Below are 87198 nucleotides of genomic sequence, written 5' to 3' on the forward strand. Positions count from 1 at the left end.
TGGTTAGAGCACCACCTTGACATGGTGGGGGTCGTTGGTTCGAGTCCAATCGCGCCTACCAAACAAAATCCGCTCTGCTGGGCGGTCTAGAGGGGTCACCGGAAACGGTGACCCCTTTTTGCTTTCTGCAATTTGCAAAACTTTTGCAAAACTTTTGCAAAACTCCCACCTCAGAACGCCAATCCGGCGCCCACCTCGACGTACTCAATCGTCTTGTCCCCATGCCCCTCCTGGTAATGCTTCGTCATCTTCTCATCAGCGTGGCCCATCAGCGCCTGGATGTAATCCATCGGGAAATTCTGCTGCTCGTACAGCCATGCTCCTAAAGCGCGGATCTCGTGAAAAGTGGGGCGCTCACCGGCCGGCACCTGGTCATAGGCGTGCGCTGCGTCGCGCGCTTTGCTGAACTCCTTGGTCAGATAGTCCGGTGTTACTGACGTCCAGTGATCCTTGGCGTCGATCTGCTCCCGGCGGCGGGCCTTCGGTTTGTAGTGGATAAGGTAAGGCGAAGCCAGCGGCGACCGCAGGCACTCGCCGACAACTTCGCGCAGCGCAGCACCCATGGTAATTTTCAGGTGAACCGGGTTTTCATAGCCCTGCGTCTTGCCCGGCGAAACCGTCAGCGTGTTTTTATCCATGTCCGCCGCCGTCTTCAACCAGGTCACGATGTCCTCCCGGCGCTGAAGGCTGGCCAGTGCCAGACGGATCGCGCGCTTTAGCCATGGCGGCGTTGTCGCGGCGTCGATGATCGTCTTCAATCCTTCAAGCGTGTGCCGCTGGCGCTTCTTCTCCGCTTCCTTCTTCACCAGCGTCAACTCGGCGTTGTTCCGCTCGGCCAAGCCTTTGGCAACTGCGAAGGCGAAGAGCTGCACCCACAGGCCCCGGTGCTTTGTGTACGCGTTGTTGCTGAACTGGTCGAGGTATTCGGCCATGGCCAACACGTCCATCTGCCCGATCAGTCGGTCGCCCAAATCCTGCCGGTACCGCTCGAGCTTGAACTTGATCTCCTCCAGCGTGCGGGCGGCGTAGCCCTTGTCCACCAGCCATTCATCCGTGAAGCGCTGCACCAGATTGCTGACCGTCGGCAGCCTGTCGCCGGTGAGCAGGGTGAGCAGGGCGCCGTCATCAACGACCAGCGCCGCCAGCTTGAGGTTGGCCGCCCGCGCCAGCTTGATTGCCTCCTCCAATGGGCGGTTGATGCTGGTCATCAAGCCCGTGATTGGGTTCCGGTACCGCCAGTACTTCCCGTTCGGGTAGAGGTTCGGCGGCAGCTTTCTGTTCTTCAGCGTGCGCGGCCGGGCAGCCATCAGCCTACCTCCATCATCTGAGCCAGCAGCGGGTCACTCGAACCCATGACTGCTGCCTGCACGTCGACGAAATACATCCCGCCTTTTATCTCACCCACCACTTCGCCTTCCTCAATCCATTTTTTCAACTGCTGCAGACTCGGCTTACCGCCGGCGTACCGGAGCTTCCTGTATTCGCCCGCCTCCATGAGGCGCGGCAACTTGACCGTAATTTGGGCCAGAACTTTTGCCATTGTGATGCTCCATGCCGCGCGTGGCGGCAGAAGGTGGTGATGGGGGTTATTCGTCGTCATCCGGATCGAGGTCGTCATCCCCGTCATGGCTGACGCTGATCGGCAGTTTGCCGAGGCGCGCCACGGCCAGCGAAAGCCCAAGACGCAGACCTTTTGCCATGTCCTCTGTCAGCAGAAGTTCAACTGGGTCGCTGGTGCCGAGCTGGATCGACACGCCTTCTTTCGCGTTGTCGGTGATGATTTGCAGTTGATCCACTTGCCGCTTATGCCAAGTCAGAAGAGCCTCTACCATCTCGCCGACGTCCTGCGGGGCGTTCACCGATCCTTCCAAGGCGCTGGTGACCAGCTTTTGCAGTTCCGCCTTTTCCTCTTCGGCGCATTCGAGCTGATCGTCTGCTGCGAACGGGCCGCCAACCATCGACCAGCTACTGGCGAACACCTGGGCTTGATCCATGATGGCTTTGATATTTTTGTCAGACATACGAATTCTCCGCCGCCGTTCACCGGCAGGCTGTTGAGTTGGGGGAGGGGTTATTGCGGTGATCGGCTCAGGCTGCGATTCGCGGAACCAGAACGCCGAGATCCGCCAGGCTTCGAAGCGCGATCGCGCATTCGTCGCCGAAGGCAAACATTGCACTGCCAGCTCCTGAGCGGCCTTTCTTGTGGCTGTTCTCGTGACCGGGCACAAAGGCGATTCGCCCTCTGACCAGCAAGGTCGCCGATGCGTTGGCCATCGCGTCCTGGAACCACTCCGCATCCGTTCGGCTGAACACCAGCGCGATGCCGTCACCGTGGGCAATCAGTCGCCGCATCCAGAAGCCCGTATCAGGCCCGTAAGGAGGATTCATCCAAACCCGACCCGACCATTCCTTCGACAGACCGTCATCGAAGACTGTGTACTTCATCTTTGCAGGTACCGCCGTCACATGTTCATGCGGGCTGGATGGGTCGAGGTCGAACTGCAAGCCGAGTCGTTCGAAGATCCACGCGGGCGTGTACCACTCGACGCTCTTGTGCTTCGGCGGTGCCTCGCGGGCACCGATCATTCCGCTCATCACCGCGGCCCCTTGTAGCAGTACACGTAGGCGAACCAGGCGAGGGCGATCATGGTGTCACCTTGATGTCGACTTCGTCATGGATCCACTCGATATCCAGCAGGTCGTCGTCATCGATCTGCGCCCCGCGCAAATCATCACTGGCCAGCAGTTCCTCGACGTCGTCATCTGACGCGTCCTCAATAACCTTGCGAAAGTTGACGACCGCTTTCCCGGTCAAAACGATTGTTTTGCTCATGGGATCACTCCGTACCCATCAGGTAGGTGGGTTCAGTTGCCTCTGCGAGCCAGTCTCGAAGGCACCCGCATTCGGCGTGCGGCGGATCTTCGTCAATCCACTGCATATCGAGCGTCTTGTCGCTGGTCAGCTCCACATCCCAATCCGCATATTCCGCCGGATCGTCGCCGTTCATTTCAGCGAGGACGCGACGCGCCTCGTCTTCGCTTGTAGCGGCAACCCAGTCTTGATCGCCGACGCTGTAGCAGCGCAGATCGGGTCGAGCCGGCTGGCTGCCGTCGAGTTCGAATGCTTGAGCTTGGTTTTCTTCAGGCATGACTTCGTCCTTGCCGCTATAGCGGCTAAAAGATGTACAAGGGAATTGGAACCGTACAGCTATTGAGACCAGCCGTCCGTAACCGCATCGGCGCCGTTGCGCTTCATTCGATCGGGTCTATCTTTGGGGGTATTCTTAGCCCCTATCAAGGAACAGGCAGGAGGGCAATATGAGGCTTCGCGGCGACATCTTCTGGGCTTGGGCAGATCCCGAGATCCACAACCGAACACATGATGAAACTCTCAATAATGGGACTCACATCGACGTGCAGGTCAGGCTATCGCGCACGGGCGAAACTCAAATGTTCATCGGTGTTTATGCTGCCGATGGCATGGCGTTGCATGAAGAAACCGTTGACCCAACCCCGGGGGAATCGATGACTAGGGCTTTGGCGTGGGGCGTAGGTCGAGCTCGTCAGTTGGCTACTGCTGGAAGTGCGAGTCGTAAGTCGGTGTCCTCGAAATAGCGGCTGACTTTGAAGGGGAGGGTTACAGTGAGGGGATGCGGCTGGAGCGCTTGCGAAACTCGTAAACCATGCTGCGAAGATCCACCAAGGACTCCTGCAGGTCGTTGCGTGCGGAGTCGATTGCTTCGAATAGCTCATCTTCGCCGTCGTCGCCGCCTTCATCGACGGCCAGCAGAGCCAGTCCGTATGCCTGGAATTTTGCCAGCACGTCATCGGCTGACTTGGCCATGTATTCAGCATGCTCAACGGCGTAGTCGTGGGGTGAGCGATCAGCCTGAGATCCGCAAAGGTCATCAATCCGCTGATCCGCTGCGTTCAGGCGCAGCTGCAGGGCGTCACGCTCGGCGGTGAATCGCGCAACCTCGTCCGTAGCGGGGTGGGTGTATAGCAAAAACTCGCCGCCAGTCGTCCGGCGTTCATCAAGCCATCCGGCGCGGACGAAGGACACAGCGTACTCTCCGTGCCCATCCCACAGCTTTTCAGCCTCCAGCTTCATCACCGGCTGTGAATCTTCAGGCGCTGCGGGGGCGGAGCCGAGCATGGCGGCCCAGCACAGTTTCGCGCGGAACGCCGCTTGCTGGCAGCCGCTCATCTCTTGGTACTGCTCCCAGACTTCCTCATCGGTGAAGCACTCGTTTGGTTCCGACTCGAAACCGTTTATCACCATGGTTTCGGTCGGCTCGACCGGCACCAGTTTCCATTGTGCGCTCATCCTGCAATCTCCATCGATACCAGATCATGGGCATTCACAACCTTCATGCCGAGCTCGCGGGCAATGTGCACTTCGAGCCGGGCTCCTTTCGAGTTCTCCCAGCCGGGCAGCACCGCGACCTGGCCGCACAGGCCCAGCCGGGTCAGGTCATAGGCCATGTAGTCAGCCCAGTCTGCATCGTCGACAACGCCGTGCTCGGCAGGATTTTCGACAACGTAGCCCCGGGTGCGCAGCTCGGCGGCTATCTTGTTGAAGGCGGGAAAATTGAAGTCTTCGAAGCCGGTCATGGGGCCGGCCAGGTACAGGCGGTTGGCGCGGATGGGAGCTAGCGTTACGCACCCTTTGGCCAATTGCGTGCCGCGATTCAGGCCCATCGCGTAAGCCGAGTCCTGAAACACAATCAACTCCTCTGAGAAGCGATCGATTTTGTCGACGTAGCGCTGGTGCAGCCGCTCGATGGCGTGTTGATCATCTGGATGGTTTCGGTTTTCTGTGGGCATGGGGCGTCCTATGCCGGGGCATGCCCAGGCGGTGGCTTTTCTTGAGGTTTTGAACTATTTGTTGTTGGCCCGGCATGTAGCCGGATCAAGGAGAAATCTGTGGATGCTGCAGTGGCAGGTCTCATCGGCGTGGCGATCGGCGGCCTGAGCTCATTGGGCGCTGTTTGGATACAGGCGCATTACCAAACTAGGAGAGAGCGTGCAAAAGCGGTGCTGGATTTCGCCATCCGCCACAGAAGTGAGGCGTTTGAGTACGCAGACAAAATTGAAGGCCAAAGTGCAATTGCACCGCTGGCAGTCCATGTGCACTATCAACAGGGTCTATTGAACTTGATTGAATCGAACGCGATTACAACCGACTCTTTGGAAAAGCTGCATCGCGAAAATGAGTTGGTGTACATGTCTATCGTTGAGTCGGATCAGGCAAGATCATCTACTAGAGTTGAACAGCAACGAAATCGTGGTTAGGGGGTTACATTGGCGTGGCGATTGTTGGCGCTTATAAGGCTGCTTTTAGTGCCTCAATGATTCGCTGACCTGCAAGTGGCGGGACGGCGTTCCCGGTCATGTGCATCGTCAGCTTATGGTTGTCCGGGCGGAGTGTGTCTTTCGGGAAGGACTGAGCGGCCATCGCCTCGTCAGCGCTGATCATTCGCATCATGTCGCCGTCGACGACTGCCCAGCGATCTAGAGTGGTGATGGTGCCGATCGGGCGATCCAGACTACGACCAGTGAGGCCGCTGCCTGAGCCGTAATAGGGCATCACAAACCTTTCGCCGAAACGCTCGCGGCCATTCTTCACACGAGTCAGCGTCGATGCGGCGCGGCCCGGCTTATTGATCGCTGACCACTTGCCAGCGTTGAAGTCGATTATCTCCCGGGCGGGCACGTGCTGGTAGCGGGGCAGTTGCAGGTGTAGCGGCGCTTTGCTGCGCGAGCAGACTATGAACAAGCGTACGCGGTGCTGCGGGACGCCCAGGTCGGCACAGTCCACAATATGCGGGGCCAGGGAGTAACCGAGCCGCTGCATCGCATCAGCCCAAGTCGGGTACAGAATCCAGTCCATGAACTCCGGTACGTTCTCGATCACTGCGAACTCCGGCCGGTTGACCTCCGCGTTCTGCACCGGCGCCCAAGCTGTCGAGCGAGAGTTGTCGTGCTGAGGGTTGCCGGCAGACTTGCCGCGGGCCTTCGTATGCCCTTGACAACAGGGCGAGGCAAGCATCACATCGTGCTTCGGCACATCCGCCCAGTTCGCCTGGTGCAGATCCTGGCAAGCGTGGATCGTGTCCGGGTTGTTGCGGGTATGCCACTCGACCGCTTCGGGCCAGTGGTTTGCTGCCCAGAGAACGTTCAGACCGGCATTGCGGCCGCCCTTTGTCCATCCGCCAAAACCGGCAAATAAATCAACTGCTGTGAACATATGGGATCCTCGCCGGCTGGCGTTATTCGTAGAAGTGGGGTATTTGTGATGGGCCCGGCATGGAGCCGGAAGGAGCTGAAGATGGCTAGAAAGTTGGGGTTTTGGGGGATTTCAGGAACGAGTGTTTATGTAGTAATAATATTGACGACCGTAGCATTTAAGTTTGAAAGTTTTTTAAATCTTAAATTGAATGAACTGGGGGATTTTCTTGCAGGGGCGCTGGGGCCAATTGCTTTGCTATGGCTGGTTCTAGGATTCTTTCAGCAAGGGAGGGAGTTAAAATTAAGTACGGACGCTTTGCAGCTTCAGGCTCAGGAGTTAAAAAACTCCGTTGAACAGCAAGCTGAAATGACAAGGATTCAAACCGTAAATTTGGCAAATCAAGATCGGCTACTGCAGCCACTTTTCGAAATAAAACATTTGGAAAAATATCACTGGGAAGGTGATTTTTACGAGCGGTTTCAAATCACCAATAGTGGTGGATATTGCGACTGCGTTGCGATAGCACTGATGGTTGATGATTCGGAAAATATCTGTGTGGAAGTCGAACCAATGAACCGGGGTACGGATCGGACTTTTTCTGTGGAAAGCTACATTGGGCGTGCAGAGTTTCATGTTTCGTATAGAGCGATCAATGATGCTCAAGGCTGTCGGATCTTCGATCTGGATAAATGGTATGGGGAGGACGATGGCGAAGAGGGACTGACTGCTCGTCAGCGCCCTCAAGCTCTTTAAGCCAGTTCATTTCATTGTTGAAGCGAAGAGGTAGATATTGACCGGGCAGGAATGCCTTAGCCGATATTGATTGTTTCAGAAACTCGGCTTAGCAAGGGTTTGGAACTTGGAGGAAAAGTAGTGCTGCCGAAGTTCTATTTCGCCGCTGCTTTCTCTGAACGTTCCGCGTTGCTCTTGGCCATGGCCTACCTCTTCAATACCGCTGGCGGGCAAGTCCAGCCAGGTCTGTTTGCGGCGCCGTTGCACCTGGTTGCTGAGACGCTTCATTTGGCCGAGGCGAACTTGAAGCCGTTCTCTTTGGCGATGAGCTCGATTCGCTTTTGCCGGATCCGGGTCTGCGTTGCTGCTGCACTCGACGTGATGCCTGTTGCGGCCAGCGCTTTGAGCATGGGTGCAAGCTTGTCGCGTTCGGCGCGGAGTCGTTCGCTTTGGGCGCTCGCGCCGGAGAAGCTGCTTTCACCGCTGACGCCAGAGGCGATCTTCTGCACGGCGTTGCCGGCGCCGAATAAGGCATCCAGTTGCTGGTTCAGGTTGGCGATGATGCTGTCCCGCGGATGGGGCTGTGGAACGCCGATCATGGCCGATCACCCGAGAGCGTGACCTTGATGCCGTCGGCGCGGGATTCAAGCTGCTGAGCGAAGTTGACCGCTTCCTTGTAGGTGAAGCGGAAGCCCTTCACCTTGTCGGTGGCCAGCTCCACGATGTGGTAGGCGCACTCGCCCTTGGCGACGACCTGGTAGCGAATCTTCTGCACGGGTGGCTCCTTGCCGATCAAGGCGTAGAAGGCGGCGGTGGCGATGCTTGAGCGAACGTGCAGGGCCGCAACCCCGTCGACTCGCTGTTGAATGGATGGATGCATGGCGATTCCTCGGTGGGGTTGCGTTTATTCGTCAGCACTCGTGCCGCCTGCTGGTTGCCGTTGGGCGCAGGGGAGAGTGCTCACGGATAAAGGCGGGGCAAAAGAAAGCCCGATCGAAACCGGGCTTTCGGTGGCATCACGAAGACCTCCCTACGTGAAAGCCTCCCAGGCCCGCTACTGGCGACGGCGTGGGTTTGAATCAACAGCAGTGACCTTGAACTTTGGGGTGGCCTACCGATTGCTCGGCCGGTGCGCGGTAACACCGTTGGCCCAGATGCCCGCTGCCTGTCCAGGTGTTGGGCGCAGCCTTCAGGCTTACTGCGCCGCGCGGGTGAATCGTTCGTCTACTTCATGGCCGTATATCCTGATCAGGGTTTCAACTGCGGCGGAGCGCTCTGGCAGTTGGATGCAGGTGGGCGGTTATAGGCCGCGACTTCGTCCGCATCCCGCTGCCCACTCAGTGAATGGGCAGAAGTGATACTTCAAGCGACTTCAGGCGTGTCTTTGTCATATTTCTTACCGCAGAACATGCAGTAGTTGCCTAGCAAGCTGACCGTCTCTTTCTGCTCGCGCATTCTGCTCGGCTTTTTGGGGGTGCCTTTTGTGGGGGAGTTGTAGGTCGCCGTCACTTCGGAATAATTCTTCATGCTCACCGGCCCGCTGAAGATCATCGCGTAGCCGCCGAGGCTAACCTTCAGGCCGGTTGCGCCTTCAGGGAGTTGCTTCGCGAAGTGCTCGGTCAGACGCTCTTCGTTCTTACTCCTGCAATCACACATCGTCATACCCTCGGTTGTCATCCCGCTGCACCCTGTCGCCAAGGTGCAGAAGTGATGCTGTCCGTCCAATTACCGCCGGAAGGGGCGGGGCGCATTGCATGCCGGGTCATTCACACGGTTCTGGCGTTTCACCATCGAGCAGCCGTCCAGGTTGTTCCTGTCGTTGGCAGGCTTTCGGGCCTGTCTGCACGCCGGTCGCCGGTAGAGGCAATGCGGTCTGTTGGTTGTTGCGCTGACTGTTAAAGAGCGGTCAGGCCTTTGGCCCTTCGCGGCGGTGTATTTCGCTGCGATGAGCCAAATATGAACCAACAGTTCATATTGCGTCAAGTACCATAAGTACATATTTTTATGAAAATGGCTGAACTGGTGATTTTTGTCCGCCGGGCATGTGGGGATTTACGGCTGAAAAGCGCTTCGTTATAGTCGGTAATACTGGATGCATATACAGCGATTGGAGGATTCGATGGCAACGGCGGACAAGCGGGAAGAAACGACACAACGACAAGAAATCAGCGGGATGGAACGCTTGAACTTGCGAGTCTCATCGATGATCAACCATCCGGTAGCGCAAATTCAGCGCTGGGTGACGATTCATCGTTTAGATGCGGATGGTGACCGCGAATGGAAAGAGGTGATTGGCCTGCTATCCGAAACGGAAGGCATTGATATGAGCATCAATGTTGATGCGTCAGTGACTCTCCGCTGGGAAATGACTGTCAACGAAGGCTGCCCAGTGCAGAGCGACGTTGAGCTTGAAGAGGAAGCGGCACCTTTTTGAAAGCAAAAAAAACCCGCCTTATTGGCGGGATCTAATAGGCAAAAAGTTACCGTGTCAGCATGACTCTGGCGGTCGCGCCATTGGCTACGGTGGCGGATTTAGCGACCCAGCCACCTTGCGCTGCCAGACCCCATTGCGTGGGTGCCTGCCACGTTACCTTTGAGCTGATGTAGTAACGCCCTGGAGGGATATCGGCAAATTCAAAGTTTCCGCTCCCATCAGCTTGCACCACTTTGGTGTATTCCATTTGACGAGAGTCTGGCGGAGCTATCGGACGCTGGGAGACGTAGTTTGTCTGAAACCAGAAATCTGAATAACTAGTTGCTGGGAAAAGGTATACGTCGCTACCGGCTCCATACCTGACATCCCCTCCGACAGTTTTCATAAAGACTTGGCCGGTAACCTTTCCATTACCGATTTTTTGAAGTTGAGCATATTCCCCAACAGGGAAGGGCGGACGTTCGACTGGCTTCTGATTAGCGCAAGCTGTCAGCATCGATATAGAAAGGATTAAAGTCGCGGCGCGCATTCTGTTCATTGGTTCCCTCCAGGATTTCCCTCGACTCTACCATGGCGCAAGGCCACTGCGGTCGTGCAAGTATTTCCCGAATCAAGCGCATCGGAATCCTGCTAAACCAAATTTGCATTCCAAACCAGCAACACGCGAGCCTGGATGAAGGTGTCTTCGGCCCTGATTGTTTGAGGTGGGTGGCGTGGATTGTCAGAGAGCATGTTGATTTGCTCGTCACCTACCCATTGAAGCCGTTTGATGTAGAGGTGCCCTTCCCAAGAGAACATGTATATCCCGTCACCTACGAATTCCCGAATACTAATATCGACGAGAAGGGGGTCTCGATGTTTGATAGTGGGCGCCATTGATTGACCCCAGCCAGTCACTATCTTGAGATGAAAGTGCTCTTGGAACTCGACGCCCATCTCGCGAAGATGTTGGGGGCTCACCCTTACGTCTTGGAGCATTTCTGGATAGTCGTGTGGTATCTGACCGCCGCCCATAGCTGCCCGAACATCGTAGTGGGCTATCCAAACCTCGTCGCCAACCGCACCGGGTCGATAATAATCAAGTTGTAGCGCACTGCTCTCTTCACCCTCTGCGATCGCAAGGAGGCGTCGGCGTGCGTTCTCAGAAAGGCCTTTGCCCTGGTTAGCCACCATGTTCCGCACGAGATCAGCCGCCGAATGAAAGACCTCATCACCAGCTCCGTCGTGTTCTGCAGGCTTCGAAAAGCTTGGTGCATCGCCGGAGCCATGCTGAAGCCATTCAATCCTAACGCCCAGAGCATCAGCGATGGCGTTCATCTTGGCGGGGCCAGGCAGTGACTCGCCATTCAGCCATTTGCTTGATGCCTTTGGCGTTACCTTGGCTATTTCCGCCAGACGAGCACCTGCGCCCCACTGATCAATCCCGTGAGCGCTTAACGCTTTTTTGAGGCGGGCAACAAAAGCCGCGCGAATTTCTTCTATCTGAACCATTGGTTCAGCATCGCATGCTATTGCATGTACTTTCAGTTCCGACATAATATGTACTGCAAGTTCATAATTCCTTTGGAGGCCATATGAGCCCGCTCAAGAAATCGATTGATGACGCCGGCGGCGTTCCTGTGGTTGCCAGTGCCTGCGGAAAAACCCCACGCGCTGTTTACAAGTGGATTACCGCTGAATGTCTTCCCCGAACCGACTACACCGGCGAAACCAAATACGCCGAGCAAATAGCAGCGCTGGCCGCCGCAAACGGAAAGCCCTTCGAGGCTACATGGCTGCTTGCTGAGGCGGCGCCAGGAAAGTCCGCTGCTTGATGATGAACGCACAGTCATTGGCTCGTCCCTGATCAGTTGATGACTCATTTTCTTCGGATTGGCATGGCGCCACTACGGAAACAAATTTGAGGGTTTACGAATGGAAGATTTCTTGAGGGCCTGCCACGCGACGGTGAAGGAAAGCGGCGCCGAAGAACTGGCCGGGAAGATGTGCATGGCCCACGTGAGCCTGCTTCAACGCTCGAACCCGGACAACGCAGCCCATCACCTGACCATTGAGCATCTGTTCGGGATTCTGCTGCACACCGATGACATGCGACCACTGATTGCGCTTGGCGATCAATTCGGGTTTGACCTTGTGTCACGCGAGAAGCCAACCGCCAAACCATTGATGGTCGCGCTCGGAAATTTGTCTGCCGAATGCGGCGACGTTGGCCGATTGATCTTCGACGCGGCGGCGGACAACCACATCAGCCAACACGAAAAAGCTCAGGGCGAGAAAGCGATTCTTGAAGCGATCGAGGCTCTGCAAATTCTTCGCGAGTCGCTAAAGGCCGCCTGAATCGCAGGCATAAAAAAACCGCCTGGCAGGGCGGTTCTTTCAACAACTTGTAAAACACAGTGGGGCCATTATGAACATGAACACCACCCCCGGCAATACCCCTCATGTCGCGACACCTTTTCAGCAATCAAAAAACGTGTCGCGACACATGTCATCGCGCGAGATTGCGGATCTCACCGGCAGCAGCCACGACAACGTTCTGAAAACCATCCGTGCGTTGGTCGCGAAGGGTGTCGTTTCTTCAAACGACACCCCCTATATCCACCCGCAGAACGGCCAGGTCTATCGCGAGTTCCTGCTTTCGCAGCGGGATACTTTGGTCGTCGTCTCGGGCTACAGCGTCGAGCTGCGCGCACGGATCATTGATCGCTGGCAGGAACTGGAAGCCCAAATGGGTCAGTTCCAGATTCCAGCGACCTACGCCGAGGCGTTGCAGGCCGCCGCCGACCAGGCCAAGGACAATCAAACGTTGCGTCTGGTGATCCTCGATCAGGCGCCGAAAGTTGCAGCGATTAATCGTTTGGCCGCCGCCGGTGGCGCGATCTGCATCACCGACGCTGCAAAGCATCTGCAAATTCAGCCGTCGAGGCTCTTCGCCTGGATGGAGCAGAACCGGTGGATCTTCCGCCGGACTGGCTCCGGACGCTGGACTGCCTACCAGCCGCGTATCACTTCTGGCTGCATGGTTCACAAGGTCACGGCGCTCAAGCCTGACCCAGAAACCGGCGTAGAGCGCGCCGCGTTCGATCCTCTTGTCACCCCGAAGGGCCTTGCCCGTTTGGCCGAATTCAATATCGGAGCCTCGCTGTGAGCGTTCAAGCAATGTCATGGGCGCTCTCTTTGCCCACTCAAGTTCTCAAGGATTCCAGCGCACGTCACGTGCTGCTTTGCTTGGCCAACTACGCCGGCTCGAACGGGGCCGGTGCGTTTCCGTCTGCCACCACGCTTGCACAGGACACCGGCCTTTCCGAGCGCACCGTGCGCTACAAGCTGGACGATTTGGAGAAGTCTGGGCTGATCAAGAAGGGCAATCAGGCGATCGCTGCCGTTCACATTGACCGTCACGACCGCCGCCCAGTCGTTTATGACCTTCAACTATTGCGGGGTGCAAATCCTGCACCCCGTGCAGAGCGGGGTGCAGATGACGCAACGGGGTGCAGTTTACAACATAACGGGGTGCAGCCTGGAACAGAACGGGGTGCAGCGGCTGCACCCAATACATCAATTAACCATCAAGGAACCGAACAGCAGCAGCCGCATGTGCTTGCGGATGTGATCGCCGAGCAGGATCAGGCCGTCATCGCGGAACTGGATGACCGCCAACGCTTCGCCATGTTTGCCGCATGGACGCCGAACGAGAAGTCACTGGCTGATCAACTCGCCATCGCCAGGCTGCCCGCCGAGGTCATCACCGACAGCCTGCTGGAATCGTTCATGGGTTTCTACGTTGCTCGCCCGGCCTCGGTGCAAAGCGCGGCGGGTTGGTGTTTCGAGCTGGTGAAGTGGGCTAAGCGAGATCGAACCCGTACTGCCGGCGCTGCTTCGCAGACCGACGAGTTCGACGACACAGGTACCGACTGGATGAATGGGGGTTCGAAATGAAATCAGTTTCCAGCGTCGCGGCCCAGGCCATGAGCAAAGTGCACAACGGCGAGTTCATCGAAGCGAGCAATGAGGTTTCAATTCAAGCCCAGCAGGATCGGGCCCGCGAAACCGGCAAGGTCATCAATCAACTGTTCCGCCAGCTTCGCTCAATCCGCACGGCGTGGCGGCAGGCATGGCCGGACAAGAAGGCCTACATGGAATCGAAAGCCACCTGGCTCCAGGCGTTCATCGAGAACGGTGTTTGCACTCAGGAGCAGATCGATATCGGACTGGTCCGGTGCCGCGCGGAGCCGTCCGACTTCATCCCCAGCGTCGGCAAGTTCATTCAAGGCTGCGTGCCAACCCCGGAAATGCTGAATCCGCCGCTGCCGGGAGTTGAAGCGGCTTACAACCAGGCCATGCGCAACTGTCATCCGGCGATGCGCAGTGTCGCGAAGTGGTTTCACCCAGCCGTTTATCACGCCACGGCCGCCGCCGGCTTCCACAGCTTGCCGCTGCTCAGTCGTGAGCTCGGCCTGATCAGCTTTGAAAAACGGTACATGGAGCAGGTTCGCAAGGTCTGGATGGGCGAGCAACTGGGCCCGGTTCCGGTCGCCGAACTGGCCGCGCCGAAACCCGAGCGCAATCCAGAGGTAGGCAATTCGGCGTTGGCCGAGCTGCGTGCCATGCGATCGCGAGGTGCTGCCCGTGCCTAATCCTCATCTCGCGCCGACTGACCCCGCCGAGTACCGGTTCGCCGTGCACTGCTGCGCTCACAAGCTCGACCTGACGAGCCAACCAGATCGTGCCGTCGCGCTGTTCGAGCATCCATCGGCCGCCCTGAAGTTCGGGAAATTGATGTGGCCGACCACCTTTGAGGTGGTTGATCGCACGACGGGGGAGCGGGTATGCGCGTGACCTCGAAGAAACTCCGAGCCTCGGCCAACGGCCAGGACTGCACCGTCCGGATTCCCGGTATCTGCAACCACAACCCCGAAACAACCGTTCTCGCGCATCTGCCGTGCGGAAAAAAAGGCATGGGCATGAAGGGCTTCGACACTGTCGCGGTGTACGCCTGCAGCGCCTGCCATGACGCGATTGATGGCCGCGGCGCCGGTGAGGTCGACTGGTGCGACATGCCGCGCGCCATTGCTGAAACCCATGAAGCCCTGATCAGGGCTGGAATACTCACTGTGAAGGGGGCTGCATGAGCACCGACCTGGTTCTTAATCTGTTCATCGGCTTCATGCTGATCTTCTTCGGTGGTGTCCTCTGGGGCATTCGCAAGCTTGAGCGCAGAGGGCGCATGCGCCGAGGTAACCGCGAATGAAGCCGGCCATCCCGAAACTGTTCAAGCCGAGGCCCGGCCGCGCCAAGCCCGTCGACCGTGAGGGACTGGAGCAAGCCGCGCTGATGCGTGAGCTCGAACTGTGCTGCCCGGCGGCGTTCGATTTGATTTACCACGTGCCGAACGGCGGGCACCGGGTCAAAGCCGTTGCCGCCAAACTGAAAGCCCAGGGTGTGAAAGCCGGTATCCCGGATCTGGTGCTGAGCATGGCCCGCGGCGGTTACTTCGGTCTGTACGTCGAATTCAAGGCGACCCCACCGAATGATGCCGCCGTTTCGGCGAGCCAGCAGGAGCGAATCCGCAAGCTGAATGACCAAGGTTATCTGGCCATCGTTTGCCGGGGGCACTTCGACGCGATGGAGCAGATCCGAGCCTACCTTCGACTCGCTCCTACAGTGGTGGCGGCATGAGCCAGTTCAACCCGGGCGATCTGGCTCTGACACTCACATCAGGCTTCGGGTTTTCCCCGATGACCGTCGTGACGCTCGATTGCTTCCTTCGCAAAGGTCAGACCGCAGAAGAGCCTGACGGCCGCCTGTTCATTCCGAAGTTCGATGGATGGGTGGTTTATCGCAACGGCGAGGATGGCGCGGGCTTCTTCAAGCCTGAACATCTGATGCCGTTGCGCGGCGACTTCTCCCCCGAGCAGCAGAAGTCGCGGGAGGTGATTGCATGACCACTGTCGCCGTGAAGATCACCGAAGCCGAACTCAAGCGTCAGGCGGCCGGCACCGTGCAGGACGTTCGCGATCTCGAAAACAAAGGCTTGTACCTGCGCTTCAACAAGGCTCGCACCGGCGGGTCGTGGTTCCTGGTGCTGAAAGGGGAGTGGAACCACATCGGCACGTACCCTGAGCTTTTTCACAGGCAGGTAGTCGCGGCGCTCCCGGCGATTCGTCTGCGCCTGGCCGCCGGCGACAACGCGAGCCTGTCGAAGTGGACGACCGTCACTGGTGGCTACCGCGGGCCGAACTGCGGCTACACCGGCGGCTACGTCACGAAGGATGGCGTTCCCACCGACAACCCCGAACTCGACGAATGCGACGCAACCTTGGGGCGGGGGTGCATCCCGCGCTTCGGCGAAGGCAACCCACTTCCGTTCGGCGGCTTCCCGGCTGTTTCCCTGATCGCACGGAGCTGACATGCGAAAGCACATCTTGAACGCGATCCAGGTGCACGCCGCGGCCGAGTACCCGAAAGAGTGCTGCGGACTGCTGCTGGCGATCGGGCGCAAACAACAGTATTACCCGTGCATCAACACCGCCACTGAGCCGAATGAAGAGTTTCGGATCGATGCGGAGGAATACGCTGCCGCTGAAGACGTAGGTGAAGTAATCGGTGTTATTCATTCACATCCGGACGCAACTAGTCGACCGTCTCCGCGCGATCTGGCCATGTGTGAAGCGACTGCGCTGCCGTGGCACATCCTTAGTTGGCCCGAAGGCGATCTGCGGACGGTCGTCCCCACGGGCGATGTGCCGCTGCTGAAGCGTCCATTCGTGCACGGCGCCTGGGACTGCTGGCAGGTCTGTGCTGATTGGTACAAGCGGGCGTGGGGGCTCGAGTTCGAAGCCTTCAAGCGCACGGACGGCTGGTGGGAGAACAAGGACAGCACCAGCCTCTACGAAGCGAATTACGAGGCGGCCGGCTTCTATCGTGTTGACCAGCCGCAGCGCGGCGACATGATCGTGATGGAAGTGGGGCGAACGGTTTACCCGAATCACGCCGGGATATTCCTCGGCACCGATCCGACGCTGCCCGGTGAAGACTCCGCGACATTCGGCCCTGGGCCTTTCCTGATGCATCACTTGTACGGCAGGCCTTCGGAAATTATCGTTTTTGGCGGGTCATGGCTTGAGCGGACTCGCCTGGTGCTGCGACATCGCGACGCTCAGTGATAAGGTTATCGCCTTTCCCACAGGAGTGACCTGCATGAAATTGATCGTAGGAGCGTTGGCCTTGGCATTACTGGCTGGCTGTGCGACCTCACCTGTACCTTCTGGTGAGGCGGATCCAGTTCCGAGCTCCAGACTTTTCTCGCACCAGGAGCCCAGCGACGGTGGAGCAATTTTGATAGTCACCCGCGACAAGGGCTTTGTCGGTAGTGGTTGCAACACAACCGTCAGCATCGATGGCCGGAAATCGGCGGAAATAGGATCAGGAGAAACCGCTCGATTTTTTGTTTCGGACGGAGATCACATCGTCTCGGCATCTGCCTGCGGCAGTGGTTTGAAAGAACGTGAAACCAGCGTCAAGAAAGGCATTACCAAGCGCTTTCGAATATCTATCGACTCTGCGATGAGCATGGATTTATCGCCGACAACATTTTGATGACCGCCTCCGGGCGGTTTTTTACGCCTTGGAGACATGTGCAAATGATGGCTACCGCCAATCAAACGATGACAACGATTCTACTTTCAGGCCCCTTGATCAGGCTTTTTGGTCGGGTTCACCGCAGAGAACTCGGCACCAATTCTGTCGGCGAGGCGTGTAAGGCTTTGAAGTGCACGCTGGATGGATTCGAAGCGGCCATAAAGGATTTTGAGCGCCAGGGTATGCGGTTTGCGATTTTTCGGAATCGTCGAAATGTTTCTGAGCGAGATTTCTCCCTTGGCGGATCGAGCGAGATTCGAATTGTCCCGGTGCTCACCGGAAGCAAGCGTGCGGGTCTGCTTCAGACGGTTATTGGTGCGGTGCTTGTCGCCGCCGGCACCTACTTCGGACAGCCATGGGCTGTTCAATTAGGTGTCGGCCTTGTTGCAGGTGGCGTGGTTCAACTGCTCAGCCCTCAGGCATCTGGCGTTAAGCAGAGCGCATCCCCCGAGAACTCGCCGTCCTACGCCTTCGGCAGCGCCAAGAACACCACGGCCAGCGGCAACCCGGTACCGATCTGCATCGGCGAACGCCGGTGGGGTGGAATGATCATCTCGGCATCGATCCTGGCTGAAGACAAAGCGTAATCAAGACAGCAGCACACCAACCGCCCGCGAGGCGGTTTTTTATTGCCTGGAGGAAAGCATGGGCGCAGCAGCACAGATCGATATTCACGGCGAGAAGGGCGGCAGCAGTAAGCCGAAGTCGCCGACCGAAGCCAGCGATAGCCTGCGCTCGACCAACCTGGCAAAGCTGCTAATCGCCGTGGGTGAGGGCGAGTTCGATAGCGTCCCGACTGATTACGACATCTACCTGGACAACACACCGATCCGCGATGCCAGCGGCAACTACAACTTCCCGAACGTGAAGTGGGACTGGCGCCCGGGTTCTGTGAATCAGTCGTACATCCCTGGCATTCCGTCGGTGGAAAACGAGACCTCGTTGAACGTCGAGCTGCGCAGCGACTCGCCGTGGGTACGTTCGATTACCAATACCCAGCTTTCCGCCGTGCGCGTTCGTCTTGCATGGCCGGCACTGCAGCGGGCCGATGATGAGGGCAATGTCGGTGGTTATCGCATTCAGTATGCCATTGACGTAGCCACGGACGGTGGCGCCTATCAGCAGGTGCTCGTGGATGCAGCGGACGGTAAGACCACGACGCGCTACGAGCGCTCTCGCCGCATCGATCTGCCGGACGCCACCACGGGCTGGCAGATCCGCGTGCGCCGTCTGACCCTGAACCAGAACAGCAACAAGATTGCCGACACGATGCTAATAGCCGGCATCACCGAGGTGATCGACGCCAAGTTGCGCTACCCGAACACTGCGTTGCTCTACATCGAATTTGATGCCGAACAATTCACCAACATTCCGGCGGTGACCGTGAAGTGCAAGGCACGCCGCTGGATGGTGCCGAGCAATTACAACCCGATCTTGCGCACCTACACCGGCACGTGGGACGGCAGCATGAAATCGGCGTGGACGAACAATCCCGCCTGGATCACCTACGGCGTATGCACCGAAGACCGTTTCGGCCTCGGCAAGCGCATCAAGCCGTTCATGGTCGACAAGTGGGAGCTGTATCGGATCGCTCAGTATTGCGACCAGTTGGTGCCGAACGGATTGGCCGGCGTTGAGCCGCGTTTTCTTTGCGACATGAACCTGCAGGGCAAGGCCGATGCCTGGTCGCTGCTGCGCGATATCGCCGGCATTTATCGGGGCATGACCTACTGGGCCCAAGGCCAACTGGTGATGCAAGCCGACATGCCGCGCGCGCAGGACTTCGACTACGTGTTCACCCGGGCCAACGTCATCGACGGCAAATTCTCGTACGGCAGCGCCTCGGCGAAAACTCGTTACACCCGAGCGCTGGTCAGCTACGACAACCCAGCAAACAACTACGACACCGACGTGATCCCGTTCGCCGATCTGGATCTGCAACGGCGCTACGGCGACCGGCCGACCGAGCTGAGCGCCATCGGCTGCACCCGGGCGTCAGAGGCACAGCGCCGCGGCAAGTGGGCGATCCTCAGCAACAATCAGGATCGCACCGTGTCGTTCAAGACCGGCATGGAAGGCGTCATTCCGCTGCCGGGCCACATTATCCCTGTGGCCGACTCGCTGTTGGCGGGCCGGGAGGTAGGTGGCAGGATCTCCGTCGCGGCGGGCCGTGTGTTGACGCTTGACCGTGACACCCAGGCCAAGGCCGGTGATCGGCTCATCATCAACTTGCCGGGCGGTCGCGCCGAGGGCCGGACGGTGCAGAGAGTCAACGGCCGCTCGATCACCGTGACCACAAATTACAGCGAGCCGCCGATTGCCCAGCTTCAGTGGGCGCTGGATGCCGATGATTTGGCGATCCCGCTCTATCGCGTGCTGCGCACCAAGCGCACCACCGAGGGCGATTTTGAAATCAGCGCTCTGCAATATGAGCCAAGCAAGTTTGCCTACATCGACACCGGCGCCCGACTGGAAGAACGCCCAATCAGCGTGATTCCGATCACCGTGGTTCCGGCGCCGGCCAGCGTGACCATTGTGTCGAACTCGGCCGTGGTGCAGGGCTTGTCCGTAGCCACGATGACCATCAGCTGGCCGGCAGTGGCCGGCGCCGTCGGCTATGACATCGAATGGCGCAAGGACAGCGGCAACTGGATCAAGCTGCAGCGCACAGGGATGACGAGCGTTGACGTGGTCGGTATCTACGCTGGTGCCTATGTGGCCCGAGTCCGCGCGGTGAGTGCGTTCGATATCTCGTCGATCTGGCGAAACTCGATCCTGACCAACCTTAAAGGGAAGGACGGCTTACCGCCGGCGCTCAGCTATCTCACTGCTACGCCACTGCTATTCGGCATTTACTTGAAGTGGGGTTTCCCGGCTGGCGCCGAGGACAGCCAGCGCACGGAAATCTGGTACGGGCCGACGACGGTTCTGGAGGAGGCGACCAAGCTCACGGATCTGGCCTATCCGCAGAGCGACTTTTCCATGCTGGGCCTGCGCGCCGGGGTGACCTTCTACTTCTGGGGTCGCATCGTAGACAAGATCGGTAACATCGGGCCGTGGTATCCGATCGGTCTCGGCATTCAAGGCCAATCCAGCGGTGACGCTTCGGCTGTTCTTGAATTGATCGCAGGTCAGGTTGGAGAGACCGAGCTTGGGCAAGACATCGTCGATAAGATCAATCTTATCCCAGGTCTTCAGGCTCAAATTGATGCGTTGGATGGGCTCAAGACCTACAACCCGGACGAACCCTACGAGGAATACGACCTGGTCGTTGTCGGCAAACGGATCTATCAAGCCACCGGCCCGGTTCCCACCCAAACGCCTCCGCCGAACCCGCTCTACTGGTTAGACGTGGGCCAGACGGTCGAGACAGCCAACGGCCTCGCACAGCAGGTAGCAACCAACACGGCCGAAATCATTGACCTTGATGGCGTTGTCACCGCACAGGCCACCGCATTTCAGGCACTTCGCGCTTCTTTCCGTGACGACGACGGGGAGGGTGATTTGGCGGATGCACTGAAGGGGTGGTCGAGCACCGCGAGTATTGCCGAGGAATCGAAAGTCCGGGCTTCGGAGAATATCGCCACCGCTCGGACAGTAACGACATTGACGGCGACTGTGGATCGGAACGAGGCCAACGTCACTGACTTGAGAGAGGTCGTGGTCACCGAAAAGGAAGCCACCGCTACGGCGATCACTCAAGTAAACGTGAAGGTTGGCGAGAACACCGCTGCCATACAGGAAACGTCCACGGCGTTCGCCGATACCAGCGGCAAGCTATCGACTATGTGGTCGGTGAAGATGCAGGTCACGGCGAACGGACAATACGTGGCGGCAGGCATAGGTCTCGGTATCGAAAACACCGCCGCCGGCTTGCAGAGCCAGTTTCTGGTGAGCGCCGACCGGTTTGCCATCGTCAACACCATCGCAGGGGGTGCCATATCCATACCGTTTGCTGTACAGGGCGGCCAGGTATTCATGAATTCGGCGTTTATCGCCGACGGAACGATCACCAACGCCAAGATCGGCAGCTATATCAGTTCCACCAACTACATCGCCGGCCAGCAGGGGTGGATTCTCAGCAAGGACGGCACGCTGGAAATCAACGGGATTGTTCCAGGCCAAGGGAGGCTGGTGATTAATTCGCTCAACGTTTCCGTCTACGACGCCAATAACGTACTGCGTGTCCGTCTTGGCTATTTAGGGTGACTTATGGCTCATGGAATTAGAGTTTGGGACGAGAACGCCAGACTCACGATGGATACGAACACCTTTACGTATCAGGTGATTTGGCAGGGCGCAATCAACTTCAGCGGCACCATTTCCAGCTATACCTTGAACATCCCGGGATTCAACCCTGCCAACTGCGTGTTCATGATCATCCCGACGAGGGCACAGGACGTGCAGTCAGCTGAAACTGACGGGAGCGGGAACACCAAGTCCTACCCCTTCGTAACTACTGCGGTGGGGCAGGTGATTGTCCGGGCTGCAAACCCATTAGCGGATGCCTCGACGCTTCAATCGAGGATCGTCGCCAAAGGATACGCAATCAGGTTTTCGACATGAGTTATGGATTCCAAAGTCTCAACGACAATTTGTTTGTTCAGATCGACTCCGAAGCCCCCCGTCTATGCGTGCTGACTCAAGGCGCATATTCCGGAACTCAAAACGCCTCGGCGGTATTCGCTCGTACAGTCACAAGCCAAGATCCGCCGCTGGTGTTTATTCGACCGACTCAGACTGGCGCCATTCAGGTGCCGATATCGGTCTGGTTTACCGGCGGCCCCGGCAATTGGACTGGGTTCTCGATGAAGGCTTCGAACGTCAATGGAACACTCAGCGGACTTTATTTTGTCGCGGCATGGGCTTCCATGGGCACCGCCCGGTATGGGATGCGGCTCTGGGATGAAAACGCGTCTCTTGTCTATGACAGCGGGGCGCCGGCAGTGGTCGTGACATTTGCCGCCGGCAATTGGACTTATCTCGGAAACGAGCAACTTACTGCGGGCCGAAGGTATTTCTGGGGCATCAACAAAGCGCTCGGCGTGGGCGAATATATTTCCCTCAATTCATTCGCAATGAACTGCCAGAACGATGGTTCAGGCGGTGGCTGCGCGCTGGGCGTCGATTACGCGAATAGCCGGATCATGATGTACAGCCTTGCCTCAACAGCTTGGACAAATCAGGGCCATCGTCCATTTCTTTGCGCAAAACTTCTAGCCTGAACCCGCTGCCGCTGCGGCAATTATTTGGAGAAACTCAATGCCCTGGTACAAATCAGGAACGGTCTCGGTCGCTCAAAATTCCAATGCTGTGCTCGGCGCGGGCACCGCCTTCATTGCCAACAGTCGTGTGGGTGATGCCTTCCGTGGGCCGGACGGTGGATGGTACGAGGTGGTCAACATCGCCAGCGATACGGCCATATCAATATCACCGAATTACCAAGGTGTGACCAACGCAGCGGGCGTCTACGCTTTGGCGCCCATGCAGGGTTACGTGAAGGAATCTGCCGACGCGCTCCGGACACTGGTGAACCAATTCGGCGGGATACTGGCGGTTCTTGGGCAGACTCCCACCACGGAGGGCGTTCTGGCAGCCCTAAACCTTGCGAGCACTGACGGCCTCGCTGAGGGGGCTACCAACAAATATATGACTGCCGCTGCTGTCCGTTCAACGGACTTGACCGGCTTGAGTACGACCGATGCAAGTGCCGTGGTTGCCGCCGACGCAATCTTGGTAGCGCTCGGAAAGTTGCAAGCGCAGTCATCCGCGAAGGCATCGAGTGGCGCAAATTCCGATATCACATCTTTGACAGGGCTGACCACCGCCTTACCCATAAACATGGGGGGCACCGGTGTTTCGACTATCGCGGCGTTACTTGGTGTTTTACAAAACGCTGGGACTTACGGGAAGTTAAACGCGGTAGGCACTGTCTCGCAGGCCGGCGGAGTTCCGACTGGAGCGCTGATAGAAAGCGGCTCGAATTCGAACGGCCAATATTTGAAGTTCTCTGACGGCTCGATGATTTGTAGGGGCTCTATCAGTGAAAGCTTGGCCGTCGGCACTCCTTTTACGGGCGGATTCAGGAGTACCGGTTCTAGCTGGACATTTCCCATGCCATTCATAACGCCGCCGACGACATGCGGCACGGTACGGGCATTGTCGGCATTTAGCATGGTTCAAGGCGGTGCACCTACCGCTACGGACGCCAATTTTGCATATACAACGATCGCGTCAGCGACAGCTAGCAACCGTTCTGCTGACGTAATCGCTATTGGAAGGTGGTATTAAATGAACGTGACACTAAGCCCGCAGCGTCGTGACGACATATTAGAAGTTACAAAGATTGGTGACACCCTCACAGTTAACGGAGAGCGTTTCGACTTTTCTCCAATTGGGGATGGGGATACCCTGCCTCGCTCTGCAATTTCTTCCCTTTGGTTTGTCGGGGCGGTGGAAAGAGTAGGGGGTGAACTCACACTCACTTTTCTGTTTCCCAATCCTTGGAACTACAGTCGAGAGCAAGCCTTTCCCGAGCCTATGGTCAATGTTCCTGACGGCCTTCTGATTTTTCCAGCGCCGAATACGGCAGAAGATGAGGCTCACTCATCGGCGCCTACAGATCCCAGTGCAGCGGTGAAAGAGGGCCTCATTGATTGGTCTCAATTGATCACCAAGGCCATGAAGGAAGCATTGCTTCGAGAGGAGCAGTTGACGAAGGCTAAATCTGAGCTTTTCGAAAAAAATGATCGCGCGGCAGTGCAAATCTCTCGCATCCAAGATCGGGTCGAAACTATTGGATATGGCGTTGCTCTCGGCGAAGCCACTGAAGAAGACAAATCAGAACTTGTCGATCTTACCGCCACCTTAGAAGCTTGGAAGTCCTACAAGTACAAACTGGGCAAGGTGACAGGTCTGGTCGGATGGTTCGAATCGCCGGCTTGGCCGACTGAACCACCAGTGCCGGAAATCGCTGCATCGCCTATGTTGGCAGCCCCTCAGACAGCCTGATTCATATCAAGTATTCGCCACCCGCCATCGAGCGGGATTTTTTTTGCCTGGAGAAAATTTATGACTGCAACAGAACGAGACCGCGACATCCTCGCCCGAACACTGTGGGGCGAGGCGCGCGGCGAATCGATTGCCGGGCAACTCGCCGTGGCCTGGACGATCCGCAACCGGGTCAATGACGGCAAGACCAAGTCTTGGTGGGGCGAGGGCTACGCCGGGGTTTGCCAGAAGCCCTATCAATTCAGTTGCTGGAACAAGAACGATCCGAACTTCGCCTACCTGAGTGGCGCGAAGCAGATCCCGTTCCGCGAACTGGACCAAGCGCGCATCGCTGCTGACCAAGTGATCGACGGGAAGGTGCCGGATCCCACCGGCGGGGCCACGCACTATTACGCGATCAGCATGAAGACGCCGCCAGCTTGGGCAGCGAAGGCAAAGCAGACCTTGAAGCTGGGCGGGCATGTCTTCTTTATGGATGTGCCGTGAGCGACCGCAATCAATCAATCGGTAGGCCGGTTCGGGGATCCTTGCCGGTTATCTGCCGGAGCTTGGCATAGAGCTCGCTTAGCTCCTTATTCATTGCCATCAGTTGCCAGTTGCTGCGGTTCTCGATCTCAGTCCCGCGCCGGTCAGCGTCGGCGGCATCGCTCTTGGCTGTTGTCAGTTGCGAGCGCAGCGCATCTCGCTCGCCTGCCACTTCGGCATGCATCTCCACCAGCTTGAAGATTTTCTCCCGCGCCTGGCGCAACTGCAGGTTCAGCTCCGCAACCTCGTTCTCGTAGAGCAGGATCTGATGCCGGCAGGTTTCGAGCGGTGTCGGATTTCCGAGCCAATCGTCTGTTTCTTCTATATAGAGGGGATCCACGGGAATGCCTTGCTGATACTGTTTGGATATACAGTAATCGAGGCGCGGCGATCAGGCGAGGAGGAGGTGACGAACTGTAGCGATGCGGCTACTTTCGACCATGAGCGGGCACTTACGTTTTAAGGTGGATGGATCCTTTCGGGCTCGAAGTGCCCTTCTCGATAGCGGGACAAGAAGTGATCGAGTCGCCACGCATCTTTCGACTATGGGTACTGTCACGCGTCCCATCCATCTTGCTCAAGGCCGTCCAAAACGGATTCATAGAACGCCAATCCCAAGTCTGCGCAGGTTTGGACGGATGCCAGCGTGATATCGTGGCCCGCATGGGTACGTGGCACAGCATAAGTCTGATCGCGATTTTTGACCGTCTTCAGGCGAAGTTCGGCCCTCACCGCCCCTCTCTGAAAGCCCGGTGGTGGTGGCACGTCCATCGTGACGCCGTTTATCGTGATTTTCGGATTTCGCACTCGCATGCTGGGATCTCTAATCGAGACGTTCTCGAAACCGCCTGGCATGACGCCAGTCGTTTCTTCATGTCGATGTTCGTCCACATGACGAGCTTGTGAAAGGTATCGAATTAACTCATCGGACTTTAAAGCGGCCTTTACACGCTTCACGTGTGGGGAATTGAAGAACTTAGGGTCGCCCTTCAAGCTGGACTCAGTCTTGTTCCAAAAACGCGTGAGACGACCTATAAACTCTTTCCAGTGTGTATCTTCTTCGTCAGGACTGGATGCGGACTTGAGCCCCTCAAGCGCTTTCCTTGCAAGTGCGATCTCTTTGCGTGCCGCAACCAGTTTTATACCTGCCACACCTTTTTCTCCGATTGATTCAGCGTTGTAGAAGAATACAAGCACTGTATGCCGGAGGGTATATTGAATCCATCTCTTGCCGGAAGGTTCGCATTCGCAATTGGGTCTAGATCCAACATCTGAATTGGCCCTGCTTCCAGACGCCAGCACCGGCAGCTTAGGATAGTCAGTCGGGTGTCATCAAAACCGCAAGCGTCATCTTGATGAACTCTTCGTTGTGGTCAATGGCGAATAGTGCGGCGCGCACGTTCTCGGCCACGTCCGCCGAGCCACGCTCTTCGACCCACTTCGTGAGTTCCATGATGGCGGCTTCGAGCGCGAGCTGGTTCTGGTTGATCTTGAAGAGCAGGGAAGGGAGCAGATCGGCGTTGTTCATGGGATTTCCTCCGTGGAAGAAATCAGCGTAGCAGGGGATTTGGAAGATCGGCAGAACGCCGGGAAGGGAAAGTACTGTAGGAAAATACAGCGCTAAGTTATTGATTCTTATAGGGCGTACGGGCAGATTTACGCTTCTTGATTTACAGCGACTTTCCTTTGTTTTTCATGAGGTTAGGTGACTTTCGGGGTCACCTTGACATGGTGGGGGTCGTTGGTTCGAGTCCAATCGCGCCTACCAAACAAAATCCGCTCTGCTGGGCGGTCTAGAGGGGTTACCGGAAACGGTAACCCCTTTTTGCTTTCTGCGATTTGCGAAACCTTCGCAAAACTGCGACCCCAGAACGCCAGCCCTGTGCCATAAGAGCTCATAAGGCGTTGACGCTACGTAGCTTGAACAGATTGAGCCCCCGGGATCTTTGCCCGCACGCGTAACGGCGCATGTCCGGAAATTCAACCCATTGAAACTTCTCTCCTGGCGGGATGATCTCCTAAGCATCAGCCAATAGTGAGATCAAATATGAATTGCTATCTATGCGGGCTAAAAGGGCAGCAGTCCGAGAATTATCAGGACGGCGAGCTTGTCAGTTGTTCTGACTGTGGCACCTACAAGATTTCAAATCTTGTACTGAAAGAGCTGAAAACCAGGGCGTTCGATTTCTCGAAAATGCGTGACGACTTGCATCGCCAGCGGCAGTTCAACGCTACCTCTGTCGCCCAGATCAATACAGAGACGGCCATCTGGGCCTGAACCTGCCGCTGCGTCGATAGCGACTGCAGACGATTTCGCCAAGCGGGCAGGTTGGGCGTATGGGTATCTGGTCAATCGAGACCTTGAAAATAGTTCGAATATTGAAAGGGTTACGATTGCTTTTAACTGACCGGTTATCAAAAAAATATTGTGACAAGCCATCCGAATCAGTAAAATTCACCCCGCGTTCACCACCACGGTTTATGCATTTTCAATCCCAAGCTTCCATCAGCTGCTTGGGATTTTTTTTGTCTGCGATTTAGGTTCCGCGTGCCAGCCATCTCGCTTGAAGAGACCGGTTCGGGCAAGCCTGCCGATTTTCAACTACTACTGTCTGGCCGATTTCCAACGCTTGATAGGGTGTTCATCGATGCTGACTCACTGGATTCTTGCAGCGATCCATCTACTGGCTTTTGCCATGGGGTTTTGGGCCGTGCTGGTTCGTGGCACTGCGTTTAATCGCCTCGCCGCTGGAGCGGGGGACGTTCATCGGGTATTGCGTGCTGACAATATTTGGGGGCTTTCTGCGCTGGTTTTATTGGTCTCTGGTGGGATTCGGGCTTTTGGTGGGTTTGAAAAGGGCTCCGACTATTATCTGCACCAGCCGCTGTTCCATTTGAAGATGACGTTGCTGGTGGTGATTCTTTTGCTCGAGCTCATGCCGATGGTTGCACTGATAAAGTGGCGAATCGCATTGGCACGGGGCGCGGCTGTCGATACGGGTCGAGCCCGACGCTTTGCGCGGATCAGTCACGTCGAGGCCGTGCTGTTGGTTTTGATGATGTTCGCCGCAACGGGAATGGCGCGGGGAATTTCATTCGTCTAGGACGCTAATTCCTGTCGTTCTATCGGAATAGTCCGACAGCCAGCCGCAGGAATGGCAGGTAAGATCGGTCGCAGGAAATGTTTGAAGGGAACTGGCTTGGCAAGCGCCATGGCCGGGAAAGTCGGCGCGTAAGGAGATACTGCGCGTAAATCTTTAGCCAGCCATCACGGTAAGGCAAACGGGCTGGCTACTGACTGCGAGAAGACTCAGGGCGTTTGTGGCTTGTCCGGGGCGGTGAGGCCCGCTTGGATGCGCTGATAGATTTCCTCGCGATGCACTGCAACGTTTTTCGGTGCGTTGATGCCGATGCGCACTTGCTGGCCGCTAACGCCCAGGATGGTGATCGTAATGTCGTCGCCAATGTTTATGCTTTCACCGACTTTGCGGGTGAGTATCAGCATGGTCTTCTCCTTGATTGCTTTGTAGGGCACCTGATTCAGACAGTGCAGAGGTCGGTGGTACGTATAGATTAGTGCGAAGTCTCACGTTTTGGGTGCCTCTTTCTGACGCGCAGAAGCGACATTAATTCCCAGGGCGTAACTATACAGAGGCCGCAATCATCAATCTCGTTGTTTTGTGCCCATTTTGCGGCACTCGCAAAGTATTCATGGGTGTTAAAATCCCCGCTTTCGACATTGAGAGGGAAGCCTTGTGCGCAAATTGGTCTGGGTGATCGCAGTATTGGCATTGGCAGGCTGTGATCAGCGCAAGAATGTTGAGCCACAAAAGACGCAATCGGCAGCAGTGGCAACGCCTGCGGCAGCCGCTGCCCCGCAGTGGGATCTCGAGGTCAGAGGCGAGACCACCCAGGCAGTCAGCGACTTGAGCGGCTGGCTGATTGAGCATGCGTTTATCCCCACTGTCGTCAAGGATGGTAGTGGTAAGACGCGAATTCTGGTCGGGCCGTTCAATTCAAAAGCTGAGGCTCAATCCCGTCAGGTGGAATTGACCGCAGCATTGGTCAAAGCCAAAAAACAGAATATTGAGTCTCTGATTGTCGAGCGCTCGGTCGCGCAGTAAACGATCTGTTTGGCGCAGTCGCCTGAAAAACCAAAAGGGCCTCGGATGTTCAGCTCCGAGGCCCTTTTTTGTGCGACAGATCAGCCGCAGGATTTCATGTTGACCGGGCCGACAAAGTCATTCCCCCGTCCCATCACGCAAGCGACGGTTTGGTTGCGTTGACGCTCCCAGTCCTGAACCGGGTAGGTCTTGTTCCACGCTTCATATAGCTGCCGATCCTGTCTTGATATTTTCAAGCCGTACTGCTTGCTCATATAAAAGTAGGTTCGAGCGATCATGCCGCGGATAGAAGGACGGGGCATGACTTTTTTGGCCTTGAAGTCGACTTGAGTCAGGCACGAACCGTATTGACCTGATTGCACCGGCAGCCATCCATAGCTGAAATTACTCCGATCGCCGTTGACCTCGCCAATGCTGGGCACCAGGTTGTGCAGGTCGGCCTCAGCTTTTTGATAGGTCGGATCATAGCGCGTACAGTTCTTGCGCCCGCCAGCCTGCCAGCACTGGCGTTGATGACCGATTTGCCAGGCCGGCACAATATGTTCCCACTCGATGCGCGATGCGCGCTTGGCGTTTTTGCGCGGGACATAACCGCATGCGGCGAGGTCGACCTTGTTGCCGGTATATTTACAGCCACAGTAAAACTCCGTGGACTGCGGCGCATAGAGCTTCCAGGCAACCTTCTTGGCTTCGTTAAATGTTCGGGGAGCACCGGCATGGGCACTCGCGGTGATGAGCAGTAACAGCAAAGCAAAACAGCGGACAATCATCGACTCAATCTTCCTTCGGCACTACCCAGAAAATCTGCACGCCACCATCGTCGCGGTAGGCGAGGGTGACGTTATCGTTCTCGTCGATTTCTTTGAGCAATTGCTCCCAGTCGTCCTGTGGTTCATCGGGCAGGCGAAAGATCAGCGCGGCCTTGGCTTTCTGTGCAGTAGGGGAATTGATTATTTTTTGAACGCGAATGCCCATGCGTGCGTAAGCGTCTGGAGCGTCGGAAGAACTGGCCACTAGATTATCCTTATTAAGCTGTACGTGCATACAGTATTTAACTGTAGGCATTTTCGCAACTGCTTAAAATTCAAGAAGATCCTCTGACAACGTCTTTACCGGTTTGGTGTAGGCATATCGGTTTTTTTTGCTGGGGGAGATTTACGGAAGGCGTGCACCGCTCGATGAAAAAAGAGCGGCACAACGATGCCCGACCGAGAACCGGTCGGGCGAAAGCAGATCAGTATTCCCAGAACATCCGCTGCAGTTCTTTGCTGTCAGTGGTCTTGGTCAAAGCGACCATTGCCAGGATGCGCGCTTTCTGTGGATTCAGATCGTGAGCAACGACCCAGTCATACTTGTCGTCAGGTTGTTCGGCATTGCGCAGCACAAACCCGCCGGCATTAACATGAGAGGAGCGAATGATCTGTACGCCATCCTTGCGCAGTGCTTGCAGCGCAGGCACGACACGGGAGGATACCGAACCGTTGCCAGTGCCTGCGTGGATGATCGCTTTGGCACCGGATTGCGCCAATGCCTTGTAGGCGGTGTCGCTTACGTTGCCGTAGGAATAGGCGATTTCTACATCAGGAAGGCTCTTGATGTTCTTGATGTCGAATTCCGAATCCATGGTGTGGCGCTTGGCTGGCAAGCGGAACCAGTAGGACTTGCCTTCAACGACCATCCCGAGTGGGCCCCAAGCACTTTTGAACGCCTCGGTTTTGATGTTGACCGTCTTGCTGACGTCGCGACCGGACTGGATTTCATCGTTCATGGTCACCAGTACGCCTTTGCCGCGGGCTTCTTTGCTGCTGGCAACGGCCACTGCGTTGTACAGATTGAGCATGCCGTCGGCCGACATTGCGGTGCCTGGACGCATGGAACCAACGACGATGATCGGCTTGTCGGTTTTCTCGACCAGGTTCAGGAAGTAGGCGGTCTCTTCCAGCGTATCGGTGCCGTGAGTAATGACGATGCCATCGACATCCTTGCTGTCAGCCAATTCAGCGACGCGACGACCCAGTTGCAGGAGGTTGTCGTTGGTGATGCTTTCGGAGGCGATCTGCATGACTTGCTCGCCGCGCACGTTTGCCAGTTTGCTCAGCTCTGGAATGCCGGCGATCAATTGTTCCACGCCAACCTTGGCGGCCTGATAAGTGGCGCTATTGGCAGCGCTGGCCCCAGCGCCCGCGATGGTGCCGCCAGTGGCGAGTACGACAACGTTGGCCAGTTTGTTCTGGGTTTCGACTTCTTTCGCCTGAAGGGCGGTGGGCAGGAGCAGCAAAAGGGCGAGGGCGCCCGGTACCAAAGTGTTGAAAGCAGATTTCATTATTTTTCTCTCTAGTGGTGAGACGGTGCTAATGCATGTTCATCTAGATGCGCCCCTGGCTTATCTGTATGCCGGGGGTGCAAGAAGAGAGCAGGATGTGTACCAGTCGGATCTCAATTAAATAAAATGTTTATGTTACTGATTTAAAAAGAAAAATATTTTGCACGGCGATGATTTTTTGGTGCTGAGCGTCCGGCTTCCCGAACAAATGTCAGCTTTCTGTTCGGCTGTCCGAAAGAGCTACAGATCCTCCAGCAAATAAGTGCTTGCGATAATGAGCGCCGGGACTAAAGAAACCCTCGCCCTGGCCGATGCGTCTTCAAAGGATTTTCAATCAAGGAGTTCACATGTCGTTGACCATCGGTTTTCCCAACGCCAGCGCAGTCACCATCGGCGGCAAGTCCACGAGCACGGTCGATGCCCTGAGTGATGCAGCAGCCGAAACCGCTTCCCAGTCGCTGGGTGAGAACGAGAAGAAAACCGTGAGGGCAGGCGGTGCGGCTGCGGAGGAGAAAAAATCCGACGGCGGGGATGGGCAGAGCATCGCAGTGAAGACGCTGCTTAAGCGAATGCAGGAATTGCAGAAGCAACTGCAAGAGCAGCAACAGCAGTTGGCGGCAGCTCAGTCCGCAAGCTACCCGACACCAGAAGCCAAGGCAGCGGCCGTCATGAGCATTCAGGGTCAAATCGCCGACACTAGCGGCGCGCTTTCCCAAGTTACCGGAAATCTGGTTAAGGAACTGGCCAAGGATTCCAGCAGTGGAGGGTTGGTCAACACCACGGCCTGACGCTGGGGTGAACCAAAGCGAATCGAGTAACAGAAAGTGAAGATTTCTTGTCGTTGACAAATGGCGCCAGGATTCGCATAGTTCGGTCTACGCAAACGTTTGCGAGGCACCCATCCGCAAGTGCCGAGCATACGCCAGCAAAAGCATTGCTCACAATAATCATAAGATCGGAGTGAACCCTATGAAGCTGCCATTCGCTGGACGTCTTCTTGCTGTCGCCATGCTGGCTGCAGCGTCCGCTGCACTGCCTGTCTCTTCGGCCTTCGCCGAATCTCCTGAAAAACCGAAAGTCGCACTGGTCATGAAGTCTCTTGCCAACGAATTCTTCCTGACCATGGAAGACGGCGCAAAGGCCTATCAGAAAGAACACTCCGCCGATTTTGAATTGATCTCCAACGGCATCAAGGACGAAACCGATACCGCGAACCAAATCCGTATCGTTGAGCAAATGATCGTTTCCAAAGTCGATGCGCTGGTGATCGCCCCGGCGGACTCCAAAGCCATGGTGCCGGTGATCAAGAAAGCCGTGGACGCAGGCATCACCGTGATCAACATCGATAACCAGCTCGATCCCGAGGTGGTGAAAAGCAAAAATATCAATGTGCCTTTCGTCGGTCCGGACAACCGCAAGGGCGCGCGGCTTGTGGGCGAATACCTGGCCAAACAACTCAAGGCCGGTGACGAAGTGGGCATCATCGAAGGTGTTTCCACCACCACCAACGCTCAGGCTCGTACCGCAGGCTTCAAGGATGCTATGGCAGCGGCGCAGATCAAGGTCGTGGCGCTGCAGTCCGGTGATTGGGAGATCGACAAAGGCAACAAAGTCGCCGCTTCCATGATCAGCGAATACCCGAACATCAAAGCACTGTTGGCCGGTAACGACAGCATGGCCGTCGGTGCGGTTTCCGCTGTTCGCGCTGCCGGCAAGGCAGGCCAGGTGAAGGTCGTCGGTTACGACAACATCAACGCCATCAAGCCAATGCTCAAAGATGGTCGAGTGCTCGCGACGGCGGATCAATTCGCAGCGAAGCAAGCGGTGTTCGGCATCGAGACTGCTCTGAAGATCATCAAGGGCGAAAAAGTCGATAGCGGTGCCAATGGCGTGATCGAAACACCGGTCGAGCTGGTCACGCAGTAACCTTCTGGCGACACAGCGGCACTCGCCCGTCCGGGCGGGTGCATGGAGAGTTTTATGTCAGTTTCCATCCCGAACGCTGTCCTCTCGGTCAGTGGTGTCGGTAAGACTTATGCCCAGCCCGTCCTCACGAATATCGATCTGACGCTGATGCGCGGTGAAGTGCTGGCGCTGACCGGCGAAAACGGCGCCGGCAAAAGCACGCTGTCGAAGATCATCGGCGGCCTGGTCACGCCGACCACGGGCCAGATGCAGTTTCAGGGCCGGGAATATCGTCCCGCCAGTCGCGCACAAGCAGAAGCGCTGGGCGTGCGCATGGTCATGCAAGAGCTCAATTTGCTACCGACCCTGTCGGTGGCGGAAAACCTGTTTCTCGATAACTTGCCGAGCAACGGTGGCTGGATCAGTCGCAAGCAACTGCGCGAAGCCGCTATTGATGCCATGGCGCAAGTCGGTCTGGATGCCATTGACCCGGATACTCTCGTCGGCGAGCTGGGCATCGGCCACCAGCAAATGGTCGAAATCGCACGCAACCTTATCGGCGATTGCCATGTGCTGATCCTTGATGAGCCGACCGCAATGTTGACCGCCCGGGAAGTTGAAATGCTCTTTGAGCAAATCACCCGGTTGCAGGCTCGCGGCGTCTCGATCATCTACATTTCCCATCGACTTGAAGAGTTGGCGCGGGTTGCACAACGCATCGCGGTGCTGCGCGACGGCAATCTGGTATGCGTTGAGCCGATGGCCAACTACAACAGCGAGCAGCTCGTCACGCTGATGGTCGGACGAGAGCTGGGCGAGCACATCGACATGGGGGTTCGCAGCATCGGTGCCCCGGCATTGACGGTCAACGGCTTGACCCGTTCCGACAAGGTTCGCGATGTGTCCTTTGAAGTGCGTGCCGGCGAGATTTTCGGTATTTCCGGATTGATCGGGGCAGGGCGCACCGAGCTGTTGAGGCTGATCTTTGGCGCAGACGTTGCCGACAGCGGCACCGTATCCCTCGGCTCCCCCGCGAAAGTGGCAAATATCCGTTCGCCCGTCGATGCGGTTCGCCACGGTATCGCGTTGATCACCGAAGACCGTAAGGGTGAAGGCTTGCTGTTGAGCCAGTCAATCAGCGCGAACATAGCGCTGGGAAACATGCCGGAAATCTCCAGCGTGGGCTTCGTCAATAATGGCGATGAAGATTCCCTTGCCCGACGTCAGATCGATGCCATGCGCATCCGCAGTTCCAGCCCTGCACAGCTTGTGTCGGAGTTGTCCGGCGGCAATCAGCAGAAGGTCGTGATCGGTCGCTGGCTTGAGCGCGACTGTTCCGTGCTGCTGTTCGATGAGCCGACCCGAGGTATCGACGTCGGGGCCAAGTTCGACATCTATGCATTGCTTGGCGAATTGACCCGCCAGGGTAAAGCATTGGTGGTGGTGTCCAGCGATCTGCGCGAATTAATGCTGATCTGCGACCGCATCGGCGTGCTGTCCGCCGGGCGGCTGATCGATACCTTCGAGCGCGACAACTGGACTCAGGATGACTTGCTCGCAGCAGCATTCGCCGGCTATCAAAAACGTGATGCGCTGCTCAATGAAGCGGCGCCTAGGGATCTCCCATGAAAACCGCATCTTCCATCGGCAAACGTAGTGGCAATTTTTATGGCCTCGGCACCTATCTGGGTTTGGCGGGCGCCTTGCTGGCGATGGTGGCGCTGTTCTCGGTACTGAGCAGTCACTTTTTGTCTTACAGCACGTTCAGCACCTTGGCGAATCAGATTCCCGACTTAATGGTGCTCGCGGTTGGCATGACCTTCGTATTGATCATCGGCGGCATCGACCTGTCGGTAGGCTCTGTGCTGGCATTGGCCGCCTCGACAGTCAGTGTGGCTATTCTCGGATGGGGCTGGAGTGTGTTTCCGGCTGCCCTGTTGGGCATGGCGGTCGCCGCTTTGGCGGGCACCATCACCGGCTCGATTACCGTGGCATGGCGGATACCGTCCTTCATCGTTTCGCTTGGCGTGCTGGAAATGGCCCGAGGCGTTGCCTATCAGATGACCGGATCGCGCACGGCATATATCGGCGATGCGTTCGCCTGGCTGTCAAATCCCATTGCGTTCGGTATTTCGCCGTCGTTCATCATTGCCTTGCTGGTCATTTTCATCGCTCAGGCGGTGCTCACCCGGACTGTGTTCGGACGTTATCTGATCGGTATTGGCACCAATGAGGAGGCGGTGCGCCTGGCCGGGATCAATCCGAAACCCTACAAAATTCTGGTGTTCAGCCTAATGGGGTTGCTGGCCGGTATCGCCGCACTGTTTCAGATTTCGCGTCTGGAGGCTGCCGACCCGAATGCAGGTTCCGGCCTCGAACTGCAAGTCATCGCGGCTGTGGTTATCGGCGGTACCAGCCTGATGGGCGGCCGTGGATCGGTAATCAGTACATTTTTTGGTGTGCTGATCATCTCTGTGTTGGCGGCAGGACTGGCCCAGGTCGGTGCAAGCGAACCGACCAAACGCATCATCACCGGCGCGGTCATCGTCATCGCTGTGGTGCTTGACACTTATCGCAGTCAGCGCGCAAGCCGGCGGATCTGAAAGATGGCAACGATCAAGGATGTGGCGGCGCTCGCGGGGATTTCCTATACGACCGTGTCCCATGTGGTGAACAAGACGCGGCCGGTGAGCGAAGAGGTGCGGGTGAAAGTCGAGGCCGCAATCAAAACGCTCGATTATGTGCCCAGCGCCGTAGCCCGCTCGCTGAAAGCGAAGACAACGGCCACCATCGGCCTGCTGGTGCCTAACAGCCTTAACCCTTACTTCGCCGAACTGGCGCGGGGAATAGAGGATTATTGCGAGCGCAATGGCTATTGCGTGATCCTCTGCAACTCCGACGATGACCCAGACAAACAGCGCAGCTACCTGCGGGTTTTGCTGGAAAAACGTATCGACGGTTTGATCGTCGCCTCTGCCGGTGGCGACATTGGCCTGGCCCAAGGTTTGGCGGGCGTTAAAACCCCGATGGTAATCGTTGACCGTGGACTGGACGGTGTCGATGCGGATCTGGTGCGTATCGATCACGAATACGGCGCCTACCTTGCTACCCGGCATCTGCTTGAGTTGGGCCATCGCGATATTGCCACCATTGGTGGTCCGGCGAGTACCAGTGTCGCGCAGATGCGTCAGGCCGGGTTTTGCAGGGCTCTGAAAGAGGCGGGTATCGAAGTGTCGAGCGAACGCATGCTTGAGAGCGATTTCACCAGCCCAGGCGGTTACAACGCAGCTGCGCTTTTACTCGATCGTACGCCACCGAGCGCAATCTTTGCGGGTAATGACATGATCGGCATCGGGGTCTTACGTGCTGCGGCCGAGCGCAATATTCGCGTACCTGCCGAGCTGTCGGTGATCGGTTTCGACGATATCCAGATGAGTCGTTACGTTTATCCGGCGCTGACAACTGTCGGCCAGTCGATCCTGCAACTGGGCGAGATGGCGGCGGAAGTTTTGCTGCGGCGAATCGCTAATCCTGCTTTGGCCACGGATCAGCGGATCGTAACCCCGAGTATTGTCTTGCGCGAATCGACGGCGCCACTGGCCGGCGTATTCACCGAATACCGCTGAAAACCGAATTGATGAGTAGTGATGTATGCCAACGAATGTAGTGGTAATAGGCAGTCTGAACATGGACCTGGTCACCCGGGCGCCACGGCTTCCCCGTGGAGGCGAAACACTGATTGGACATTCGTTCGCCACTGTTTCCGGTGGTAAGGGCGCCAACCAGGCAGTGGCCGCTGCTCGCCTCGGCGCGCAGGTGGCCATGATCGGTTGTGTCGGAAACGATGCCTATGGTGCGCAATTGCGTGATGCGTTGTTGGTCGAGCAGATCGACTGTCAGGCCGTCAGCACGGTTGACGATTCCAGCGGTGTCGCGCTGATCGTTGTCGATGACAACAGCCAGAATGCCATTGTTATCGTTGCTGGTGCCAACGGCGCAATGACCCCCGCTGTCATTGAACGCTTCGATTCTGTGTTGCAGGCTGGCGATGTGATCATCTGTCAGCTCGAAGTGCCCGACGCTACGGTCGGCCATGCGCTCAAGCGCGGGCGTGAACTGGGCAAAACCGTCATTCTCAATCCGGCCCCCGCGAGTCGCCCGCTTCCGGGAGATTGGTATGGCGCCGTTGATTACTTGATTCCCAACGAAAGCGAAGCCTCTATTTTGAGCGGTTTGCCGGTGGACTCGCCGGAGAGCGCTGAAAAAGCCGCCGCGCAATTGATATCGATGGGAGCGGGCAAGGTGATTGTCACGCTTGGCGCTCAAGGTGCGCTATTCGCCGATGGCGCGACCTTCGAACACTTCCCGGCGCCCAAGGTGAAAGCCGTCGACACCACGGCCGCTGGCGACACGTTTGTCGGTGGTTTTGCCGCAGCGCTGGCGTGCGGTAAAACCGAGGCCGAGGCGATTCGATTCGGGCAAGTCGCCGCCGCTCTGTCGGTCACCCGTGCGGGAGCGCAACCCTCCATTCCAACGCAGTCCGACGTACAGGCCTTTAAAACCGCATGAAAAAGACTCCTTTGCTCAATGTTGCCTTGTCCCGGCTGATTGCATCCCTGGGTCATGGCGACATGGTTGTGATTGGCGATGCCGGCCTGCCTGTTCCCCCCGGCGTCGAGCTGATCGACCTTGCCTTGACCCATGGAGTGCCTGATTTCGTCAGTACTTTGAAAGTTGTGCTGAGCGAAATGCAGGTCGAAAGCCATGTGCTGGCTGAAGAGATCATCGACAAGCGGCCCACCGCACTAGCGACGCTGGACGAGCTTGATGCAGAGGGTGCGCTCGGACGGCGAGAGTTGCTCGCGCACGAGCAGTTCAAAGTACTCAGCCGACAAGCTCGGGCGATTGTTCGTACAGGCGAATGTCAGCCGTACTGCAACATTATCCTGCTGGCCGGGGTAACGTTCTGACGGGTACCAACCCGTTTTTGTTTTCTAACGCACAAGGAACGCGCCATGCATCGCTATGCTAAAAAACTGCACCAACTGCTTGGGAGTTTGCTGCTTTTGTCCCTGATAACCGCAACCAGCGCCCAGGCGGCGGAAAAGATTGACCTGATCATCGACACCGACCCGGGTGCCGATGATGTTGTCGCATTGTTATTTGCACTGGCCTCGCCTGACGAATTGAATATTCGTGCGCTGACCACCGTGGCCGGTAATGTTCGTCTCGACAAGACGTCGCGCAATGCCCGCCTGGCAAGAGAGTGGGCGGGGCGCGAGGATGTTCCTGTCTATGCCGGTGCGCCTGGGCCGTTGATGCGCACACCGATTTACGCCGAGAACATCCATGGCAAAGAAGGCCTGTCGGGAGTAGCGGTGCATGAGCCGAAGAAGGGCCTTGCCGAAGGCAATGCGGTCAGTTATTTGATCGATACCTTGAAGAAAGCCAAGCCACATAGCATCACCATCGCCATGCTCGGGCCGCAGACCAACCTGGCGCTGGCGCTGATCCAGGAGCCGGAGATCGTTCAGGGCATCAAGGAAGTGGTGATCATGGGAGGCGCGCATTTCAATGGCGGCAATATCACCCCGGTCGCGGAATTCAACCTTTACGCAGATCCACAAGCCGCTGAGGTGGTGCTCAAAAGCGGCGTGAAACTGACTTATCTGCCGCTGGATGTGACGCACAAGATTCTCACCAGTGATGCGCGCCTGAAGCAGATTGCTGCGCTGAACAACAATGCGGGCAAAATCGTCGGCGATATTCTCAACGAATACATCAAAGGGGATATGGAGCACTACGGCATTCCGGGTGGCCCGGTGCATGACGCGACTGTCGTGGCTTATCTGCTCAAGCCTGAATTATTTACTGGTCGTTCCGTGAATGTGGTCGTCGATAGCCGTGAGGGGCCGACATTCGGTCAAACCATCGTCGATTGGTACGATGGCTTGAAAGCACCGAAGAATGCGTTCTGGGTGGAAAACGGCAACGCCCAAGGCTTCTTCGACCTACTGACAGAGCGCCTGAAGCGTTTGAAGTAAGCTTGCCCGCAGGCTTTTGCCTGCGGGACTCAATCCCGCGCTGTGGCTGCTTTGCTCAGGTGCTCGCCGGAATACCTCTCGAACACCTGGGCGACGAAGGTCTGTGCGCCCTGAGTACCAAGCTCTTTAACCAACAGTTCGATGCCAATCAGCGCCAACTCCTCCGCGCTGCCGGGACTGTACGAGCTATGCCCTTGTGGCCACTTGGCGTTGATGTTGGCGTCGATGCTTACGGTGGTCATGGTGGCGCTCGAGAATGGAAAAGTTCAGATGTCGAAGTTAACCATTTTGTCGGGCGTTTGGCACTGCGACTTAGGCATGAGCCCAGTGCTATGCGACACTTGGTCTTTTCATGTAAATCAAGGATCGTTCAGTGCAGATCGATTTGAGTTCACCTGACGCGCTGACCGTTGAAGCTGTCCGCCAACTTCTCGCGTCGGCCAGTGATGATCAACACACTCAGCTGCGTGTAACGAAGGACGGTATTGCTTACATTTCCACGGGCATTGTGGGCGGTATCGACATCGACGGTCTGTCGTTTCGCCTGGAAACCTGGGCCAAAGGCTCAGGTTACGTCGGGAACGTTGCGGCCAGCGACGAGGTCTGGGTGATGCAGATTTACAATGCATTGAAAGAGAACTGGCCGAATCCGCCTTACGATTACATTGATGTTTATTGAGACCGTTAATATCCGGTGACGATTGCGCGGTGAATCATGAGGCGATGCTCATGCAAACTTGCCGTTTACCTGGGTCAAGGGGTCGGGCGAAAGTGCTCGGTGTGAAACCAAAGACCGGATTGGCGGTCGCACGATCTCAGCACAATTATTGGAAAAAGGAGGCTTCAATGCCTTGGAAACTCGCGTCACTGGGTACTTTTATGGCCGTTGCCATGCTGGCCGGTTGCAGTACGACCTCCAGCGATTCGGTAGATGAAACCGTCGCGACCGATGCCGGTCACAGCCGCTGCGAAGCAAAGTCTGCGGAGTTTGCCATTGGCAAAAAGGCCTCGCCCGCGCTTTTGGAGCAAGCGCGTACCAAGGCTGGCGCGCAGAACGCGCGTTTCCTCAAGCCGGATGACATGGTGACGCTCGAGTACCGCTCCGACCGCCTGAACCTGAATACGGATAACAATCTGACCGTCACGCGCGTCAATTGCGGATAAAGCTTTCCAGCTTTATCAAGGTCATAAAAAACCCCGTCACATGGACGGGGTTTTTTTAGTGCGCCGAGAAATTACTCTGGGCGAACTTGTGCAGCTTGCATACCCTTTTGGCCTTTCTCAGCCACGAAGGAGACGGTCTGGCCTTCTTTCAGGCTTTTGAAACCGTCAGATTCGATAGCTTTGAAGTGTACGAACAGGTCGTCACCGCCACCTTGAGGAGTGATGAAGCCGAAGCCTTTTTCATCGTTGAACCATTTAACGGTGCCGGTTTGGCGATTAGACATGGTGTATCTCCAAGAAACATATATTTTCAGTAGTACTGTGCTGCTCAGGCCAACTGGGCACACCCGGGTATCATAGTCGAAATGTTCAGTTTGTAAGCCCCCCGGACGTGCTGTTTGCCAATCAGTCGTGTTTACTTTACCGCTTGTTTCGGCTGAAAGCCCCGGTTTAAAAGGCTTCGCGCTGATCGTAAAGACCTTAAAAAAAGCTGTAAAACCTGCATAAATCGTGTGAAAAGGCTCAAATTCGAGACGTTTTAAGCGTTAACCGATGCTCAAAATGCCTTGCTCGATCATTTTTTTGCGGGGGTATTGGCCTTGCATTTGGCGATCTGTCCCAACGCTTTTTGTTGCAGTTCTGGTGTGGCTTTATTGTCCATCAGCGCCGTAATGTCGCTGGCAGGATAGGATTTGATGGCGTCCGCGCCACAGGCGCAGTGAGATTTAGCGGCGGCAGCGCCAATTTGAGGGGTAGCTGCCTGCGTGCATTGAGCCATGTATTTTTCGCGCTCACCCTTGGGCCAGTCGGCATGGGCGCTCAGCGGCAGCAGCAAAACAAAGGGGGCGACTACGGCGAACAGCTTATTCAGACGCATGCGAGGATGCTCCTTGTGGGTCAATGTCTTGTTATCTGAGGGCTTAATGGCCGATCAAGTTCATCACTCTGGCATAAAACGGACGATTTGCCTGCGTATGAGAGCGTGATGCGTCGACGACCGCTCATCTGTGCTAGGATGCCCGGCTCGTGCGGTCTGCAAGCTTCGATGACCTTCAGTCCCGGTGGCGGCAACTGCGCGCGAATCTCGATTTGAATCCCAGTCACTCTGGTTCGGTTTTCCGGTTGGCCGCAAGGCTCCTGCCGCTGTAAGGCAGGCGTTCGTCATTGAATGGCCTGGACCGGATCTTGTACTGGCTCATCCCAACCCACGTGACCTTTGGTAGGGGTCACCACTAGGAGAGGAGGCGCCATGCCAACTATTACTCTTCCCGACGGCAGTCAACGTTCATTCGATCATCCGGTTTCCGTGGCCGAGGTCGCCGCATCCATTGGTGCAGGCCTGGCGAAGGCCACCGTGGCCGGCAAGGTCAATGGCAAGCTGGTTGACGCCAGCGACATCATCGACAGCGATGCTTCGCTGCAAATCATCACGCCAAAGGATGAAGAGGGGCTGGAGATCATTCGCCACTCTTGCGCGCACCTCGTTGGCCACGCCGTCAAGCAGCTGTACCCGACGGCCAAAATGGTCATCGGCCCGGTCATTGACGAAGGTTTCTATTACGACATCGCCTTCGAGCGTCCTTTCACTCCGGACGACATGGCTGCCATTGAGCAGCGCATGCAGCAGTTGATCGAAAAAGATTACGACGTGATCAAGAAAGTCACTCCGCGCGCCGAAGTGATCGAAGTGTTCAAGTCCCGTGGCGAAGACTACAAGCTGCGTCTGGTCGAGGACATGCCGAACGAGCAGGCCATGGGCTTGTACTATCACGAAGAATATGTCGACATGTGCCGTGGCCCGCACGTGCCGAACACTCGCTTCCTGAAATCCTTCAAGTTGACAAAGCTGTCCGGCGCTTACTGGCGCGGTGATGCCAAAAACGAGCAATTGCAGCGCGTTTATGGCACGGCCTGGGCGGACAAGAAGCAGTTGGCGGCTTACATCCAGCGCATCGAAGAAGCGGAAAAACGCGATCACCGTAAAATCGGCAAGCGCCTGGGCCTGTTCCATACTCAGGAAGAATCCCCGGGCATGGTGTTCTGGCACCCGAACGGCTGGACGCTGTACCAGGTGCTCGAGCAATACATGCGCAAGGTTCAGCGCGACAACGGCTATCTCGAGATCAAGACGCCGCAAGTGGTTGACCGTAGTCTCTGGGAGAAATCCGGACACTGGGCCAACTACGCCGACAACATGTTCACCACCCAGTCGGAAAACCGTGATTACGCCATCAAGCCGATGAACTGCCCGTGCCATGTGCAGGTGTTCAATCAGGGCCTGAAAAGCTACCGCGAGCTGCCGATGCGTCTGGCCGAATTCGGTGCTTGCCACCGAAACGAACCGTCAGGTGCGTTGCACGGCATCATGCGTGTACGTGCGTTCACTCAAGACGACGCCCACATTTTCTGCACCGAAGAGCAAATGCAGGCCGAATCGGCCGCGTTCATCAAGCTGACCATGGACGTTTATCGCGATTTCGGCTTTACCGATGTCGAGATGAAGTTGTCCACTCGTCCGGAAAAACGTGTTGGCTCCGATGAATTGTGGGATCGCGCTGAAGCTGCATTGGCCGCAGCGCTAGACAGTGCGGGCCTTGCATATGATCTGCAGCCGGGTGAGGGTGCTTTCTACGGTCCGAAAATCGAATTCTCGCTGAAAGATTGCCTTGGCCGTGTTTGGCAATGTGGTACCTTGCAGCTCGATTTTAACCTGCCTATCCGTCTCGGCGCCGAATACGTCTCCGAAGACAACAGTCGCAAGCACCCGGTTATGTTGCACAGGGCGATCCTTGGATCCTTCGAACGTTTCGTCGGGATTCTGATTGAGCATTACGAGGGAGCATTCCCTGCGTGGCTCGCCCCGACCCAGGCAGTGATCATGAATATCACTGATAAACAGGCGGATTTCGTCGCCGAAGTCGAAAAAACTCTCAACGAAAGCGGATTTCGTGCCAAGTCCGACTTGAGAAATGAAAAGATCGGCTTTAAAATCCGCGAGCATACTTTGCTCAAGGTTCCCTATCTCTTGGTTATCGGAGATAAGGAAGTCGAGATGCAGACTGTCGCTGTGCGTACTCGTGAAGGTGCTGACCTGGGCTCGATGCCCGTCGCCCAGTTCGCTGAGTTTCTCGCGCAAGCGGTTTCCCGGCGTGGTCGCCCAGATTCGGAGTAATTATTATTAAGCGTGAAATGAGACAAGATAAACGAGCTGCACCGAAAGCCCCGATCAACGAGAATATCTCGGCACGCGAGGTTCGGTTAATTGGTGCTGAAGGTGAACAGCTTGGGATTGTGTCAATTGAAGACGCGCTTCTTAAGGCTGAAGAGGCCAAACTGGATTTGGTGGAAATTTCCGCCGATGCAGTACCCCCTGTTTGCAAGCTGATGGACTACGGCAAATCGATCTTCGAAAAGAAGAAACAGGTTGCCGCTGCAAAGAAAAACCAGAAGCAGATTCAGGTTAAAGAAATCAAGTTTCGTCCAGGGACGGAGGAAGGGGATTACCAGGTAAAACTGCGCAACCTGGTACGTTTCCTGAGTGATGGGGACAGGGCCAAGGTATCCTTGCGATTCCGCGGCCGTGAGATGGCCCACCAGGAGCTGGGGATGGAACTCCTCAAGCGGGTTGAAGCTGACCTGCTCGAGTACGGTTCGGTCGAACAGCATCCTAAGATGGAAGGACGCCAGCTGATCATGGTCATCGCCCCGAAAAAGAAGAAGTAATCAACAGGGCACGGCAGGCCTTCTGATTATGTTTATCAACTGAATGCGGAGTATCCGAACATGCCAAAAATGAAAACCAAAAGTGGTGCTGCTAAGCGGTTTCTGAAAACTGCTAACGGTATCAAGCACAAGCACGCTTTCAAGAGCCACATCCTGACTAAAATGTCGACCAAGCGTAAGCGTCAACTGCGCGGTAGCAGCTTGCTGCATCCGTCTGACGTGGCAAAAGTCGAGCGCATGCTGCGCCTTCGTTAATTTTAGTCAAGAATAGAGGAAGTAACTCATGGCTCGTGTAAAGCGTGGCGTCATTGCCCGTAAGCGTCACAAAAAAATTCTGAAACTTGCTAAAGGCTACTACGGCGCACGCTCCCGCGTATTCCGTGTTGCCAAGCAAGCGGTAATCAAGGCAGGCCAATACGCCTACCGTGACCGTCGTCAGAAAAAACGTCAGTTCCGCGCTCTGTGGATCGCTCGTATCAATGCTGGTGCTCGTGTTAACGGTCTGTCCTACAGCCGTTTCATCGCTGGCCTGAAAAAAGCGTCCATCGAGATCGACCGTAAGGTTCTGGCTGATCTGGCAGTGAACGAAAAAGCGGCGTTTGCTGCGATTGTCGAGAAAGCTAAAGCCACCTTGGCTTAAGTACCCCCGACAGTCACCCGGCCTTACCTTTGTGGGGCCAGGTGTTAAACGTCATAAATAGGGGAAGAGCCTTCAAGCTCTTCCCCTATTTTGTATCTGGAGTCTGTACATGGAAAACCTGGATGCGCTGGTCTCTCAAGCACTAGAGGCTGTGCAAAGCGCTGAAGACATCAATGCCCTGGAGCAAATCCGGGTTCACTACCTTGGTAAAAAGGGCGAATTGACTCAGGTGATGAAGACCCTGGGGAATCTGCCGGCAGAAGAGCGTCCGCAAGTCGGCGCCCTGATCAACGTTGCCAAGGAACGTGTCACAGAAGTTCTTAATGCGCGCAAGGCACTGTTTGAAGAGGCCGAACTGGCCGCCAAGCTGTCTGCCGAATCCATTGACGTGACGCTGCCCGGCCGTGGCCAAACCTCCGGTGGTCTGCATCCGGTTACCCGGACTCTGGAACGTATCGAGCAGTTCTTCACCCATATTGGCTACGGCATCGCCGAAGGCCCCGAGGTCGAAGACGATTATCACAACTTTGAGGCGCTCAACATCCCAGGCCACCACCCGGCCCGGTCGATGCATGACACCTTCTATTTCAACGCGAACATGTTGTTGCGCACCCATACCTCTCCGGTACAGGTTCGCACCATGGAATCGAAAAAGCCGCCGATCCGCATCGTCTGCCCAGGCCGCGTATACCGCAGTGATTCCGATATCACCCACTCGCCGATGTTCCACCAGGTCGAAGGTCTGCTGGTTGATCGCGACATCAATTTCGCCGACCTGAAAGGCACCATCGAAGAATTCCTGCGGGTGTTCTTTGAGAAAGAACTGGCCGTGCGTTTCCGCCCTTCGTACTTCCCGTTCACCGAGCCTTCCGCTGAAGTCGATATGGAATGCGTGATGTGCAGCGGTAAAGGCTGCCGCGTCTGCAAACAGACCGGTTGGCTGGAAGTGATGGGCTGCGGCATGGTGCACCCGAACGTGTTGCGCATGTCCGGCATCGATCCGGAAGAGTTCTCGGGCTTTGCCTTCGGCATGGGCGTAGAGCGTCTGGCCATGCTGCGTTACGGCGTGAACGACTTGCGTCTGTTCTTCGACAACGACTTGCGGTTCCTCGCGCAATTTCGCTAGTCGTAACGAATTCTTAGGAGAGCAGGATGAAATTCAGTGAACAATGGCTGCGTGGCTGGGTCAGCCCGCAGGTAAATCGCGACGAGTTGGTTGCCCGTCTGTCGATGGCCGGTCTGGAGGTCGATAGCGTGACCCCGGCGGCCGGTGTATTCAATGGCGTGGTCGTGGGCGAAGTGCTGAGCACCGAGCAACATCCAGATGCCGATAAGTTGCGCGTCTGCCAAGTCAGCAATGGTGCAGAAACCTTTCAGGTCGTGTGCGGAGCGCCAAATGTGCGTCCGGGTCTGAAAATTCCTTTCGCCATGATCGGTGCCGAGTTGCCGGGCGACTTCAAGATCAAGAAAGCCAAGCTGCGCGGTGTCGAGTCCAACGGCATGCTGTGTTCGCAAGCCGAGCTTCAGGTTGGTGAAGGTAACGACGGTCTGATGGAGCTGCCGGCCGACGCGCCAGTGGGCGAAGACTTCCGCGTTTATCTGGATCTGGAAGACGCCAGTATCGAAGTCGACCTGACCCCGAACCGTGGCGACTGCCTGTCTCTGGCCGGTCTGGCCCGTGAAGTGGGCGCTTTGTACGACGCTCCGGTGACTCGTCCAGTTGTGGCTTCCGTTCCAGCAACGCACGATGAAGTCCGTCCGGTCGAAGTTCTGGCGCCGTCTGCTTGCCCGCGTTATCTGGGTCGAGTGATCCGTAACGTCGACCTTTCCAAGCCAACACCGCTGTGGATGGTCGAGCGCCTGCGTCGTGCCGACGTGCGCAGCATCGACGCTGCCGTTGACATTACCAACTACGTGATGCTCGAACTGGGTCAGCCGCTGCACGCATTCGATCTCGCCGAAATCAATGGTGGCATTCGTGTACGTATGGCCGAAGAGGGCGAAAAACTGGTGCTCCTTGATGGTCAGGAAGTCGCTCTGCGTAGCGATACCCTGGTGATCGCCGATCACACACGCGCCCTCGCAATCGCCGGTGTCATGGGAGGCGAGCATAGCGGTGTATCCGCGACGACTCGCGACATTTTCCTTGAAAGCGCCTTCTTCGACCAGATCGCAGTGGCGGGCAAAGCCCGTTCCTACGGTCTGCACACCGATGCGTCGCACCGCTACGAGCGTGGCGTGGACTGGCAACTGGCCCGTGAAGCCATGGAGCGCGCCACCGGCCTGCTGCTGGACATCACTGGCGGCGACGCCGGCCCGATCATTGAAGCCGTCAACGATCAGTATCTGCCCTCGATTGCCCCGATCACCTTGCGTGCCGCTCGTATCAGTCAGATGCTCGGCATGGAAATGGAATCGACTGAAGTCGAGCGTCTGCTCAAGGGGCTGGGCCTGAACATTGCTGTCGAAGGGGCAGGGCAGTGGCGCGTAGAAGTGCCGAGCCACCGCTTCGATATCAGTCTGGAAGTCGACCTGATCGAAGAACTGGCTCGTCTCTATGGTTACAACCGTTTGCCTGTTCGTTACCCGCAAGCCCGTCTGGCGCCGCAAGCCAAGGCGGAAGCGCGCAGCGATCTGCCGGAACTGCGCCGTCTGTTGGTCGCTCGTGGTTACCAGGAAGCGATCACCTACAGCTTCATCGATCCGAAGCAGTTCGAGCTGTTCAGCCCAGGCGTCGAGCCTTTGCTCTTGGCCAACCCGATTTCCAACGACATGGCGGCGATGCGCTCGTCGCTCTGGCCGGGCCTGGTCAAGTCGCTGCAGCACAACCTGAACCGTCAACAGGATCGTGTTCGCTTGTTCGAGAGCGGTCTGCGTTTTGTGGGGCAGCTGGAAGGCTTGAAGCAAGAGCCGATGCTCGCGGGTGTTGTGTGCGGTAGCCGTCTGCCGGAAGGCTGGGCGCAAGGTCGTGATGCCATCGACTTCTTCGACGTCAAGGCCGACGTGGAAGCGGTGCTGGGCTTCGCCGGTGCGCTGGATTCGTTCACGTTCGTACCGGGCAAGCATCCGGCGCTGCACCCGGGTCAGACCGCGCGTATTGAGCGGGAAGGCCGTGAAGTCGGTTTCATCGGCGCGATCCATCCCGAATTGTCGAAGTCGCTGGGGCTGGATCGTCCGGTCTTCGTGTTCGAGCTGGTTCTGGCCGAAGTGGCGTTGGGAAAAATGCCGAAATTCCACGAGTTGTCGCGCTTTCCTGAAGTGCGTCGTGACCTTGCCCTGCTAGCCGACAAAGACGTGGCTGCGAGTGCTGTGCTCGACGTAATCCGTGAAAATGCAGGCGAATGGCTCACAGATCTCAGGCTGTTTGACGTCTATCAGGGTAAAGGCATTGATCCGCATAGAAAAAGCCTTGCAGTTGGCTTGACCTGGCAGCATCCATCGCGCACTCTTAACGACGATGAGGTGAATTCGACGACGCAAAATATCCTCACCTCGCTCGAACAAAGGTTGAACGCCACGTTAAGGAAGTGACGTATGGGGGCTTTGACGAAAGCTGAGATGGCGGAACGTCTGTATGAAGAGCTGGGCCTGAACAAGCGGGAAGCCAAGGAATTGGTCGAACTGTTTTTTGAAGAAATCAGGCACGCTCTTGAAGACAACGAACAGGTCAAATTGTCGGGTTTCGGCAACTTTGATCTTCGGGATAAGCGCCAGCGGCCTGGCCGTAACCCGAAAACGGGGGAAGAAATTCCGATCACGGCTCGCCGTGTGGTCACCTTTCGTCCAGGGCAGAAGTTGAAGGCCCGAGTTGAGGCTTATGCTGGAACCAAGTCATAACGACGAACTACCCGTCATCCCGGGCAAACGCTACTTCACCATCGGTGAAGTCAGCGAGCTGTGTGCGGTAAAGCCGCACGTGCTGCGTTACTGGGAGCAGGAGTTTCCTCAACTCAACCCCGTCAAACGTCGCGGAAACCGCCGGTATTATCAGCGCCAGGACGTGCTGATGATCCGGCAAATCCGCGCGCTCCTTTACGATCAGGGTTTCACCATCGGCGGCGCGCGCTTGCGCCTATCCGGCGATGAAGCCAAGGATGACACCACGCAATACAAACAAATGATCCGCCAGATGATCGCCGAGCTCGAAGATGTGCTGGTGGTACTCAAGAAATAAAATTCCGCTTTTAAATACTTCCGGTTTTCAAAAGCTTGCGATATATTCTTGAGCGTTCTTCGAGGTGAGGAACGGATTCACGCCTAGTCGGGGCGTAGCGCAGTCCGGTAGCGCACTAGCATGGGGTGCTAGGGGTCGAGTGTTCGAATCACTCCGTCCCGACCATTATTCCTGAGTAAAATCAGACACTTAAGCCGATCAGCCAGATCGGCTTTTTTGTGCCTGCGCAAAACCCGCGCAAAACTTGCGCAAAACTACCCGGTGATTTCGCTGATATTCAGATCGGGAATTGCCTCTGACCAGACGATTTCGGCATGATCCTTCTGGTAGTTCTTCGTCATGGTTTCGCTGGCGTGGCCGGCGATCTTCTGACCGTCCTTTCCGGCTTTCTGGTACAGGTGCAGCGACAGCGCTCGCACTTCATGGAAGCCCGGCATTTCCTCTTCCTTCCATCCCTTGTAACAACCCGCCGCTTCCCGGGCCTCTTTGAAGGCTCGCGTCAAATATCGCTCTTCGATCTGCGTCCAGTGGTCCTTCGTCTGCGCCTGCTTCTGCTTTTTGCGATCGGGCCGGCGGTGGATGAGGTACGGTGAGACGATGTCATCCCGGCAACGGCTGATCACCGCTTGGAGTTCTTCGGTCACTTTGAACCGGATCCACGCCGCGTCGCTGGCCTTGGCCGTCTTCTGCTGAACCACATACAAAAACCCTTCCCGGACACCATCGAACCGCATATTCAAGATGTCCGTCCGACGCTGCGCGGTGATCAGTGCCAGGTCGATTGCGTTCTGCAGCCAGAACGGTGACTTCTCCCGGATGGCCTTCAGGCCTTCGACGGTGTGTCGCTTGCGCTGCTTCTTTTCAATTCGATTGATGGTGCTGGCGGCCGGGTTGTCCGGGCACAGGCCTTTGGCCGCTGCGTGGTTGAAGATGTCGATCAGCAGCGCGCGGCACTGGTTGGCAGTGCGTGGGGTGAGGGCGTCCAGCATCTCCGCGATCATGCGGATCGTGATCTGGTCGACCGCTTTGCCTTCGAACTGTTTCCGGAAGCGGCGGAAGTGCACGGCGTACAGGCCCAAGGTCCCTTTTGCCAGTTCCCGCGGCGGCAGCACGTCACGCTCGTATGCATCCAAGAAGCCCGCGAACGATTCCGATGTGCTGCCCATCACGGCGCCGACCAGGTCAGCGCCGCGCATGAACTCCAGATTCAACTGCTTCGCGGCATCGATCGCCTTGATCCGGTCAGACCCGAACTGGAACCACTTACCGTCGGTGGGCCGGCGGTAGCGATAGGTTGAGCGCCGCGAATCGAAATACAGGTTCTGCGGTAGGCTCTTGTTCGCCTTGTTGCGCGGCCGTGGGACCATCATGCAGCTCCTTTCAATACCATCGCGACCAGGTCATTGCCGTCCGACCGGCTGAACGCTGTCCAGTCAACGTACCAGAGTTTGCCGATTTGCTCGCCGGGCACCTTGCCGTTGCGGATGTAGTTGCGGATCGCCTGGGGGCAGGGTGGCGTGCCGTTTTCACCCCAGCGCCGGCGCTGGAATTCACTGATCTTGATCAGCTCTTTTTTCATTGGTGTTCTCCATGCCGCGCGTGGCGGCAGAAGGTGGTGATGGTTCAGGGTTTAAATTCTTCGGCAGGGCACAGCTTTCGCGCGTAATCGAGCAGATCAGTGGACCAGTCGAGGCCGACGCCGTCGTCGAAGGCGAAAAGCATTCCCGCGAGAGCTTTACGCAGGTTTCCTTTTTCTTCGGTCAGCTTGATCACCTCTTCGTGAAGTTGCTCAGCGTGATCTGTCCATTCCTCAGCCATGATTTCGAAATGCTCGGCCGGTTCCCACGGGGAAGGGATAACGTTCGTCACCCAGTCATTCCAAAGCTCAACGCTTTCACCGCGCGCGATACGCTCCTGCTTCATACGCTCACCGAGATCGCGCAACTCCTGGGCGCGCCGCTCGGCGTCTTCTTTGTTTAGGCACGGATACTCTTCGCCAGGGCCAACGCTGTGGATCGCCCAGAGCTTTACGGTTGGTTCGGCCAAAGCTTGGCGAAACACGGAGACTTCATTGCAAAGCGAAGGCCCGCCCTGTGCGACATCTGGGTGGCTCTCCATCAAGGTCAACGCTCGCTCGACAATGTTTCGGTCGAGCGTGATGACCTCGGCGGCCGGGGGCGCTGGCTCCATCATGGCTTCGATGACTCGTTCAATTTCGGACATACAAGTACCTCGCCCGCCGTACACCGGCAGGCTGTTGAGTGGTTGGGGTTATTGCTGGATCAGCTCGGCGGGGACTTTCACCGCGGCGCCGCGCTTGGCGAAGATCACAGCGCGGAACACTGCGATGGTTCGGGTTTCGCCGGGCTGGCGGTTGAACGGGTCGTTTGTCATGTCGGCCAGCCATGGTTGCCGGTGGCCAACATTGACCCAGACGCCGTACTTCGTGATCAGTTGCTCGACGTCAGGCAGGGCGAAGAGATCCAGCTGGCCCGCTACGGCCTGCTGACCACCCTCGATCGCGTTGATTGCCCAGTCCAGCGCCGGGCCGGTCAGTTCCTCGGTGCGGACGCTGACCATGCGGTTCATGGTGCCGGCCGCTTCATGAACGTGATCCAGTGCGTTTTTTCGCGCTTGCCTGACTTGTGGCCAAACAGCGGTTTTTCATCGGTAAGCGCAAGCAGCTCACTGACCGTCACCTGGGTCTCGTTCCACTTGAAGATCAAAATGCCTTCGGGTTCCAGCACCCGGAAACACTCGGCGAAACCCTGTCGAATGTCCTCGCGCCAGTCGGCGGTCAGCATGCCGTACTTGGCCCGCATCCAGCTGTCGACCCCGGCGCGGGTCAGGTGCGGCGGATCGAATACCACCAGGCGGAAGGTTGAGGCCTCGAAGGGCAATTTCCGGAAATCCATCAGCACATCCGGCTCAACTTTCAACACCCGACCATCGCAAAGCAGGTGCTGCTCGTCACGGATGTCGCCGAAAAGCGCGCGCTGGTCCTGCTTGTCGAACCACATCATTCGGCTGGCGCTGCACGGGTCGAGGACCTTCGCTGCTGCACTCATCACCGCAGCCTCTTGTAGCAGTACACGTAGGCGAACCAGGCGAGGGCGATCATGGCGTCACCTCGCATGCTGCCGCTCTCGCGGCGTTGACTTCGTCGATGAGCGATTGCGGGAGCCGAGCTGCGAATTCGCCTTCGGACCACGACAGCGGCTGAGACTGGCGGATCATCTCGTTCAGCAGTTCGAACGCCGCAAGCAGCTGACTATCGTTGATCTCGCCGTCCTCCGGCAGGTCGTCGCAGAAATGGTCTTCCGGGTCGATTTCGCGGGGATAGTTCGGCTCACAGATGCAGAGCTGCACGTCAGCCGGTTCGATATCGCTGTCGATCAGGTAGTCGCGCAGGCTGTCTTCATCGAAGAAGTAGCGGTCTCCATCGAAGATAACCAGAGGCTCGCCGGCCCAGTCCTTGACTGGCATCGCCGCGAATTTTGCTTGGCGCCGGACGTGTCGGCACTCATCGCAGGAGCTGTTGACCTCATAGATGGGGTGATCAGGGTTTACCTCGCAACGGCGGTGAGTTGCGCCGCAGTATCGGGCAAGGTTCTCATCGTCGCCGAAAAACCGACCCCCTACGGAAACCCAGCCGGTTACCGTTTGGAGGCTGGCCGCTTCCGGGGCGTCGTACATGATGATTGGCTTTTGTGCAGGCATGACTTCGTCCTTGCCGCTATAGCGACTAAAAGATGTACAAGGGAATTGGAACCGTACAACTATTGAAACCAGCCGTCCGTAACCGCTTCGACGTCGTTGCGCTTCGTTCGAGCGGGTCTATCTTTGGGGGGTGTTGTAAGCCCCTATCAAGGAACAGGCAGGAGGGCGGTATGAGGCTTCGCGGCGACATCTTCTGGGCTTGGGCAGATCCCGAGATCCACAACCGAACACATGATGAAACTCTCAGTAATGGGACTCACATCGACGTGCAGGTCAGGCTATCGCGTGCCGGCGAAACTCAAATGTTCATCGGTGTTTATGCTGCCGATGGCATGGCGTTGCATGAAGAAACCGTTAACCCAAGGCCGGGTGAATCAATGACCAGAGCTATGGCGTGGGGCGTAGGTCGAGCTCGTCAGTTGGCTACTTCCGGAAGTGCGAGTCGTAAGTCGGTGTCCTCGAAATAGCGGCTGACTTTGAAGGGGGAGGGAGTTGCTGCTCTGTGCTTTACTGGATCAACAGATCCGCATGCTGCATATTTTGAAGGGATGCATCGCTGTGATCCGACTTGTCGTTTTGATATCGATGCTTCCTGGCATAGCGGTGGCTTATGAGCCAAAGCGAGCGGTCAACAATCTTGCCCACGATTATGCTGAGTGCGCAGCCTTTTACACCGTGTCGTCGAAGATACTTCAGGCACAGGAGCCGAAGCTGGCAGAGCGGATGAATAAGGCAGCAATGGACGCGCTGGAGTATTCCATCACGCTAACTAGTGAGAAGCTGACTGACGCGAGGGTAGAAATGGCGATGAAATCCATGATCAAAGATCTGGACAACGACACTTCAAACTTCTCGATAATCTTGAATAAGTACTCAGATCGTTGCGGTGAAGCGATGGCCGACCCTAAGGCCAGAATGGATTACTGGCTCAAGAAGCAAGACTGATCATCCTGCAATCTCCATCGATACCAGATCATGGGCATTCACAACCTTCATGCCGAGCTCGCGGGCAATGTGCACTTCGAGCCGGGCGCCTTTCGACTTCTCCCAGCCGGGCAGGACGGCGACTTGGCCACATAGCCCGAGGCGGGTGAGGTCGTAAGCCATGTAGTCAGCCCAGTCGGCATCGTCGACAACGCCATGCTCGGCAGGGTTTTCGACGACGTAGCCCCGGGCGCGCAGCTCGGCGGCCATCTTGTTGAAGGCGGGGAAGTTGAAGTCTTCGAACCCGGTCATCGGCCCGGCCAGGTACAGGCGGTTGGCGCGGTCGGCCTGAAGAGTGACGCCTGAAACTGCTGGCGCCGGTGACAGGTCGTGCCAGGTGTAAACCTCAAACTCTGCTGGCCGCAGCCCAAGGTGTTTGCCGTTTGGCAGCACCGCCGCGACTGCGCCGTGACTGTTCGTCCATACAGAGAAGATCTGGCCTTCACGACAGATCGGTGCGTCACCCTGCAAGAGTGCGGATGCAACTCCGGGCATCGGATCAGCCGTGACGGTCGTGAACATCTTGACCGTGCGCGGAACACGATCGCCAAACGGGTAGCTTTCACTGCGCTTGTGCAGAGCTGGGCAGTCGATGATGTTTTCTGTGGGCATGGGGCGTCCTATGCCGGGGCATGCCCGGGCGGTGGAGGTTGGGGGGATCAGCTACAGTTGATCCACCAACAACGGAGGTGGGATATGGAATGTTTTATCTGTTCAACCGAAGCGGGCGAGGTGCCGCCGGCTGGTGACTACAAGCAGATTGCTTGCCCAGAGTGTGGCGAATACAGGATCTCAGGCACGGCGATTTCGCTATTCAAAGAGCACAACTGGAAATTCAACATTGAAGAGACGAGGCGCTGGCTGGCCTCACAACAAGGCGGCGGCACCGTCCCATTAATCAGCTCGGAGAGGGCAGCATCGCTGATTTAAGCCGCAGCTTTGAGCGCCTCGATAATTCGCTGGCCCGCGAGTGGCGGTACGGCGTTGCCGGTCATGTGCATGGTCAGCTTGTGGTTGTCAGGGCGCAGCGTGTCTTTCGGGAACGACTGCGCCGCCATGGCCTCGTCAGCGCTGATCATGCGCATCATGTTGCCGTCTACCACCGCCCAGCGATCCAGCGTTGTAATGGTGCCGATCGGGCGGTCAAGGCTGCGTCCGGTCAGCCCTGAGCCTGAACCGTAGTAGGGCATCACGAACCGGTCACCGAAGCGCTCTCGACCATTCTTCACGCGGGTCAGTGTCGACGCGGCGCGGCCTGGCTTGTTGACCGGTGACCACTTGCCGGCGTCGAAGTCGATAATCTCGCGGGCGGGCACATGCTGGTAGCGGGGCAACTGCAAGTGCAGCGGGGCCTTGCTGCGCGAGCAGACCATGAACAAGCGTACGCGGTGCTGTGGGACGCCGAGATCGGCGCAGTCCACGATGTGCGGTGCCAGTGAGTAGCCCAGCCGCTGCATCGCGTCAGCCCACGCTGGGTAGAGAATCCAGTCCATGAACTCCGGTACGTTCTCGATCACCGCGAACTCCGGACGATTGACCTGCGTTCTGCACCGGCGCCCAGGCTGTCGAGCGCGAGTTGTCGTGCTGAGGGTTTCCGGCAGCTTTGCCGCGAGCCTTTGTGTGCCCTTGGCAGCATGGCGAGGCAAGCATCACATCGTGCTTCGGCACATCCGCCCAATTCGCCTGGTGCAGATCCTGACATGCGTGGATCGTGTCCGGGTTATTTCGGGTGTGCCACTCGACTGCCTCGGGCCAGTGGTTTGCGGCCCAAAGAACTTTCAGACCGGCGTTGCGGCCGCCCTTTGTCCATCCGCCAAACCCGGCGAACAAGTCGATTGCTGATTGCATAGGGGATCCTCGCCGGCTGGCGTGATTCGTTGAAGTGGGGTATTGGTGTTCGGCCCGGCGTGGGGCCGGAGGTAGGAGAAGCAGATGGCTACTGATTTTACGAAGGGCCGCTACAACGTCTATTCGGGTAGAGGGCCGACAGCGCCCTTGATTGGTCGCATCGATGAAGATGAGTTTGTGCGAAGCAGCACCGGCGAGCTCCTGTATCGAATCGATGGTGACGAGGTATATACCGCGGGTTCTGCCGCGAAATACATTGGTGATATCACTGAAACGGATGGCGGTCGGGGCATGCTCGTTGATTCAAATCATAATGTCGTGCTGACGATCGTTCCTGAATAATCAGCGCAGCGGGTGAGGGGCGGTCAGGCGCGTCGGACTTTGAAGTGGAGCATTGCCTTGATGCTGTGGCAGTAATCCTGAAGTCGCTCATAGGCCTTATATTTGGCCTGACTGCGAGTGGCTGCCCACACCCTGACCAGATCTTCGCGAGCTTCCCGGTTCCAATCGAGATCATCCCAGTCATGCTTGAACGGCAGAACAAGCCACTCTTTCAGCGGCAACGTCTCGACCATTTCGCCGTACTGCATTTCGTGGGTGGGGTGGTAGTTGCTGATCCGTTTCTTCGGATCTTCGTCCAGCACAACGCCGATGTAGTGACCTCGATCTGCGAGGATCACGCCGGGCTTCCCGTAAGCGATGACGCGTAGGCCTATTTCGGCGGGCACCTGATAGTGCTGCCGGACGTATGCGCAGTTGTGGCTCATGGATTATCTCCAGTCAAGCGCCGCCCTCCGTGACCGGTGGTGGCAATTTGGTTTGGGTTGGGGTATTACGGGTGACCGGCACGAGGCCGGGTAAAGGAGCATCAATGAAAAAGTGGCGCGTATATCTCGAAGGAAAAAATCTGGGTACGGTTGTAGCCGATAGCGAGGCGGAGGCAAAAATTGCTGCGGAAGATCAGTTTGACCTGACTGACGATGAAGGCGACTTGCTCACTGCGGTTGAAGACGACTAAGCGCGTGAACTATTGATGGTACGGCGCGATGATCTCGTCACCCGGATCCACCGATAGTTCGGCCATGCTCCTCTCGTAGAATGCTTGCGACACCTTCTCTGGTATCTCATAAGGTGTCGCGACATTCCGAAGCATCCACTCCTGCGTTTTGAAGTCCGCGCCGATCAGGTTCTTCAGTAGCCGCTGGTGAATGTCCTGCTGGTTGTTGATGCCGTGCGCCGCCATGACTCGCTTGAGGTCGGGCTTGAACACACCCGCCACCTCAACCGTAAACTTCTCGACGCCCAATGCAGCGTCCTTTGCTGCAGCCTTCTCGCGCTTCTTGCGCTGCTTGATGGCTTCCGCCGTCAGCTCCCTTTCCTCGGCCATGGCCTACCTCTTCAATCGCGTAGTTACTGGGTTCAGGCTCGCTGCCAGCGACGTAAGCCTCTGTCAGAAGCCGCTATAATGGCGGATGTGGGCGTAGTGACTATTTGGATGTTCTGTTAGAATATTTGAAAACTATGCGGGTTTTTGGGAATGCGCCGTCCTCAAAATAATTTAATTTCAAATATTCTTAAGTTGTTTCATGGGAATGCAGAGCAGCTCGCGGGTTTGTTTACTTCGATGTATATTAGCGCTGCAATAATAATAGCTAGTTTGCGCGCGGATGAAGTTGGCAGTTTGCCTTTGAATGAGCTTGGAGATTTTCTCGCCGGCGTTTTCGGGCCACTTGCTGTTCTTTGGCTAGTGCTTGGTTACTATCAACAAGGTCGTGAGCTGAAAATTAGCTCTCAAGCGCTCGTCGCGCAGTGTGTAGAACTTTCGAATTCCGTAAGTCAACAGCAGAAAGCCTTAGAAGTATCTACTGATCAGATGATATTGGCAAAAGCAAAGCATGAGTTGGAGATGTTGGAGGTTGAAGAGTCTATTCGCCCTAGGGTTGATGTAGCTTATGTGAACTCGGGTATTTCCAATTCCGGCGAGTGGCTAAATTTCAATTTTCTAATTATTAATGCACCTGCCTACGGTCTGAGAATCTTCTGGTCTGATGCAGGTGGGGAATATGAAGTGCTGACGGCAGGATATATCGGAACGCAGGCGAGAGAGAAATTCCAAGTTAATTTTCAAAAAAATGATGTGTGTATTAGTTTTAATATTACTGTGTCTTGTAAGAATGTTCGGGGAAGGCCGTATGACTACCACTTCACCTATGATTCTTCTAACGGAAAGAGCTTCGTCGAAGCACATGAGCCATCGGCTCCAAAGTTGTTAGGTTAGATCGCCTCAGTTATTTATGTCTATTCAACTGGTACGGTATGGGGCTGTCCATCCATAACGTTGTATTTTCTCCACACCATTTGTTTACTACTTTGTTCGCTCATCGTTTCTATCGGCTCTTGATCATGGCTACCTCTTCGATGCCGCTGGTCGGCAAGTCCAGCCAGATTTGCCGTTTGCGTTGTTGGATTCTGAAGCGTCTCACGCTGCAACCTTCACCTGATTCCAGGCACCAACCGCTTCGAAGATGCGGTAGGCCCGGGCTTCGTCGAGCGACACAGCATCAGGAATCGCAATCCAGCCCGAGGCGACCAGGTGCTTCGGGTTGGCGCTGTCGCGGATCTCTTGGTAGCAATGCTCGATCACTTCTTCGAGGTGGTCGGAGAGATACACACCGTCGGGCGCGACCTCGACCGACTTCAGGTAGCGGTTGCCTGCTTGATCGATGCACAAGGCGCTGAGAAAGATCGTCCACCGGTGGGCGACCTCGCAGACTGCTTGGCCGATCTTCCCGGGTGCGATGTTCTTCAGCGACTTGTAATTGACCATGCCCTGCCGGCCGCTGGGGTCGATGTTCACGACGGCAACGTGGTTGGTGCTGATCAGGGCGCGGCACGAACGCTCGATCCGGGCCTTCAGGTTGTGAGGTTTCCGTTTCGACTTCATAGCGAGTCCGCCATTTTGCGCAGCGCCTTCCGTTCGGCTGCCGATATCGGCTTGGGGCGCCGCTTCAGCGTCGTATCAGGGTCTATTTTCTGCGAGCGGGGCGGCGGCAGTGGTTTGCGCGGCGGACTTTTCAGTTGCTCGATTTGCCCGCCGGCGGCCGGGAACTGGGTGACCCGTGCCGAGATCGCATCGGCGCTTTGTCGCTGCTGCTCGACCAGGTTGAGGTGGTTGCTGATCATGATCACGCTCCTAATCTATGGGCCTGCGCCCGCGCTTTGTCCGCGACTTCATCGACCATCCTGCCAAGCTCCAGATTGAACTGAACCAGTTCTTGATGAAGCATCGCGATGTACTCGTCATCGCGCTTAATGGTCTCGATGTACAGCCGGCAGTCTTCGTCTTGGCGCGGATCGAACGACAGGAAATCCCACCATTCCCGGCCCGTGACGAACATGCAGCCCTGAACCTGCGGCTTGTGTTCGTCGGGCATTCCTTCGAGCCAGGTGCGGACGTGGACGGCTTCGTTGAATGGACACTTCGACTCAATGCCTCCGTCCTCACCAATCAAGCCGTCCGGCGAACAGCCCAGCCAGTCGTATTTTGGGTGAACCACAAAGCCCGACTTGATGACGGTGTTGCCGGTCAGAATTTCGTAAAAGTCGTGACTCGACTGCTCGACCTCGGTACCCCACGCCATCGACTTGCTGCTGACCGAATGTTTCGACCGGTTAGCCAAGCGTTCGAAGGCCAGTTCGCGCATGTAGGTGGTTCGGGCGGCAAGCGGCTTGCGTTTGCCATGCTTGTCACGATCCCCCCAAGCAACTACATCCTTGAACCGGCTCGCTGTAAGGCGCCCGCTGCGATCCTGATGCCATTGCTCGGTGCGCTGAAGATCTACTGAGGCGTTCATTGGTCACCGCCCTGCAGGTCGTTGTCGGCATTGGCGCTTGAGCCTTCGTTGAGGGTCCCGTTACATGGCTACCCCTCTTGTTCGTTGCCGCTACTGGCGCCCTCGGCCAGCCACGGAGAAGATGCAGGTGGGCGGTTATAGGCCGCAGTTTCGTCCGCATCGGAGAGTGATCGAAACACCGGGACGCTATCTTTCGGTGAATGCTTCGTCCATCACTGATGCAATCGCGCTGGGTGCGATCAAGCTGATCGCCAAGGCGCTGCCCAAGACTTATGCCAATCCGTCCAACCACCAGGCCCGGGAAGATATGGCCACCGCCAGCCTGATGGCCGGCATGGCATTTGGCAACGCAGGGGTAGGCGCGGTGCATGCGCTGGCGTATCCATTGGGCGGCCGGTTCAACATCGCCCATGGTGTCAGCAACGCCTTGCTGCTGCCGTACGTAATGGAGTGGAACAAGATGGCCTGCGTCGAGCGCTTCCGTGACATCGCCGAAGCCATGGGTGTGCGTGTCGCCGACCTGAACGACAAGGATGCGGCGGATCAGGCTGTCAAAGCCATGGCGGATCTATGCGCCGCTGTGGATATCCCAACCGGTATGCGCAGTTTCAACGTGCCCGAGGACGCCATCCCGGCGATGGCCGAAGAGGCCAGCGAGATCGACCGTTTGATGCGAAACAACCCGCGAAAGTTGACCGCCACCGATATTGAGAAAATCTACCGCGCAGCCTACTGAGCCCGAAAAGCTGCGACGCCCCAGCCTGCCGGCTCGGGCATCTGACATCACAAGACCAACAATACAGGTGTACTCAATGTCCAACACTACTGCACAGCGGTGCGAAAGCCCGTACATCCCGCTGGGCCCTTTCAAGGTCCGGTTACCGTTCATTCACTACAAAGTCGAGCTGCCGGACTACCTGCAAGGGTTGCTGATGTGCGCCGTGGATCTGGCCGCCATTCCGCTGATGACCGAATTGCTCGGCATGCCATTTGAGGTCGCGCTGGCGGTCGTGATGCTCAACGGATTGCTTTACCTCGTGCACCATTTACTCGGTGACCCGACCGTACCGGGCTGGATTACCCCGGCGGTACCACTGTTGATGGCTTACTGTGCTCAATTTCCAATGGGCCCGGAGCGTGTCCATGCCTTGATTGCCTTCCAGTTGATGTTGGGGGTTTTTTCAATTGCCCTAGGGGCGACCGGGATGGCGAAGAAGGTTGTGGAATATGTGCCCTCCGCGATCAAGTCAGGGATTATCGTCGGTGCCGGCTTGAGTGCGGTGATTGCGGTGTTCCAGGTCGGTGGCAAATTCAATGTGTTGCCGTGGACCATCTCCATTACGGTCGGCATCGCCTTCTATCTGATCTTCTCCCAGCACTTCAACGAGCTGAAGCAGCGCAACCGCTTCTGGTGGAACTTCGCCAAACTGGGGATCCTGCCAATCATTCTGTTGGCGGTAGTGATTGCACCGCTGTTCGGTGAGGCGCCATGGCCAACCATTCAGTGGGGCATCAGCAAACCGGATTTCGCCGGGCTGTGGAGCGACTACACCGTGTTCGGCCTGGGCATGCCGCCACTGTCGATGTTCATCTCCGCGCTGCCGACCATGCTGGCGGTGTACATCATTGTCTTCGGCGATGTGCTTAGTGCGAAATCGCTCCTCGATGAGGCGGAAACTGTCCGAACTGACGAAGTCGTCGACTACAACGCCGATCGCTCTCACCTGATCTTCGGCGCGCGTAATGCGTTCATGAGTATCTTTGGCCCGGATGTCGCCATGTGCGGCCCAAAATGGGCGGCGATGCTGGTGGTGGTGATCGAGCGTTTTAAAGGTGGGCCGAAGGCGATGAAGTCCATTATCGGCGGTGTCGGGTCGTTCCGTTGGGGGACCAACACCGGTCTGCTGTTGTTGCCTGTAGTGACTCTGGTACAGCCGATTCTCGGTGTTGCTCTGTCGCTGACGTTGCTGATCCAGGGGTATGTGAGTGTGCGTCTGGGTATCCTTGAAGCTCGTAGCCAACGCGACTTGGGTATCGCGGGCGTGATCGGTGCGGTACTGGCGATCAAGGGGGCGAGCTGGGCATTCGGGATTGGCGTTGTGTTGTGTTTGCTGATCTACGGCAAAAATTTCTTCAAGGGTGAGGTGGATGGGACATTTGCCAAGGATCTGAAGGCGGCCGATACCAAGCCAGCCAAAGGTGCCGAGTCGCCCACCACTACCAAGCGGGTAGCAGAAGATGCTATGGCTGACTGACAGGTCTGAGTCGCTCGGTCTGACACTATTGTGCTGAGCTTCCTCCCACAGGTTTTGTATTGATCAGGCCCTCTGTGATCAACACTCATCCATTGGTGGGAGGAACCAACGCTCAGGCGCACCGCACGACCGAGAATGGGAAGATCACGAATGACTCGCTCGCAATACTCATGCGTGATTGAGCAGATTTTTTGGCACCCGCCACAGGAAGGAAATCGGTTTTGTTAGATGTGTTTGTTCGCACGAACATCATCAACCAAATCGGCGTTCTTGTTTCTGTGTTTCCCGGGATTGCGTGAAGAACCAAAGAAAAGCCCGCGTCTTGAGCGCGGGCTAAAGGGATCACATAGGAGCTGTAGCTACAATAAAAGGCTGAACGTGAAAACCTTGTGAAAGGCGGGATAGGCTGCAAATTTAACTACCAGATCCGTTCCCACCGCTTCCCCCTTTCCCATCACCTCCGCCTTTCGAGCCACCTGATGGGGTCGGGCCGTTGTCGGTCGTTCCTGAGTCGGCACCGTTGGAAACCGATCCGGTTTTTCCATCTATTCCTTTCGTCGATGTACCAGCGTCTGTACCGGTGCCTACGCCATTGGATTGATCGGATTGTGGCATCGCGGTGCCCGGTGGCAGCGCTGAGCCCTCAGTCGTTTTTTCTGCGGCGATGGCACTGAGCGAGGAAATGGAGAGGATGCTGGCGAGCGTTAGTGCAGCGAATGCTTTCATTTCAATTCTTCCGTGCAGTTGGTGTACTGCGTTGGAAAATCAGTGGGTGGGGAAGGTGCCAGGCGCCAGACGAGTGGCTGTTCGGTTCACCTGGTCTCAAAGCACCCACCAGGGTTCGATCTTGTGGGTCAGACATTGCACAAGAACACCCGGCCATAATTTCGGGTCTTTATCGTCCGCTCGTCGACATCGCAGCACTTCTTGTCCGGGCTCATCCTCAGACGTATATGCGCAGAACCTGCGCCCCAAAGAGGAGAGCGTGCCATGGTAGATGACAATAACGGCCCTGAAGCCCCATACCCGGGCCCAGATGAGAAAGCGCCAGATTCAGGCGAAGGCCATGATTCGGGTCTTGAACGAGCCAGTTCTGAGCCCAAGCAGGGGACTGACGAGAGACCGGAAGATTGGAATCCGCCGCCTGGAAATCCCGGCTCTGACCAAGACGCTCAGACTGATCGGGAAAATGGCGGCGCAAAATAGACTCCGGTCACCTAGCGGTCACAAGAACCTGAATGCTTGAAAGCACTCCATTGCGTTGGTAATTCCCGGATAAAGCCGTAAAAAAGCCGATCAGTCACAGATCGGCTTTTTCGTACCTTGTCACTGCGTTCAGCTATTCTTCGCGTTCAGTTTGCGAAGCTCTTCATAAGTTGCCGACTGTACAAACCAGAAGCCGGAAATAATGCACCAGCTCAGAGTGCCTACAACGAATGTGCCGAGACCGGCGAGAAAGCTGTTGCTTAGCATCACCAATGCGGCGATCCAGATGACTGCAAGTGCAACATAGAGCACGATGTTGTTTACGCCGATAACGAAGTCTTTCACGAGCATTCCTTTATTTATGATGTCCTCTGCCACCCCTGCATGGGATGTCAGTGTCGACATCATATTGCCATCTCTGCACTTCCTGCTAGTCGCTTTGTACACTGAATATCAATCTGGCGCTGGAGAATGCGTCATCCGAAAGCTTCTTCGATTGCAACTTACTCACTCGATGAAAATTCATTACACGCCGGGACTGCTGGCCCCTTGATGTCTGAAACAACGGCAAACTCCCTTTTTTTCAGAAGGTTAGGACGGCCTTATGCGGATGTTTGTCAAAACCGTTGCAACGCTTTCCTTGTTTTTTCTGGCGTTCGGGGCGGAGGCGAGGCAGTTGACGAAGAGTCACCGTTTTGCCTGTAGCTGGGGATCGGATATCGCGGCAGGCGCGCAGCAGTCAAAGTTGTCAGGTATTTCTCTTTACGGCGCCAGGAAGCGTTTGCAGGTGCGCAAGTTCCAGCAACCGTGGATGCGGATGACGGCGATGGGGATTACTGAGCAAACCTACAACAGCGCTTCACGCCTCAAGCCGGCGGCGGTGAAGCAGACCTATTATGAGCAATGTGTTCGCCATGAGTTGGCGCAGCGATAAAGGTCCGAGCCCAGCCGAACACGCTGGGCTTTTTTTGGCTCGCTGCCAATCTTGTGTTACTTCTCGCTTTCGCAATTATCCGTCCAGCCGAAGACGAAGCGATCGACCCACGTGTCGAACCGTGTTTCGTATCTTTCGCTAGTGGCGAGATCACCTATTGAGTTGCAGATTTATGCCCACAGTTTCCCGCCTCACCGCTCTGCTTGATCAGTCCCGCCGCGCCTTGCTGTTGGTCTGGGGCACTTCTCGTGGATTGCTACTGGGGTTGGTGCTCGCAACAGTTGTAGCGGGTGTGCTGCCGGCGCTGGCCGCGTGGTTGGGGCAACGCATTGTCGATGCAGTGGTGACTGCAATGCAGACGCATGCGCAGCTAGGCAGTGCACCGCTTTGGCCGGTGCTGCGTTTTGTGTTGCTGGAGGCCGGAGTGCTGGCGCTGTTGTCTGGCACGCAGCGGGCGCTGTCGGTGCAGCAGTCGCTGTTGCGGGTGCAGTTGGGACAGAGAGTCAACACACTGATTCTAGAAAAAGCCCAAACCCTTTCACTGATGCAGTTCGAAAACTCTGAGTTTTACGACAAGTTGGTCAGGGTTCGCCGGGAAGCTTCGACCCGGCCATTGGCTTTGGTGATGAAGTCCCTGGGATTGATTCAAAACCTGATCATGCTCATCAGTTTCGGCGTGTTGCTGGTGCATTTCTCGCCGTGGGCGCTGGTGTTGCTGGTGGTGGGGGCATTGCCGGTTTTTTTTGCAGAAGCCCGGTTTTCCGGAGACGCTTTTCGCCTGTTCACTCGGCGGGCGCCAGAGAGCCGGCAACAGAGCTACATCGAAACATTACTGTCCCACGAGGCGTACATCAAAGAAGTGAAACTGTTTGGCTTTGCGTCACTGTTGTTGCAGCGCTATCGGGACACTTTCGCCAAATTGTACGCAGAAGACCGTCGGCTGACGTTGCGCCGCGATGGCTGGGGCTTTGTCTTGGGATTGCTGGGCACCGCCGCGTTTTATCTGGCCTATGCCTGGGTGGTGATCGATGCGGTGCATGGCAATATCAGCCTGGGACAGATGACCATGTATCTAGTGCTGTTCAAGCAAGGCCAGAGCGCTGTGAGCAGCAGCCTGAGCGCAATCAGCGGATTGTATGAAGACGGGCTCTATCTCTCGAATCTGTACGAGTACCTCGCCGAACCGGAATTGGTCGCCACGGGGCAACTCACTGTCGGCGTTCATCCGGGTGACGGTTTGCGCTTCGAAAAGGTAGGCTTCCGCTATCCTGGCGTCAGCCATTGGGCCCTTGAAGGCATCGACCTGCATTTGGTGCCGGGACGCAGCATGGCGCTGGTCGGAGAGAATGGGTCGGGCAAGACCACGCTGATCAAGCTGCTCACTCGACTCTATCGTCCTGATCAAGGGCGAATTCTTCTGGATGGCAGCGATTTGCAGGATTGGGAGGAGGGGGCACTGCGTCGCCGTGTCGGTGTGATTTTTCAGGATTACATCCGTTATCAGTTCACGGTCGGTGAAAACATCGGTGTCGGCGACACGCTGGCGTTCGATGATCAGCAGCGCTGGAAAGACGCGGCGGAAGAAGGCATGGCGGCGCCCTTCATCGAAGGACTGGATAAAGGTTATGCCACTCAATTGGGCCGCTGGTTTGCCGGCGGTCAGGAATTGTCGGGCGGGCAATGGCAGAAGATCGCATTGTCTCGGGCTTACATGCGCCGCGACGCCGATATTCTGATCCTCGACGAACCGACCTCCGCGCTTGATCCTGCAGCGGAGGCAGCCGTATTTGAGCACTTCAGTCAACACACCGAAGGCCGGATGACGCTGCTGATTTCCCATCGGTTTTCAAGCGTGCGCAACGCTGATCACATCGTAGTGCTTGAGCGCGGGCGCATTCTGGAGCAGGGCGATCATGAACAGCTGCTCGCCAGAAACGGCCGTTACGCGCATCTCTTTGATTTGCAGGCGAGAGGTTACCGCTAGGAGTCTCGTATGCGAGGGATTTTTGTGGGGCCCGCGATCTGGTTGACGGGTTTACTGTGTAATAAAGCGTCGAGTGCTTTGCGGTAATTCTGTCCACCCAACGCCATGCTGTTGTTGTGGGTTGCACCGGGCACCAGCAGCAGGCGTTTTGGTTCGCGGGCCGCTGCGAACAATTGTTCGCTGAAGCGTGGCGGCACAAACGCGTCAGCGAGTCCGTGCACAACCAGCAACGGCATGTGGATGTCAGCGATCTTGTCGATGGAGTCGAACTTCTGCGACAGCAGCCAGCGTACGGGCAGCGAAGTATTGGCGACGGCAGCGGCGACGTCGGCCAGTGTGGTGAAGGTGGATTCGATGACTAACCCTTTTACCGGCAGCGGCGAGTGATCTTGCGCTGCCCGCTGGCCCAATTCAGCGGCCAGATCAATCGCCACGGCGCCGCCGAGCGAATGGCCATATATCAGGCGCTTTGCAGGATCTGGTTGCAACAGCTTGAAGCGTTCCCACGCGACGCGCGCGTCTTCGTAGACGCTGCGTTCTGACGGCAGATCGCCAAGACTCTGGCCGAAGCCCCGATAATCGATCGCCATTACCGAATAGCCGGCCGCGCGCAGTTGCTCAATGCGGAACAGCTGCCCGGTGAGGTTCCAGCGCACGCCATGCAGATAAAGAATGGCCGGAGCGTTGGCCCGTTCCGCCGGCCACCACCAGGCGTGAATGCTTTGCCCGGCCTTGAAACTTTTCGGTTGCAGATCAAGCTCCTGAACACTGCCAGGCAAGCCGTGATACCAGCTCGCCGTGCCCGGTTCGATCCGAAACAGCAACGTACGCTCGGTATGTTGCAACACGCCGCAACTCGCCGGTACACCGATAATCAAGGCGACCATGCAGGCGAACGCCAAGCGGCGGCGCCGAAGACGGTTCATGAAGGAGTGGAACATTTAGGGGGTTACCGGTGCGCGGACAAAGATTGCTTTTTTAACAGATGCCCGCGCCGGCGCGTGACATTTATGACCAGCGTCATCAGCCAATCTTTACAAGATGCTGCAACGGTTCAGCTCACCTGCAACACAATCTTGCCGATGTGATCGCCGGACTCCATGTACGCATGCGCCAAATGCGCATCGGTCAGCGCAAAGACCTTGTCGATCATCGGCAAACAGCGTCCGGCAGCCAGCGCCGGCCATACGTGTTGACGCAACTGTTCGGCGATCTCGGCTTTTTCATCGGCGGTGCGAGCACGCATCAGCGAGCCGGTGACGATCGCGCGTTTGCTGAGAATGGCTTGCAGATCGACGTCCTTGGCATGGGCACCGCCAAGAAACCCCAACATAACCAGCCGGCCATCCATCGCCAGCGCGCTGATGTTCGCGTTCAGGTAAGAGCCGCCCATGATATCGAGGATCACATTGACGCCTTTACCTTCGGTTTTCTCACCGATGACCTTTGCGAAGTCTTGTTCGCGATAGTTGATCGGTTCAGCGTTCAGGTCGCCGACAACGGCGCATTTATCGGCGCTGCCGGCAGTGGCGAACGCTTGGATGCCGAACTCCTGGCACAACATCAGGGCTGTGGTACCAATGCCGCTGGTGCCGCCGTGGATCAGCACACGCTGACCTTTTTGGGCGGCGCCGAGACCAAACAGGTTGGCCCACACGGTGAAGAAGGTTTCGGGAATAGCCGCCGCTTGTACCCAATCCAGTCCATCGGGAATCGGTAGTGTCTGTCCGGCCGGGACGGCGCAGTATTCGGCATAACCGCCGCCGTTGGTCAGTGCGCAGACTTTGTCGCCTACCGCAAACTGACCGACACCGTTACCGACAGCTACTACTTCGCCGGCGATTTCAAGGCCGGGAATCGGGTTCATGCCCGGTTTCATCGGATATTTACCGGCGCGTTGCAGGGCATCCGGGCGGTTGATGCCGGCGGCATGGACACGGATCAAGACTTCGCCTTGTTCCGCGACCGGCACCGGGACGCGTCTGGATTGCAGCACGTCGGGGCCACCAGGCTGGGTGATTTCGATACGAGTCATTTCGTCAGGCAAGTGCATAGAGTGCTCCTGTTCAGATGTAGTCAGAGTTGCGACCGCGCCGGGACGCAAAAAATCAAAAGATCATGCGTGGCTCAGTGAGTCGCGGCGCTTGAACAGCGCCGCCAGCGGTTCCAGCAACAACGCCACCACAATCGCGCAACCGGCGATTACGAAAAGCAAACCATGATCGCCGCCACTGGCATTGAACAATGCCGAATAGGCAAACCCCGACAGTGCCTGAAACGTGGCGAATGACACCGTGGCGCGGCTCCAGGCCACCTGCTGACGATGATGATTCGGCAGCAGTTCATGCACACGGGCCAATGCCAGCGGCACGATGCCTGGCGGGAACGAGCCGAGAATCACCGCGAGCATCGCCAATGCCAAAAACGAATGGGACACCGCGAGCAGCCCCAGCGTAATGGCCTGCACTGCCAGCACCAACCGAATGCTCGTCCGTGCCCCGAGATGATCGGCGAGAAAACCATAACTCACCGGCCCGACGATCGCTCCCAAGCCGTACATGATCCACACCAGCGCGCCAATGTGCGCTCCTGCGCCGAGCCCGCGTGCCACGTAGTCGACCAGAAACACCATGGCCGGCACCAGACCCGCGGCCATGAATGCGTACTGGGCGAACAACAGATAAACACCTATCGGCGTGCTTGCGTCGGCGTGTGCCTGGTTGTCAACCGCGTGCGCATGCTGTGGCAGATCCGCAGGCCATCCGAACCAACTCAACGCGGTCAGCACCACTGACAAGGCCCCCAGCCCGAGCCAGGTGGCCTGCAAACCCAGGCTCAGCAGCGGTGGCACGATTGTCCCTGACCCGGCGATTCCCAGCCCGATGCCGAGAAAAATCGCACCGCTGGCCAGACCCTTGCGCGCCGCCGGGACGTGAGGCAGCACCGTAGCGGCGACCAGCACCATGATTGCGCCACCGGCGATTCCCGACATCAGTCGCCAGCCGAAAAACCAGCTCACGGACAACGGAAAAGCGCAGGCAAAAAATGCAGCGGTCACGGCAAGCATCATCAGCCGCAGTGCGTTTTTGTTACCCAGCCGCTGCGCCATCGGCCTGCCCAGCAGGGCGCCGATCAAATAACCCACCAGGTTGGCGGCACCAAGGTAGACAACATCGTTGGCGGAAAACCATTTGGCTTGAATCAATGACGGAATCAACGGCGTGTAAGCGAAACGTGCCAGACCAATGCTGACCAGGCTGGCGCAGAGGCCCGCGAGTATCGGCAGCCAGACAGCGCTGCGTCCTGAATCGGGCAGATTTGACGACGTACGCATGAGAGCGATCCTGTGGAAGGTTTATGGCGGCCAGCATATCGGCTATTGTCGATGCAAATACGCAGCGTTTTTGCGGCAAAGCGATGCATTAACGCATCATGGAGTTTTATGAATTGGGATGACGCACGGGTGTTTCTGGCCGTCTGCCGCGAATCGAGCCTGCGCGGTGCCGCACGGGTTCTGCGGGTGGATCAGGCCACCGTGGGGCGGCGCATCGCTGCGCTGGAAAAGTCATTGAGTGCCACCTTGTTTCTGCGTACCTCCGATGGATATGCCCTGACGGCAGTCGGGGAGGCAGCGCTCAGATCCGTGGAAAAAATGGAGCATTCGGCACTCGAGCTTGAGCGACAGATTCAGGGCCTGGACGATCGACTGATCGGCAATGTGAAGATCGCCACCACCGACTCCCTTGCCATCGACTTTCTGATTCCGGCCATTGCCCGTCTACACCGCCGGCATCCGGACGTTCGCGTGCAGCTGGACGCCTCCACACAGATCCTCAGCCTGGCCAGGCGCGAAGCGGACATCGCCGTGCGCAATACCCGGCCGGATAACCCGGATCTCATTGCCCGACGCATCGCCCGCTGGCCCGTTGGGCTATTTGCATCGCAAGAGTATGTCGAGGCCAACGGTGTGCCATCACCGGGCGATGCGTTTGAGGGCCATGATCTGGTGGTGTATCAGCCCTATTTGCAGGGCAGCAAGGATCTGACCCTTGTGGCGGAACCGATCACTCGCGGGCGCATTGTCGCAACCCTCGGCTCCAGCCTGCTGGTACGACGTACGATTGCTGCCGGTATCGGTGTAGGAGAAATTCCGGTGTATATGGGCGAACTGGACGGTTTGATCAGGCTCTGGCCCGAGCGAACGCGAGCGCAACCGTATGAAGTGTGGTTGGTGACCCATGCGGATTTACGCCATACAGCGAGGGTCAGGGCAGTCATCGAGCAGATCGTCGAGGCATTTGCGCTGGAAAATGAATAGCTCCGAGCGGCGAAACGGCTGAATTGCAAAGCTACGAAGTCTGGCGACATTGCCTACATCTGTGCCGGAATCCGCCGGCTTGTGACAGTGGGAGCCGGGCCTTATCGTTCAGGAAGTCTTCGGCAAGACAGGACGCTCGAACCGAAGCCATTCATCAAGGACGTGGGCAACCCGGAAAGGTATCGAATTGAAACTCAAGGACGATAGGACACTCTATGCGCACGATAGGGAACCGTACGATTCCAAACGATTGCAGCAAAATGACAGGGCGCAAACCACCTACGGTGCTTACTCGATGAGCAATATCACTCGCGAAGAATTCAACGCAAGGATCGAAACCATCGAGGCGAGGATGGATGCCCGTGTCGAGGCCACATCAGCAAAGATCGACGCTTTTCTTTTGGCCCAGGCTGAACGTGACAAGACCTGTCTTGAGAGAGAAAAGACGCAGCAGGAGCGTGACAAGCGTTATGAATTGATGGCCGACCGTGTCACCAAAGCAGCCGAAGGCGCAGAAGCAGCCGCCCTGAAAGCGGCGAAGCTCAATACTCACTATTGGGCCGGTATCTGCGTGCAGCTGTTAGCCGTGTCGGCAATATTGGTGGGTGCTTACTGCGCCAATCAAGCCAATATATTGGTCGCGGTGCAAACGACTTTGTCGGCCGTTCAGGCGGGAAAGGACAGCACTGCGCCGGCAACCGACGCCTCATTTTCTTTCCAGGCACCAGCACCCTGAAACAGAGGCGCCCGGCGGCTTGATTACCGTCGAGCGCATCTCGCTCATGGCATCTGCGGCAATTCCTGTGGACGCAGCTCAAACACCAGCACCTCGGCATCCACGCCGTTGCTCAACGTCAGCGCCTGTTCATCGCGAACCCGGACGCCATCGCCTTCCTGCAACCGGACACCGTTGAGTTCGATGTTGCCGCGAGCAACGTGAACGTAAGCATAGCGATCAGCCGCCAGGTTCAGGATCGCGCGTTCGTCGCCATTGAACAGGCCGGCGAATACCCGTGCATCCTGACGCACGGTTAGTGAACCGTCGGAGCCGTCCGGGGAGATGATCAATTGCAGTCGCCCGCGTTTTTGCTTCGAACTGAAATGCTCCTGTTGGTAGCGCGGTTTTGCCCCAGCGATGTCAGGCACGATCCAGATTTGCAGAAAGTGCACGGGCTCCTTTGCCGAATGGTTGAATTCGCTATGGGCCACACCGCTTCCAGCGCTCATCAGTTGCACATCGCCGGGCCGGATCACCGAGCCAGTGCCCAAGGTGTCTTTATGTTCCAGCGCACCTTCGAGCACATAGGAAAAAATTTCCATGTCGCGATGCGGGTGCTGGCCAAAGCCTTTGCCGGCAGCCACGCGGTCATCGTTGATCACAAGCAGGTCGGAAAAACCTTGTTCACGCGGGTTGCGGTAGCTGGCAAAGGAAAAGGTGTGGAACGACTTCAACCAGCCATGATTGGCGAGGCCACGATCCGAGGCTTTGCGAAGAGTCAGCATGATGAAATCTCCTTTCAGGACGTGAATTCGTCCGAGTGAGGAGAAGGTTAATAGTTATCTGTCGGAGCAATAAGTAGGTGAAAATTGAAAGACTGTCTCGCCATGGTTGACAGTATTGTGTAGACGGTCACGTTTTTTTTCTGCTTGTGCGCCGGAGTTGGCCATAATGCGTCGGCCGATGGACGCAAATATCCGTGAATCGGTACTTGCTCCAGGGACTTACTTTTTTGACTGAAGCGATGTTGATTCCATGAAAACCGTGGCAATGGTGCTGTATCCCGATTTTCTTCTGCTCGACATGGCCGGGCCGATGGAGGTGTTCTCCGTCGCCAATCGTTACTTGAACCCGGACGTTCACTATCAGTTGACGACCTTGGGTACCGAGGCCGGGTCATTGCGTGCTTCCAATGGCGTTCAGGTGCATGCCGATCGTCACATCGAGGATTCCCGCGAACATTTTGATCTGCTATTGGTACCGGGCGGCCCGGGAGCCTACAACGAACGGCATCCGCCGCTGCTTGCCTGGCTGCAGGGCGCAATAGGACGTGTCGGGTGTTACGGGTCGATTTGCACCGGCGCATTCGTGCTGGGCCATGCCGGTTTGCTGGACGGCTATCGGGTCACCACTCACTGGAATTACACCGAGCGGTTGAGCAAGGGTTTTCCGAAGGCAAACGTGGAGACAGACCGGATTTACACTGAGGATCGTAATCTCATCACCTCTGGCGGGGTCACGGCCGGCATCGATTTGGCATTGGCGGTGGTCGCACGGGATCACGGCAAGAAAGTTGCTCAGGATGTGGCCAAAGTGTTGCTGGTGGTGATGAAACGCCAAGGTGGGCAGGCCCAATTCAGTCCGTTGATGGCAGCGGTCGCACCACAGGAAACTTCGGTCACCCGCGTGCAGAATTATTTGCTTGAGCACCTCGACGAGGCGTTCACCGTGGAGCGCATGGCCGGCTTGGCGAACATGAGCGCCCGGCATTTTGCCCGGGTATTTGCGCGTGAGGTGAGCATGACGCCCATGGAGTTTCTACAAAGTGCGCGCATCGACTGCGCGCGCAACCTGCTGGAAACCAGCGATCTGCCGTTAAAAACCGTTGCCTATAAAAGTGGTTTTGGCAGCGTGCGATATATGCGGACTTTGTTCGGCGAGAAACTCGGCCTGACCCCGGCACAGTACCGTGAGCAATTCAGTTAGCGCCAATATGTCCGTTATGGGCACCCGGATGGCCGTGATCAACCCTCCTTAGCGGTTGTTCCGTCACACAGGACTGCCAAGATAGCGATAACGCTTGGCAAGGAGAGATGCGAGCCCATTGAAAGCCCGGAATATCGGTGCTGTCAGTGGCGGCCGCACATGAACAGGAATGACCAGTCTTAACGATTCGACCCCGGCGGCAGTGCTGCACTTTGGCCCGTACGCCTTTCATTTGCGCCAACGGCTTATCCTCGATGGGGATCGGCAGCTGCGCATGGGCGGGCGTGCCCTGGATATTCTGCAGGTGCTCGTCGAGCGCGCCGGTCGAGTGGTCAGCAAGGAACAGTTGATCGCACGGGTATGGCCGAGCTCGGTGGTTGAGGAAATCAATCTGCGGGTACACATTGCGGCGTTGCGTCGAGCACTGGGTGACGGTGAGAACGGCCAGCAATATATCGTCAATGTGCCGCAATGCGGCTACTGCTTCGTTGCTCCAGTGCGCAGCGACAGCGTCGCGCCATCGGTTTTCGAGAGCCTGCAAGCGCCGCAGCACAATTTGCCTGCACGGTTGACCCCGGTGATCGGCCGTGACTCGCTGATTGGCGCTATGGTGGGGCAACTGCCGTTATGCCGGTTGATGACGGTGTCGGGCCCGGCCGGCGTGGGTAAAAGCACGGTGGCTTTGCGTGCAGCGGAATTGTTGTTGCAACATTTTGAGGATGGCGTGTGGCGGGTGGATCTGTCCGTAATCGACGACACCACGCCATTGCTCGATCACGTTCTGCAAACCCTCGATACCGATCTCGCCACATTGGCCACGCGTCACACATTGCTGGTGCTGGACAGTTGCGAGCATGTTCGCACAGCCTGCCGGACGCTGATCGAGCGATTGCTCGACATGGCTCCCCGTTTATCGATCCTGGCCACCAGTCGTGAAGCTTTACGGCTGAGCCAGGAAACCGTTCAACACCTTGCGCCGCTGTGTATCCCTGACGTATCGATGCTGCGTGATGTCAACGAGGCCATGGCTTATTCAGCGGTGCAGCTTTTTGTCAGCCGGGCCCGCGCCCGGCAACATGATTTTGTCTTGCGCGAGCAGGATCTGCCCGTCGTGGCCGATATTTGTCAGGGCCTCGATGGTTTACCGCTGGCCATCGAGCTGGCAGCGGCGCAAGTCGATGCATTTGCGCTGGTGGGGCTTCGGGCACAACTCAGCAATGGCTTGCAACTGTTGAGTCATGGCCGTCGAACCGCTGTCCCTCGGCATCAATCCTTGAAAGCCGCGCTGAACTGGAGTTATCAGCGCTTGAGTGACAGCGAGCAAGCCTTGCTGCAACGACTGTCGGTGTTCGAGGCGGCCTTCACGCTGGAGGCGGCCATGAACTTCATGAACGGCGTACCGCCGCGAATATTGGACGAACTCATCGAGCGACTGGTGACGACGTCATTGCTGACAGTGGAGCAGGGCGGTGGCGTGAGGACGTATCGCTTGCTTGCCACCACTCGACATTTTGTGCAGGAACACCAGGAGTCGTGCAGTTTCGACGTCCTCGATGCGCCTTTGATGGATCGTCATTTTCGAGTGTCAGATACGCAATTCGTCGCGCAGGGTGTCGATCAGTAGTCGTACTTTGCGCAAGTCCGGCGTTGCATAGCCTTCGGTAAATCGCTGGTAGACAGGCGTTAACAGTTCCAGCGCCTCACGGCAGCGACCTTCACGCTGCCATAGCTGCGCGAGGGAGGTTGCACTGCGCAGTTCCCAGGCCAGCGCACCTTGCGCCTGCGCAATCGTCAAAGCCTTCAGTAAAACGCTTTCCGCTTCCTTGGGATTGTCGGTCGAGAGGTTTTGCGCCCGTGCCCGCAAAATCTCCGCAGTACTCCATCCGGCCGCACCGCTCGTGGCCCGCTCGAACAATTCATCGTCGACGAAGCTTGCATCGAGCGTGACCATGATTTCCCTGACCAGGCCGCTCTGGTCTCGCGCTACTCGGGGGGCCGCATCGCCGTCGATCACCTGCGCATATTGCCGGGCCCACGTATAGAACAGCATTACCGAGTGCCTTTGTGCCTGCTCGAGCAAGAGTTTGAGCAAGGCCCGGGCGTTTTCCCGGTCGCCGTTGTAATGAGCGATCAGGCAACTGGCCAAGGCCAGGGTGTAACAGATCGAGGTGCCGTGATTGATTTGTACGGCAATGTCCAGCGCCTGTCGCGCGGTGCGCCAGGCCTGTTCCGGCAGACCCTGCATCCACAACACGCGCGCCAGGACGGTCAGCGAGGCGACGCTCTGGTCGTATTGCACGCCGAAACCGCGACTGAACCGATTGAGGTGGCCGCTTTGCGCCATCAATTGAATGACTTCCTCGGCGTTGATCCGCGCCTGGTTCTGATCGCCGGCGTAATGCAGGGCGAGTACCCGCAATCGACGGGTGCTTAAAGCCAAGGATCGGTCGCCATGATCGCCCAGCCGGTCGAATTGTTCGCTTTGCGCCAGGGCCATTTGGTAATGCCCGCAGCTGAGGTTGACTGCCATATGCCCGGACACCGCTCGCAACTGACCGACCCGATCCTCGTGCTGTTTGGCGAGCGTGCGGGCGCTGACGAACGCATCGATGGTTTCGGCAGTACCGCCCCGAGTGTGGTAACCGGCGCTGCCGAGGGCCAGGTTCAACGTGATTGCCAAATGAGGCGACGGTTCACTGCTGTCATTGAGCAAGGTCAGTGCCTGGCGCACGTAGCCGCCGTGCTCTTTGAGCAGTGACATTTCCTGCCATAAAGGCGTGGACGCGGCTGTCAGGCTGATACCCAGTTGCCGAGATCCAGCCCCGTTCAAGCCCCAGTCCAATGCCGTGCGCAGATCTTCGAGGCCGCGGGCATAACGCTCGATCCACTGATCAGTCGCGGTAATTTCCCACTGTTCCTGCGCCTGATGCATCAGCGCCAGGCAGCACTGGGCATGACGTTCGCGGGTCTCGGCGAGTTCATGGGCCTGATCGAGCTTTTCCAGGGCGTAGCGTCGAGTGGTATCGAGCAGGCGATAGAACACCTCTTCGTCACCGACCTCGACATTGAGCAGCGACTTGGCCACCAGTTGCGTGATGGCTGCCAGCAATTCACGAGGTTCAATATGCTCGCCGACGATCACGGCGGCAGCAGATTCCAGGGTAAAACCGCCCCGGAAGATGCCCAGCCGACGCAGGCAGGTTTGCTCGCAAAGGCTCAGCAGGTTGAAGCTCCAGTCGAGCGCTGCACGCAGTGTCTGGTGGCGATGCAGACTGCTTTGCGCGCCGACTGACAGCGCAGGCAAACGGCCTTGCAATTGCGTCAACAGGTCATTCAAGCCCAGGTTGGCCACTTGCGCCGCCGCCAATTCCAGCGCGAGAGGAATACCGTCCAGCCGTCGACAGATTTCAGTTGCCAGGGGGATTTCGGCTTCGCTGAGCTCGAAACTGTCGAGGGCCGCCATGGCCCGCTCGACAAACAGTTGCAGCGCCGAAAAATTCATCGCTTCGTGGCGTTCGAGTACGGCAATCGGTGGCGGGCAATCCAGGGATTCCAGCCGCTGCACGCATTCGCCCTCGGCGCGCAACACTTCACGGCTAGTGGCCAGGATATGCACCTGCGGAGCGCCCCGCAGTATGTTTTCACTGAGCAAGGCCACGGCATCGATGAGGTGCTCGCAGTTGTCGATGACCAACAGTATTTGTCGCTCGCGCAGGCCGTTGATCAAACAGGCCATCGGCTCGCCTTCGTCCAGCGCCAGGCCGAGCACGGAAGCCAGGTGCGAACAGATCATCGCGGGATCGTTGATCGGTGCCAGATCCAGAAAACGAATGCCGTCGCGGTAGCGGCCAATCAATTGTTCGGCGACGCGCAAGGCCACGGACGTCTTGCCGATACCGCCAGGGCCGACGAGGGTGATACAGCGCTGGCGCGGCAACTGTGCCATCAGGCGGTCGACCAGCGGCTGGCGACCGATCAGGCGAGCGCGGCGCAGGGGCAGATTATGACGGCCAGGCGGATTGTCAGTGGGACTTCGGTCGATGGATTCCAGGGCCAGCGGCGCGACAAAACTGTAACCACGCTGGGCCACCGTCACAATGTAGCGCTGCCCGGCCTGACCGTCGCCTAATGCCTTGCGCAATGCCGCCATGTGAACGCGCAGATTGATGTCTTCCACGACACTGTCCGGCCAGACCCCGGCGATCAGTTGTTGCTTACTGACCATTTCGCCGGCGTGATCCAGCAGGATTAACAGAATGTCCATGGCGCGCCGGCCGAGGCGCAGCGGCTGGTCGCCCTCAAGCAACAGGCGTTGTCCGGGAAAAATCCGATAAGGGCCGAAACCGATGGCCTGGTCGGGGGGAAGACTCAACCGTTTGCTCCTGGGTTTTTGTGATGATCCAGCCCCGTTCGACGGGGAGGCGCAAGACTGTGCCAATGGATGCAGAGCGTCTACTGCAAGGCTTGCGGCATATTCGCCGGGTTGGCGAATCAGTGCAATGTGTCGAACCTGAAACATTGTGTCGAATTTGATCCTGCGTGACCTTCAAGGTAACGCGTTTCGGGCCTGTCATCGGCACGGATGCGTGTTTCTACGGGAAAAATTAACAACGTTTAACTCGTCCTGCGTCCGACATACGGCCAAGACTGCGCACCATGAAGTTCAGTCGCAGGCGTTGGCCGCGCGGCCACCAGGGAAAGAACCGCGCCGGAGTACGCCGCAAATGAGCAATGTCGTGGTGATCTATCACAGTGGCTACGGTCACACCCGGGTCATGGCCGAAGCCGTGGCCCGAGGCGTCGAGCGGCATTCAGGCAGTACCTGCCGGTTGATTGCCGTGGAAGATGTGGACACCCATTGGGAGATTTTGCACAGCGCCGACGCGATCATTTTCGGCGCGCCGACTTACATGGGCAGCGCCTCGGCGTCGTTCAAGCAATTCATGGACGCCACAGCGGCGTTCTATCTAAGTCGTCCATGGCGCGACAAGCTGGCGGCGGGATTCACCAATTCCGGCAGCCTGTGCGGTGACAAGCTCAACACCTTGGTGCAAATGGCCGTATTCGCGGCGCAGCATTCGATGATCTGGGTAGGGCTGGATCTGCTGCCGGCACGTTCGGCGGCTGGTCTTTTCGACGGCCAATTGAACCGTCTCGGCAGCTCGCTCGGGGCGATGTCGCAATCCAATGTCGAACAGTCGCCTGAACACGCACCACCTCTGGAAGATCGTCACACCGCCGCGCATCTGGGCGAACGCGTGGCGCGCCTGGCCGACCGGTTTTTATAGACACTGGCGCCGCCATCTTTGATCTTGCAGGGGCTGCCGCAGGCTGCGATCTGTTGATCGATCAGTGACTAGCAGGCGATCGCGTGCGGGATTTGCGCTTTGGTGATCTGACAGCGCCAGGCAAACGGGTTGATCCCTTCGCTGCGGGTGAACATGTGGCAGAAGTGCGCCTGGTCGCAGAAGCCGCATTCCAGGCTTATTTGTGTCAGGCTCAGGTCGGTGTGACGGATCAGCAGCTTGGCACGGGAGAGACGCTGGGTGCGGATCCAGTCTTGCGGGGACAATCCGGTACTGCATTTGAACGCGCGGGAAAAATGGCTGCGTGACAGCGCACAGGCGCTCGCCAGTTCACTGACTTCAAGACTGTCGCCAAGGCGATCGAGGATCAGTTGTTTCACCAGCCGTTCCCGTTGCGGGCTGAGGCCGCCGGTGCCGGGTTTGCGGGTTTCGCTGGCAGGGGCGAGGGCGACGGTTTGCTGTAAGTGAGCCATGGCCAATGTCCGTGTCTGAAAGCAATCTTGCGAAGAGCAATCATTGTTGGACACGGTTGCGATGGCTGACGAGTTAAACGTTGTTAATTCCGTTGTTAACGGGGGAACCAAACGGCCGCTCATCGGGTACAGTGCGCAGCACTCACCCCCGGATTGCACAAGAAGGAACCCGCGCCATGAACCGTAACGATCTGCGCCGCGTCGACATGAACCTGCTGGTGATTTTCGAAGCGCTGATGTTCGAAAAGAACCTCACCCGTGTCGCCGAAAAATTGTTCATGGGCCAACCGGCGGTCAGTGCGGCGCTTGGTCGACTGCGCGATCTGTTCGACGATCCGCTGCTGCTGCGCAACGGTCGCAGCATGGAACCCACCGCCCGGGCACTGGCGATTCTTGAAGAGCTGCAACCGGCGATGGACGTGATTTCCGGCGCGGTGAGTCGCGCCAAGGAATTCGATCCGGCAACCAGCTGTGACGTGTTTCGCATTGGCTTATCGGACGACGCCGAGTTCGGCCTGTTTCCGCCGCTGTTGCGCCAGTTGCAAGAAGAGGCACCGGGGATTGTCGTGGTGGTGCGTCGTGCCAATTACCTGTTGATGCCGGCACTGTTGGCGTCCGGGGAAATCTCCGTGGGCGTGAGCTACACCACCGATTTGCCGGCGAACGCCAAGCGCAAGAAACTGCGCGACATCCCTTGCAAGGTTCTGCGCGGCGACGACCGTCCCGGCCCGCTGACCCTTGATGAATACTGCGAACGGCCGCACGCCATGGTGTCGTTCTCCGGTGACTTGAGCGGCAATATCGACCTCGACCTGGCCAAGCTCGGCCGCACCCGTCGCGTGGTGCTCGGCGTGCCGCAATTCAGCGGCTTGCGCGCATTGCTCGCCGGCACCGAAATGATCGCCACCGTGCCGGATTACGCGGCCTGCGCGTTGGTGGATGGCTGCGCGCTGCGCGCCGAAGATCCACCGTTCCCCATCGACGCGGCGCAACTGTCGATGGCCTGGAGCGGGGTGCACGATAACGACCCGGCGGAAAAATGGTTGCGTTCGCGGATCAGCCAGTTCATGTCCGTACAGCTCGACATCCGCTGATCCACCCCTGTGGAGCTGCCGAAGGCTGCGATCTTGTGATTGTTGCAGGAACGCGGAGCGTCCCGGCCTGCATTCCCACGCTGAGCGTGGGAAGGATCAGACCAGGGAATTCGGGGCTTTTACAAATTGAGCACGTACATTCAATTTTCCTTTACCCCGGCCCGGCACTATCGATTGCAATGATCGATCAAGGGTGCAGCCATGAATGCGGGACAACGGGATAAGCAGGCGCAAGATCTGGGCTTGCTGTTTTTACGGGTCAGCGCCGGCCTGTTTCTGCTGGGCGTGCACGGCTTGCCCAAATTGCTGGATTTCACCGCGCAGTTGCAACTCATTGAAGACCCGTTCCACCTCGGTGCCCACCTCACATTGATCCTGGCGATTTTCGCCGAAGTCTTCTGCCCACTACTGATCGTCGCCGGGGTCCTGGTGCGATTGGCGTGCTTGCCTATTCTGTTTGTGCTGCTGGTGGCGTTGCTGGTCGTGCACCCGCAATGGAGTGTGGCTGAAGGGCAGTTCGGCTGGCTGCTGTTGATCCTGTTCACCACTGTATTCATCGCCGGGCCCGGACGGCTGGCGCTCAATGTTCGTTTGCCCGGAGTGTTGCGTTATGCCTGAAGCCCTTTATCAAACCAAGCCGGGGTCAGACGAAATCGTCACGCTGATCGTCAAGCACCGGGTCAAGACGGGTTTCGAAGTGCCTTACGAAGCCTGGCTGCGCAACATCGTCGGCGTGGCGGGGCGCACGGACGGGCATCTGGGTGTGGACGTGATGCGCAGCAAAAACGGCGGTCTCGACCTGTTCACCTGCGTTCTGCGTTTTCGCTCCACCGAGGCCATGCAGCGCTGGCTCGACTCGCCGGAGCGCCAGGCACTGATCGACGAAGCCGCGCCGATGCTCGCCGATGGCGACCAGACCGAAATCAATCCGGCCAACGAGTTCTGGTTTGCGCCCCAGACCGACGCCGCGTCGCCACCGCCACCCCGCTGGAAGCAAGCGGTGATCACTTTGCTGGTCATTCTGCCGCACACCTTGTTCGTGCCGATGCTCTGGGGGCCACTGCTGAACCTGCATCCATTGCTCTCCAACTACTTCGTCGCCACGTTCCTTATCACCCTGACCATTGTGTTGTCGGTGGTGTACATCTTCATGCCCCCGGTTACGCGTCTGTTCACCCCTTGGCTGCAACCCGGCCAACCGCGTGAACACCTCGAATCCAACGCCAATCCGCCTGTTTGAAGCAGACGGGTTGTATTTCATTTCACTTAAGTCGAAGGAACTGTGATGACCGCCGATCTGATTCTTTTCAATGGCCAATTTCATACCGTAGACCGCGAAAAACCTCTCGCCAGCGCCGTGGCGATCAAGGACGGCAAATTTGTTGTCGTCGGTAACGACACCCAGGCGATGGCCCTGCGCGGTGCCGGCACTCAGGTCGTTGACCTCAAGGGCCGCTGCGTCATTCCCGGCCTCAACGACTCGCACTTGCACCTGATCCGTGGCGGTCTGAACTACAACCTGGAATTGCGCTGGGAAGGCGTGCCGTCGCTGGCCGATGCCCTACGCATGCTCAAGGATCAGGCCGACCGCACACCAACGCCGCAATGGGTGCGTGTGGTCGGTGGCTGGAACGAATTCCAGTTCGCCGAAAAGCGCATGCCGACCCTCGAAGAGATCAACCAGGCCGCGCCGGACACTCCGGTGTTCATCCTGCACTTGTACGACCGCGCCTTGCTCAACCGCGCCGCATTGCGCGTGGCGGGCTACACCCGCGATACGCCGAACCCGCCGGGTGGCGAGATTGTTCGCGATGCCAACGGCAATCCGACCGGCATGCTGGTTGCCCGGCCAAACGCGATGATTCTGTATTCGACCCTCGCCAAAGGGCCGAAGCTGCCGCTGGAATATCAGGTCAACTCGACCCGTCAGTTCATGCGCGAACTCAACCGCCTCGGTCTGACCAGCGCCATCGATGCCGGCGGCGGTTTCCAGAACTACCCGGACGACTATCAAGTCATCGAGCAACTGGCCAAGGATGAGCAACTGACCATCCGCATCGCCTACAACTTGTTCACCCAGAAGCCGAAAGAAGAGCTGACCGATTTCCAGAACTGGACCGGCAGCGTCAAGTTGCACCAGGGCGATGACTTCCTGCGCCACAACGGCGCCGGCGAGATGCTGGTGTTCTCCGCTGCCGACTTCGAAGATTTCCTCGAACCTCGTCCGGACTTGCCGCAAACCATGGAGCAGGAACTGGAGCCGGTGGTGCGTCACTTGGTCGAGCAGCGTTGGCCGTTCCGTTTGCACGCCACCTACAACGAATCGATCAGTCGCATGCTCGATGTGTTCGAGAAGGTTAACCGCGACATTCCGTTCAACGGCTTGCCGTGGTTCTTCGACCATGCCGAAACCATCACCCCGCAAAACATCGAGCGGGTGAGGGCGCTGGGCGGCGGTATCGCGATTCAGGATCGCATGGCGTTCCAGGGCGAATATTTCGTCGACCGTTACGGCGCGAAAGCTGCTGAAGCCACGCCGCCGATCAAACGCATGCTCGCCGAAGGTGTACCGGTCGGCGCCGGCACCGATGCCACGCGGGTGTCCAGCTACAACCCGTGGACTTCGCTGTACTGGATGGTCAGCGGCCGCACCGTCGGTGGTCTGGCGTTGTACGAAGAAGGTTTGCCGCGCACCACGGCGCTGGAACTGTTCACCCACGGCAGTGCCTGGTTCTCGTCCGAGCAGGGCAAGAAAGGTCAGATCAAGGTCGGCCAACTGGCGGATCTGGCAGCGCTGAGCGCGGACTTCTTCCACGTCGAGGAAGAAGCGATCAAGTGGATCGAGTCGGTGCTGACCGTGGTCGGCGGCAAGGTCGTCTATGCGGCTGGTGACTTCCAGGATCTTGGCCCGGCCAGCGTGCCGGTGCTGCCGGACTGGTCGCCGGTGGTGAAAGTCCCGGGCCACTGGCGCCCGAACTCGCCGTTGCAGGCGCAGGTGCACCAGTGCAGCGGCCCATGCGCCGTGCACACGCACAGCCATGAAAAGGCGCGGATGTCGAACGCGCCGGTCAGCGACTTCGCCGGTTTCTGGGGCGCGTTCGGCTGTTCCTGCTTCGCCTTCTGACATTAATCAAAAAGCGCCGGCCGCTGTGGTCGGCGCCTCACGCAATAACCATCCAACTGGGAGATTCACATGAGCAACGTTCCTTACTCGCGCCTGAACAAAGACGACGCCGTTGTACTGCTAGTCGATCACCAGACCGGTCTGATCTCGCTGGTTCAGGATTTCTCGCCGAACGAATTCAAGAACAACGTGCTGGCGCTGGGCGACATCGCCAAGTTCTTCAACCTGCCGACCATCCTCACCACCAGCTTCGACAGCGGCCCGAACGGCCCGATCGTGCCTGAGCTGAAAGAGCAATTCCCGGACGCGCCGTTCATTGCTCGCCCTGGCCAGATCAACGCCTGGGACAACGAAGATTTCGTTAAAGCCGTGAAGGCAACGGGTCGCAAGCAACTGATCATCGCCGGTGTGGTGACTGACGTATGCGTGGCGTTCCCGACCCTGTCGGCGCTTGCCGAGGGTTTTGAAGTGTTTGTCGTGACTGACTCGTCGGGCACGTTCAACACCACCGTGCAACAGGCAGCCTGGGCGCGTATGTCGGCGGCCGGTGCACACTTGATGAACTGGTTTGCCGTCGCTTGCGAGCTGCAAGTTGACTGGCGCAACGACATGGAAGGTTTGGCGAATCTGCTGTCGAACCGTCTGCCGAACTATCGCAATCTGATCAACAGCTACACCAAGTTTACGGCTCAGTAAGAAGATCAAATGATCGCAGCCTTCGGCAGCCCCCACACGGGACTGCGGGGGGCTGCGATTTTTTGTTTTTAACGTTTTTGCAGCCAGCCCAGGAAACCGCCTTTCTTGATGGGTGCCGGGTTGGCCATCAACGCTGACCGGCTGTTTTGCTGGCGCACCACTTGCAGCTTGTTCAGCGCCCGAGTGACTTCACTGCGTTGTTCCATGCATTGGCGGGTCACGGTTTTGTCGAGGCGATAGATGATGCTGGACGTCAGTGCAGTGAAGGTGGCCTGGGACGGTGTGTCCGCCAGAATGCTCTGCTCACCCATGACTTCGCTGGGGCCCATGCGGCCGGCTTCGATCTGGTTGTCGCCGTCCGGCACGGTAGCGCTGACCACGCCAGTGGCGATCACGAACAGACTGTCCGGCACTTCATCCAGACCCAGCACCACTTGGCCTGCCGTGTACTGCTGCGCGACCATTGATTCGGCAAGACGATCACGTTCCTCATGACTCAACGAACGGAAGATTTTCACCTCGTCCAGCAACGCCCGGGCACGGGTCGAGGGTTCGATGACGTGATCCTGATGGCGGGAAATGCCGGCGGCCTCAAGGTGCCGGTGGGCGAGGTCGAACAGGTGATTGCGCACTTCGCCTTTATTGCCCAGCTCGGCGATGAAACCACTGGCCACGTATTCGGACATGGTTTCGCCAGCCTCTTTCAACACGACTTTCGGCGCGGGCGACAACAGCAGACGGCTGCTGCCTTGCAGGGTCCGATCCAGCGCATCCAGCACCCGGCGCGGACGAATGTGGTTCGGCACCTTGATGCTGATCGACACGCCGTGCATGTTTGTCGGACGGCTGAGGTTGACGATCTTCGCCTTCGCCGCCACCGAGTTCGGCACGACGGCCATGGTGCCGGCGCTGGTCAGCAGGTGAGTGGCGCGCCAATTGATGTCCATGACCTTGCCTTCGACGCCATCGATCATCACGAAATCGTCGACCTGATACGGCTTGGTGGTGTTGAGCACGATGCCGGAGAACACGTCGCTCAAGGTACTTTGCAACGCCAGACCGACAACGATGGCTACAACGCCGGACGTTGCCAGCAATCCTTTGACCGGCAACTCCAGCACATACCCGGCAGCGGCGACGATGGCGACCAGAAACACCAGCGCGCCGATCACGTCTTGCAACAGGCGTCCGCTATGGCCAATGCGACGCATCAGGATCAGGCCGATAACTTCGGTCAGCACCCGCGCTGCGTACAACCACCAGAGAATGCCCAATGCTGTGGCGCCAAATTGCGCGACGCTGTCATCGGGGAACAACGGCGCCTGCAACGGGCTGACGCCGGCATTGATGATCAGCGCACTGAACGCCAGAAACAGCACCAGCCGCACACCGACCCGAGGGGCACGATGGCGCCAGGGCGCGAAATGCCAGAGGAGGGTGTCGAGCACCAGCAGCACGGCGCTCCAGGACAGCAGGTGGGCGAAGAACAGGGACATGGTTTTGGCTCCGTGGTGCGTCTGGAAAAAATCGTCCGAACGCGGCCCGAGCCTGCGGCAGCGCCTACGCATTTACCTGTAGGCGCTGCCGAAGGCTCGGGCCACGTTCGGACCATTTTGCCGTTAAGGTTGCAGATGAGTCTTCAATTCAGCCGCCGCCTGACGCATGGCCGCTTGCACTTCAGGAATGTTATTCAGCGGATTCAGCAATCCAAAGTCATGAATCATCCCGTTGTAACGCACCGCCGTCACCGGCACACCGGCCGCGTCGAGATGACGGGCATAACCTTCGCCTTCGTCTCGCAGCACGTCGAATTCGGCGGTCTGCACCAGCGCGGCGGGCAAGCCTTTGAGCTGCTCGGCGCTGGCATTGAGTGGCGACGCATGGATCTGCGCGCGCTCGGCCGGGTTAGTGGTGTAGCTGTCCCAGAACCACTGCATCATGTTTTTGGTGAGGAAGTGACCCTCGGCAAATTGCGTGTACGAACCGTTATCGAAGCCTGCATTGGTCACCGGCCACATCAGCAGCTGGAAGCGCAGGGCCGGGGTTTTCTGCTCCTTGGCCATCAACGCCACGACTGCCGCCATGTTGCCGCCGACGCTGTTGCCGGCCACGGCCAGGCGCTTGCCGTCGACACCGATGTCCTTGCCATGCTCGGCCACCCATTTTGTGGCGGCGTAAGCCTGGTTGATCGCAGTCGGGTAATGCGCTTCCGGCGACGGGGTGTAATCGACATAGACCGCCACTGCGCCCGAGCCGACCACCAGATCGCGAATCAGACGCTGGTGAGTCGGGAAGTCGCCCAGCACCCAGCCGCCACCGTGGAAGAACATGAACACCGGCAACTCGCCTTTGACCTTGGCCGGACGCACCACCTTCAAGTTGATGGTCTGGCCGTCGACCTTGATTGCCTTGTCGCTGACGTCCACACCGGACAGATCGACCTTCACCGAGGCCTGGGCGCCGGTCAGCACTGCACGGGCATCTTTCGGGGTCATTTGCTCCAGCGGCCGGCCACCGCCGGCGGCGAGCGCTTCGAGAAACGCCTGGGTGTTGTGCTCGACACCCGGGCTGCCGGCGGCAAATACCGTGCTGACGGAAAGGGCGAGAAGGGAAGCGGCGAGGGTTTTCTTAATGGTCATGGTTAATTCCTTTTTTAAATTCAATTTGCTCTGTGCAGGAGCTGCCGAAGGTGAGGGGTTGTTCTCAAACCGTGGACACAGATTAATTGGGTGCCGTGAAGCGAAAAAGCGGCTATAAAGCGTTTAACTGTCAACCAGAGAGTGACAATGAACCCGTTCGAAGACATGCGTATTTTTTGCCAGGTCATGGACTCCGGCAGCTTCACCTCAGCGGCGGATCAGTTGGGCCTGTCGAAGCAGTTCGTCAGCCGCCGGTTGATGCAACTGGAGGAGCGCCTCGGCGTGCGACTGCTCAATCGCTCGACAAGGCGACTGGACGTCACGCCGCTGGGTCAGAGCTATTACGAGTCGGCGTTGCGTCTGTTGGGTGAAGTCGAACAGGTCGAGCAGGGCATCGCCGGGCAGACTGCCGAACCGCGCGGCACGATTCGCCTCAGTGCGCCGCTGTCGTTTGCGGTGGCGCATTTGGGGTGCCTGCTGCCGCTGTTTTTGCAGCGCTATCGTGAGGTCACGGTGGAGGTGGACTTGAGCGACCGGCCGGTGGATCTGCTCGGCGAGGGGTACGACTTGGCACTGCGCATCGGCACACTGGAAGACTCGACGCTGATTGCCCGGCGCATTGCCCGTATCGAACGGGTGTACTGCGCCAGTCCTGCGTATCTGGCTGAACGCGGCACACCGCTGAAGCTTGACGACTTGCACCGCCACGACTGCCTGCCTTATGGCCACAGTCGTTCGGTGCAATGGCGTTTCGACGCGGGGCAGGGCAAGCCGCTGCTGGTGAATGTCACCGGGCGGATGCGGGTCAACAACGGGGAATTGCTCAGGGATGCGGCGGTGCAAGGCATGGGCATCACTTATCTGCCGACGTTTATCGTCGGTGCGGCATTGAAGGAGGGCCGGCTAGTTCCGGTACTGGATGAGTTTCGTCCTGAGCCGCTGACATTGTCGGCGGTTTATCCGCAGCACCGTCAGGCGTCGCGCCCGGTGCAGGTGCTGGTCGAGTTTTTGCGTGAGCGGCTGGATGAGGCGAACGGGCTGTTGTAGTCACACAAAAAACCGTGGGAGCTGGCTTGCCAGCGATGAGGTCTTGGCAGACAAAGCTGCTTTGCCTGATCCGACGCCATCGCTGGCAAGCCAGCTCCCACAGGGATTTGCGGTGTTTCAGCAATCCTCAGTTGGTGCGTTTGTCATCGCCGGGTTCACCGCCGACATGAACGCCGCGATCATCACCAACCTCACCCGCGCGATGCACGCCATGATCGTCACCCGGTTCGGCATGGGTGCCGCTGCGCCCGGACGAGGAGGCGGTGCTGCCGGAGTGGCTGCTGCCGCCGTTGCCGCTGCTGCTGTGACCACCGCTATCGCCATGGCCGCTGCCGCTGCT

109 protein-coding genes, 1 tRNA gene and 4 pseudogenes are annotated in these 87198 nt (G+C 57.5%); 67 read left to right on the plus strand and 47 right to left on the minus strand.

Annotation, left to right across the window (positions count from 1 at the left end):
• Window positions 1-170: 170 nt before the first annotated feature.
• The 6 genes from GIW69_RS17450 to GIW69_RS17475 form a co-directional block, all read right to left on the minus strand.
• A complete protein-coding gene (locus GIW69_RS17450) occupies window positions 171-1307 on the minus strand; it encodes a tyrosine-type recombinase/integrase (protein WP_236484046.1) in 1137 nt (378 codons plus the stop codon).
• Window positions 1307-1540 (minus strand): hypothetical protein, encoded by a 234-nt coding sequence (locus GIW69_RS17455; protein ID WP_236484047.1) that lies wholly within the window; start codon window positions 1538-1540, stop codon window positions 1307-1309. The genes GIW69_RS17450 and GIW69_RS17455 overlap by 1 nt, the downstream gene beginning before the upstream one ends.
• Before the next feature lie 46 nt (window positions 1541-1586).
• On the minus strand, window positions 1587-2021 hold the full coding sequence (locus tag GIW69_RS17460) for a hypothetical protein (RefSeq protein ID WP_236484048.1): 435 nt from the start codon (window positions 2019-2021) through the stop codon (window positions 1587-1589).
• A gap of 67 nt (window positions 2022-2088) precedes the next feature.
• Complete coding sequence (locus tag GIW69_RS17465) at window positions 2089-2595, minus strand: DNA N-6-adenine-methyltransferase (protein WP_236484049.1); 507 nt, start codon at window positions 2593-2595, stop codon at window positions 2089-2091.
• A 49-nt stretch (window positions 2596-2644) separates the two neighbouring features.
• Entirely contained in the window at window positions 2645-2833 is a 189-nt protein-coding gene (locus GIW69_RS17470) for a hypothetical protein (RefSeq protein WP_236484050.1), read from the minus strand.
• Between the two features lie 4 nt (window positions 2834-2837).
• Entirely contained in the window at window positions 2838-3149 is a 312-nt protein-coding gene (locus tag GIW69_RS17475; protein ID WP_236484051.1) for a hypothetical protein, read from the minus strand.
• A gap of 169 nt (window positions 3150-3318) precedes the next feature.
• Between GIW69_RS17475 and GIW69_RS17480 the strand changes: the two genes are divergently transcribed.
• The gene (locus GIW69_RS17480) at window positions 3319-3615 is read left to right on the plus strand and encodes a hypothetical protein (RefSeq protein WP_236484052.1); all 297 of its coding nucleotides are present in this window, start codon (window positions 3319-3321) and stop codon (window positions 3613-3615) included.
• Between the two features lie 22 nt (window positions 3616-3637).
• On the opposite strand, the gene GIW69_RS17485 is transcribed toward GIW69_RS17480, so the two are convergent.
• Both GIW69_RS17485 and GIW69_RS17490 read right to left on the minus strand, forming a co-directional pair.
• Window positions 3638-4327 (minus strand): hypothetical protein, encoded by a 690-nt coding sequence (locus GIW69_RS17485; protein ID WP_236484053.1) that lies wholly within the window; start codon window positions 4325-4327, stop codon window positions 3638-3640.
• Window positions 4324-4827: a DUF4406 domain-containing protein gene (locus GIW69_RS17490; RefSeq protein WP_236484054.1), complete on the minus strand. Its 504-nt coding sequence runs from the start codon at window positions 4825-4827 to the stop codon at window positions 4324-4326. Before GIW69_RS17490 ends, GIW69_RS17485 begins: the two co-directional genes overlap by 4 nt.
• A gap of 99 nt (window positions 4828-4926) precedes the next feature.
• Between GIW69_RS17490 and GIW69_RS17495 the strand changes: the two genes are divergently transcribed.
• On the plus strand, window positions 4927-5295 hold the full coding sequence (locus tag GIW69_RS17495) for a hypothetical protein (protein WP_236484055.1): 369 nt from the start codon (window positions 4927-4929) through the stop codon (window positions 5293-5295).
• Window positions 5296-5326: 31 nt separating this feature from the next.
• Here GIW69_RS17495 and GIW69_RS17500 read toward each other — a convergent pair whose 3' ends face one another.
• Window positions 5327-6250: a DNA cytosine methyltransferase gene (locus tag GIW69_RS17500; protein ID WP_236484056.1), complete on the minus strand. Its 924-nt coding sequence runs from the start codon at window positions 6248-6250 to the stop codon at window positions 5327-5329.
• An 81-nt stretch (window positions 6251-6331) separates the two neighbouring features.
• Here GIW69_RS17500 and GIW69_RS17505 point away from each other — a divergent pair, with 81 nt between their 5' ends.
• A complete protein-coding gene (locus tag GIW69_RS17505) occupies window positions 6332-6985 on the plus strand; it encodes a hypothetical protein (protein WP_236484057.1) in 654 nt (217 codons plus the stop codon).
• Between the two features lie 263 nt (window positions 6986-7248).
• Here the strand turns inward: GIW69_RS17505 and GIW69_RS17510 are convergent, their stop codons facing one another.
• The 3 genes from GIW69_RS17510 to GIW69_RS17520 form a co-directional block, all read right to left on the minus strand.
• On the minus strand, window positions 7249-7563 hold the full coding sequence (locus GIW69_RS17510) for a hypothetical protein (RefSeq protein ID WP_236484058.1): 315 nt from the start codon (window positions 7561-7563) through the stop codon (window positions 7249-7251).
• Window positions 7560-7844, minus strand: a complete 285-nt coding sequence (locus GIW69_RS17515) for a hypothetical protein (protein ID WP_236484059.1) — start codon at window positions 7842-7844, stop codon at window positions 7560-7562. The genes GIW69_RS17510 and GIW69_RS17515 overlap by 4 nt, the downstream gene beginning before the upstream one ends.
• 482 nt (window positions 7845-8326) lie before the next feature.
• The gene (locus GIW69_RS17520) at window positions 8327-8641 is read right to left on the minus strand and encodes a hypothetical protein (RefSeq protein ID WP_236484060.1); all 315 of its coding nucleotides are present in this window, start codon (window positions 8639-8641) and stop codon (window positions 8327-8329) included.
• Between the two features lie 442 nt (window positions 8642-9083).
• On the opposite strand from GIW69_RS17520, the gene GIW69_RS17525 reads away from it, so the two are divergent.
• A complete protein-coding gene (locus GIW69_RS17525) occupies window positions 9084-9398 on the plus strand; it encodes a DUF1654 domain-containing protein (RefSeq protein WP_236484061.1) in 315 nt (104 codons plus the stop codon).
• 46 nt (window positions 9399-9444) lie between these two features.
• Here GIW69_RS17525 and GIW69_RS17530 read toward each other — a convergent pair whose 3' ends face one another.
• The gene (locus GIW69_RS17530; protein WP_236484062.1) at window positions 9445-9936 is read right to left on the minus strand and encodes a hypothetical protein; all 492 of its coding nucleotides are present in this window, start codon (window positions 9934-9936) and stop codon (window positions 9445-9447) included.
• 92 nt (window positions 9937-10028) lie between these two features.
• On the minus strand, window positions 10029-10889 hold the full coding sequence (locus tag GIW69_RS17535) for a LexA family transcriptional regulator (protein WP_236484140.1): 861 nt from the start codon (window positions 10887-10889) through the stop codon (window positions 10029-10031).
• A gap of 83 nt (window positions 10890-10972) precedes the next feature.
• Here GIW69_RS17535 and GIW69_RS17540 point away from each other — a divergent pair, with 83 nt between their 5' ends.
• The 20 genes and pseudogenes from GIW69_RS17540 to GIW69_RS17630 all read left to right on the plus strand — a co-directional run bounded on the left by GIW69_RS17540 (window position 10973) and on the right by GIW69_RS17630 (window position 24536).
• Window positions 10973-11212, plus strand: coding sequence for a helix-turn-helix domain-containing protein (locus GIW69_RS17540; protein ID WP_236484063.1), 240 nt, complete (start codon window positions 10973-10975; stop codon window positions 11210-11212).
• Window positions 11213-11312: 100 nt separating this feature from the next.
• On the plus strand, window positions 11313-11735 hold the full coding sequence (locus tag GIW69_RS17545; protein ID WP_236484064.1) for a phage regulatory CII family protein: 423 nt from the start codon (window positions 11313-11315) through the stop codon (window positions 11733-11735).
• Window positions 11736-11883: 148 nt separating this feature from the next.
• On the plus strand, window positions 11884-12546 hold the full coding sequence (locus GIW69_RS17550; RefSeq protein WP_236484141.1) for a phage regulatory protein/antirepressor Ant: 663 nt from the start codon (window positions 11884-11886) through the stop codon (window positions 12544-12546).
• A gap of 11 nt (window positions 12547-12557) precedes the next feature.
• Window positions 12558-13337 (plus strand): helix-turn-helix domain-containing protein, encoded by a 780-nt coding sequence (locus GIW69_RS17555; protein WP_236484142.1) that lies wholly within the window; start codon window positions 12558-12560, stop codon window positions 13335-13337.
• The gene (locus tag GIW69_RS17560) at window positions 13334-14035 is read left to right on the plus strand and encodes a replication protein P (protein WP_236484065.1); all 702 of its coding nucleotides are present in this window, start codon (window positions 13334-13336) and stop codon (window positions 14033-14035) included. Before GIW69_RS17555 ends, GIW69_RS17560 begins: the two co-directional genes overlap by 4 nt.
• Window positions 14028-14237, plus strand: coding sequence for a hypothetical protein (locus GIW69_RS17565; RefSeq protein ID WP_236484066.1), 210 nt, complete (start codon window positions 14028-14030; stop codon window positions 14235-14237). Before GIW69_RS17560 ends, GIW69_RS17565 begins: the two co-directional genes overlap by 8 nt.
• Window positions 14228-14530, plus strand: a complete 303-nt coding sequence (locus GIW69_RS17570) for a nuclease domain-containing protein (RefSeq protein ID WP_236484067.1) — start codon at window positions 14228-14230, stop codon at window positions 14528-14530. Before GIW69_RS17565 ends, GIW69_RS17570 begins: the two co-directional genes overlap by 10 nt.
• Window positions 14527-14649 carry a hypothetical protein gene (locus GIW69_RS26235; RefSeq protein ID WP_268945671.1) on the plus strand — a complete coding sequence of 41 codons (123 nt, stop codon included), beginning with the start codon at window positions 14527-14529 and terminating at the stop codon, window positions 14647-14649. Before GIW69_RS17570 ends, GIW69_RS26235 begins: the two co-directional genes overlap by 4 nt.
• A complete protein-coding gene (locus tag GIW69_RS17575) occupies window positions 14646-15077 on the plus strand; it encodes a VRR-NUC domain-containing protein (protein WP_236484068.1) in 432 nt (143 codons plus the stop codon). Before GIW69_RS26235 ends, GIW69_RS17575 begins: the two co-directional genes overlap by 4 nt.
• Window positions 15074-15343 (plus strand): hypothetical protein, encoded by a 270-nt coding sequence (locus GIW69_RS17580; protein ID WP_236484069.1) that lies wholly within the window; start codon window positions 15074-15076, stop codon window positions 15341-15343. Before GIW69_RS17575 ends, GIW69_RS17580 begins: the two co-directional genes overlap by 4 nt.
• A 251-nt stretch (window positions 15344-15594) precedes the next feature.
• Window positions 15595-15807: pseudogene (locus GIW69_RS26420) on the plus strand (phage minor tail protein L); the annotation flags it as partial.
• Window position 15808: 1 nt separating this feature from the next.
• Entirely contained in the window at window positions 15809-16564 is a 756-nt protein-coding gene (locus GIW69_RS17590) for a C40 family peptidase (RefSeq protein ID WP_236484070.1), read from the plus strand.
• A gap of 34 nt (window positions 16565-16598) precedes the next feature.
• The gene (locus tag GIW69_RS17595) at window positions 16599-16997 is read left to right on the plus strand and encodes a hypothetical protein (RefSeq protein WP_236484071.1); all 399 of its coding nucleotides are present in this window, start codon (window positions 16599-16601) and stop codon (window positions 16995-16997) included.
• 44 nt (window positions 16998-17041) lie between these two features.
• Window positions 17042-17626 (plus strand): tail assembly protein, encoded by a 585-nt coding sequence (locus tag GIW69_RS17600; RefSeq protein ID WP_236484072.1) that lies wholly within the window; start codon window positions 17042-17044, stop codon window positions 17624-17626.
• 58 nt (window positions 17627-17684) lie between these two features.
• A complete protein-coding gene (locus tag GIW69_RS17605; RefSeq protein WP_236484073.1) occupies window positions 17685-21248 on the plus strand; it encodes a TipJ family phage tail tip protein in 3564 nt (1187 codons plus the stop codon).
• Between the two features lie 48 nt (window positions 21249-21296).
• Window positions 21297-21605 carry a hypothetical protein gene (locus tag GIW69_RS17610; RefSeq protein ID WP_236484074.1) on the plus strand — a complete coding sequence of 103 codons (309 nt, stop codon included), beginning with the start codon at window positions 21297-21299 and terminating at the stop codon, window positions 21603-21605.
• Window positions 21602-22264 carry a hypothetical protein gene (locus GIW69_RS17615; protein ID WP_236484075.1) on the plus strand — a complete coding sequence of 221 codons (663 nt, stop codon included), beginning with the start codon at window positions 21602-21604 and terminating at the stop codon, window positions 22262-22264. The genes GIW69_RS17610 and GIW69_RS17615 overlap by 4 nt, the downstream gene beginning before the upstream one ends.
• A 37-nt stretch (window positions 22265-22301) precedes the next feature.
• Window positions 22302-23330: a phage tail protein gene (locus GIW69_RS17620; RefSeq protein ID WP_236484076.1), complete on the plus strand. Its 1029-nt coding sequence runs from the start codon at window positions 22302-22304 to the stop codon at window positions 23328-23330.
• Complete coding sequence (locus GIW69_RS26425; protein ID WP_496570933.1) at window positions 23331-24050, plus strand: hypothetical protein; 720 nt, start codon at window positions 23331-23333, stop codon at window positions 24048-24050.
• A gap of 60 nt (window positions 24051-24110) precedes the next feature.
• A complete protein-coding gene (locus GIW69_RS17630) occupies window positions 24111-24536 on the plus strand; it encodes a cell wall hydrolase (protein WP_236484077.1) in 426 nt (141 codons plus the stop codon).
• A gap of 10 nt (window positions 24537-24546) precedes the next feature.
• Here the strand turns inward: GIW69_RS17630 and GIW69_RS17635 are convergent, their stop codons facing one another.
• From GIW69_RS17635 to GIW69_RS17645, 3 genes are all read right to left on the minus strand, one after another.
• Window positions 24547-24915 (minus strand): hypothetical protein, encoded by a 369-nt coding sequence (locus GIW69_RS17635; protein ID WP_236484078.1) that lies wholly within the window; start codon window positions 24913-24915, stop codon window positions 24547-24549.
• Window positions 24916-25130: 215 nt separating this feature from the next.
• A complete protein-coding gene (locus tag GIW69_RS17640) occupies window positions 25131-25772 on the minus strand; it encodes a hypothetical protein (protein WP_236484079.1) in 642 nt (213 codons plus the stop codon).
• Between the two features lie 121 nt (window positions 25773-25893).
• The gene (locus tag GIW69_RS17645; protein ID WP_236484080.1) at window positions 25894-26103 is read right to left on the minus strand and encodes a hypothetical protein; all 210 of its coding nucleotides are present in this window, start codon (window positions 26101-26103) and stop codon (window positions 25894-25896) included.
• Between the two features lie 519 nt (window positions 26104-26622).
• Between GIW69_RS17645 and GIW69_RS17650 the strand changes: the two genes are divergently transcribed.
• Together GIW69_RS17650 and GIW69_RS17655 are read left to right on the plus strand one after the other, a co-directional pair.
• Entirely contained in the window at window positions 26623-26853 is a 231-nt protein-coding gene (locus tag GIW69_RS17650) for a hypothetical protein (protein WP_236484081.1), read from the plus strand.
• 370 nt (window positions 26854-27223) lie between these two features.
• Window positions 27224-27679 carry a DUF2214 family protein gene (locus tag GIW69_RS17655; protein WP_236484082.1) on the plus strand — a complete coding sequence of 152 codons (456 nt, stop codon included), beginning with the start codon at window positions 27224-27226 and terminating at the stop codon, window positions 27677-27679.
• Between the two features lie 206 nt (window positions 27680-27885).
• On the opposite strand, the gene csrA is transcribed toward GIW69_RS17655, so the two are convergent.
• On the minus strand, window positions 27886-28080 hold the full coding sequence (gene csrA, locus GIW69_RS17660; RefSeq protein WP_003179932.1) for a carbon storage regulator CsrA: 195 nt from the start codon (window positions 28078-28080) through the stop codon (window positions 27886-27888).
• Between the two features lie 250 nt (window positions 28081-28330).
• Here csrA and GIW69_RS17665 point away from each other — a divergent pair, with 250 nt between their 5' ends.
• A complete protein-coding gene (locus GIW69_RS17665; protein WP_236484083.1) occupies window positions 28331-28699 on the plus strand; it encodes an SPOR domain-containing protein in 369 nt (122 codons plus the stop codon).
• Between the two features lie 80 nt (window positions 28700-28779).
• Here GIW69_RS17665 and GIW69_RS17670 read toward each other — a convergent pair whose 3' ends face one another.
• From GIW69_RS17670 to GIW69_RS17680, 3 genes are all read right to left on the minus strand, one after another.
• Window positions 28780-29469, minus strand: coding sequence for an endonuclease I family protein (locus GIW69_RS17670; protein ID WP_236484084.1), 690 nt, complete (start codon window positions 29467-29469; stop codon window positions 28780-28782).
• Window positions 29470-29473: 4 nt separating this feature from the next.
• Window positions 29474-29764 carry a DUF1654 domain-containing protein gene (locus tag GIW69_RS17675; RefSeq protein WP_236484085.1) on the minus strand — a complete coding sequence of 97 codons (291 nt, stop codon included), beginning with the start codon at window positions 29762-29764 and terminating at the stop codon, window positions 29474-29476.
• Between the two features lie 169 nt (window positions 29765-29933).
• A complete protein-coding gene (locus tag GIW69_RS17680) occupies window positions 29934-31022 on the minus strand; it encodes an asparaginase (protein WP_236484086.1) in 1089 nt (362 codons plus the stop codon).
• Window positions 31023-31369: 347 nt separating this feature from the next.
• Between GIW69_RS17680 and GIW69_RS17685 the strand changes: the two genes are divergently transcribed.
• The 8 genes from GIW69_RS17685 to GIW69_RS17720 all read left to right on the plus strand — a co-directional run bounded on the left by GIW69_RS17685 (window position 31370) and on the right by GIW69_RS17720 (window position 38971).
• Window positions 31370-31810: a hypothetical protein gene (locus GIW69_RS17685; RefSeq protein ID WP_236484087.1), complete on the plus strand. Its 441-nt coding sequence runs from the start codon at window positions 31370-31372 to the stop codon at window positions 31808-31810.
• Between the two features lie 181 nt (window positions 31811-31991).
• Window positions 31992-32948: a sugar ABC transporter substrate-binding protein gene (locus GIW69_RS17690; RefSeq protein WP_236484088.1), complete on the plus strand. Its 957-nt coding sequence runs from the start codon at window positions 31992-31994 to the stop codon at window positions 32946-32948.
• A 54-nt stretch (window positions 32949-33002) separates the two neighbouring features.
• The gene (locus GIW69_RS17695) at window positions 33003-34556 is read left to right on the plus strand and encodes a sugar ABC transporter ATP-binding protein (protein ID WP_236484089.1); all 1554 of its coding nucleotides are present in this window, start codon (window positions 33003-33005) and stop codon (window positions 34554-34556) included.
• Entirely contained in the window at window positions 34553-35530 is a 978-nt protein-coding gene (locus tag GIW69_RS17700; RefSeq protein WP_236484090.1) for an ABC transporter permease, read from the plus strand. Before GIW69_RS17695 ends, GIW69_RS17700 begins: the two co-directional genes overlap by 4 nt.
• A gap of 3 nt (window positions 35531-35533) precedes the next feature.
• Window positions 35534-36553 carry a LacI family DNA-binding transcriptional regulator gene (locus tag GIW69_RS17705; RefSeq protein ID WP_236484091.1) on the plus strand — a complete coding sequence of 340 codons (1020 nt, stop codon included), beginning with the start codon at window positions 35534-35536 and terminating at the stop codon, window positions 36551-36553.
• A 25-nt stretch (window positions 36554-36578) separates the two neighbouring features.
• Entirely contained in the window at window positions 36579-37496 is a 918-nt protein-coding gene (gene rbsK, locus GIW69_RS17710) for a ribokinase (protein ID WP_236484092.1), read from the plus strand.
• On the plus strand, window positions 37493-37897 hold the full coding sequence (gene rbsD / locus GIW69_RS17715; protein ID WP_236484093.1) for a D-ribose pyranase: 405 nt from the start codon (window positions 37493-37495) through the stop codon (window positions 37895-37897). Before rbsK ends, rbsD begins: the two co-directional genes overlap by 4 nt.
• Window positions 37898-37942: 45 nt before the next feature.
• Window positions 37943-38971: a nucleoside hydrolase gene (locus GIW69_RS17720; protein WP_236484094.1), complete on the plus strand. Its 1029-nt coding sequence runs from the start codon at window positions 37943-37945 to the stop codon at window positions 38969-38971.
• Between the two features lie 29 nt (window positions 38972-39000).
• On the opposite strand, the gene GIW69_RS17725 is transcribed toward GIW69_RS17720, so the two are convergent.
• Window positions 39001-39213 (minus strand): hypothetical protein, encoded by a 213-nt coding sequence (locus GIW69_RS17725; protein WP_236484095.1) that lies wholly within the window; start codon window positions 39211-39213, stop codon window positions 39001-39003.
• A 131-nt stretch (window positions 39214-39344) separates the two neighbouring features.
• On the opposite strand from GIW69_RS17725, the gene GIW69_RS17730 reads away from it, so the two are divergent.
• Together GIW69_RS17730 and GIW69_RS17735 are read left to right on the plus strand one after the other, a co-directional pair.
• Entirely contained in the window at window positions 39345-39650 is a 306-nt protein-coding gene (locus GIW69_RS17730) for a hypothetical protein (protein WP_236484096.1), read from the plus strand.
• Between the two features lie 167 nt (window positions 39651-39817).
• Complete coding sequence (locus GIW69_RS17735) at window positions 39818-40135, plus strand: I78 family peptidase inhibitor (protein ID WP_236484097.1); 318 nt, start codon at window positions 39818-39820, stop codon at window positions 40133-40135.
• A gap of 71 nt (window positions 40136-40206) precedes the next feature.
• On the opposite strand, the gene GIW69_RS17740 is transcribed toward GIW69_RS17735, so the two are convergent.
• Together GIW69_RS17740 and GIW69_RS17745 are read right to left on the minus strand one after the other, a co-directional pair.
• The gene (locus tag GIW69_RS17740) at window positions 40207-40419 is read right to left on the minus strand and encodes a cold-shock protein (RefSeq protein ID WP_003179963.1); all 213 of its coding nucleotides are present in this window, start codon (window positions 40417-40419) and stop codon (window positions 40207-40209) included.
• A 290-nt stretch (window positions 40420-40709) separates the two neighbouring features.
• Window positions 40710-41012 carry a hypothetical protein gene (locus GIW69_RS17745; RefSeq protein WP_236484098.1) on the minus strand — a complete coding sequence of 101 codons (303 nt, stop codon included), beginning with the start codon at window positions 41010-41012 and terminating at the stop codon, window positions 40710-40712.
• 372 nt (window positions 41013-41384) lie between these two features.
• On the opposite strand from GIW69_RS17745, the gene thrS reads away from it, so the two are divergent.
• From thrS to GIW69_RS17790, 9 genes are all read left to right on the plus strand, one after another.
• A complete protein-coding gene (thrS, locus tag GIW69_RS17750) occupies window positions 41385-43307 on the plus strand; it encodes a threonine--tRNA ligase (RefSeq protein ID WP_236484099.1) in 1923 nt (640 codons plus the stop codon).
• Window positions 43307-43858 carry a translation initiation factor IF-3 gene (infC, locus tag GIW69_RS17755; RefSeq protein WP_170947229.1) on the plus strand — a complete coding sequence of 184 codons (552 nt, stop codon included), beginning with the start codon at window positions 43307-43309 and terminating at the stop codon, window positions 43856-43858. Before thrS ends, infC begins: the two co-directional genes overlap by 1 nt.
• Window positions 43859-43918: 60 nt before the next feature.
• Window positions 43919-44113 (plus strand): 50S ribosomal protein L35, encoded by a 195-nt coding sequence (gene rpmI, locus GIW69_RS17760; protein ID WP_002553160.1) that lies wholly within the window; start codon window positions 43919-43921, stop codon window positions 44111-44113.
• A 28-nt stretch (window positions 44114-44141) separates the two neighbouring features.
• Window positions 44142-44498 carry a 50S ribosomal protein L20 gene (gene rplT, locus GIW69_RS17765; RefSeq protein ID WP_002553161.1) on the plus strand — a complete coding sequence of 119 codons (357 nt, stop codon included), beginning with the start codon at window positions 44142-44144 and terminating at the stop codon, window positions 44496-44498.
• Window positions 44499-44607: 109 nt separating this feature from the next.
• On the plus strand, window positions 44608-45624 hold the full coding sequence (pheS, locus tag GIW69_RS17770; RefSeq protein WP_123330878.1) for a phenylalanine--tRNA ligase subunit alpha: 1017 nt from the start codon (window positions 44608-44610) through the stop codon (window positions 45622-45624).
• Window positions 45625-45650: 26 nt separating this feature from the next.
• The gene (pheT, locus tag GIW69_RS17775; protein ID WP_236484100.1) at window positions 45651-48029 is read left to right on the plus strand and encodes a phenylalanine--tRNA ligase subunit beta; all 2379 of its coding nucleotides are present in this window, start codon (window positions 45651-45653) and stop codon (window positions 48027-48029) included.
• A 3-nt stretch (window positions 48030-48032) separates the two neighbouring features.
• A complete protein-coding gene (ihfA, locus tag GIW69_RS17780) occupies window positions 48033-48335 on the plus strand; it encodes an integration host factor subunit alpha (RefSeq protein WP_002553164.1) in 303 nt (100 codons plus the stop codon).
• Window positions 48316-48672 (plus strand): MerR family transcriptional regulator, encoded by a 357-nt coding sequence (locus GIW69_RS17785; protein WP_003179985.1) that lies wholly within the window; start codon window positions 48316-48318, stop codon window positions 48670-48672. The genes ihfA and GIW69_RS17785 overlap by 20 nt, the downstream gene beginning before the upstream one ends.
• Window positions 48673-48760: 88 nt before the next feature.
• A tRNA-Pro gene (locus tag GIW69_RS17790) sits at window positions 48761-48837 on the plus strand.
• An 89-nt stretch (window positions 48838-48926) separates the two neighbouring features.
• On the opposite strand, the gene GIW69_RS17795 is transcribed toward GIW69_RS17790, so the two are convergent.
• From GIW69_RS17795 to GIW69_RS17820, 6 genes are read right to left on the minus strand one after another with little or no spacing between them, the layout of a single operon-like run.
• A complete protein-coding gene (locus GIW69_RS17795) occupies window positions 48927-50039 on the minus strand; it encodes a tyrosine-type recombinase/integrase (protein ID WP_236484144.1) in 1113 nt (370 codons plus the stop codon).
• Window positions 50039-50251: a hypothetical protein gene (locus GIW69_RS17800; RefSeq protein WP_076567171.1), complete on the minus strand. Its 213-nt coding sequence runs from the start codon at window positions 50249-50251 to the stop codon at window positions 50039-50041. The genes GIW69_RS17795 and GIW69_RS17800 overlap by 1 nt, the downstream gene beginning before the upstream one ends.
• 44 nt (window positions 50252-50295) lie before the next feature.
• A complete protein-coding gene (locus GIW69_RS17805) occupies window positions 50296-50895 on the minus strand; it encodes a hypothetical protein (protein ID WP_236484101.1) in 600 nt (199 codons plus the stop codon).
• Window positions 50896-50943: 48 nt separating this feature from the next.
• Complete coding sequence (locus tag GIW69_RS17810) at window positions 50944-51261, minus strand: hypothetical protein (protein WP_236484102.1); 318 nt, start codon at window positions 51259-51261, stop codon at window positions 50944-50946.
• The gene (locus GIW69_RS17815) at window positions 51258-51740 is read right to left on the minus strand and encodes a class I SAM-dependent methyltransferase (RefSeq protein ID WP_236484103.1); all 483 of its coding nucleotides are present in this window, start codon (window positions 51738-51740) and stop codon (window positions 51258-51260) included. The genes GIW69_RS17810 and GIW69_RS17815 overlap by 4 nt, the downstream gene beginning before the upstream one ends.
• A 49-nt stretch (window positions 51741-51789) precedes the next feature.
• Window positions 51790-52392: a hypothetical protein gene (locus tag GIW69_RS17820; RefSeq protein ID WP_236484104.1), complete on the minus strand. Its 603-nt coding sequence runs from the start codon at window positions 52390-52392 to the stop codon at window positions 51790-51792.
• Window positions 52393-52562: 170 nt separating this feature from the next.
• On the opposite strand from GIW69_RS17820, the gene GIW69_RS17825 reads away from it, so the two are divergent.
• Both GIW69_RS17825 and GIW69_RS17830 read left to right on the plus strand, forming a co-directional pair.
• The gene (locus GIW69_RS17825) at window positions 52563-52859 is read left to right on the plus strand and encodes a hypothetical protein (protein ID WP_236484105.1); all 297 of its coding nucleotides are present in this window, start codon (window positions 52563-52565) and stop codon (window positions 52857-52859) included.
• A 61-nt stretch (window positions 52860-52920) separates the two neighbouring features.
• On the plus strand, window positions 52921-53337 hold the full coding sequence (locus GIW69_RS17830; RefSeq protein WP_236484106.1) for a hypothetical protein: 417 nt from the start codon (window positions 52921-52923) through the stop codon (window positions 53335-53337).
• On the opposite strand, the gene GIW69_RS17835 is transcribed toward GIW69_RS17830, so the two are convergent.
• A complete protein-coding gene (locus GIW69_RS17835; protein ID WP_236484107.1) occupies window positions 53338-53988 on the minus strand; it encodes a DUF4406 domain-containing protein in 651 nt (216 codons plus the stop codon).
• Window positions 53989-54072: 84 nt separating this feature from the next.
• On the opposite strand from GIW69_RS17835, the gene GIW69_RS17840 reads away from it, so the two are divergent.
• Window positions 54073-54306: a hypothetical protein gene (locus GIW69_RS17840; protein WP_236484108.1), complete on the plus strand. Its 234-nt coding sequence runs from the start codon at window positions 54073-54075 to the stop codon at window positions 54304-54306.
• Here the strand turns inward: GIW69_RS17840 and GIW69_RS17845 are convergent.
• Window positions 54303-55224: pseudogene (locus tag GIW69_RS17845) on the minus strand (DNA cytosine methyltransferase). The gene GIW69_RS17840 and the pseudogene GIW69_RS17845 overlap by 4 nt on opposite strands.
• A gap of 84 nt (window positions 55225-55308) precedes the next feature.
• On the opposite strand from GIW69_RS17845, the gene GIW69_RS17850 reads away from it, so the two are divergent.
• Entirely contained in the window at window positions 55309-55566 is a 258-nt protein-coding gene (locus GIW69_RS17850; protein ID WP_236484109.1) for a hypothetical protein, read from the plus strand.
• Window positions 55567-55589: 23 nt separating this feature from the next.
• Here GIW69_RS17850 and GIW69_RS17855 read toward each other — a convergent pair whose 3' ends face one another.
• Window positions 55590-55991 carry a hypothetical protein gene (locus tag GIW69_RS17855; protein WP_236484110.1) on the minus strand — a complete coding sequence of 134 codons (402 nt, stop codon included), beginning with the start codon at window positions 55989-55991 and terminating at the stop codon, window positions 55590-55592.
• A gap of 104 nt (window positions 55992-56095) precedes the next feature.
• Between GIW69_RS17855 and GIW69_RS17860 the strand changes: the two genes are divergently transcribed.
• Window positions 56096-56242, plus strand: a complete 147-nt coding sequence (locus GIW69_RS17860; RefSeq protein WP_236484111.1) for a hypothetical protein — start codon at window positions 56096-56098, stop codon at window positions 56240-56242.
• A gap of 9 nt (window positions 56243-56251) precedes the next feature.
• On the opposite strand, the gene GIW69_RS17865 is transcribed toward GIW69_RS17860, so the two are convergent.
• Window positions 56252-56611, minus strand: coding sequence for a hypothetical protein (locus tag GIW69_RS17865; RefSeq protein WP_236484112.1), 360 nt, complete (start codon window positions 56609-56611; stop codon window positions 56252-56254).
• A 150-nt stretch (window positions 56612-56761) separates the two neighbouring features.
• On the opposite strand from GIW69_RS17865, the gene GIW69_RS17870 reads away from it, so the two are divergent.
• Window positions 56762-57502: a hypothetical protein gene (locus tag GIW69_RS17870; protein WP_236484113.1), complete on the plus strand. Its 741-nt coding sequence runs from the start codon at window positions 56762-56764 to the stop codon at window positions 57500-57502.
• 201 nt (window positions 57503-57703) lie between these two features.
• Here the strand turns inward: GIW69_RS17870 and GIW69_RS17875 are convergent, their stop codons facing one another.
• The 3 genes from GIW69_RS17875 to GIW69_RS17885 are packed head-to-tail and all read right to left on the minus strand — an operon-like array spanning window position 57704 to window position 59078.
• Window positions 57704-58168 (minus strand): hypothetical protein, encoded by a 465-nt coding sequence (locus GIW69_RS17875; protein WP_236484114.1) that lies wholly within the window; start codon window positions 58166-58168, stop codon window positions 57704-57706.
• Window positions 58165-58407: a hypothetical protein gene (locus tag GIW69_RS17880; RefSeq protein WP_236484115.1), complete on the minus strand. Its 243-nt coding sequence runs from the start codon at window positions 58405-58407 to the stop codon at window positions 58165-58167. The genes GIW69_RS17875 and GIW69_RS17880 overlap by 4 nt, the downstream gene beginning before the upstream one ends.
• 2 nt (window positions 58408-58409) lie before the next feature.
• Window positions 58410-59078, minus strand: a complete 669-nt coding sequence (locus GIW69_RS17885) for a lambda exonuclease family protein (protein WP_236484116.1) — start codon at window positions 59076-59078, stop codon at window positions 58410-58412.
• Window positions 59079-59265: 187 nt separating this feature from the next.
• On the opposite strand from GIW69_RS17885, the pseudogene GIW69_RS17890 reads away from it, so the two are divergent.
• Together GIW69_RS17890 and GIW69_RS17895 are read left to right on the plus strand one after the other, a co-directional pair.
• A pseudogene (locus GIW69_RS17890) lies at window positions 59266-59814 on the plus strand (iron-containing alcohol dehydrogenase); the annotation flags it as partial.
• Between the two features lie 76 nt (window positions 59815-59890).
• Entirely contained in the window at window positions 59891-61333 is a 1443-nt protein-coding gene (locus GIW69_RS17895; protein WP_236484117.1) for a hypothetical protein, read from the plus strand.
• A 1335-nt stretch (window positions 61334-62668) separates the two neighbouring features.
• Here the strand turns inward: GIW69_RS17895 and GIW69_RS17900 are convergent.
• Window positions 62669-62884 (minus strand): hypothetical protein, encoded by a 216-nt coding sequence (locus GIW69_RS17900; protein ID WP_236484118.1) that lies wholly within the window; start codon window positions 62882-62884, stop codon window positions 62669-62671.
• A 259-nt stretch (window positions 62885-63143) separates the two neighbouring features.
• Between GIW69_RS17900 and GIW69_RS17905 the strand changes: the two genes are divergently transcribed.
• The gene (locus GIW69_RS17905; protein ID WP_236484119.1) at window positions 63144-63473 is read left to right on the plus strand and encodes a hypothetical protein; all 330 of its coding nucleotides are present in this window, start codon (window positions 63144-63146) and stop codon (window positions 63471-63473) included.
• 172 nt (window positions 63474-63645) lie between these two features.
• Window positions 63646-65457, plus strand: coding sequence for an ABC transporter ATP-binding protein (locus GIW69_RS17910; protein ID WP_236484120.1), 1812 nt, complete (start codon window positions 63646-63648; stop codon window positions 65455-65457).
• On the opposite strand, the gene GIW69_RS17915 is transcribed toward GIW69_RS17910, so the two are convergent.
• The 3 genes from GIW69_RS17915 to GIW69_RS17925 form a co-directional block, all read right to left on the minus strand.
• Entirely contained in the window at window positions 65454-66398 is a 945-nt protein-coding gene (locus tag GIW69_RS17915) for an alpha/beta hydrolase (RefSeq protein ID WP_236484121.1), read from the minus strand. The genes GIW69_RS17910 and GIW69_RS17915 overlap by 4 nt on opposite strands.
• A gap of 113 nt (window positions 66399-66511) precedes the next feature.
• Entirely contained in the window at window positions 66512-67510 is a 999-nt protein-coding gene (locus tag GIW69_RS17920) for an NAD(P)H-quinone oxidoreductase (protein ID WP_236484122.1), read from the minus strand.
• Between the two features lie 63 nt (window positions 67511-67573).
• Window positions 67574-68791, minus strand: coding sequence for a YbfB/YjiJ family MFS transporter (locus GIW69_RS17925; RefSeq protein WP_236484123.1), 1218 nt, complete (start codon window positions 68789-68791; stop codon window positions 67574-67576).
• A 108-nt stretch (window positions 68792-68899) separates the two neighbouring features.
• On the opposite strand from GIW69_RS17925, the gene GIW69_RS17930 reads away from it, so the two are divergent.
• Both GIW69_RS17930 and GIW69_RS17935 read left to right on the plus strand, forming a co-directional pair.
• Entirely contained in the window at window positions 68900-69775 is an 876-nt protein-coding gene (locus tag GIW69_RS17930) for a LysR family transcriptional regulator (protein ID WP_236484124.1), read from the plus strand.
• A gap of 187 nt (window positions 69776-69962) precedes the next feature.
• Window positions 69963-70511 (plus strand): hypothetical protein, encoded by a 549-nt coding sequence (locus tag GIW69_RS17935; RefSeq protein ID WP_236484125.1) that lies wholly within the window; start codon window positions 69963-69965, stop codon window positions 70509-70511.
• A 44-nt stretch (window positions 70512-70555) separates the two neighbouring features.
• On the opposite strand, the gene GIW69_RS17940 is transcribed toward GIW69_RS17935, so the two are convergent.
• Complete coding sequence (locus GIW69_RS17940) at window positions 70556-71278, minus strand: pirin family protein (RefSeq protein WP_236484126.1); 723 nt, start codon at window positions 71276-71278, stop codon at window positions 70556-70558.
• A gap of 250 nt (window positions 71279-71528) precedes the next feature.
• On the opposite strand from GIW69_RS17940, the gene GIW69_RS17945 reads away from it, so the two are divergent.
• Together GIW69_RS17945 and GIW69_RS17950 are read left to right on the plus strand one after the other, a co-directional pair.
• On the plus strand, window positions 71529-72479 hold the full coding sequence (locus GIW69_RS17945) for a GlxA family transcriptional regulator (protein WP_236484127.1): 951 nt from the start codon (window positions 71529-71531) through the stop codon (window positions 72477-72479).
• A 169-nt stretch (window positions 72480-72648) separates the two neighbouring features.
• Window positions 72649-74103, plus strand: a complete 1455-nt coding sequence (locus GIW69_RS17950; protein ID WP_236484128.1) for a winged helix-turn-helix domain-containing protein — start codon at window positions 72649-72651, stop codon at window positions 74101-74103.
• On the opposite strand, the gene GIW69_RS17955 is transcribed toward GIW69_RS17950, so the two are convergent.
• Window positions 74065-76851, minus strand: a complete 2787-nt coding sequence (locus GIW69_RS17955) for a winged helix-turn-helix domain-containing protein (protein ID WP_236484129.1) — start codon at window positions 76849-76851, stop codon at window positions 74065-74067. The two genes, GIW69_RS17950 and GIW69_RS17955, sit on opposite strands and share 39 nt — an antisense overlap.
• A gap of 352 nt (window positions 76852-77203) precedes the next feature.
• Between GIW69_RS17955 and GIW69_RS17960 the strand changes: the two genes are divergently transcribed.
• The gene (locus GIW69_RS17960) at window positions 77204-77767 is read left to right on the plus strand and encodes a flavodoxin family protein (RefSeq protein WP_236484130.1); all 564 of its coding nucleotides are present in this window, start codon (window positions 77204-77206) and stop codon (window positions 77765-77767) included.
• A 68-nt stretch (window positions 77768-77835) separates the two neighbouring features.
• Here the strand turns inward: GIW69_RS17960 and GIW69_RS17965 are convergent, their stop codons facing one another.
• Complete coding sequence (locus GIW69_RS17965) at window positions 77836-78258, minus strand: helix-turn-helix domain-containing protein (protein WP_236484131.1); 423 nt, start codon at window positions 78256-78258, stop codon at window positions 77836-77838.
• A gap of 176 nt (window positions 78259-78434) precedes the next feature.
• Between GIW69_RS17965 and GIW69_RS17970 the strand changes: the two genes are divergently transcribed.
• The 5 genes from GIW69_RS17970 (at window position 78435) to ycaC (ending at window position 83172) form a co-directional block, all read left to right on the plus strand.
• Window positions 78435-79352, plus strand: a complete 918-nt coding sequence (locus GIW69_RS17970; protein WP_236484132.1) for a LysR family transcriptional regulator — start codon at window positions 78435-78437, stop codon at window positions 79350-79352.
• Window positions 79353-79553: 201 nt separating this feature from the next.
• Entirely contained in the window at window positions 79554-79970 is a 417-nt protein-coding gene (locus GIW69_RS17975) for a DoxX family protein (RefSeq protein ID WP_236484133.1), read from the plus strand.
• A complete protein-coding gene (locus tag GIW69_RS17980) occupies window positions 79963-80592 on the plus strand; it encodes an antibiotic biosynthesis monooxygenase (RefSeq protein WP_236484134.1) in 630 nt (209 codons plus the stop codon). The genes GIW69_RS17975 and GIW69_RS17980 overlap by 8 nt, the downstream gene beginning before the upstream one ends.
• Window positions 80593-80637: 45 nt before the next feature.
• Window positions 80638-82476 (plus strand): amidohydrolase, encoded by a 1839-nt coding sequence (locus GIW69_RS17985; RefSeq protein WP_236484135.1) that lies wholly within the window; start codon window positions 80638-80640, stop codon window positions 82474-82476.
• Window positions 82477-82545: 69 nt separating this feature from the next.
• Complete coding sequence (ycaC, locus tag GIW69_RS17990; RefSeq protein WP_236484136.1) at window positions 82546-83172, plus strand: isochorismate family cysteine hydrolase YcaC; 627 nt, start codon at window positions 82546-82548, stop codon at window positions 83170-83172.
• 68 nt (window positions 83173-83240) lie between these two features.
• Here the strand turns inward: ycaC and GIW69_RS17995 are convergent, their stop codons facing one another.
• Together GIW69_RS17995 and GIW69_RS18000 are read right to left on the minus strand one after the other, a co-directional pair.
• Window positions 83241-84668 carry a mechanosensitive ion channel family protein gene (locus tag GIW69_RS17995; protein WP_236484137.1) on the minus strand — a complete coding sequence of 476 codons (1428 nt, stop codon included), beginning with the start codon at window positions 84666-84668 and terminating at the stop codon, window positions 83241-83243.
• Window positions 84669-84791: 123 nt separating this feature from the next.
• Complete coding sequence (locus tag GIW69_RS18000) at window positions 84792-85811, minus strand: alpha/beta hydrolase (RefSeq protein ID WP_236484138.1); 1020 nt, start codon at window positions 85809-85811, stop codon at window positions 84792-84794.
• Between the two features lie 147 nt (window positions 85812-85958).
• Between GIW69_RS18000 and GIW69_RS18005 the strand changes: the two genes are divergently transcribed.
• Entirely contained in the window at window positions 85959-86858 is a 900-nt protein-coding gene (locus tag GIW69_RS18005; protein ID WP_236484139.1) for a LysR family transcriptional regulator, read from the plus strand.
• Window positions 86859-86985: 127 nt separating this feature from the next.
• Here the strand turns inward: GIW69_RS18005 and GIW69_RS18010 are convergent.
• Window positions 86986-87198: pseudogene (locus GIW69_RS18010) on the minus strand (hypothetical protein); the annotation flags it as partial.

Origin of the sequence: Pseudomonas syringae (assembly GCF_021605415.1) — a bacterium.
GTDB classification, from domain to species: Bacteria; Pseudomonadota; Gammaproteobacteria; order Pseudomonadales; family Pseudomonadaceae; genus Aquipseudomonas; species Aquipseudomonas syringae_S.

What these genes read in the sequence shown, in the direction of transcription:
- GIW69_RS17980 (WP_236484134.1), top strand. Translation starts at nt 79,963, where the DNA reads ATGCCTGAAGCCCTTTATCAAACCAAGCCGGGGTCAGACGAAATCGTC.
- GIW69_RS17975 (WP_236484133.1), top strand. Translation starts at nt 79,554, where the DNA reads ATGAATGCGGGACAACGGGATAAGCAGGCGCAAGATCTGGGCTTGCTG.
- GIW69_RS17950 (WP_236484128.1), top strand. Translation starts at nt 72,649, where the DNA reads ATGACCAGTCTTAACGATTCGACCCCGGCGGCAGTGCTGCACTTTGGC.
- ycaC (WP_236484136.1), top strand. Translation starts at nt 82,546, where the DNA reads ATGAGCAACGTTCCTTACTCGCGCCTGAACAAAGACGACGCCGTTGTA.
- GIW69_RS17485 (WP_236484053.1), bottom strand. Translation starts at nt 4,327, where the DNA reads ATGAGCGCACAATGGAAACTGGTGCCGGTCGAGCCGACCGAAACCATG.
- GIW69_RS18005 (WP_236484139.1), top strand. Translation starts at nt 85,959, where the DNA reads ATGAACCCGTTCGAAGACATGCGTATTTTTTGCCAGGTCATGGACTCC.
- GIW69_RS17550 (WP_236484141.1), top strand. Translation starts at nt 11,884, where the DNA reads ATGTCATCGCGCGAGATTGCGGATCTCACCGGCAGCAGCCACGACAAC.
- GIW69_RS17615 (WP_236484075.1), top strand. Translation starts at nt 21,602, where the DNA reads ATGAGTTATGGATTCCAAAGTCTCAACGACAATTTGTTTGTTCAGATC.
- GIW69_RS17835 (WP_236484107.1), bottom strand. Translation starts at nt 53,988, where the DNA reads ATGCCCACAGAAAACATCATCGACTGCCCAGCTCTGCACAAGCGCAGT.
- GIW69_RS18000 (WP_236484138.1), bottom strand. Translation starts at nt 85,811, where the DNA reads ATGACCATTAAGAAAACCCTCGCCGCTTCCCTTCTCGCCCTTTCCGTC.
- GIW69_RS17870 (WP_236484113.1), top strand. Translation starts at nt 56,762, where the DNA reads ATGCGCCGTCCTCAAAATAATTTAATTTCAAATATTCTTAAGTTGTTT.
- GIW69_RS17520 (WP_236484060.1), bottom strand. Translation starts at nt 8,641, where the DNA reads ATGACAACCGAGGGTATGACGATGTGTGATTGCAGGAGTAAGAACGAA.
- GIW69_RS17905 (WP_236484119.1), top strand. Translation starts at nt 63,144, where the DNA reads ATGCGGATGTTTGTCAAAACCGTTGCAACGCTTTCCTTGTTTTTTCTG.
- rbsD (WP_236484093.1), top strand. Translation starts at nt 37,493, where the DNA reads ATGAAAAAGACTCCTTTGCTCAATGTTGCCTTGTCCCGGCTGATTGCA.
- rpmI (WP_002553160.1), top strand. Translation starts at nt 43,919, where the DNA reads ATGCCAAAAATGAAAACCAAAAGTGGTGCTGCTAAGCGGTTTCTGAAA.
- GIW69_RS17515 (WP_236484059.1), bottom strand. Translation starts at nt 7,844, where the DNA reads ATGCATCCATCCATTCAACAGCGAGTCGACGGGGTTGCGGCCCTGCAC.
- GIW69_RS17820 (WP_236484104.1), bottom strand. Translation starts at nt 52,392, where the DNA reads ATGCCTGCACAAAAGCCAATCATCATGTACGACGCCCCGGAAGCGGCC.
- pheT (WP_236484100.1), top strand. Translation starts at nt 45,651, where the DNA reads ATGAAATTCAGTGAACAATGGCTGCGTGGCTGGGTCAGCCCGCAGGTA.
- GIW69_RS17530 (WP_236484062.1), bottom strand. Translation starts at nt 9,936, where the DNA reads ATGAACAGAATGCGCGCCGCGACTTTAATCCTTTCTATATCGATGCTG.
- GIW69_RS17575 (WP_236484068.1), top strand. Translation starts at nt 14,646, where the DNA reads ATGAAGCCGGCCATCCCGAAACTGTTCAAGCCGAGGCCCGGCCGCGCC.
- GIW69_RS17655 (WP_236484082.1), top strand. Translation starts at nt 27,224, where the DNA reads ATGCTGACTCACTGGATTCTTGCAGCGATCCATCTACTGGCTTTTGCC.
- GIW69_RS17465 (WP_236484049.1), bottom strand. Translation starts at nt 2,595, where the DNA reads ATGAGCGGAATGATCGGTGCCCGCGAGGCACCGCCGAAGCACAAGAGC.
- GIW69_RS17510 (WP_236484058.1), bottom strand. Translation starts at nt 7,563, where the DNA reads ATGATCGGCGTTCCACAGCCCCATCCGCGGGACAGCATCATCGCCAAC.
- GIW69_RS17930 (WP_236484124.1), top strand. Translation starts at nt 68,900, where the DNA reads ATGAATTGGGATGACGCACGGGTGTTTCTGGCCGTCTGCCGCGAATCG.
- GIW69_RS17460 (WP_236484048.1), bottom strand. Translation starts at nt 2,021, where the DNA reads ATGTCTGACAAAAATATCAAAGCCATCATGGATCAAGCCCAGGTGTTC.
- GIW69_RS17605 (WP_236484073.1), top strand. Translation starts at nt 17,685, where the DNA reads ATGGGCGCAGCAGCACAGATCGATATTCACGGCGAGAAGGGCGGCAGC.
- GIW69_RS17825 (WP_236484105.1), top strand. Translation starts at nt 52,563, where the DNA reads ATGAGGCTTCGCGGCGACATCTTCTGGGCTTGGGCAGATCCCGAGATC.
- GIW69_RS17705 (WP_236484091.1), top strand. Translation starts at nt 35,534, where the DNA reads ATGGCAACGATCAAGGATGTGGCGGCGCTCGCGGGGATTTCCTATACG.
- GIW69_RS17940 (WP_236484126.1), bottom strand. Translation starts at nt 71,278, where the DNA reads ATGCTGACTCTTCGCAAAGCCTCGGATCGTGGCCTCGCCAATCATGGC.
- GIW69_RS17540 (WP_236484063.1), top strand. Translation starts at nt 10,973, where the DNA reads ATGAGCCCGCTCAAGAAATCGATTGATGACGCCGGCGGCGTTCCTGTG.
- GIW69_RS17695 (WP_236484089.1), top strand. Translation starts at nt 33,003, where the DNA reads ATGTCAGTTTCCATCCCGAACGCTGTCCTCTCGGTCAGTGGTGTCGGT.
- GIW69_RS26235 (WP_268945671.1), top strand. Translation starts at nt 14,527, where the DNA reads ATGAGCACCGACCTGGTTCTTAATCTGTTCATCGGCTTCATGCTGATC.
- GIW69_RS17945 (WP_236484127.1), top strand. Translation starts at nt 71,529, where the DNA reads ATGAAAACCGTGGCAATGGTGCTGTATCCCGATTTTCTTCTGCTCGAC.
- GIW69_RS17740 (WP_003179963.1), bottom strand. Translation starts at nt 40,419, where the DNA reads ATGTCTAATCGCCAAACCGGCACCGTTAAATGGTTCAACGATGAAAAA.
- GIW69_RS17685 (WP_236484087.1), top strand. Translation starts at nt 31,370, where the DNA reads ATGTCGTTGACCATCGGTTTTCCCAACGCCAGCGCAGTCACCATCGGC.
- GIW69_RS17690 (WP_236484088.1), top strand. Translation starts at nt 31,992, where the DNA reads ATGAAGCTGCCATTCGCTGGACGTCTTCTTGCTGTCGCCATGCTGGCT.
- GIW69_RS17600 (WP_236484072.1), top strand. Translation starts at nt 17,042, where the DNA reads ATGATGGCTACCGCCAATCAAACGATGACAACGATTCTACTTTCAGGC.
- GIW69_RS17810 (WP_236484102.1), bottom strand. Translation starts at nt 51,261, where the DNA reads ATGAACCGCATGGTCAGCGTCCGCACCGAGGAACTGACCGGCCCGGCG.
- GIW69_RS17580 (WP_236484069.1), top strand. Translation starts at nt 15,074, where the DNA reads ATGAGCCAGTTCAACCCGGGCGATCTGGCTCTGACACTCACATCAGGC.
- GIW69_RS17985 (WP_236484135.1), top strand. Translation starts at nt 80,638, where the DNA reads ATGACCGCCGATCTGATTCTTTTCAATGGCCAATTTCATACCGTAGAC.
- GIW69_RS17830 (WP_236484106.1), top strand. Translation starts at nt 52,921, where the DNA reads ATGCTGCATATTTTGAAGGGATGCATCGCTGTGATCCGACTTGTCGTT.
- GIW69_RS17525 (WP_236484061.1), top strand. Translation starts at nt 9,084, where the DNA reads ATGGCAACGGCGGACAAGCGGGAAGAAACGACACAACGACAAGAAATC.
- GIW69_RS17970 (WP_236484132.1), top strand. Translation starts at nt 78,435, where the DNA reads ATGAACCGTAACGATCTGCGCCGCGTCGACATGAACCTGCTGGTGATT.
- GIW69_RS17965 (WP_236484131.1), bottom strand. Translation starts at nt 78,258, where the DNA reads ATGGCTCACTTACAGCAAACCGTCGCCCTCGCCCCTGCCAGCGAAACC.
- GIW69_RS17590 (WP_236484070.1), top strand. Translation starts at nt 15,809, where the DNA reads ATGCGAAAGCACATCTTGAACGCGATCCAGGTGCACGCCGCGGCCGAG.
- GIW69_RS17490 (WP_236484054.1), bottom strand. Translation starts at nt 4,827, where the DNA reads ATGCCCACAGAAAACCGAAACCATCCAGATGATCAACACGCCATCGAG.
- GIW69_RS17450 (WP_236484046.1), bottom strand. Translation starts at nt 1,307, where the DNA reads ATGGCTGCCCGGCCGCGCACGCTGAAGAACAGAAAGCTGCCGCCGAAC.
- GIW69_RS17645 (WP_236484080.1), bottom strand. Translation starts at nt 26,103, where the DNA reads ATGAACAACGCCGATCTGCTCCCTTCCCTGCTCTTCAAGATCAACCAG.
- pheS (WP_123330878.1), top strand. Translation starts at nt 44,608, where the DNA reads ATGGAAAACCTGGATGCGCTGGTCTCTCAAGCACTAGAGGCTGTGCAA.
- GIW69_RS17815 (WP_236484103.1), bottom strand. Translation starts at nt 51,740, where the DNA reads ATGAGTGCAGCAGCGAAGGTCCTCGACCCGTGCAGCGCCAGCCGAATG.
- GIW69_RS17910 (WP_236484120.1), top strand. Translation starts at nt 63,646, where the DNA reads ATGCCCACAGTTTCCCGCCTCACCGCTCTGCTTGATCAGTCCCGCCGC.
- GIW69_RS17535 (WP_236484140.1), bottom strand. Translation starts at nt 10,889, where the DNA reads ATGGTTCAGATAGAAGAAATTCGCGCGGCTTTTGTTGCCCGCCTCAAA.
- GIW69_RS17680 (WP_236484086.1), bottom strand. Translation starts at nt 31,022, where the DNA reads ATGAAATCTGCTTTCAACACTTTGGTACCGGGCGCCCTCGCCCTTTTG.
- GIW69_RS17570 (WP_236484067.1), top strand. Translation starts at nt 14,228, where the DNA reads ATGCGCGTGACCTCGAAGAAACTCCGAGCCTCGGCCAACGGCCAGGAC.
- GIW69_RS17915 (WP_236484121.1), bottom strand. Translation starts at nt 66,398, where the DNA reads ATGTTCCACTCCTTCATGAACCGTCTTCGGCGCCGCCGCTTGGCGTTC.
- GIW69_RS17735 (WP_236484097.1), top strand. Translation starts at nt 39,818, where the DNA reads ATGCCTTGGAAACTCGCGTCACTGGGTACTTTTATGGCCGTTGCCATG.
- GIW69_RS17720 (WP_236484094.1), top strand. Translation starts at nt 37,943, where the DNA reads ATGCATCGCTATGCTAAAAAACTGCACCAACTGCTTGGGAGTTTGCTG.
- GIW69_RS17500 (WP_236484056.1), bottom strand. Translation starts at nt 6,250, where the DNA reads ATGTTCACAGCAGTTGATTTATTTGCCGGTTTTGGCGGATGGACAAAG.
- GIW69_RS17595 (WP_236484071.1), top strand. Translation starts at nt 16,599, where the DNA reads ATGAAATTGATCGTAGGAGCGTTGGCCTTGGCATTACTGGCTGGCTGT.
- GIW69_RS17560 (WP_236484065.1), top strand. Translation starts at nt 13,334, where the DNA reads ATGAAATCAGTTTCCAGCGTCGCGGCCCAGGCCATGAGCAAAGTGCAC.
- GIW69_RS26425 (WP_496570933.1), top strand. Translation starts at nt 23,331, where the DNA reads ATGAACGTGACACTAAGCCCGCAGCGTCGTGACGACATATTAGAAGTT.
- GIW69_RS17455 (WP_236484047.1), bottom strand. Translation starts at nt 1,540, where the DNA reads ATGGCAAAAGTTCTGGCCCAAATTACGGTCAAGTTGCCGCGCCTCATG.
- rbsK (WP_236484092.1), top strand. Translation starts at nt 36,579, where the DNA reads ATGCCAACGAATGTAGTGGTAATAGGCAGTCTGAACATGGACCTGGTC.
- GIW69_RS17805 (WP_236484101.1), bottom strand. Translation starts at nt 50,895, where the DNA reads ATGTCCGAAATTGAACGAGTCATCGAAGCCATGATGGAGCCAGCGCCC.
- GIW69_RS17840 (WP_236484108.1), top strand. Translation starts at nt 54,073, where the DNA reads ATGGAATGTTTTATCTGTTCAACCGAAGCGGGCGAGGTGCCGCCGGCT.
- GIW69_RS17850 (WP_236484109.1), top strand. Translation starts at nt 55,309, where the DNA reads ATGGCTACTGATTTTACGAAGGGCCGCTACAACGTCTATTCGGGTAGA.
- GIW69_RS17785 (WP_003179985.1), top strand. Translation starts at nt 48,316, where the DNA reads ATGCTGGAACCAAGTCATAACGACGAACTACCCGTCATCCCGGGCAAA.
- GIW69_RS17620 (WP_236484076.1), top strand. Translation starts at nt 22,302, where the DNA reads ATGCCCTGGTACAAATCAGGAACGGTCTCGGTCGCTCAAAATTCCAAT.
- GIW69_RS17925 (WP_236484123.1), bottom strand. Translation starts at nt 68,791, where the DNA reads ATGCGTACGTCGTCAAATCTGCCCGATTCAGGACGCAGCGCTGTCTGG.
- thrS (WP_236484099.1), top strand. Translation starts at nt 41,385, where the DNA reads ATGCCAACTATTACTCTTCCCGACGGCAGTCAACGTTCATTCGATCAT.
- GIW69_RS17895 (WP_236484117.1), top strand. Translation starts at nt 59,891, where the DNA reads ATGTCCAACACTACTGCACAGCGGTGCGAAAGCCCGTACATCCCGCTG.
- ihfA (WP_002553164.1), top strand. Translation starts at nt 48,033, where the DNA reads ATGGGGGCTTTGACGAAAGCTGAGATGGCGGAACGTCTGTATGAAGAG.
- GIW69_RS17675 (WP_236484085.1), bottom strand. Translation starts at nt 29,764, where the DNA reads ATGCCTACAGTTAAATACTGTATGCACGTACAGCTTAATAAGGATAAT.
- GIW69_RS17885 (WP_236484116.1), bottom strand. Translation starts at nt 59,078, where the DNA reads ATGAACGCCTCAGTAGATCTTCAGCGCACCGAGCAATGGCATCAGGAT.
- GIW69_RS17545 (WP_236484064.1), top strand. Translation starts at nt 11,313, where the DNA reads ATGGAAGATTTCTTGAGGGCCTGCCACGCGACGGTGAAGGAAAGCGGC.
- GIW69_RS17505 (WP_236484057.1), top strand. Translation starts at nt 6,332, where the DNA reads ATGGCTAGAAAGTTGGGGTTTTGGGGGATTTCAGGAACGAGTGTTTAT.
- GIW69_RS17630 (WP_236484077.1), top strand. Translation starts at nt 24,111, where the DNA reads ATGACTGCAACAGAACGAGACCGCGACATCCTCGCCCGAACACTGTGG.
- csrA (WP_003179932.1), bottom strand. Translation starts at nt 28,080, where the DNA reads ATGCTGATACTCACCCGCAAAGTCGGTGAAAGCATAAACATTGGCGAC.
- GIW69_RS17670 (WP_236484084.1), bottom strand. Translation starts at nt 29,469, where the DNA reads ATGATTGTCCGCTGTTTTGCTTTGCTGTTACTGCTCATCACCGCGAGT.
- GIW69_RS17880 (WP_236484115.1), bottom strand. Translation starts at nt 58,407, where the DNA reads ATGATCAGCAACCACCTCAACCTGGTCGAGCAGCAGCGACAAAGCGCC.
- GIW69_RS17920 (WP_236484122.1), bottom strand. Translation starts at nt 67,510, where the DNA reads ATGCACTTGCCTGACGAAATGACTCGTATCGAAATCACCCAGCCTGGT.
- GIW69_RS17725 (WP_236484095.1), bottom strand. Translation starts at nt 39,213, where the DNA reads ATGACCACCGTAAGCATCGACGCCAACATCAACGCCAAGTGGCCACAA.
- GIW69_RS17745 (WP_236484098.1), bottom strand. Translation starts at nt 41,012, where the DNA reads ATGCGTCTGAATAAGCTGTTCGCCGTAGTCGCCCCCTTTGTTTTGCTG.
- GIW69_RS17475 (WP_236484051.1), bottom strand. Translation starts at nt 3,149, where the DNA reads ATGCCTGAAGAAAACCAAGCTCAAGCATTCGAACTCGACGGCAGCCAG.
- GIW69_RS17470 (WP_236484050.1), bottom strand. Translation starts at nt 2,833, where the DNA reads ATGAGCAAAACAATCGTTTTGACCGGGAAAGCGGTCGTCAACTTTCGC.
- GIW69_RS17995 (WP_236484137.1), bottom strand. Translation starts at nt 84,668, where the DNA reads ATGTCCCTGTTCTTCGCCCACCTGCTGTCCTGGAGCGCCGTGCTGCTG.
- GIW69_RS17875 (WP_236484114.1), bottom strand. Translation starts at nt 58,168, where the DNA reads ATGAAGTCGAAACGGAAACCTCACAACCTGAAGGCCCGGATCGAGCGT.
- GIW69_RS17795 (WP_236484144.1), bottom strand. Translation starts at nt 50,039, where the DNA reads ATGGTCCCACGGCCGCGCAACAAGGCGAACAAGAGCCTACCGCAGAAC.
- GIW69_RS17960 (WP_236484130.1), top strand. Translation starts at nt 77,204, where the DNA reads ATGAGCAATGTCGTGGTGATCTATCACAGTGGCTACGGTCACACCCGG.
- GIW69_RS17865 (WP_236484112.1), bottom strand. Translation starts at nt 56,611, where the DNA reads ATGGCCGAGGAAAGGGAGCTGACGGCGGAAGCCATCAAGCAGCGCAAG.
- GIW69_RS17650 (WP_236484081.1), top strand. Translation starts at nt 26,623, where the DNA reads ATGAATTGCTATCTATGCGGGCTAAAAGGGCAGCAGTCCGAGAATTAT.
- GIW69_RS17700 (WP_236484090.1), top strand. Translation starts at nt 34,553, where the DNA reads ATGAAAACCGCATCTTCCATCGGCAAACGTAGTGGCAATTTTTATGGC.
- GIW69_RS17610 (WP_236484074.1), top strand. Translation starts at nt 21,297, where the DNA reads ATGGATACGAACACCTTTACGTATCAGGTGATTTGGCAGGGCGCAATC.
- GIW69_RS17480 (WP_236484052.1), top strand. Translation starts at nt 3,319, where the DNA reads ATGAGGCTTCGCGGCGACATCTTCTGGGCTTGGGCAGATCCCGAGATC.
- GIW69_RS17860 (WP_236484111.1), top strand. Translation starts at nt 56,096, where the DNA reads ATGAAAAAGTGGCGCGTATATCTCGAAGGAAAAAATCTGGGTACGGTT.
- GIW69_RS17855 (WP_236484110.1), bottom strand. Translation starts at nt 55,991, where the DNA reads ATGAGCCACAACTGCGCATACGTCCGGCAGCACTATCAGGTGCCCGCC.
- GIW69_RS17555 (WP_236484142.1), top strand. Translation starts at nt 12,558, where the DNA reads ATGTCATGGGCGCTCTCTTTGCCCACTCAAGTTCTCAAGGATTCCAGC.
- GIW69_RS17800 (WP_076567171.1), bottom strand. Translation starts at nt 50,251, where the DNA reads ATGAAAAAAGAGCTGATCAAGATCAGTGAATTCCAGCGCCGGCGCTGG.
- rplT (WP_002553161.1), top strand. Translation starts at nt 44,142, where the DNA reads ATGGCTCGTGTAAAGCGTGGCGTCATTGCCCGTAAGCGTCACAAAAAA.